The sequence below is a fragment of the Sphingobium phenoxybenzoativorans genome, from assembly GCF_001757355.1.
In the GTDB taxonomy this organism is placed as follows: Bacteria; Pseudomonadota; Alphaproteobacteria; order Sphingomonadales; family Sphingomonadaceae; genus Sphingobium; species Sphingobium phenoxybenzoativorans.
On sequence record NZ_MINO01000015.1, the window covers coordinates 1 to 85899 of the forward strand.

Annotated in this window: 75 protein-coding genes and 1 pseudogene; 35 read left to right on the forward strand and 41 right to left on the reverse strand. The window is 62.4% G+C overall.

Features of this window, described 5'->3' with window-relative positions; genetic code table 11:
- Both BHQ40_RS09950 and plsY read right to left on the reverse strand, forming a co-directional pair.
- Positions 1-251 (reverse strand): annotated as a pseudogene (locus BHQ40_RS09950) (DNA-processing protein DprA); the annotation flags it as partial.
- A gap of 2 nt (positions 252-253) precedes the next feature.
- On the reverse strand, positions 254-862 hold the full coding sequence (gene plsY, locus BHQ40_RS09955; RefSeq protein WP_070155431.1) for a glycerol-3-phosphate 1-O-acyltransferase PlsY: 609 nt from the start codon (positions 860-862) through the stop codon (positions 254-256).
- 272 nt (positions 863-1134) lie between these two features.
- Here plsY and murI point away from each other — a divergent pair, with 272 nt between their 5' ends.
- From murI to BHQ40_RS09990, 7 genes are all read left to right on the forward strand, one after another.
- On the forward strand, positions 1135-1938 hold the full coding sequence (murI, locus tag BHQ40_RS09960) for a glutamate racemase (RefSeq protein WP_070155433.1): 804 nt from the start codon (positions 1135-1137) through the stop codon (positions 1936-1938).
- Between the two features lie 167 nt (positions 1939-2105).
- Entirely contained in the window at positions 2106-3326 is a 1221-nt protein-coding gene (gene hemA, locus BHQ40_RS09965; protein WP_070155435.1) for a 5-aminolevulinate synthase, read from the forward strand.
- Between the two features lie 101 nt (positions 3327-3427).
- Positions 3428-3832: a hypothetical protein gene (locus tag BHQ40_RS09970; protein ID WP_070155437.1), complete on the forward strand. Its 405-nt coding sequence runs from the start codon at positions 3428-3430 to the stop codon at positions 3830-3832.
- A 304-nt stretch (positions 3833-4136) separates the two neighbouring features.
- A complete protein-coding gene (ybaL, locus tag BHQ40_RS09975; protein ID WP_070155439.1) occupies positions 4137-5783 on the forward strand; it encodes a YbaL family putative K(+) efflux transporter in 1647 nt (548 codons plus the stop codon).
- Between the two features lie 67 nt (positions 5784-5850).
- On the forward strand, positions 5851-6852 hold the full coding sequence (locus tag BHQ40_RS09980; RefSeq protein ID WP_070155441.1) for a ligase-associated DNA damage response exonuclease: 1002 nt from the start codon (positions 5851-5853) through the stop codon (positions 6850-6852).
- Positions 6853-6961: 109 nt separating this feature from the next.
- Complete coding sequence (locus tag BHQ40_RS09985) at positions 6962-8560, forward strand: cisplatin damage response ATP-dependent DNA ligase (protein WP_070155442.1); 1599 nt, start codon at positions 6962-6964, stop codon at positions 8558-8560.
- Positions 8561-8686: 126 nt separating this feature from the next.
- On the forward strand, positions 8687-9037 hold the full coding sequence (locus tag BHQ40_RS09990; RefSeq protein ID WP_070155443.1) for a GFA family protein: 351 nt from the start codon (positions 8687-8689) through the stop codon (positions 9035-9037).
- 95 nt (positions 9038-9132) lie between these two features.
- Here the strand turns inward: BHQ40_RS09990 and BHQ40_RS09995 are convergent, their stop codons facing one another.
- Positions 9133-10101, reverse strand: coding sequence for a threonine ammonia-lyase (locus BHQ40_RS09995; protein WP_070155444.1), 969 nt, complete (start codon positions 10099-10101; stop codon positions 9133-9135).
- 58 nt (positions 10102-10159) lie between these two features.
- Here BHQ40_RS09995 and BHQ40_RS10000 point away from each other — a divergent pair, with 58 nt between their 5' ends.
- The 3 genes from BHQ40_RS10000 (at position 10160) to BHQ40_RS10010 (ending at position 14005) form a co-directional block, all read left to right on the forward strand.
- Positions 10160-11365: a saccharopine dehydrogenase family protein gene (locus BHQ40_RS10000; RefSeq protein WP_070155446.1), complete on the forward strand. Its 1206-nt coding sequence runs from the start codon at positions 10160-10162 to the stop codon at positions 11363-11365.
- Between the two features lie 136 nt (positions 11366-11501).
- Positions 11502-12674 (forward strand): carboxynorspermidine decarboxylase, encoded by a 1173-nt coding sequence (locus BHQ40_RS10005; RefSeq protein ID WP_070155448.1) that lies wholly within the window; start codon positions 11502-11504, stop codon positions 12672-12674.
- A gap of 137 nt (positions 12675-12811) precedes the next feature.
- Positions 12812-14005 (forward strand): type III PLP-dependent enzyme, encoded by a 1194-nt coding sequence (locus BHQ40_RS10010; RefSeq protein WP_070155450.1) that lies wholly within the window; start codon positions 12812-12814, stop codon positions 14003-14005.
- A 120-nt stretch (positions 14006-14125) separates the two neighbouring features.
- Here the strand turns inward: BHQ40_RS10010 and BHQ40_RS10015 are convergent, their stop codons facing one another.
- The 8 genes from BHQ40_RS10015 to BHQ40_RS10050 form a co-directional block, all read right to left on the reverse strand.
- Positions 14126-15325 (reverse strand): class I SAM-dependent RNA methyltransferase, encoded by a 1200-nt coding sequence (locus BHQ40_RS10015; RefSeq protein WP_070155452.1) that lies wholly within the window; start codon positions 15323-15325, stop codon positions 14126-14128.
- Positions 15322-16713: an NAD(P)H-hydrate dehydratase gene (locus tag BHQ40_RS10020; RefSeq protein ID WP_253183314.1), complete on the reverse strand. Its 1392-nt coding sequence runs from the start codon at positions 16711-16713 to the stop codon at positions 15322-15324. The genes BHQ40_RS10015 and BHQ40_RS10020 overlap by 4 nt, the downstream gene beginning before the upstream one ends.
- Complete coding sequence (locus BHQ40_RS26690) at positions 16710-17063, reverse strand: hypothetical protein (RefSeq protein WP_070155454.1); 354 nt, start codon at positions 17061-17063, stop codon at positions 16710-16712. The genes BHQ40_RS10020 and BHQ40_RS26690 overlap by 4 nt, the downstream gene beginning before the upstream one ends.
- Positions 17044-18765, reverse strand: coding sequence for a dihydroxy-acid dehydratase (ilvD, locus tag BHQ40_RS10030; RefSeq protein ID WP_070155456.1), 1722 nt, complete (start codon positions 18763-18765; stop codon positions 17044-17046). Before ilvD ends, BHQ40_RS26690 begins: the two co-directional genes overlap by 20 nt.
- A gap of 42 nt (positions 18766-18807) precedes the next feature.
- Positions 18808-19524: an N-formylglutamate amidohydrolase gene (locus tag BHQ40_RS10035; protein ID WP_070155458.1), complete on the reverse strand. Its 717-nt coding sequence runs from the start codon at positions 19522-19524 to the stop codon at positions 18808-18810.
- Complete coding sequence (locus BHQ40_RS10040; RefSeq protein WP_253183315.1) at positions 19521-20369, reverse strand: 4-(cytidine 5'-diphospho)-2-C-methyl-D-erythritol kinase; 849 nt, start codon at positions 20367-20369, stop codon at positions 19521-19523. Before BHQ40_RS10040 ends, BHQ40_RS10035 begins: the two co-directional genes overlap by 4 nt.
- A 13-nt stretch (positions 20370-20382) precedes the next feature.
- On the reverse strand, positions 20383-21960 hold the full coding sequence (locus BHQ40_RS10045) for a tetratricopeptide repeat protein (protein ID WP_253183316.1): 1578 nt from the start codon (positions 21958-21960) through the stop codon (positions 20383-20385).
- Between the two features lie 70 nt (positions 21961-22030).
- On the reverse strand, positions 22031-23683 hold the full coding sequence (locus tag BHQ40_RS10050; protein WP_070155461.1) for an electron transfer flavoprotein-ubiquinone oxidoreductase: 1653 nt from the start codon (positions 23681-23683) through the stop codon (positions 22031-22033).
- Between the two features lie 149 nt (positions 23684-23832).
- On the opposite strand from BHQ40_RS10050, the gene BHQ40_RS10055 reads away from it, so the two are divergent.
- From BHQ40_RS10055 to BHQ40_RS10070, 4 genes are all read left to right on the forward strand, one after another.
- The gene (locus tag BHQ40_RS10055; RefSeq protein WP_253183317.1) at positions 23833-24564 is read left to right on the forward strand and encodes a uracil-DNA glycosylase family protein; all 732 of its coding nucleotides are present in this window, start codon (positions 23833-23835) and stop codon (positions 24562-24564) included.
- Positions 24565-24611: 47 nt separating this feature from the next.
- Positions 24612-26318: a lytic transglycosylase domain-containing protein gene (locus BHQ40_RS10060; protein WP_083276827.1), complete on the forward strand. Its 1707-nt coding sequence runs from the start codon at positions 24612-24614 to the stop codon at positions 26316-26318.
- Positions 26308-26835, forward strand: a complete 528-nt coding sequence (gene moaB / locus BHQ40_RS10065) for a molybdenum cofactor biosynthesis protein B (protein ID WP_070155554.1) — start codon at positions 26308-26310, stop codon at positions 26833-26835. Before BHQ40_RS10060 ends, moaB begins: the two co-directional genes overlap by 11 nt.
- 315 nt (positions 26836-27150) lie before the next feature.
- Positions 27151-28218: a PA0069 family radical SAM protein gene (locus tag BHQ40_RS10070; protein WP_070155467.1), complete on the forward strand. Its 1068-nt coding sequence runs from the start codon at positions 27151-27153 to the stop codon at positions 28216-28218.
- A gap of 3 nt (positions 28219-28221) precedes the next feature.
- On the opposite strand, the gene BHQ40_RS10075 is transcribed toward BHQ40_RS10070, so the two are convergent.
- Entirely contained in the window at positions 28222-29814 is a 1593-nt protein-coding gene (locus BHQ40_RS10075; RefSeq protein ID WP_070155469.1) for a long-chain fatty acid--CoA ligase, read from the reverse strand.
- A 77-nt stretch (positions 29815-29891) separates the two neighbouring features.
- Complete coding sequence (dnaE, locus tag BHQ40_RS10080; protein WP_070155471.1) at positions 29892-33452, reverse strand: DNA polymerase III subunit alpha; 3561 nt, start codon at positions 33450-33452, stop codon at positions 29892-29894.
- 148 nt (positions 33453-33600) lie between these two features.
- Here dnaE and BHQ40_RS10085 point away from each other — a divergent pair, with 148 nt between their 5' ends.
- On the forward strand, positions 33601-34791 hold the full coding sequence (locus BHQ40_RS10085; protein WP_070155473.1) for a Yip1 family protein: 1191 nt from the start codon (positions 33601-33603) through the stop codon (positions 34789-34791).
- Here the strand turns inward: BHQ40_RS10085 and BHQ40_RS10090 are convergent.
- Positions 34784-35263, reverse strand: a complete 480-nt coding sequence (locus BHQ40_RS10090; RefSeq protein WP_290438425.1) for a glutathione peroxidase — start codon at positions 35261-35263, stop codon at positions 34784-34786. The genes BHQ40_RS10085 and BHQ40_RS10090 overlap by 8 nt on opposite strands.
- Before the next feature lie 77 nt (positions 35264-35340).
- Here BHQ40_RS10090 and BHQ40_RS10095 point away from each other — a divergent pair, with 77 nt between their 5' ends.
- Positions 35341-37149: a sensor domain-containing diguanylate cyclase gene (locus BHQ40_RS10095; RefSeq protein WP_070155475.1), complete on the forward strand. Its 1809-nt coding sequence runs from the start codon at positions 35341-35343 to the stop codon at positions 37147-37149.
- Between the two features lie 11 nt (positions 37150-37160).
- Here the strand turns inward: BHQ40_RS10095 and BHQ40_RS10100 are convergent, their stop codons facing one another.
- Together BHQ40_RS10100 and BHQ40_RS10105 are read right to left on the reverse strand one after the other, a co-directional pair.
- The gene (locus BHQ40_RS10100; protein ID WP_070155476.1) at positions 37161-37835 is read right to left on the reverse strand and encodes an ABC transporter ATP-binding protein; all 675 of its coding nucleotides are present in this window, start codon (positions 37833-37835) and stop codon (positions 37161-37163) included.
- Positions 37828-39072 carry a lipoprotein-releasing ABC transporter permease subunit gene (locus tag BHQ40_RS10105; protein WP_070155478.1) on the reverse strand — a complete coding sequence of 415 codons (1245 nt, stop codon included), beginning with the start codon at positions 39070-39072 and terminating at the stop codon, positions 37828-37830. Before BHQ40_RS10105 ends, BHQ40_RS10100 begins: the two co-directional genes overlap by 8 nt.
- Before the next feature lie 483 nt (positions 39073-39555).
- Here BHQ40_RS10105 and BHQ40_RS10110 point away from each other — a divergent pair, with 483 nt between their 5' ends.
- Both BHQ40_RS10110 and BHQ40_RS10115 read left to right on the forward strand, forming a co-directional pair.
- Positions 39556-40017: an Hsp20 family protein gene (locus BHQ40_RS10110; protein ID WP_070155480.1), complete on the forward strand. Its 462-nt coding sequence runs from the start codon at positions 39556-39558 to the stop codon at positions 40015-40017.
- 367 nt (positions 40018-40384) lie between these two features.
- Positions 40385-41311 carry a DUF2279 domain-containing protein gene (locus BHQ40_RS10115; RefSeq protein ID WP_253183318.1) on the forward strand — a complete coding sequence of 309 codons (927 nt, stop codon included), beginning with the start codon at positions 40385-40387 and terminating at the stop codon, positions 41309-41311.
- A 3-nt stretch (positions 41312-41314) separates the two neighbouring features.
- On the opposite strand, the gene BHQ40_RS10120 is transcribed toward BHQ40_RS10115, so the two are convergent.
- A complete protein-coding gene (locus tag BHQ40_RS10120; RefSeq protein WP_070155482.1) occupies positions 41315-42970 on the reverse strand; it encodes a DUF8614 domain-containing protein in 1656 nt (551 codons plus the stop codon).
- Positions 42971-43128: 158 nt separating this feature from the next.
- Here BHQ40_RS10120 and BHQ40_RS10125 point away from each other — a divergent pair, with 158 nt between their 5' ends.
- A complete protein-coding gene (locus BHQ40_RS10125) occupies positions 43129-43434 on the forward strand; it encodes a glycine zipper 2TM domain-containing protein (RefSeq protein ID WP_070155484.1) in 306 nt (101 codons plus the stop codon).
- 141 nt (positions 43435-43575) lie between these two features.
- Here BHQ40_RS10125 and pyrG read toward each other — a convergent pair whose 3' ends face one another.
- Complete coding sequence (gene pyrG / locus BHQ40_RS10130) at positions 43576-45207, reverse strand: CTP synthase (protein WP_070155485.1); 1632 nt, start codon at positions 45205-45207, stop codon at positions 43576-43578.
- A gap of 93 nt (positions 45208-45300) precedes the next feature.
- Positions 45301-45693 (reverse strand): preprotein translocase subunit SecG, encoded by a 393-nt coding sequence (gene secG / locus BHQ40_RS10135; RefSeq protein ID WP_070155486.1) that lies wholly within the window; start codon positions 45691-45693, stop codon positions 45301-45303.
- 299 nt (positions 45694-45992) lie between these two features.
- Here secG and BHQ40_RS10140 point away from each other — a divergent pair, with 299 nt between their 5' ends.
- On the forward strand, positions 45993-46406 hold the full coding sequence (locus BHQ40_RS10140; RefSeq protein WP_070155488.1) for an EthD domain-containing protein: 414 nt from the start codon (positions 45993-45995) through the stop codon (positions 46404-46406).
- Between the two features lie 63 nt (positions 46407-46469).
- Here BHQ40_RS10140 and BHQ40_RS10145 read toward each other — a convergent pair whose 3' ends face one another.
- From BHQ40_RS10145 to tpiA, 4 genes are all read right to left on the reverse strand, one after another.
- Positions 46470-47108 carry a carboxymuconolactone decarboxylase family protein gene (locus tag BHQ40_RS10145; protein ID WP_070155490.1) on the reverse strand — a complete coding sequence of 213 codons (639 nt, stop codon included), beginning with the start codon at positions 47106-47108 and terminating at the stop codon, positions 46470-46472.
- A gap of 193 nt (positions 47109-47301) precedes the next feature.
- Positions 47302-49278 carry a TonB-dependent receptor plug domain-containing protein gene (locus BHQ40_RS10150; protein ID WP_070155492.1) on the reverse strand — a complete coding sequence of 659 codons (1977 nt, stop codon included), beginning with the start codon at positions 49276-49278 and terminating at the stop codon, positions 47302-47304.
- A gap of 105 nt (positions 49279-49383) precedes the next feature.
- The gene (locus tag BHQ40_RS10155) at positions 49384-49695 is read right to left on the reverse strand and encodes a hypothetical protein (RefSeq protein WP_070155494.1); all 312 of its coding nucleotides are present in this window, start codon (positions 49693-49695) and stop codon (positions 49384-49386) included.
- Positions 49696-49742: 47 nt separating this feature from the next.
- The gene (gene tpiA / locus BHQ40_RS10160; RefSeq protein WP_070155496.1) at positions 49743-50483 is read right to left on the reverse strand and encodes a triose-phosphate isomerase; all 741 of its coding nucleotides are present in this window, start codon (positions 50481-50483) and stop codon (positions 49743-49745) included.
- A 142-nt stretch (positions 50484-50625) separates the two neighbouring features.
- Here tpiA and BHQ40_RS10165 point away from each other — a divergent pair, with 142 nt between their 5' ends.
- Both BHQ40_RS10165 and trpE read left to right on the forward strand, forming a co-directional pair.
- Positions 50626-52593: a peptidylprolyl isomerase gene (locus BHQ40_RS10165; protein WP_070155498.1), complete on the forward strand. Its 1968-nt coding sequence runs from the start codon at positions 50626-50628 to the stop codon at positions 52591-52593.
- A gap of 14 nt (positions 52594-52607) precedes the next feature.
- On the forward strand, positions 52608-54137 hold the full coding sequence (gene trpE, locus BHQ40_RS10170; RefSeq protein WP_070155500.1) for an anthranilate synthase component I: 1530 nt from the start codon (positions 52608-52610) through the stop codon (positions 54135-54137).
- A 9-nt stretch (positions 54138-54146) separates the two neighbouring features.
- Here trpE and BHQ40_RS10175 read toward each other — a convergent pair whose 3' ends face one another.
- From BHQ40_RS10175 to BHQ40_RS10185, 3 genes are all read right to left on the reverse strand, one after another.
- On the reverse strand, positions 54147-54935 hold the full coding sequence (locus tag BHQ40_RS10175; RefSeq protein ID WP_070155502.1) for a sugar phosphate isomerase/epimerase family protein: 789 nt from the start codon (positions 54933-54935) through the stop codon (positions 54147-54149).
- 406 nt (positions 54936-55341) lie between these two features.
- Positions 55342-56049, reverse strand: a complete 708-nt coding sequence (ctrA, locus tag BHQ40_RS10180; RefSeq protein ID WP_070155504.1) for a response regulator transcription factor CtrA — start codon at positions 56047-56049, stop codon at positions 55342-55344.
- Between the two features lie 408 nt (positions 56050-56457).
- Positions 56458-57357: a LysR family transcriptional regulator gene (locus BHQ40_RS10185; protein ID WP_070155561.1), complete on the reverse strand. Its 900-nt coding sequence runs from the start codon at positions 57355-57357 to the stop codon at positions 56458-56460.
- A gap of 128 nt (positions 57358-57485) precedes the next feature.
- On the opposite strand from BHQ40_RS10185, the gene BHQ40_RS10190 reads away from it, so the two are divergent.
- Positions 57486-58184, forward strand: coding sequence for a pirin family protein (locus BHQ40_RS10190; protein ID WP_070155506.1), 699 nt, complete (start codon positions 57486-57488; stop codon positions 58182-58184).
- Positions 58185-58289: 105 nt separating this feature from the next.
- Positions 58290-58889 (forward strand): NAD(P)H:quinone oxidoreductase, encoded by a 600-nt coding sequence (gene wrbA / locus BHQ40_RS10195; RefSeq protein WP_070155508.1) that lies wholly within the window; start codon positions 58290-58292, stop codon positions 58887-58889.
- Between the two features lie 48 nt (positions 58890-58937).
- On the opposite strand, the gene BHQ40_RS10200 is transcribed toward wrbA, so the two are convergent.
- The gene (locus tag BHQ40_RS10200) at positions 58938-59894 is read right to left on the reverse strand and encodes an acyltransferase family protein (protein ID WP_070155511.1); all 957 of its coding nucleotides are present in this window, start codon (positions 59892-59894) and stop codon (positions 58938-58940) included.
- 90 nt (positions 59895-59984) lie between these two features.
- On the opposite strand from BHQ40_RS10200, the gene BHQ40_RS10205 reads away from it, so the two are divergent.
- From BHQ40_RS10205 to BHQ40_RS10225, 5 genes are all read left to right on the forward strand, one after another.
- Entirely contained in the window at positions 59985-60686 is a 702-nt protein-coding gene (locus BHQ40_RS10205; protein WP_070155513.1) for an RluA family pseudouridine synthase, read from the forward strand.
- Positions 60673-61077: an alternative ribosome rescue aminoacyl-tRNA hydrolase ArfB gene (gene arfB / locus BHQ40_RS10210; RefSeq protein WP_070155515.1), complete on the forward strand. Its 405-nt coding sequence runs from the start codon at positions 60673-60675 to the stop codon at positions 61075-61077. The genes BHQ40_RS10205 and arfB overlap by 14 nt, the downstream gene beginning before the upstream one ends.
- Before the next feature lie 96 nt (positions 61078-61173).
- Positions 61174-61740, forward strand: coding sequence for a hypothetical protein (locus BHQ40_RS10215; RefSeq protein ID WP_070155517.1), 567 nt, complete (start codon positions 61174-61176; stop codon positions 61738-61740).
- 43 nt (positions 61741-61783) lie between these two features.
- Positions 61784-62269, forward strand: coding sequence for a GAF domain-containing protein (locus BHQ40_RS10220; protein ID WP_070155563.1), 486 nt, complete (start codon positions 61784-61786; stop codon positions 62267-62269).
- Positions 62270-62426: 157 nt separating this feature from the next.
- Positions 62427-63287, forward strand: a complete 861-nt coding sequence (locus BHQ40_RS10225) for an RcnB family protein (RefSeq protein ID WP_070155519.1) — start codon at positions 62427-62429, stop codon at positions 63285-63287.
- Positions 63288-63361: 74 nt separating this feature from the next.
- Here the strand turns inward: BHQ40_RS10225 and BHQ40_RS10230 are convergent, their stop codons facing one another.
- Entirely contained in the window at positions 63362-64183 is an 822-nt protein-coding gene (locus BHQ40_RS10230; RefSeq protein WP_070155521.1) for an arginyltransferase, read from the reverse strand.
- A gap of 209 nt (positions 64184-64392) precedes the next feature.
- A complete protein-coding gene (locus BHQ40_RS10235; protein ID WP_070155523.1) occupies positions 64393-65391 on the reverse strand; it encodes an NAD-dependent epimerase/dehydratase family protein in 999 nt (332 codons plus the stop codon).
- 299 nt (positions 65392-65690) lie between these two features.
- Here BHQ40_RS10235 and BHQ40_RS10240 point away from each other — a divergent pair, with 299 nt between their 5' ends.
- The gene (locus tag BHQ40_RS10240) at positions 65691-67001 is read left to right on the forward strand and encodes an exopolysaccharide biosynthesis polyprenyl glycosylphosphotransferase (protein WP_171905818.1); all 1311 of its coding nucleotides are present in this window, start codon (positions 65691-65693) and stop codon (positions 66999-67001) included.
- A 56-nt stretch (positions 67002-67057) separates the two neighbouring features.
- Here the strand turns inward: BHQ40_RS10240 and BHQ40_RS10245 are convergent, their stop codons facing one another.
- Both BHQ40_RS10245 and BHQ40_RS10250 read right to left on the reverse strand, forming a co-directional pair.
- Entirely contained in the window at positions 67058-67435 is a 378-nt protein-coding gene (locus BHQ40_RS10245; protein WP_070155526.1) for a hypothetical protein, read from the reverse strand.
- A 166-nt stretch (positions 67436-67601) separates the two neighbouring features.
- The gene (locus BHQ40_RS10250; RefSeq protein ID WP_070155529.1) at positions 67602-68849 is read right to left on the reverse strand and encodes a threonine ammonia-lyase; all 1248 of its coding nucleotides are present in this window, start codon (positions 68847-68849) and stop codon (positions 67602-67604) included.
- 87 nt (positions 68850-68936) lie between these two features.
- Here BHQ40_RS10250 and BHQ40_RS10255 point away from each other — a divergent pair, with 87 nt between their 5' ends.
- From BHQ40_RS10255 to BHQ40_RS10270, 4 genes are read left to right on the forward strand one after another with little or no spacing between them, the layout of a single operon-like run.
- Positions 68937-69806: an NAD(P)-dependent oxidoreductase gene (locus BHQ40_RS10255; protein WP_070155531.1), complete on the forward strand. Its 870-nt coding sequence runs from the start codon at positions 68937-68939 to the stop codon at positions 69804-69806.
- Entirely contained in the window at positions 69803-71557 is a 1755-nt protein-coding gene (locus BHQ40_RS10260; RefSeq protein WP_171905819.1) for an amidohydrolase, read from the forward strand. Before BHQ40_RS10255 ends, BHQ40_RS10260 begins: the two co-directional genes overlap by 4 nt.
- Positions 71554-72360: a class I mannose-6-phosphate isomerase gene (locus tag BHQ40_RS10265; RefSeq protein ID WP_070155533.1), complete on the forward strand. Its 807-nt coding sequence runs from the start codon at positions 71554-71556 to the stop codon at positions 72358-72360. The genes BHQ40_RS10260 and BHQ40_RS10265 overlap by 4 nt, the downstream gene beginning before the upstream one ends.
- 19 nt (positions 72361-72379) lie before the next feature.
- A complete protein-coding gene (locus BHQ40_RS10270) occupies positions 72380-73225 on the forward strand; it encodes a metallophosphoesterase (RefSeq protein WP_070155535.1) in 846 nt (281 codons plus the stop codon).
- Positions 73226-73238: 13 nt separating this feature from the next.
- Here the strand turns inward: BHQ40_RS10270 and BHQ40_RS10275 are convergent, their stop codons facing one another.
- The 8 genes from BHQ40_RS10275 to BHQ40_RS10310 form a co-directional block, all read right to left on the reverse strand.
- Complete coding sequence (locus BHQ40_RS10275; protein WP_070155537.1) at positions 73239-74939, reverse strand: MFS transporter; 1701 nt, start codon at positions 74937-74939, stop codon at positions 73239-73241.
- Complete coding sequence (locus BHQ40_RS10280) at positions 74936-75691, reverse strand: FkbM family methyltransferase (protein WP_070155539.1); 756 nt, start codon at positions 75689-75691, stop codon at positions 74936-74938. Before BHQ40_RS10280 ends, BHQ40_RS10275 begins: the two co-directional genes overlap by 4 nt.
- Positions 75688-76863: a glycosyltransferase family 4 protein gene (locus BHQ40_RS10285; protein WP_070155541.1), complete on the reverse strand. Its 1176-nt coding sequence runs from the start codon at positions 76861-76863 to the stop codon at positions 75688-75690. Before BHQ40_RS10285 ends, BHQ40_RS10280 begins: the two co-directional genes overlap by 4 nt.
- On the reverse strand, positions 76860-78194 hold the full coding sequence (locus BHQ40_RS10290; RefSeq protein WP_171905821.1) for a hypothetical protein: 1335 nt from the start codon (positions 78192-78194) through the stop codon (positions 76860-76862). The genes BHQ40_RS10285 and BHQ40_RS10290 overlap by 4 nt, the downstream gene beginning before the upstream one ends.
- Complete coding sequence (locus BHQ40_RS10295; RefSeq protein WP_070155543.1) at positions 78194-78958, reverse strand: class I SAM-dependent methyltransferase; 765 nt, start codon at positions 78956-78958, stop codon at positions 78194-78196. The genes BHQ40_RS10290 and BHQ40_RS10295 overlap by 1 nt, the downstream gene beginning before the upstream one ends.
- A gap of 138 nt (positions 78959-79096) precedes the next feature.
- The gene (locus tag BHQ40_RS10300; protein WP_070155544.1) at positions 79097-80215 is read right to left on the reverse strand and encodes a glycosyltransferase; all 1119 of its coding nucleotides are present in this window, start codon (positions 80213-80215) and stop codon (positions 79097-79099) included.
- Positions 80216-80349: 134 nt separating this feature from the next.
- Positions 80350-82485 carry a GumC family protein gene (locus BHQ40_RS10305; RefSeq protein ID WP_070155546.1) on the reverse strand — a complete coding sequence of 712 codons (2136 nt, stop codon included), beginning with the start codon at positions 82483-82485 and terminating at the stop codon, positions 80350-80352.
- Position 82486: 1 nt separating this feature from the next.
- The gene (locus BHQ40_RS10310; protein ID WP_171905820.1) at positions 82487-83221 is read right to left on the reverse strand and encodes a polysaccharide biosynthesis/export family protein; all 735 of its coding nucleotides are present in this window, start codon (positions 83219-83221) and stop codon (positions 82487-82489) included.
- Positions 83222-83693: 472 nt separating this feature from the next.
- Between BHQ40_RS10310 and BHQ40_RS10315 the strand changes: the two genes are divergently transcribed.
- Complete coding sequence (locus tag BHQ40_RS10315; protein WP_070155550.1) at positions 83694-85046, forward strand: tyrosine-type recombinase/integrase; 1353 nt, start codon at positions 83694-83696, stop codon at positions 85044-85046.
- Here the strand turns inward: BHQ40_RS10315 and BHQ40_RS24995 are convergent.
- Together BHQ40_RS24995 and BHQ40_RS26500 are read right to left on the reverse strand one after the other, a co-directional pair.
- The gene (locus tag BHQ40_RS24995) at positions 85010-85264 is read right to left on the reverse strand and encodes a helix-turn-helix transcriptional regulator (RefSeq protein ID WP_435593909.1); all 255 of its coding nucleotides are present in this window, start codon (positions 85262-85264) and stop codon (positions 85010-85012) included. The genes BHQ40_RS10315 and BHQ40_RS24995 overlap by 37 nt on opposite strands.
- A gap of 363 nt (positions 85265-85627) precedes the next feature.
- Positions 85628-85899, reverse strand: a 272-nt coding sequence (locus BHQ40_RS26500; RefSeq protein WP_216094873.1) for a hypothetical protein, incomplete at its 5' end; no start/stop codon positions are given.

Genomic DNA, 85899 nt, shown 5'->3' on the forward strand with positions numbered 1-85899 from the left:
AAGGCGGGATAGCCGGGATCGCCAAGGAACAGGTAGCGCGCGCCCAGCCGCGCCGTCTCCGCCACTTCCCGTTCCACATCATCGATGGATGCGATGCGCGGCGCCTTGCCGCCGCCCCGCGCCGCCAGATCCGGCAAAGCCTGTAGCGCCGCGCCCGCCGTGCCGAACCGCGCCAGCAACTGCAGGAAGGTCACCGGGCCGATCTGCGCCGACCGGATCAGGCGCAGCCGGTCGAACTGGTCAGCCTCCACGCTCAGGCGGCCTCGTCCGTTTTCTTCCCGACCTTCGGCTCTGTGCCCGCCATCAACCGCGCGATGTTGGCCCTGTGCCGCCACAACACCAGCAGCGCCATCGCCAGGAATGGCGGCAGAAATTCCAGATGCCCGAAGGCGAAGGCGCCGACCGGCGCGCTCACTGCGGCGGACATGCCCCCGACCGAGGAATAGCGCAGCAGATATAATGCGCCCAGCCACACCCCCGCGAACACCAGTCCGCTCGGCCAGTATAGCGCCGCGACCACGCCCATCATCGTCGCCACGCCCTTGCCGCCCGCAAAGCGGAGCCAGACGGGATAGCAATGGCCGATAAAGGCCATCACGCCCGCCATCGCGCCGCCGCCGTCAACAATCTGCGCGCCGATCGCCACCGCCGCTGCGCCCTTGCCCAAGTCCAGAAGCAGGGTCAGGGCGGCAAGCCATTTCTTGCCGGTGCGCAACACGTTGGTCGCGCCGATATTCCCGGACCCGATCTTGCGCAAGTCGCCGCCGCCGGAAAGGCGCGTGAGCAGGAGGCCAAAGGGCACAGACCCCAACAAATAGCCGATCAGCAGCGCCAGCGCCGGAGCCTGCCAGAGCGATTGCATGAATGTCCCCCGGTTTCGATTGCGGGCGGATCATAGAGGCGAAGTCCGCCGGGGCAACGGGATTCGTGGCGCTATGCCGCCAAACCTTGCCGTCATCCCAACTCGGGCCTGTTACCTCGTCCGTCACCCCTGCGAAGGCAGGGGTCCCGCTGTTCCTTCGATGCCGTCGGAAAAAAGAAGCGGGATCCCGGCCTTCGCCGGGATGACGATGGCGATATTCTACAACCGGAGACTGTTGACTCCCATCCGGCATCACCCGACATCACCTCCCCATGTCAGTCCCCGAAAATGCCCCCCTGCTCTTTTTCGATTCCGGCGTCGGTGGTCTCTCCATCCTCGGCCCCGCCCGCGAAACCCTGCCCAATGCGCCTATCGTCTACGCCGCCGACCGCGCCGGTTTCCCCTATGGCACGAAGAGCGAGGCGGAAATCGCCGCCCGCGTTCCGGCGCTTCTGGGCCGCCTGGTCGAACGCTACCGCCCCCGCCTTGCCGTCATCGCCTGCAACACCGCCTCCACCATTGCCCTGGCGGCCGTGCGATCGGCGCTCGACATCCCGGTCGTCGGCACTGTCCCCGCCATCAAGCCCGCCGCCCTGCAATCGAAAAGCCGCGTCATAGGCGTGCTCGGCACGGACGCCACCGTGCGTCAGCCCTATGTCGACCGGCTCGCCGCCGAACATGGCGCGGATTGCGTCATTCTGCGTCATGGCTCCGCCGCACTGGTCGCGCTCGCCGAAGCGAAACTGCGCGGAGAGCCGCTCGATCCGGCCGTGGCGCGGGACGCGCTGGCAGGTCTGTTCGATCAGCCCGGCGGCGACCGGATGGACGTGGTGGTGCTTGCCTGCACCCATTTCCCGCTGGTTCAGCCGGAACTGGAGGCCGCCAGTCCCCGGCCGCTGATATTCACCCATGGCGGTCCCGGCATTGCACGGCGCATCGCCTATCTGACCCAGGGACAATCCTGGCCGGCGCGCCCCCAAGAAGGCATCGCCGTTTTCACCCGGCTCGACCCCGATGTGGAGGCGTTGCGCCCGGCGCTTATGGATTACGGCCTCACGCGCATTGAGGGATTATAGGGCGGATCGCCATTCGCCCCCCGGCAAGCCCCCTTTTGGTACATGGACCGAATGTCCGATTGCAGTGATCGGGAATAGCCATAAAGTTGCGAACCGTTATCGCTGGCAAATCCTTGGTTCAGCGTATAAATGCCCCGGATAAGGGGATGAGGAAGCGGGATTAAGGCGTGAATTACAAGCACATCTTCAGCCAGGCGATCGAGCGCCTTCATGGCGAGGGCCGTTACCGGGTCTTCATCGATATTCTGCGCAACAAGGGCGCTTACCCCAACGCACGCTGCTTCCACGGCCATAATGGGCCGAAGCCGATCACTGTATGGTGCTCCAACGATTATCTCGCCATGGGTCAGCATCCCAAGGTCATCGCCGCGATGGAAGAAGCGCTGCATGATGTCGGCGCTGGGTCCGGCGGCACGCGCAATATCGGCGGCAACACCCACTATCATGTTGATCTGGAAAGCGAACTTGCAGACCTGCATGGCAAGGAAGCGGCCCTTCTCTTCACCAGCGGCTATGTCTCGAATGAGGCGACCCTTTCCACGCTGGCGAAGCTGCTGCCGGGCTGCATCATCTTCTCGGACGAACTCAATCACGCCTCGATGATTGCGGGCATCCGCAATTCGGGCTGTGAGAAGCAGGTTTTCCGCCACAATGATGTCGAGCACCTGCGGGAACTTCTGGCCGCCGCCGATCCCGAAGCGCCGAAGCTGATCGCCTTCGAATCGGTCTATTCGATGGACGGCGACGTTGCCCCGATCTCGGCGCTGTGCGACCTTGCCGACGAATTCAACGCGCTGACCTATCTGGACGAGGTTCATGCCGTGGGCATGTACGGTCCACGCGGCGGCGGCATTTCCGACCGGGATGAGGTTGCCGGCCGCCTGACCATTATTGAGGGCACGCTGGGCAAGGCGTTCGGCGTGATGGGCGGCTACATCGCCGCCGACCAGATGATCGTCGATGTGATCCGCAGCTATGCGCCCGGCTTCATCTTCACCACCTCTCTGTCGCCGGTTCTGGTCGCGGGCGCGCTCGCCAGCGTGCGGCATCTCAAGGCGTCGAGCGAGGAGCGTCAGGGCCAGCAGGCCGCCGCCGCCCGGCTCAAGGCCATGATGGGTGAGGCTGGCCTGCCCGTCATGCCCTCCACCACCCATATCGTCCCCCTTATGGTCGGCGATCCGGTGAAGGCAAAGCGGATCAGCGACATCCTGCTCGCCGAATATGGCGTCTATGTGCAGCCCATCAATTATCCCACCGTCCCCCGCGGCACGGAGCGGCTTCGCTTCACCCCTGGTCCTGCGCATGACGAGAGCATGATGCGGGAACTGGTCAGCGCGCTGGTGGAAATCTGGGACCGCCTTGAACTGCGCGAGGCAAAGGCCGCCTGAAGCGCCGTCCCGGCCGGGTTTCTGGCCGGAAAAAGCGGCTGACGGCCTCTTTTCATCGTTACGTTAGTGCAACCCATCGCTCCTTGGGTCATTGATAGCATGTGAGCGAATCGAAACCTCGGCGCCTGACGGAAAAACTGCCGTTTCTCGGCGCGCTTTGGCTCGCCATCGCGACCGCCTTGCTATGCGCGATTGTGCCGTCCGGCCTGCCGGGCAGCGAATCCCGCGGGTCCGCTTTCAATCCGTCCAATTCGGTCGTTGCCCTGCGCGCAAAATCGACCAAGGCCGTGCCAGCGGTAGAAAAGATTGCGGACAAGGACAGCATCAAGCCCGCATCCCATGGTGGTTGGCGATCCTGGCATGATCTGGCCATCGCGTCGGCAAACGCTGTTCAGGCAATCGCCATCGCGACGCTATCGCCCGCATTCACGTCACAAAGCGACCAGATAGCGCCAACCGGCCTGTTCGCAGTCATCCTCCCTCGCGGCCCTCCCGCGGCCGGATGACAGCGGGCGGCCGTCACCGGCCGCCAATCCTTCATTGCCTGGCCGTCGCGAACGCTGGCGCCGATGGAACGCCATCCGCGCACGGCCGTAGAGCGAGGAATATCCATGATAAGAAAACGCAAGAAACCGCCCTGGTGGTTCATGCCGACCGTGCTGATGGGCATGGCCGGCGCCGCCGGCATCATGGCCGCGTTGGTCACTGTGTCGGCGGAATAGCAAATGCATAACGCCGCCGGGACGGCGCGGGCGTAAGCTGCGCGAAACCGTTCCGGCGGCCCATATTGGAATTCATCCGGGGAAGACCATGCCGCATTATTCGCCGCTGATCGCCACTATCGTCGCTGGTCTGGTGGTCGCGTTCCTGATGGGCGCGATCGCCCAAAGGCTGAAAATTTCGCCGATCGCGGGCTATTTGCTGGCCGGCATCCTCGTCGGCCCGTTCACGCCGGGTTTTGTCGCCGACACAAAGCTGGCGAACGAACTCGCCGAGATCGGCGTGATCCTGCTGATGTTCGGCGTGGGGCTGCATTTCTCCCTGCGCGACCTGCTGTCCGTCCGGAAGATCGCCATTCCGGGGGCGATTGCGCAGATCGCCGTGGCGACATTGCTCGGCATGGGCCTTGCCTGGCTCATGGGCTGGAACATGCTGTCCGGCTTCGTCTTCGGCCTGGCGATGTCCGTGGCAAGCACCGTTGTCCTGCTCCGCGCGCTTCAGGCGCGGGACCTGGTGGACACGGAACGGGGCCGCATCGCGGTCGGCTGGCTGATCGTTGAGGATCTCGTGATGGTTCTCGCCCTCGTTCTCCTGCCTGCGCTGGCCGAGATCAGGCATGGCTCCGAGGGCGCGGAGGCGGGCTTTTCCGCCATATTGAAACCTCTCGCAGTCACCATATTCAAAGTTACGGGCTTCCTCGCCCTGATGCTGGTGGTCGGACGGCGCGTCATTCCATCGGCCCTGCACTGGGTCGCACATACCGGATCGCGGGAGCTGTTCCGCCTCGCCGTGCTGGCGATCGCGCTTGGCGTCGCCTTTGGCGCAGCGATGATCTTCGACGTCTCCTTCGCGCTTGGCGCCTTCTTCGCGGGCATGATCCTGGGCGAGACGCCGCTCAGCCGCCGGGCGACGGAGGAAACGCTGCCCCTGCGCGACGCCTTCGCCGTGCTGTTCTTCGTGTCCGTCGGTATGCTGTTCAATCCCGCCATCCTGATGAAGCAGCCTGCGCCCTTGCTGGCCTCCGTCGCCATCATCATGATCGGCAAGTCCGTCGCGGCCTATTTCATCGTCCGCTTCTTCCGGCATTCCAGCCGGGTGGCCCTCACCATTGCCGCCAGCCTGGCCCAGATTGGCGAGTTCTCCTTCATTCTCGCCGCGCTGGGCACCGGTCTCAAGATATTGCCGCCCGACGCCCGTGACCTGATCCTGGCAAGCGCGCTGATATCCATCTTCCTCAATCCGTTCCTGTTCTCCTTCGTCACCTCCGCGAAGGAAGAAGATGAGGAACCGGATGAGACAGCCGCGGCGAAGCAACCCGCGCGCAACGACCATATGATCCTCGTCGGCTATGGCCGGGTCGGCAGCATCATCGCGGCGGAACTGCGCAACCGCAGTGGCCATCTGGTCATCATCGAAGACAAGAACGAGCAGGCCAAACGCGCCGTCGAGGATGGATATGAGGTGGTGAAGGGCAACGCCGTGGAAGGGCGCATCCTGGAGGCGGCCGGGATCGACAGGGCAGGAACGCTGCTTATCGCCATTCCCGAAGGCTATGAAGCAGGCGCGATCTTTCAGCGCGCGATGAAGCTGAACGCCGCCATCCGCGTGATCGCCCGCGCCCATTCCGATGGAGAGGTCGAACATCTCAGGCGGCTGGGCGTGCCCGACGTGGTCATGGGCGAGCGGGAGACCGCTTCGCGTATGCTCGGCATTTCGGCGACCGGCCGGATGGGGTGAGCTGCGGCGAGGCGCACCTTCTTCCCCCCTTGCGGAACATCCACCCACGGTCCCACATTAATGGGCTATGCCGCCCGCCACGCACTGGATCGAACCGCACCCCAGCGGCATTTATGTCCGCCCCGCCGACGCCTGGATCGACCCGTCATTGCCCCGCGAAAGGGCGCTGGTCACGCACGGCCATGCCGATCATGCGCGTGGCGGCCACGGCCATGTCTGGGCGACGCGCGAGACGCTGGGCATCATGGCGCTGCGCTACGGCACGGCGGAGGGCACGCCGATGGCCTATGGCGAAAGCATGCGCCTGGGCGGCGTGGACATCAGCTACATCCCCGCCGGCCACGTCCTCGGCTCCGCTCAGATCATGCTCGAACATGCGGGCGAGCGGGTTGTCGTCACCGGCGATTACAAGCGCCGTCCCGACCCGACCTGCAGACCCTTCGAAGTCACCCCGTGCGACATCTTCGTCACGGAGGCGACGTTCGGCCTGCCAGTGTTCCGCCACCCCGACACCGGGAGCGAGATCGACCGGCTGCTCGGCGCGCTCCACGCCAATCCGGATCGCTGCGTGCTGGTTGGCGCTTATGCCTTGGGCAAGGCGCAACGGATCATCTGCGAACTGCGCGACCGGGGCCATCATGACCCCGTCTATATCCACGGCGCGCTGGAACGCATGTGCGCGCTCTATACGGACTTCGGCGTCGAGATGGGCGAACTTCGCCCCGCAACGGGCATCGATGCGAAGGACATGCGCGGCGCCATCGTCATTTCCCCGCCTTCCGCCCTCAACGACCGCTGGAGCCGCCGCCTGCCCGACCCGATCACCGCCATGGCCTCTGGCTGGATGCGCGTGCGCCAGCGCGCGCGGCAGAAGAATGTCGAACTGCCCCTCATCATTTCCGACCATGCCGATTGGGACGAGCTGACCGACACCATAGCCGAGGTCGCCCCGTCCGAAACCTGGGTCACCCACGGCCGCGACGACGCGCTGGTCCACTGGTGCACCATGCGCCAGATGCGCGCCAAGGCGCTGGCGCTGGTGGGGCGTGAAGATGAGGATGAGGGATGAAAGTTGCCGTCTCTCTCAGTGCTCCTGCGAACGCAGGAGCCCAGGGTCTAATGCGCAGCGTCCAGAATACTGGGCTCCTGCGTTCGCAGGAGCACGGGAGGGAGGAACGATGAGGCAATTCTCCCAGCTCCTCGACGGCCTCGTCTACACCCGCTCCCGCAACGGGAAGCTGGACCTGATCGCCGACTATATGCGCACCGCGCTCGATCCGGACCGGGGCTGGACGCTCGCGGCGCTGACCGGCAATCTCGACCTGAAAGCCGTCAAGGCGTCCGCCATCGGCGACATGATCCGCGAGCGCGTCGATCCTGTCCTGTTCGAAATGAGCCGGGACTATGTCGGCGACCTGGCCGAAACGGTCGCCCTCCTCTGGCCCAAGCATGAAGACCAGCCCGCCGAGATCGACGACGGCTCCCTCACCGTCGGGGCAGTGGTTGAACGTCTGTCGTCAGTCAGCCGCGCCGGTGCCCCCGCCGCGCTTGCCGCCATGATGGACCATCTCGACGCCAGCGGCCGCTTCGCCCTGCTGAAGCTGGCCACGGGCGGACTCCGGGTAGGCATCTCCGCCCGACTCGCCAAGACCGGCCTCGCCCAAGCGTTCGGCCTCGATATAGACGAGGTTGAGGAGGTGTGGCACGCCCTCACCCCACCCTATGCGGCCCTGTTCGGCTGGGCGGAGGGACGCGGCGACCGCCCGGACCCTGCGGGCACGCCCTTCTTCCGCCCCTTCATGCTCGCCCATCCACTGGAGGACGGCACGGTCGACCTGGCCGACTATGCCGCCGAATGGAAATGGGACGGCATCCGCGTCCAGATCGTCGGCACGGGCCAGGAAACCCGCCTCTACAGCCGCGCCGGAGACGACATCACCGGCAGTTTTCCGGAAATTGCAGAGGCTTTCTCTGGCCATGCCGTGCTGGACGGCGAACTGCTGGTGAAGGGCGAGGTTCAGGGTGCGGAACAGCACGGCGGGTCCGCCGCCAGCTTCAACGCCCTGCAGCAACGCCTCGGCCGCAAGACCGTCTCGGCAAAGATGCTGGGCGACTATCCCGCCTTCGTCCGCCTCTACGACCTCTTGCTGGACGGCGAGGAGGATCTGCGCGCGCTGGGCTGGACCGAGCGCCGCGCCCGCCTGGAAGCCTTCATGACGTCACTCGATCCGGCCCGCTTCGATATCTCCGCCATCATCGACGCCCCGGATTTCGAGGCCCTGGGCGACATTCGCGCCGGCGCGCGCGAAGCCGCCATCGAGGGCGTGATGCTCAAGCGCCGGGACAGTCCCTATGTCGCGGGCCGTCGCACGGGCCTTTGGTACAAATGGAAGCGCGACCCGCTCACCGCCGACTGCGTGATGATGTACGCCCAGCGCGGTCATGGGAAACGCTCCTCCTTCTATTCCGACTATACCTTCGGTTGCTGGAATGCGGAGGGCGAACTGCTACCCGTCGGCAAGGCCTATTCGGGCTTCACAGACGAGGAGCTGAAGTGGCTGGACCGCTTCGTGCGGACCAACACAATCAAGACCTTTGGCCCGGTGCGCGAGGTAGAAAAGACGCTGGTGCTGGAAGTCGCTTTCGATTCCATCCACCAGAGCAAGCGCCACAAATCCGGCCTCGCCATGCGCTTCCCCCGCATCTCCCGCATCCGCCGCGACAAACCGGCGGCGGAGGCGGACGTGATCGAGACGCTGGAACGGATGATCAGCTAGGATATTGTCTCGGTATCGCCTCTCGCCTCCGTTCGTTTCGAGCGCAGTCGAGAAACAGGCGCGCGGTTTCTCGACTGCGCTCGAAACGAACGGCTATATTTGCCCAGCCATATGGGAGACAGAAACATGCCCTACGAAGGAAGCTGCCACTGCGGCAAGGTGACGTTCAGCGTGGACGCAGACCCGCCCTTGGAGGCCATGACCTGCAACTGCTCGCACTGTTCGCGCAAGGGCTTCGTCCTGACCTTCGTGCCCGCCGCTCAGTTCACGCTGAAAAGCGGCGCGGATGCGCTCGGCAGCTACGAGTTCTACAAACACAAGATCGATCATCAATTCTGCACCACCTGCGGCACCCAGGCTTTTGCAGCCAGCGCCATGCCGGATGGCACGGAGATGCGCGCGGTTAATCTGCGCTGCGTGCCGGAAGTCGATATCGACACGCTGAAAATCACAAAGGTCGACGGCGCAAGTTTTTGAGAGATTCCCATTTCGTGTTCCTGCGAAGGCAGGAACCCAGTTCCAGCGTTTGATCTGGGCTCCTGCCTTCGCAGGAGCACAAGAACTGGCTCAGACTAGGTCTCTGTCATCGCCCGGAACCGCCCCGGATCGACATTCCTCCCGGACAGCAGCACCGCCATCCCCTCGACCGGCGCGACCTTCCCCGCGACTACGGCCGCCAGCGCGACCGCCCCGCCTGGCTCCAGCACCAGCCCAAGCTGCGTCATCGCCAACCGCATCGCCGCGCCGATCTCCGCCTCGGTCACGCTGACGCCCACGGCGCCCCGGCCCTGCAATATCCCGAAGGTCAGCGGCGCAACCCGCACCGTCTGCAATGCATCGCAGCTTGTGAAAGGCGGATTTGGCCCGACCGGTACAATCTCTCCCGCACGGAGCGACTCGCCCATATCGGCCCAGCCCTCCGGCTCCACGGCCGTCACCTGCGCCTCCGGCAGTGCCAGCGCGCATCCGCTCGCCAGCCCGCCGCCGCCGCAGGGGATCACAAGGCGGCTTAGCGCCCCGCCCGGCATCTGCGCGCCAATCTCGATTCCCGCGCTCCCCTGCCCCTCGATCACCCAGGGATCGTCGAAGCTCGGCACCAGCACAGCGCCCTTTTCCGCCGCCAGCCGCCCCGCAATCTCCTCCCGGCTTTCGGTCATCCGGTCGTAGGTCACGACCATAGCCCCGAGCGCAATCGTCGAGGCCATTTTCGCGGCGGGCGCGTCTGCAGGCATCACAATCGTCGCCGGCACACCCAGCCGCCTCGCCGCCCAGGCAACGCCCTGCGCATGATTGCCGGAGGAGAAGGCAACGACGCCCGCCTGCCGCTCCTCATCACTCAGGTCAGACAGCCGGTGCCATGCGCCCCGTATCTTGAACGCGCCGATCGGTTGCAGGCATTCCGCCTTGCACCAGATCGTCACCCCGCCAATGTCCAGCGGCAGCAGAGGCGTCGGCGGCAGGATCGCAGCGATTTTTACCGCTGCGCGTTCCACCCCTTGCCTATCGGGGATACGCGCTACACTCTGACTTTGCGCTGTCATGTCACATCCCTATATGGGCGCTTTCGCGCGTCGCGCGGGTCAAGCATGGAGATTGGAATTGAGCAAGGTCCTTGTCATCGGTGCGGGCGGCGTCGGGTCGGTAGCGGTCCACAAGATGGCCATGAATCCTGACATTTTCAGCGACATCACCCTCGCCAGCCGTCGTGTCGCTAAGTGCGACGCCGTCGCCGAATCGGTGAAGGCGCGGACAGGAGTGGTGATCTCGACGGCGCAGGTTGACGCCGACAATGTCGAGGAAACCGCCGCTCTGATCGCGAAGGTGAAGCCGAAACTCGTCGTGAACCTCGCCCTTCCCTATCAGGACCTGTCCATCATGGACGCCTGCCTCAAGACCGGCGTGCACTATATGGACACCGCCAATTACGAGCCGCGCGACGAGGCGAAGTTCGAATATGGCTGGCAATGGGCCTATCAGGACCGTTTCAAGGAAGCAGGCCTGATGGCCCTGCTCGGCTCCGGCTTCGATCCCGGCGTCACCAGCGTTTTCGCCACCTATATCAAGAAGCATCTGCTCGACAGCATCGACACGCTCGATATTCTCGACTGCAATGGCGGCGACCATGGCCAGCATTTCGCCACCAACTTCAACCCGGAAATCAACATCCGCGAAGTCACCGCCCCCTCGCGCCACTGGGCGGACGGCGAATGGGTCGAGGGGCCTGCGCTCAGCCACAAGCAGCCCTTCCTGTTCGATCAGGTGGGTGAGAAGAACATGTACCTCATGTATCATGAGGAACTGGAGAGCCTCGCCAAATTCATGCCCGAAATCAAACGCATCCGTTTCTGGATGACCTTCGGCGACGCCTATCTCAAGCATCTGGAGGTGCTGCAGAATGTCGGCATGACCCGCATCGATCCGGTCATGTATGAAGGCCGGGAGATCATCCCGCTGCAGTTCCTGAAAGCCGTGCTGCCGGAGCCTGCGTCGCTTGGCGTCACGACGAAAGGCAAGACCAATATCGGCGACATCGCAACGGGCATGAAGGATGGCAAGCAGAAGACCGTCTATGTCTACAATGTCTGCGACCATGAGGATGCCTATGCCGAAACCGGCAACCAGGCGGTCAGCTACACCACCGGCGTCCCGGCGATGATCGGCGCTGCAATGGTGCTGACCGGCGCATGGTCGGGTGCGGGCGTGTTCAATATCGAGCAGTTCGATCCCGATCCCTTCATGGATATGCTGAACAAGCACGGCCTGCCCTGGCAGTTGAAGGAACTGGACGCGCCGCTGGATTTCTGACGGCCGCAAAAAAGCGGAACACCCAATAAGCCGTTCGCCCTGAGCGAAGTCGAAGGGTACGCCTGAGCAATAGCGAAGGCATCTCACTACGTTCGATGAAGGGCTTCGACTTCGCTCAGCCCGGACGGAGGCAATAATGGAAACCAGAGCTGGCGACCCCGGCGCATTCGCGCGCTTCGACCTGTACCGCGTCCCCTCACCCGCCTTCGTGGTCGATGAGGCGGCGATCCGCCGCAACCTCGCCGTGCTCAAAGACGTTCGCGACCGCTCCGGCGCGAAGGTGCTGGGCGCGCTCAAGGCCTTCTCCATGTGGTCGCTGGGCGGGGTAGTGGGCGAATATCTCGACGGCGTCTGCGCCTCCGGCCTCTATGAGGCGCGCCTCGCCGATGAGGAATATCGCGGCGAGATCGCCACCTATTGCGCCGGATACAAGGCGGAGGACCTGCCCGAAATCCTGCGCATTTCCGATCATGTCATCTTCAACAGCCCCGGCCAGATCGCCCGTTTCCGTCCGCAGATCGACGCCGCCCGCGCGGCGGGCCATGCGTTCGACATCGGCCTGCGCATCAACCCGCTGCATGCAGAGGGAGAGGTAGCGAAATATGACCCCTGCCAGCCGCACAGCCGCCTTGGCTTCCCGATCACGCAATTGAAGCCGGAGCATCTTGCGGGCGTATCCGGCCTGCACTTCCATTCGCTGTGCGAGCAGGACTTCGCGCCGCTCCAGCGCACCTGGGCCGCGATCGAATCGCTGATCGCCCCGCATTATGCTCAGCTCAAATGGCTGAACATGGGCGGCGGCCATCACATCACCCGCGCGGATTATCAGCGCGACGATCTTGTTGAATTTATCCGGCAAATCCGTCTCAAATCGGGACTGGAGCTTTATATCGAACCCGGCGAGGCGATGGCGCTCGACGGCGGCATCCTGGTCGGAGAGATTCTCGACGTCATCGACAACGGAATGCCCGTCGCCATCACCGACATCTCGGCCACCTGCCACATGCCGGACGTCATAGAGGCCCCTTACAGGCCCGCCATGCTGCATGAGCCTCTGGATGGCCCAGCGACCCGTCTTGGCGGCCCTTCCTGCCTCGCAGGCGATATTATCGGCGATTATCGCGTTCCCGGCACGGCCGAACCGGGCGCGCGGATCGCTTTCCTCGATCAGGCGCATTACTCGATGGTCAAGACGACCATGTTCAACGGCGTCCCCCTTCCCGGCATCTGGCTGTGGAACAGCGACACCGATGCGCTTCGGGAGGTTCGCCGCTTTGGCTATGAGGATTTCAAGCACCGCCTTTCATGACATTTTTATGACACACTATTTTTACGCAGCCGCTTTACAGGACCCCCCCTTACTCATATATCGCACGTCCGCTGCCCCATGGGACTTCCACCGCAAGGCAGCTTATTTCTGCTGAACGACACTGGAGGTCCCTTGAATTGTACGAGCATCCCAGCGCGCTGGGGGTAGCAATTGCCCTCAAACCGGCAGCACCGGTAACGCTTATTCGCCCGCAGGCAGCCGCCCGCGCCGCCCGATTCTTCGTTGAGAAGTTTCCGGGGCGCTCGCTCTATGCCGTGAAGGCCAACCCGTCGCCGGAGCTTCTCCGGACGCTCTGGGATAGCGGAATCACGCATTACGACGTCGCCTCGATCGCCGAGGTCCGACTCGTCGCCCGCACCCTGCCCGAAGCCAAGCTGTGCTTCATGCATCCGGTGAAGGCGGAAGAAGCGATCTTCGAGGCGTATCACACGCATGGCGTGCGCACCTTCTCGCTCGACACGATCGACGAGCTGGAAAAGATCATGCGCGCCACCGGCGACGCCACCGACCTGGAGTTGTGCGTCCGCATCCGCGTGTCGTCCGAATATTCGGAGCTGAGCCTCGCGTCGAAATTCGGCGCGGAGATCGGTGAGACCAAGGAATTGCTGATGGCGACCCGCCAGGCGGCCGATGCTCTGGGCATCTGCTTCCATGTCGGCAGCCAGGCGATGACGCCCCACGCCTATACCCAGGCGATCGAGCGCGTCCGCGCCGCGATTGTTGAGGCGGCGGTCACGGTCGACATCATCGATGTCGGCGGCGGCTTTCCGTCCATCTATCCGGGCATGGAGCCTCCGGCGCTGGAACTCTATTTCGACGCGATCCATCGCGGCTTCGAAAGCCTGCCGGTGTCCTATTCGTCGGAACTATGGTGCGAACCCGGCCGTGCGCTGTCGGCGGAATATTCCTCGCTGATCGTGCGTGTCGAGCGCCGCCGCGGCGACGAGCTCTACATCAATGACGGCGCTTATGGCGCGCTGTTCGACGCCGCGCACATCGGCTGGCGTTTCCCCGTTGCGCTCCTGCGCGAACAGGAGAGCGAAGCGGAGATGAAGGGCTTCAGCTTCTACGGCCCGACCTGCGACGATATGGATCATATGGTCGGCCCGTTCATGCTGCCGGACGACGTCCAAGCGGGCGATTATATCGAGATCGGCATGCTCGGCGCCTATGGCTGCGCGATGCGGACCGGCTTCAACGGCTTCTCGTCGGAAACGGTGGTCGAGCTTGACGACGAGCCGATGGCCAGCCTTTACCGCGAGGAGGTCGAAACCCCGCGCCGCGCCAATGTGGTGAAGCTGGGGCAGTAAGCGCCTTTATCCGTTCGCCCTGAGCGAAGTCGAAGGGTTCAGCCGAACGGAGTGAGGCACTTCGCTTCGCTCAGCGGAAGGCTTCGACAAGCTCAGCCCGAACGGACCAAGTGCGCCTTCTTACCGTCGGAATATCCCGGCCAGTTCCACATGGGTCGACCATCGGAACTGGCCGACCGGCTTTACGCTCTCCAGCCGGTATCCACCTTCAATCAGCGTGATAGCATCGCGCGCGAAACTTCCGGGATTACAGGAAATATAGCCGATGACCGGCACCTTGCTCCGCGCGAGCTGCGCCGCCTGCTCCCGCGCGCCCGCTCTTGGCGGGTCGAGAATGATCGCGCCGAAGCGGTTCAGCTCATCGGGAGACAAGGGCCGCCGGAACAGATCGCGATGATCCGCCGCCAGCTTCCGCCCGCTCCGCCCTGCTGAGGCCTTGAGCGCCAGCACCAGATCCCGCCCCGCTTCCGCCGCATAGACCGCCTTTCCCGCGCCCAGCGTCAGCGCAAAGGTGCCAAGCCCGCAGAACAGATCGGCAAAGGCGGCAACGCCCTCAACCGCGGGTCTTACGGCATCGGCCAGCACAGCCTCCCCATCCGCCGTCGCCTGCAGGAAGGCGTAGGGCGGAAAGGCCACAGCCACGCCGCCAAAGCTCACCGTCACTGGCTCCGGCTCCCAGCAGGCCTGCGGCCCATAATCGTCATCCAAAGTCAGCCGCGCCAGTCCATGCGCCCGCGCAAAATCCGTCAGCGCCTCCCGCGCCGCCAGCCCCTCCGCCGTCACCCCCTCCAGCAGCAGGTCAACGCCTTGATCGGTCAGGCTCATCCGCACATGCGCGGCGCTCCTCTCGGCTATCATCGACCCCAGCAACCCGCGCAGCGGCGACACCAGCGCGAACAGCCGGGGATGCAGGATGCAGCACATCTCCATGTCCACGATCCGATGGCTGCCTTCCTCGGCAAAGCCAAGCACCACACGTCTGCCCATCCGCATCGCCCGCAGCGACGCCCTGCGCCGCGTTTCGGGCGGCGAGACATGGGCGGGCAACACCGTCCCGGCGCTTACCCCCTGCCCCGCCAGCGCACCGGCAACCCGGTCGAACACATAGCGGGCATAGGCGTCATCCCGCACATGCTGGAGCTGACAACCGCCGCATTCGGGAAAATGGCGGCATGGCGGCTGCGCATGCTCCGGCCCGCGGATCAGCGCGCCATCCTCGCCTATCCGGTCGCCCGGCGCGCTCAGCGGCATATGCCGCCCATCGGCAGTCACGCCATCGCCCTTCGCGGCGATGCGCACGATCAATCCGGTATCGCTCATTGCGTTCGCGCAGCCACAGCCGCCGGAATATGCGCAATCAGATCGTCTGCGATGAAAGCCGCACCGGCACGCCGCGCCGCCTCGCCATGCAGCCAGACGGCTTCGCACGCCGCCAGAAATGGGTCGCCCGTCACAGCCAGCCGGGCCGCGCAGATCCCCGCCAGCACATCGCCGGTCCCTGCCGTCGACAACCAGGGCGAACCTCCGTGCCATACGGCGATGCGTCCATCGGCCGATGCTATCGCCGTATCCGGCCCCTTATAAACGACTACACCCCCCATGCGCCGCGCAGCCTCCCGCGCGCGATCGATCTTGTTCCCGGTAATCTCGCCGAACAAGCGGGAGAACTCCCCTTCATGCGGCGTGACGATCGTTCCGACAGGCAGCATGTCCGGGCCATCGAGCAGAGTGATCCCATCGGCATCCACCACCAACGGATGCCCCGCCGTCAATGCAGCGCTCAGCCGCTTCTTCGCCTCGTCCGATCTGCCAAGCCCCGGCCCAACAAGCACAGAGGCAATCCGCTCATCTTGCAGCGCCTTCGCCACCGCCCCTGCGTCGGGGGCAGTGACCATGATGACGGCGTTGGGCAGGCGGCTGGTCGGTTCCGGTGCCAGCTGCCGGACACAGCCGGCCCCGGCATGCGCCGCTGCGATGGCGGCGAGGATGCCCGCTCCCGCCATTGTCCCCGCCACAATATCCACCAGACCGCGCGTATATTTATGCGCATCAGGCGCAGGCTCGGCCAGATCGGGCGGCGTTAGCAGGAACGCCTTGGCGTCATTTGCCCCAATACCAATGCCGACACATATCAGCCGCGCGAAAGTCCCGGCCGCAGGCTGCAATACATGCGCCGGTTTCAACGCGCCCAGGGCAATGCAAAGATCAAAACGGGGCACAGGCGACAGCAGCGCGCCGCCATCCGCATCCACGCCGCTCGGCACATCAATGGCGTAGCTCCGCTCCGCCGCATTGACCAGGTCACCCAGTCGCTGCACGAATCCGCCGTCCAGTCCCCGCGCCAGGCCAATGCCGAACAGGGCGTCGACAATCTGCGTGGCGGGAGCGGCATCGGCGATATTCTCGACCGGCCCGGCCCACGCCTGCCGCGCTTTTTGCGAAGAGTCCGTCTTGCTCTCCCCCGTCGCCGCCACCCGGACCGGAACGCCCCGCGCCTTAAGCAGCCGCGCGATCACGAACCCGTCGCCGCCATTATTGCCCGGTCCGCACAGCACCAGCGTGTCGCGTACGCCTCCCGCGCGCCATATGACGTCCGCCGCCGCAGCGCCCGCCGTCTCCATCAGCGCATAGGGCGCAACGCCGTTAGCGAATATGGCCTGCTCGGCCGCGCGCATTTCCTCTGCCGTCAGGATCGCCGCGCCACTCAATGCGCTAGTTCCTTGGCAGCCTGCGGACCGGGCAGGAGATAGCGATCTCCTTCGACAGCAACCTCCATCTGCCCATTGCCGGCATCCGCGGTGACGGCGGCGAAGGCTCCGTCGGCGGCATCCCATACGCCCGCCACGCTGCGCAACCGCCTGAAACCGCCATCCGGTTGGCGAATGGTGAGCAATGGTCCCGCTTCGTCATGCCCGCGCTCTACGGCGCACACGGGAGCCATCTCGCTCCCCGCGCCGATGGCGCATGCGATGGCCTCACCCTCCGCCTTGCCACTCCCGTCAGCCTGACAGGCGGACAGCAACAGTAGGAGCAGGGTTTTAGATATCCGCGAATACATGGGTTTCGGCCTTGGCCCCAGGGTGCGTCACCGCCCCCTTATAGGCCGGACCGACATTCTGCGCATAGCGCCACAATGCGCCGGATTGATAGTCGTTCGTTCGGGGCGTCCATGCCTTGCGGCGCTCGGCCAGCACGGCCTCGTCCACCAGAAGGTCGATTGTGCCAGCCTCGGCGTCGATGGCGATCCGGTCGCCATTCTCGACCAGCGCGATCGGTCCGCCCTCGGCCGCTTCCGGCCCGACATGGCCGATGCAGAAGCCGCGCGTGCCGCCGGAAAAGCGCCCGTCCGTGATCAGCGCCACCTTCTCGCCCAGTCCCTGGCCGTAGAGCGCCGCCGTCGTCGCCAGCATTTCGCGCATGCCAGGTCCACCCTTGGGACCTTCATAGCGGATGACGACGACATCACCGTCGCCGATCTGCTGCGCTTCGACAGCCGCGAAGGCGTCCTCCTCGCGCTCGAAAACCTTGGCGGTGCCGGTGAATTGCAGCCTGTGCATGCCAGCAACCTTCACGATCGCGCCATTGGGCGCCAGCGATCCCTTCAGGCCCACGACACCGCCTGTAGGCGTGATCGGCGTCTTTACGTCGTAGATGACCTTCTGGTCCGGGTTCCAGGTGACCTCGTCGATATTCTCGGCCAGCGTCTTGCCGGTCACCGTCATGCAATCGCCATGCAGCATGCCATTTTGATGCATGGTTTTCATCAGCATGTAGATGCCGCCCGCCTCATACATGTCCTTGGCGACATATTGGCCGCCCGGCTTCAGGTCGGCGATATAGGGCGTGGTCTTGAATATCTCGGCAACATCGAACAGGTCGAAATCAATGCCGCATTCATGCGCCATCGCGGGCAGGTGGAGTGCGCCATTGGTCGATCCGCCGGTTGCCGCCACGATCCGCGCCGCATTCTCGAACGCTTCTCGCGTGCAGATATCGCGCGGGCGGATATTGCGGGCGATCAGTTCCATCACCTGCTTGCCGGCGGCAACCGCGATTTCTTCACGGCTCTTGTAAGGAGCTGGCGTCATATTGCTGTTTGGCAAGGACAATCCGATCGCTTCGGCGACACAGGCCATGGTGTTGGCGGTATATTGTCCACCGCATGCGCCATGACCGGGGCAGGCCGCCTTTTCGATCGCCGTGACTTCCGACAAGGGGCAGTTCCCCGCGGCGTAACGGCCCACAACTTCGAACACGTCGATGACGGTCAGGTCGCGCTCCTGATACCGCCCCGGCAGGATCGACCCACCATAGACAAAGATGGATGGCACGTTCAGACGCAGCATCGCCATCATCATGCCCGGCAGCGACTTGTCGCATCCGGCGAAGGTGACGAGCGCATCATAACAATGGCCACGCACGGAAAGCTCGACCGAGTCCGCGATGACTTCGCGGCTGACGAGCGAGCTTTTCATCCCTTGATGGCCCATGGCGATGCCGTCGGTCACGGTGATGGTGTTGAACCGGCGCGGCATGCCGCCCGCTGCATTCACGCCTTCGCGGCAGAAATCCGCCTGCATGTCCAGCGTCGTGTTGCAGGGCGCGCTGTCATTGCCCGCGGATGCGATGCCCACGAACGGCCGGGCGATTTCTTCCTCGGTCAGACCCATGGCATAATAATAGCTGCGCTGCGGCGCGCGCTCGGGCCCGACCGAAACATAACGGCTCGGCAACTTCGACTTGTCAAATCTCTGAGTCATCGGAATCCTTCTTTCGGGCGCGCTTTCCCAGAATTGCACCCGTTACGCAAGTATGTTGCGGCATTCGATCAAAATTAATTTTAATATTTCAGAGAAGCGTTGCTGACCACCTGCGTCAGACACCAGATCCTGCCGCATTTCGACGCCCAGATAAGGGATGCCATTCGCTTCCCCGTGCCGGTTCATCGTCGCATTCAAGGTCTTGCCGGAATAGGGCAATTGATCGCCGACCTTCAGCCCCGCCGCCTCCAGCATCGGGATGGCGATCCGCGCCGCCCGGTCGTCCTCATTATACAGGATGCCGATGTCCCAAGGCCGCTTCTCCTCCGGCTTGCTGGCCAGCCCCGGCGTGAAACTATGCAGGGACAGGATGAAGGGTGACGTCATGCCGCCAAGCAATCGCCCCACTTCATGATGATAGGGGTGGTGAAAACGGATCATCCGCTCGGCAAGGTCGGCGGTCCGGTTGCCTGGAATGGCATGCCCGTCGCTCATCACCGGCAACAGCCCCGGCGCGTCATCCTCGCGGTTGAGATCAATCACGAGGCGCGAGACGCCGCCCAATATCGCCGTGCAGCCAAGCCCGGCCACCAGCAGCGCGCCGACCTCCGCCACACCGATATCGATGGCGACATGCGCGTCGAGCAGAGCCGGATCGATCCCCAGGTCGATATCGCCGGGCACCTTGTTCGACGCATGGTCGCCGATGATCAAAATCTGCGTGTCGCCGCCCCGCAATATTGTGAAGGCCTCGCTCATTCGCCTCTTATCCTTGTCGCCATGATCCACCATCGGGGATGATCCGTCCCGATCCGCGCCGCCGCCTCGTCCCGCGCGGCGGCATCGGCGAACAATGCGAAGCAGGTCGCGCCGGACCCGGACATGCGCGCGAGGGAGAGACCGGCGCAGCCCTTCAGCGCGCCAATCACCTCCCCGATCTCCGGGACCAGGGCAATGGCGGGCGGCTGCAGGTCGTTGCGGCCTTCACCGGCAATCGCGTCCAGGCGTGAGGCGTCAAGCGCGCCTCTGTCTACACCGTCCCACCCCCGGAACACCGGCCCGGTGGACAGCGCGACCCCTGGGTTGACCAGCAACAGCGGCGCGCCAGCCAGCCCCGGCAAATCGCGCACATCCAGCGCCTCGCCCCTTCCCGTGCCGACCAAGGTCCGGCTGACAAGACAGGCGGGCACATCCGACCCAAGCGGATCGGCGATCGCCAGCAAGGCGTCCCGCCCCGAACCAAGGCCCCACAAACGATCCAGCAGCCGGAGCGCGGCCGCAGCGTCCGCCGACCCGCCGCCAATACCCGAAGCAATGGGCAGGTTCTTTGTCAGGCGGATATCCGCGCCATTACCCGTCCCGCTCGCCGACTTCAGCGCCAGCGCGGCCTGCACGACCAGATTGCCCGCCCCTGCCTCAAGCCCCTGCGCGAACGGCCCGTCGATGGAAAGATGGATCGCCCCGTCATCGCGCGCCGACGCCCGCAACAGGTCGCCATCCTCGGCAAAGGCGAACAGGCTTTCCAGCTCATGAAATCCATCCGGCCGCTTGTTGCGGACATGCAGCGCCAGGTTGATCTTGGCGTAGGCTTTTTCTTCAATCACGCCCGCAATCGCCTCAATAGGCCGCGTCGCGCGGATTGAGCCCCTCGCGCATCTTCTGCGCGATCCGCTCCGCATCCGGGGCATCGGCAAAGGTGCTCGCCGCGGACCAGGCATAGCGCGCCTCGAAACGCCGCCCGACCACCCAGAGCACATCGCCCAGATGCTCGTTGATGGTCACATCGTCCGGCGCGGCTTCCGCCGCTCTCTGCAATACCGGCACTGCGCCCTGCGGATCGCCCGCCTTGTACCGGCCCCAACCAAGGGAGTCCGTGATGGAGGGATCGTCCGGCTTCAACCGGCTGGCTTTTTCCAGCAGCGCCAGCGCCGCCTCGACATTCTGTCCCCGTTCGACCTGCGCATAGCCAAGATAGTTCAGCACCGCGGCTTCCTCCGGCGCAAGCGCCGCCGCCTTCTCTAGCGCCGCCTTGCCTTCCACCCACCGGCCGCCGCGCTCCAGTGCGCTGCCCTCCAGCAGATACAGGCTCCACGGCACGCCGCCCGCCGGATAGCGCGCCTTCGCCGCCCGGTAGGCGTCGACCGCGGCGTCATAATGCTTGCCGTCAGCCAGGATATTGGCGAGCCGTATCTGTTCCGCCGCCCCCGCATCGGGCCGGGCGGCGATCTGCCGGGCCAGCGCGACCGCTGTTTCCTGGTCGCCGCGCGCGACAAGGGCCGTCACCCGCACTTCCTGCGCCGCCAGATAGAAGGGGCTTTTCGCGGACACTTTTTCCGCTTCCATCAATGCGCTGTCGGGATGCCGCTGAATGACGAGCTGCCGGGCGACACCCGCGCGATATTCCGCATTCGCCGGGTCAGCGAAGCTCGCAAACCGCAGCAATACCAGTGAGATCGCGCGAGAATCCGTTGTCGAAAGATCTTCGCCCAGCCGCCCCAGCAACCGGCCAAACCCTTCCGCCGGCGTGATCGGCGGCACAGGGCGCCGCTTGCCCTGCCCTATTTCCTTCCGGACGCTTGCAACACCCGGCAATGTGGCGGGCAGCAGGGCCAGCGCCTCATTCTTCCGCCCCTGCGCCGCAAGCCGCGTCGCGAATGCCAATCGCATGCTCGCCGCAACCCCGCCGGACGTAACCAGCGCATGGCCGATAACCGGCATGGCCGCATCCGTCCGCCCTTGGGAAAGCAATTGAAGCGCCTTATGCTCATCGACATAGCGCTGGGTGAGTGCGCCCAGCCGTCCATCCGGCCCGGCCGCAGGGGCCGCATAAGGGCCGCTGGCGGTGGATATCCAGCTATCCAGGATCGGCGCGAGAAAGGCGAAATTATCCTCTTTGACCAGTCGCCGCGACAGCAGCCGCGCGGTCGCCCAATCCTTGCGGTCCAGCGCATCGACCGTCATCAGCAGCGTGCCGTCCTTCGGCAGCGCGTTGGCGCGGTCCAGAATATAGGCGGATGACAGCGCCAGCTTCTTGTCACCGCTCTCGATCGCCTGCCGGTAGGAGCGCAGCGCCACCACCTTGCTGGACGGATCATTGGCAAGCGCCTGCCGGTAGCTGCTGACGGCTAGGTCCAGCGCCCCCTCCCCATCGGCCAGCCGCGCCCGCGCATAGGCGTTCAGCGCCGGGGTATCCACGTTCGCGCCAGCCGCCACGGGGTGCAGGCTTGCAGCCAGCAGCGGCAGGACGATCGAACGTGGCGGGCGCTTACATATTGGGATAATTCGGTCCTCCGCCGCCCTCCGGCACCACCCAGTTGATGTTCTGCGTGGGGTCTTTGATGTCGCACGTCTTGCAGTGCACGCAATTCTGCGCGTTGATCTGGAATCGCGGTGCGCCTTCGTCAAGGCCCACGACCTCATAAACCCCCGCCGGGCAATAACGCTGCGCCGGTTCGTCGAATACCGGCAGGTTATAGTCGATGGGGATCGCCGGGTCCTTGAGCTGCAGGTGGACCGGCTGATCCTCCTCATGATTTGTGTTGCTCAGGAACACGGATGACAGGCGGTCGAAACTGATCTTACCGTCCGGCTTGGGATAGTCGATCTTGGCGCAATGCTCCTTGCGCCACAGCTTCTCATTGTCCGGCTTGTGCTTCAGCGTGAAGGGCAGGCCGATCTTCAGCGTGCGCATCCACATGTCGATGCCCGCGATCAGCGTGCCGATGGTGTTGCCGAACTTCGACAGCGCCGGCTCCGCATTACGAACCAGCTTCAGCTCTTCGGCGATCCAGCTCTCGCGCACCGCGCTGCCATAGGCGGTCAGCTCGTCACTCGTCCGGTCGGCCAATATGGCGGAAAAAGCCGCCTCGGCCGCCAGGATTCCCGACTTCATCGCCGTATGCGTGCCCTTGATGCGCGGCACATTGACGAAGCCCGCTGAGCAACCGATCAGCGCGCCGCCGGGGAATTCCAGCTTCGGTACGGATTGCCAGCCGCCTTCGTTGATCGCGCGCGCGCCATAGGATACGCGGCGGCCGCCCTCCAGATATTGCCGGATCGCCGGATGCTGCTTCCAGCGCTGAAATTCCTCGAACGGATAAAGGTGCGGGTTTCGGTACCCCAGCCCGACCACGAAGCCCAGAGCCACCTGCCCATTGGCCTGATGATAGAGAAAACCGCCGCCATATGCGTCCGTTAGCGGCCATCCTTGCGTATGGATGACAAGTCCGGGCTGATGCTTGTCCGGGTCGATATCCCACAATTCCTTCATGCCCAGGCCATAGACCTGCGGCTCGCAATCAGCGTCCAGCGCAAACTGGCGCTTCAATATCTTGGTCAGGTGCCCCCGCGCGCCTTCCGCGAAGAAGGTGTAGCGGGCGTGCAGCTCGAGCCCGGGCTGCCAGTCGCCCTTCTTCTCGCCATCGCGGGCAATACCCATATCGCCCGTTGCAACGCCCTTCACCGACCCGTCCTCATTATAGAGGATCTCTGCGGCGGCGAAGCCGGGGAATATCTCCACGCCCAGCCCCTCGGCCTGTTCGCCCAGCCAGCGGCACAGATTGCCCAGCGACCCGGTATAGGTGCCCTTATTGTGCATGAAGCCGGGCGTCATGATGTGCGGCATCGAAAACTGCTTGGTTTTCGTCAGAATCCAGTGCCGGTTGTCAGTCACCGGCACCTCCGCCAGCGGACAGCCCTGCTCACGCCAATCTGGGATCAGCTCGTCCAGCGCCTTGGGGTCGATCACCGCGCCCGAAAGGATATGGGCGCCGATTTCCGACCCCTTCTCCAGCACGCAGACGGACAATTCGCTGCCTGCCTCGTTCGCCAGTTGCTTCAACCGGATCGCTGCGGACAATCCGGCCGGTCCGCCGCCCACGATGACGATGTCATAGGGCATTGATTCCCGGTCGCTCATAATTCCTCCTCCTCACGACCGGCGGCATGCACGCCCCCCTGGTCAGCATGTCCGGTCATCGCACCCATCTAACGGTTTGACAGATTGGGCGATGACCATTCTTGACCCCCTCGTCAACCTCTGACCCTGTGCAGGTTATGCGGGGAATTGTGCAGAATGGACCGGCGGATGCCGCCGAGTCCCTCTTGTCGTGGTGGGCGCTCGCCGGGGTCGATCACGCCGTCAACGAACTGCCGGTCAATTGGCTCCGTCCCGCGGTTGCGCCCGCACGTGTCAGACCAGCGTCACCGGGCGGAGACGCACCTCGCGTTGATCGCCCGGACGCCCTGCCCAATGACCTGAACGCCTTCCACGCATGGCTGACCACCCACCCGTCTATCCATGAGGCTGGCTGGTCGAGCCAGCGCATCCTGCCGGCCGGCGCGCAAAACGCCGCGATCATGGTCATTTGCGATTTGCCCGATCCGGAGGATGCCGAGACGGGGACATTGCTCTCCGGCAATTGCGGCGCGCTGTTCGATGCCATGATGGCCGCAATCGGCCGGTCCCGGCAGGATATCTACCTTTCTTCCCTGTCCGTGACCCGCGCGCCCGGCGGCATTTTGCATGATCAGGACCTGGAAATGTTGGCGACCCGCATGCGCCATCACATCGCTTTGGCCGCTCCGCAGCGCCTGTTGCTGCTGGGAGAAAAGACGAACCGTGCACTATTGGCGGCGGACTCGCTCGAACGTCCGTCCGGTTTGCAGTCCGTTAACCATCCGGCGGGCACGGTGCCCGCAATAGCCAGCCGTCATCCCCGGTTTCTGCTGAAGCACCCGGAGGCAAAGGCGCAAAGCTGGCGCGCTCTGCAATATCTGATTGAGGACCTGCCTTCGTGATCCGTTCTGCTTTCGCCTGTTTGGTATCCCTGGCCGCTATATCGGTTATGCCGGTCGCTGCGGCGGCGGAAACCACCCCGGCCGGTCGCGAAAATGCCGTTCCGGCGCAGTTGAGCGAAACAGACGCCGTTCGCGCGCGGTCGATCTTCTCCGCGATTCGCGGCGGCCGCTGGACCGAGGCGAAGGCGCTGGTCGCCGCCATGGGAGAGAAAGACCCGCTCCGTCCGGTCGTCCTGTCTGAAATCTATCTCGGCAAGAATTCGCCCAGGGTGGAGCTGTTCGATCTCCTCGCCCTCCTGAACAATTCCAACTGGCTGCCGGAGGCCGACCAGCTCAGCAAGCTGGCGCAGAAGCGCGGCGCGCAGACCCTGCCGGAACTGCCGCAGGTGCAGAAGCTGCTGTGGATGGGCGCCGCCCCCCGCCGCGAATATGTCGCCTCGGTAAAGACCGATCTCGCCGCCCAGGCGCTCGGCACGCAGATCCTGCCGCTGATCAAGGCGGACAGCCCCGGCGCGGCGGAACCGCTGATCGACGCGGCCGCGCCCACGCTGACGGCCGAGGGATTGATGGAATGGCGCCAGCGGGTCGCCTGGTCCTATTATATCGGCAATGACGACACCAATGCCCGCCGTCTCGCCGCCAAGGCTTTGGAGGGCGGCGCTGGCGGCGACTGGCGCGTTCAGGCGCACTGGACCACGGGTCTCGCCGCCTGGCGTCAGAATGACTGCAAGGCGGCCGCCCCCGCCTTCGCCAATGTCGCCGCGCTTGCAGGCAATGCGGACATGCGTTCGGCCGGAGCCTATTGGGCCGCCCGCGCGTACATGACGTGCGGCGAACCGGCGAAGGTCGAAAATCTGCTGCGCACCGCCGCCCGCGCGGATGAGACATTCTACGGCCTGCTCGCCCGTGAAACACTGGGCATGCCGGTCGGCACGGCGGGCGCGGGCCGCTTCGGCGAGGCGGACTGGCGCATTCTGAAGGACAGTCCCGCCGTTCGCGCCGCCATCGCCCTGAACGAAATTGGCGAGAACGGCCTTGCCGATCAGGCGCTGCGGCGACAGGCGCAATTGGGCGGCACCACCCAATATACCGCTCTTCTCCGCCTCTCCAGCGCGCTCGACCTGCCGCAGACCCAGCTCTGGCTCGCCCATAACGGACCGGGCGGCAAGCAGGCAGCAAGCTTCGCCCGCTTCCCCGCCCCCCATTGGCGGCCGGATGGCGGCTGGCGCGTCGATCCTTCGCTGCTCTACGCCCATGCGCTGCAGGAATCCGGGTTTCGCGCCGATGCCGTCAGCCCGGCTGGCGCTGTCGGACTGATGCAGGTGCTGCCCGGCACTGCGGGCGATGTCGCCGGCGGAGCGGTGGGCGCGGCCCAGCTCTACAATCCGTCGACCAACATGGAATATGGCCAACGCTATCTGGAGCAGCTTCGCGATATGAGCGCGACCGGCGGGCTTCTGCCCAAGGTCATGGCCGCCTATAATGCCGGTCCGCTGCCGGTGTCGCGCTGGAACAGCCAGGTGAAGGATGGCGGCGACCCGCTGCTGTTCATTGAATCCCTGCCCTATTATGAAACCCGCGCCTATGTGAATATCGTGATGCGGAATTACTGGATGTATCAGATCCAGGCCAAGGGCTCCGCCGACTGCCTGACCGGCATGGCGCAGGGCATGTGGCCGAAATTCCCCGGCGCGAAGGGCACGAAACTTGTGCGCCTTGGCGCGCCAAGCGGGTTTTCCGCCGGTGCCGATTGACGAAAGCATAGCGTTTACGCCGGTACGGATCGCTGTCCTCACCGTATCGGACAGCCGGTCCCCCGCCGAGGATAAATCCGGCGACACGCTTGTCGCGCGGATAGAGGCGGCGGGCCATATCCTCGCCGCCCGCTATCTGGAGCGGGACGACAAGTCCGCCATCATCGCCCATCTGCACGCCTGGATCGACGATCCGCAGATCGACTGCATCATCACTACCGGCGGTACGGGCGTCACGGGCCGGGATGTAACGCCCGAAGCGCTCGCCGCCGTACAGGACAAGGAAATCCCCGGCTTCGGCGAACTGTTCCGCTGGCTCAGCTTTCAGAAGATCGGCACCTCCACCATCCAGTCCCGCGCCACCGCCTGTGTCGCGCGCGGCACTTATATTTTTGCCCTCCCCGGTTCGACCGGCGCAGTGAAGGACGGCTGGGACGACATATTGGTCACCCAGCTCGACAACCGCTTCCGTCCCTGCAATTTCGTCGAATTGATGCCGCGTCTGCGCGAGATATAGAGGGACAAGAACGGTTCCGGTCATTAGGCCAGCGGAGGCTGCATGAGGGCGCGTTCGCGGGACATTCCTGTCCTACATCCCCCGCTAATGCTATTTCTCCCGCTCCTTGAAACCGTAGGAAGCGCCTTCCCATGCCATTGAAAAATCGTGAATTTCCGCACGGCCAACGTGCGACTTCTGCTCTCAGCCGGCCATACAGCACCGCCTTTCCCGGCGAATTTGAAAGATACGATTGATACCCGCAACTTCCGCAACTTAGCGGGGTAGCCACCGCATTCGCCTTGCCTATTTGTTCACTTTATGTTCCAATACGGTATGGGAAGAAATGGCGGGCGCGGCGCCACGCGCAACGAAGCAAGCACGCGCTTTCAGCTTCCCATGCGGGAGGCTGACGGCGATTGGCTCGACGCGCTGGAAAGCATTGACGGCCAACCGCCCAAACTTCGCACGACGGTAACTGTCGAACATCCGCGCACCATCATCACCCGCAATGCTTCTCCCGATATCGCCTTCGATCAGTCGATCAATCCCTACAGGGGCTGCGAGCATGGCTGCATCTACTGCTTCGCTCGGCCCACGCACGCCTATCATGACCTGTCGCCAGGCATCGATTTCGAAACGAAGCTGTTTGCCAAGCCTGATGCGCCGATGCTGCTCCGCGCCGAGTTGATGAAGCCGGGGCACAGGGTCACGCCAATTGCGATGGGCACCAATACGGACCCCTATCAACCGATCGAGAAGGACTGGCGCATAGCCCGGCAGATCATTGAAATCCTGTCGGAAACCCGCCACCCGCTCTACATAACGACCAAGTCGGACCGGGTGCTGCGCGATATCGACCTGCTGGCCGACATGGCCAGGGACAATCTTGTTGGCGTCATGTTGTCCGTCACCAGCCTAGACCCCAGGGTCGCCCGCACGCTCGAACCCCGCGCTCCGCACCCGGAGCGCCGGATTGCCGCGATCGCCAGGCTTAACGAAGCTGGCATCCCCGTTTACGCCTCCATCTCTCCCGTGGTCCCCGCCATCACGGATCATGAAATGGAGGCGTTGATAGAGCGTGTGGCGCAGGCTGGCGCCAGGGACGCCTTCTTCATTCCCGTCCGGTTGCCGCATGAGGTCGCTCCCCTGTTCCGCGCATGGTTGGAGACCCATTATCCCGATCGCGCGGGCAAGGTGATGAGCATTATCAGGGATCTGCGCGGCGGACGGGATAACGACCCCAATTTCGGCAACCGGATGCGTGGCCAGGGCATATGGGCGAAATTGCTGCGCACCCGTTTCGACAAGGCCCGCCAGCGCTTCGGCCTGGGCGGTCCGCGCCTGGTCCTGCGCACCGACCTGTTCCGCCCGCCGGAGGGCGACCAGTTGCGGCTGTTCTAGACGCTACGAGGAAAGCTCCACATCCGCATATTGCGTGCGCAGGGCCGTCTTGAGCAGCTTGCCTGTCGCCGTATGTGGCAGGCTGTCGGCAAAGATCACCTTGTCCGGCAGCCACCATTTTGCAACACGGGTGGACAGATGGTCGCGCACCTGCGTCTCGCACAGTGCCGCGCCCGGCTTGGGCACGACGATCAGCAATGGCCGCTCATCCCATTTGGGATGCGGCAGGCCGATCGCCGCCGCCTCTGCCACGCCGGGGCAGCCCAGCGCCTCATTCTCCAATATGACCGAACTGATCCACTCGCCGCCGGACTTGATGACATCCTTGGCCCGGTCGGTGATCCGCATCATCCCGTCCGGCGTGATGGTGGCGACATCGCCCGTATCGAACCAGCCTTCCTCATCGACCGCCGGGCCGCTCTCATCCTGGAAATAGCGCTCGATGACCCAAGGACCCCGCACCTGCAGCCGGCCACTGCTGATCCCGTCGCGGGGCAATACATTCACGGCGTCATCAACGGTCCGCATCGACACGCCATAGGGCGCACCCCCCTGATATTCGAGCAGGTCGAGTTGCTCCTCGCGCGACAGAGCCTCGAAATTCGCGCCCTTCCGCGACACGGTGCCGATAGGCGACAGCTCAGTCATGCCCCACAAATGGCTGACGCCGATGCCCAGGTCCATCAAGCGCGACACCATGGCGCGCGGCGCCGCCGACCCGCCGATCACCACCCGCTGGAGGGGCGGCGGCGCGGTCCCGGTCGCGTCGGCATGGGCCAGCATGCCCATCCACACGGTCGGAACGGCCGCGCTGTGGGTCACCTGCTCGGCCTTCATCAGGTCGCACAGCGCTTCGGCCTCGTTCGTCGCGCTCAGCACCAATTTGCTGCCCGCCATCGCCGTGGCGAATGGTATGCCCCAGGCGCAGACATGGAACATCGGCACCACCGGCAACACCGCGCTCGCCGACCCAAGCCCCAGACAATCCGGCTGTATGCCGCCAAAGGCGTGCAACACCGCCGACCGGTGGGAAAAAAGCACGCCCTTCGGGTTTCCGGTCGTCCCACTGGTATAGCAGAGCATGCAGGGGTCGCGCTCATCCCCCTCCGCCCAGCGATAATCCCCATCTTCGGCCGCTGTCAGACGGACATATTCAAGCGGGGCTGGCCCATCGAAACAGATGAAATGCGCTATGGTCTGAAGCTGCGGCTTCAACCGGTCGACAAGCGGCGCAAGCGCTGCATCGTAGAACAGAACCCGGTCCTGCGCATGATTGGCGATATAGATGATCTGATCGTCGAACAGGCGCGGGTTGATCGTATGCAGCACCGCACCCATGCCGATCGCGCCGTACCAGGCCGCGACATGCCGGCCATGGTTCATGGCCAGCGTCGCCACCCTGTCTCCCGGCCTGATGCCAAGACGTTCCAGCGCCTGCGCCACGCGCCGCGCTTCATGTGCGACCTCCGCCCAGTTGCTCCGCTCGATCGAACCATCGGCATAGCGGCTGACCACCGGCCGCGCCCCATGTTCCTGCGCTGCATGATCGATCAGCGTCGATATGCGCAGCGCGAAGTCCTGCATCCCGCCTATCATCATCGCTCTCCTTATGGCGTGATGATGCGACTGAATGATCCGCGACTCAAGCGGCTGTTATTCGGGCTGCTGCGCGCTTATCCGGCTGCTCGCATCGGGCTGACCGACCGCATCTGGGACCGGCGGGAACGCACCCGGTATCCATCCTTGTTGACCGGCATGGTTTCGAACCGGTGGATAGCGACGCCGGGCACATTGCCTATCGCCTCCACCAGATCGGCATCGATGGTGAAGTCGTCGCCGATGAACAGGTGGGCCATGCCCCCTTCCGGCAGCGGCGCGCGCAGGAACGCCTCGCTCCTGCCGCCGCGGCTCCGCCCCATAATGGCGGCAAGCGCCTGGACAGCGCCGGCATCGTCGACATCGATCCACAACTCCATCCGGGCGGAATTGGCGATCTGGCCCAGCGCCTGCGCCAGCCGGATGGTGACGCGCGGCGTTTCCTCACCCGGCTGCCGGTCAAGCTCGACGGAAAAGAGCGCGCAATCGCCTTCTTTCCACAGCGCCTCGATCAGCTTGCAACTATCCTCATCGAAACAGCTTGCCTGGAACTGGCCGCTGGCGTCCGATAGCGTCGCCGCAACATAGCGGCCGCCGCGCCTCGTGTCGCGCCACCGCACTTCCTCGATAAGCGCCGCCATCGTCGCCATCGTCCGTCCACCGGCGTCGCTTGTCGGCTGGGCGCAGATCAGGCCATAGCTGCGCGCGCCCTTCGCCTCGGCAATGTGACGATAACGGTCCACAGGGTGCGCAGAGAAATAGAAGCCGAAAGCATCCTTCTCCTGCGCCATTTTGTCGGCGTTCGACCATGTTTGATGCGGCGGAATGCGCACATCGGCATGGGCGATCTCCTCGCCGCCGAACAAGCCGCCCTGCCCATTCTGCCGCGCCTCGGCGGCGCTCGCGGCCACCGACAGGATCGTCTCCGCCGCCGCATGGACGCCTGCGCGGTCGGCATGAATGCTCTCAAACGCGCCCGCGGCCGCCAGGCTTTCCAGTTGCCGGCGGTTCAACAGGCGCGGCTCCACCCGGTCTGCAAAATCGTCAAGACTGAGGAAGGGGCCATTGGCGTCGCGTTCGGCGACCAGCACCTCCATCGCCTTCTCGCCCACACCTTTCAGGCCGCCCAGCGCATAGCGGACAGCGAAACCCAGCCTGGGATCGCCATCCTCCGGCAGTTCCACCGCCTGAACGGAGAAATCCGCCTCGCTCACATTGATGTCGGGCGGCAGGCAGGTCAGCCCCATGCGCCGCATATCGTCGACGAACACCGTCAGCTTGTCGGTCAGATGGATGTCATACGCCATGGATGCGGCATAGAATTCCGCCGGGTAATGCGCCTTCAGCCACGCAGTATGATAAGCAAGCAAGGCGTAGGCGGCTGCGTGCGACTTGTTGAAGCCGTATCCGGCAAACTTGTCGATCAAATCGAACAGTTCGTTCGCCTTGGCCTTGGGAATCTCGCTCCGCTCGGCGCAACCCTTGACGAAGCGTTCGCGCTGCGCGTCCATTTCCGCCTTGATCTTCTTGCCCATCGCGCGGCGCAGAAGGTCTGCGTCGCCCAGCGAATATCCCGCCAGGATCTGCGCGGCCTGCATCACCTGCTCCTGATAGACGAAGATGCCGTAGGTTTCTTCCAGGATCGGCTTCAGCAGGATGTGCGGATATTCAATGCTCTCCTGCCCATTCTTGCGGCGGCCGAACATCGGGATATTGTCCATAGGACCAGGCCGGTAGAGCGACACGAGCGCGATGATGTCGCCGAAATTCGTCGGACGCACGGCGGCCAGCGTCTTGCGCATGCCCTCCGATTCCAACTGGAACACGCCGACCGTGTCGCCTCGCTGGAGAAGATCGTAAACCGCCCCATCGTCCCAGGCGAGCGTCTCCAGATCGACGGTAACGCCCCGCTTCTTGAGCAACTGAACGGCTTTCTGCAGCACCGACAGGGTTTTCAGGCCAAGGAAGTCGAATTTCACCAGCCCCGCGCCCTCGACATATTTCATGTCGAACTGGGTCACCGGCATGTCGGAGCGAGGATCGCGATACAGCGGCACCAGCTTGGACAACGGTCTGTCGCCGATCACCACGCCCGCCGCATGGGTGGAGCTGTGCCGGGGCAAACCTTCCAGCTTCATCGCATAATCGATCAGGCGGCGGACCTGCCCATCGCCCTTATATTCCTGCACGAACTCGGTCACGCCGTTCATCGTGCGCTCGAGCGTCCAGGGATCGGTCGGGTGGTTCGGCACCAGCTTGGCGAGGCGGTCGACCTGGCCATAGCTCATCTGGAGGACGCGCCCGGTATCCTTCAGCACCGCCCGCGCCTTCAGCTTACCGAATGTGATGATCTGCGCCACATGGTCGCTGCCATATTTGTTCTGGACGTAGCGGATCACCTCGCCACGCCGGGTTTCGCAGAAGTCGATGTCGAAGTCCGGCATCGACACGCGTTCCGGATTAAGGAAACGCTCGAACAGCAGGCCAAGCTGCAAGGGGTCGAGATCGGTGATCGTCAGCGCCCAGGCCACGACCGACCCCGCACCCGATCCACGCCCCGGTCCCACAGGAATATCGTTGTCTTTCGCCCATTTGATGAAGTCGGCAACGATCAGGAAGTATCCGGGGAAGCCCATCTGGATGATGATGTCGGTCTCGAACTTCAACCGGTCGAGATAGGGCTGCCGCGCTTCCTCGCCGGTAATACCCAGCTTCTCCAGCCGCGCTTCCAGCCCCGCCGCCGCATCCTCTCGAAGCTGCCGGGCCTCGCCCTCCAGATCGCCGGCAAGGCTGGGCAGGATCGGCTTGCGTTTGGGAGCCGCCACGGCGCAGCGCTGCGCGACGACCAGCGTATTGGCCAGCGCCTCCGGCAAATCCTCGAACAACCGCTTCATCTCAGCCGCCGGTTTCATCCAGGCGTCGGGAGAGCTTCTCCGGCGGTCGGCATTGTCGACATAGGCGCCGTCAGCAATGCAGAGCATCACGTCATGCGCCTCATGGAAATTCTGCTCGGCAAAGCAGGTGGGGTTCGTCGCCACCAAAGGCAGGTCGCGGGCATAGGCCATATCCAGAAGGTGCGGTTCCGCCCGCCCCTCCACCGGATCAAGCCTGCGGACAATCTCGATATAGAGGCGGCCTGGAAACAACGCCTCCAGATGGTCCGCCACGGCCTCTGCAGCGTCCGGCTGATCTTCGGCGAACAGCCGGGCCAGTGCGCCCTCGCCCCCGGCGGTCAGGGCGATCAGCCCCTCGGTCCGCCCCTCCAGATCATCCATTGAGACATGCGCCTGCTCCTCGATCGGCCGGTCGAGATGCGCCATCGACACCAGCTCGCACAGATTGTCGTATCCCCGGGCGTCCTGCGCGTAGAGCGCCAGCCAGTCGATGACGAGAGGCGCATTGGCCGGCCGCCCAGGCCGCGCGATGCCCAGCATCGCACCGACTACGGGCTGAACGCCCTCGCCCTTACACCCGTCGGAAAAGGCCATCGAGGCGTAGAGGCCGTTGCGGTCCGTAAGCGCAACCGCCGGGAAGCCCAAGGCCTTTGCCTGCTTGGCGATGGCTTTAGGCTCCATCGCGCCGTCGAGCATGGTGTAACAGGAAAATACGCGAAGCGGGACGAACGGCGCATGAGGCATGAGGCCAATCTAGCAACGCCGTCGAGTCGTGATAACCCCCCGCGCATTAACTATCCGGGGATAATCCTGCTTTTCCGACCCAAACAGGTCATTGCACTTCGCGCCTTCCCGTGGGATCAAAAGCACACAAATAGTGGGGAGAAGAAGAATGATCGAAGGCGATCCGATTTCGCGCCCGAAATCCATAATTGATCGTGCGAAAGCCATCATCCTCAAGCCAAAGGAGGAATGGCCCGTCATAGATGTCGAGTCTGCGACGATTTCCAGCCTGTTTAAGGATTATGCGCTCATTCTTGCCGCAGTCCCTGCGGTGGCCCTTCTTCTGGGCAGCCAGATCTTCGGCTTCAGCGCGCTCGGCTTCCATTATCGCCCGTCGCTGATGAGTTCGGTCAGCATGGCGGTGACGCAATATGTGTTCGCGCTGGCCGGTATTGCGTTGCTCGCGTTCATCATCGATTTCCTCGCGCCGAATTTTGGCGGGACCAGCAATCGCATTCAGGCGTTCAAGGTGGCCGTCTACTCCGCGACGGCAGGATGGCTTGCCGGGATATTCTCGCTTATTCCATCGCTTTCCCTGCTGGGCATTGTCGGCCTCTACAGCCTTTATCTGCTTTATACCGGCCTGCCCGTGCTGATGAAATCGCCGGCGGACAAGGCCCTGTCCTATACGGTCGTCACCGTCATCTGCGGCGCCGTGGTTGGCGTCGTGCTCTACACGCTGCTTGGTCTTATCATGGCGCCGTTCGCCATGATTGGCGGAGGCATCGCCGGACCGGTGGCGACACAGGAGTCGGGCACCGTAACCGTTCCTGGCATGGGCGAAATCGACCTCGACAAGATGAAGGCCGCCTCAGCGAAGATGGAGGAGGCCGCCAAGAAAATGGAGGTCGCCGCCAAGACCGGTCAGGGCGGTGCTGTCGATCCTTCGGCGCTGCAGGCGTTCCTGCCGGGCGCTATCGGCGGCTACAAGCGCACGGAAATATCCAGCGCGGGGCTTGGCGCGGGGGGGTCCCATGCGGAGGCGCGCTATGAGGCGGGCGACCGCAGCTTTCGGGTGGAAATCACTGACATGGCCGCAATGGGCGCGCTCGCGGGCATGGGCGCTGCAATGAACGTCAATTCCAGCCGTCAGACAGAGACCGGCTATGAAAGGACCCAGACCATCAACGGTCAGATCGTGACCGAAGAATGGGACAAGAGCAGCAATGACGGCAAGTTCGGCACGACGGTCGCCAATCGCTTCATGGTGGAGGCGAGTGGCACGGCCGCCAGCATCGACGAGCTGAAAGCTGCGGTTGCCGCCGTTGGCCCTGAAAAACTGGCGGCGCTGGCTAAATAATCGCCTGTATCGCGCGCTCGATCCCCTCTGGCTTAACAAGCGGGGCATAGCGATCCACCACCGCGCCGGTCCGGTCGATCAGGAATTTGGTGAAATTCCATTTGATCGCTTTTGTCCCCAGCAGGCCACGCTTCCGCTCTTTCAACCATGTAAAGAGCGGATCAGCGTTGCCGCCGTTGACATCGATTTTCGCAAACAGTGGAAAGGTGACGTCATAGGTCAGCGAGCAGAAGCTGGCGATTTCCGCCGCAGTCCCTGGCTCCTGTTCGCCAAACTGGTTGCACGGAAACCCAAGCACGGCAAAACCGCTATTCCGGTATTTCCTGTATAACGCCTCAAGGCCCGCATATTGCGGCGTAAAGCCGCACTGACTGGCGACATTGACGATAAGGAGCGCCTCACCACGAAAGTCGTTGAGGGATTGCTCCCGGCCATCAGCCGTGCGCACGGCGAAATCGTAAAGGGACATCATGCCCTTTCCTAACACTTATCTCCGCAATGATTATGGTTTTAACCATTGGACAGGGCTTGGTGTCTATAATCCTATCCATGCGGATCGCCACGATCACGAACTGGGCCTACGGAGCCACTGTTCTTCTCACCGTCATGTCCGGTGTGACGATGTTGCTGGCATCCGGCGCGGAGGACCGTGAGCGAGCCGCCGTTGAGCAACGGGCACGTTTTGACGAACTGACCTCCACCCTCCGCGACGACTCGCTGCGTATGACAGAACAGGCGCGCTCTTATGCGGTTGGCGGCAACCCCGCGCACTTGGCGGCATGGAACGGGGAAGCAGGCCGACTGAAAAATGTGGAGGAGCGCCTTTCTCACCTCAAGGATACTGGCGCGCTTCCATCCGAGCTGAGCGCCCTGCGCCTGGGGCTTCACTGGTCCGATGCATTATTGGATGAGCAGCAGGCGGCGATCAGCGCGATGGCCGCGGGCGAACCGGAAACCGCGCGTAAAATTTTGTTCAGCAATGAATATGAGCGGGAACTGGACCGCATCGATACCCAGATCAGCCGCTTCCAGTTTCTTATCGACCAGCGCACCGAAAGCGCTGTAGCCGAAGCCACCAAGGCGACGCGGATGCTGCGGTCCATGTCCGAAGTGATGGTCGGCATTACCGCTCTGCTCTTTCTTTGCGTCCTCTATTTCATCCTGAAGCAGCGTATCCTGCGCCCCGTGGTGCGGCTCAGCGATGTCGTATCCCGCCTGGCTGCTGAGGATTTCGAGGTGCCATTGCCTGAACTCGCCCAGGTGGATGAGATTGGCGATATGGCGCAGGCTATCGGCATCTTCCGCGAAAATGGCCTGGAACGGCAGAGGCTGGAGCGTGAGCGCGATACCGACCGGTCAATGCGCGACCTTCTGTCCCGCATGACCCAGCGGCTTCAGGGCTGTGGCAGCACCGAGGATCTGGTCGGTGTCGTCGCCCGTTTCGCGCCGGAAATCGCGCCGGTTTTCGCTGGCCGCCTTTATATTTTCGACGAGCGCCGGAACAGCATGACAGAGGCGTGCAACTGGCTTTCTCCACATGACTCCCGGGAAGAATTTCCTCCCAACGCCTGCTGGGCGCTTCGTCGCGGGCAAACGCACCGGCCGGAAGGCGAACTGATCGACATTCCCTGCGCCCATCTGGACGGACCGAAATATCATCGGCCGATCTGCGTGCCGCTGACGGCGCAGGGCGAGACGATGGGATTGCTCTATTTCGAGCTGCGTGACGGCGCGGACGAAGACAGCGCGAATCCGGCCGGGAAATATGTCGAGATGCTGGCGGAGAATATCAGTCTGGCCCTCGCCAATCTGCGGCTGCGCGACACTTTGCGCGATATGGCGATGGCCGATCCGCTTACTGGGCTTGGCAACCGGCGGCAGCTTGACGCCATGCTCAAGACCCAGACCATTGAGGCCGACCGTAACGGCCTTCCCCTCAGTTGCCTGATGATCGACGTGGATCATTTCAAGCGGTTCAATGACGAGCATGGACATGACGCAGGCGATGCAGTGTTGCGCGCCGTAGGCTCCGTACTCGCCAACGCGACGCGGGAAGAAGGCATGGCTTTCCGTTATGGCGGGGAAGAATTCGTGCTTCTCATGCCCGGATTTGACACCGAAACGGCCCGGAAGCGCGCGGAGAAGATCCGGCAGAAGATATTCGAACTGAAAATCGATCATCATCAGAAGTCGCTGCGGAGCGTGACAATTTCCATTGGCCTCGCCTCGACGCCGGACCATGGCCGCCCCGATGCCTTGCTCCGTACCGCCGACGCTGCCCTGCTGCGTGCCAAGGCGGAAGGACGCGACAGGGTTCTCGTCGCCAATATCCGCGACACGACGTCCGCAGCGGCCTGACGGCGAACCGTTCAGTTATCGAGCACGCCTTCGTGCAGGCGGACAATCCGGTCCATCTTCGCCGCCAGCCGCTCATTATGCGTAGCGACCAGCGCCGCTGATCCCTCGCCACGCACCAGCCGCAAAAACTCGGCCAGCACGACATCCGCTGTGCGCTCATCCAGATTGCCTGTCGGCTCGTCGGCCAGCACCAGCATGGGCTGGTTCGCCAACGCCCGCGCCACGGCGACACGTTGCTGCTCACCGCCCGATAGCTGGCTGGGCCGATGTTCCAGCCGGTGTCCCAGCCCGAGCGAAGTCAGCAGCGATTCCGCCCGCTCCCGCGCCTTCTCAGGCTCCGCATCACGGATCATCTGGGGCAGGATCACATTCTCCACCGCGTTGAAATCTGGCAGAAGGTGGTGGAACTGATAGACGAAGCCAAGCGCATCGCGCCGGACCCGCGTCCGCCCGTCATTGTCCAGCTTCGCCGCCTCCTCGCCGCCGATCAGGATCGATCCCTCAAACCCGCCTTCCAGCAAGCCCACGGCCTGCAGCAGGGTGGATTTGCCTGAGCCGGATGGGCCAAGCAGCGCCACAATCTCTCCCGGCCCGACCGACAGGTCGACGCCGCGCAGCACGTCAATGGTCACGCCGCCCTGCGTGAAACTGCGGGTCAGGCCCGTCACTTTCAGGACGTCACTCATAACGCAGCACCTGCACGGGATCGGTATTGGCGGCCTTGAACGCGGGATAGAGCGTCGCCAGGAAGCTGAAGATAAGCGCCATCAGGCAGATGATCGCTATCTCCACCGGATCGGGCTTGGACGGCAATTCGGTCAGGAACCGGACGGACGGGTCCCACAGATTCTGCCCTGTGATAAACTGGATCGCGTTCACCACCGCCTGGCGGAAGAACAGGAATATGAAACCCAGCACCATCCCGGCCACCATGCCCAGCGTGCCTATAGTGACGCCCACCGTCATGAATATCTTGATCAGGCCGCCCCGCGACGCGCCCATCGTCCGCAATATGGCGATATCCCGCGTCTTGGCGCGCACCAGCATAATGAGGGACGACAATATGTTGAACACCGCAACCAGCACGATGATGGAGAGCACGACAAACATCGCGACCCGCTCGACCGCCAGCGCCTCGAACAGCGAAGCATTCATCTGCCGCCAATCGTTTACGACGGCGCGCCCCGCGACCTTCTCGGCCAGCGGCGCCAATATCTCCTGCACCTTGTCCGGGTTGACCGTCTCGACTTCGATCATGGCCACAACATCGCCCATCAGCAGCAAGGTTTGCGCATCCTCCATCGGCATGACCACGAACGCCTTGTCATAGTCATAGACGCCGATCTCGAAGATCGCGGCGACCTCATAGCTGATCTCGCGCGGCACGGTGCCGAATGGCGTCGCCCGCCCCGCCGGATTGATGATGGTGATCCGGCTGCCCAGCGTAATGCCCAGATTCTCCGCCAGCCGGGAGCCGATGGCGACCTTGCCGCTATTGGGCGTCAGCGCGTCGAGCTTGCCGGCCAGCACCTTCATCGTGGTGTTGGAGCGGATGTCGTTGACGGTCATGCCGCGCACCAGCAACGCCTCGACCCGCCCCTGATAGGTGCCGAGCAATGGCTGCTCGATCAGGGGGGTGGCATTGGTGACGCCCGGCGTTGCCTTGGCCTCCTTCAGCACATTCCGCCAGTCGGGCAAGCGGCCATTATAGCCCTGCACCACGGCATGTCCGTTCAGGCCGACAATCTTGTCGAACAGTTCCGCACGGAACCCGTTCATGACGCTCATGACGATGATGAGCGCCGCGACGCCCAGCATCACGGCGACAAGGCTGATGCCCGCCACAAGGAAGATGAACCCTTCCCCCTTCCCTGGGAGCAGGTAGCGCTTGGCAATCATCCGTTCATAGCGCGAAAGAATCATGTCGGCGCGAGCAATCCTGTAATTTTCTACTGTCCCTCTAGGTCGGGGGGAACATGCAGGCAAGGCGATGCAGATTGTTGCGTAATAATCACAGCATGACTCCAAAATGAATCATCCCTCCACTTTGGAGATGACAGCGCCGCCGCTGCGCCATAGCACGGTTCCCGGAACACAGGCACAAACGGCCGTGGTTCAGGGAAATCGCAGTCCTGGTCCGGAGCTTGGGGGCTAATGGATCGGTTGACGCGGTACCAAGGGGGAGACGAGCAATCGTCCATTAGTGCCCGGATCGGCGACGGTCCGGGCACTTTTGCATCCAGGCGACATCTTCCTGAGCGCCGCATTCCCCAACCCTCTTGAACAGGAAAATAGCTCAACCATATCAGCATGGTCCGGTCGCCAGTTCGGGATCGGACGCATTATTGCCGGGCGCCTCATATTTTCGGGTCCGGCATCGTTCATTATGCTCATTGGAGATATGACATGCGTGGTTTTGATCTTACCCCCTACCGCCGCTCCACCGTCGGATTCGATCGTCTGTTCGACTTGATCGAAAACAGCCGCGCGGCGCAGGGCGACAATTATCCCCCTTTCAACATCGAGCGGATCAGCGAGGATCGCTATCGCGTGACTCTCGCCGTCGCGGGCTTCCGTGCCGAGGAGCTGGACATCACGGCCCAGCAGAATCTGCTGCAGGTGACCGGCCGCAAGGAGGAAAGCTCCAGCGCCGACCGCGCCAAGTTCCTGCATGTCGGCATCGCGAATCGCAGCTTTGAGCGTCGCTTCGAACTGGCCGACTTCGTTCGCGTCGACACGGCCGGTCTTTCGGATGGGCTGTTGACCATTGAACTGGTTCGTGAAGTGCCCGAGGCGATGAAGCCGAAGAAGATCGCCATCAACGGCGGTCAGGTCGTCGACATCGTGGCAAATCGCGACGCCGCCTGAATTATCTCACCGATACGCATGAAAGGGGCCGCGTCATCGCGGCCCCTTTTTCTGTGGCGGTGACGTCACGCCGCCGCGCAATGTCATCAAAGCGTCATCTTAGAGATTGACAGTCCCGATCACCCCGATGTTAACCATATTTGGAGATCGGGGACACATCTTGGCAGTTTTGAAATTTTCAGGCTCGGCCCAACCTTGGACGTCGGGGGCGGGAAAGCATTTCCGGCTGGTTTCGGGTGCCTTGGTCTGTGGATGGGCGTTCGCCAGACCCGCTTATGCGCACAGCGTTGTCGAGACTGTCATCAGCCCGTGCCGGTCCGCCTGGGAAGGGATTCCCTGCGGGATAGAACCTGGCCGGACGGGCTTTGTGCAAAATGCCGATCCAAGCCTGGTTGACCAGGGCGACAGCGATCTCACAACAGATCCGGGCAAGGCCGATCTTGACCGCAGCGACACCGCGGCGGCCCCTGCGGTTTATGGTCCGGGAGAGCCGCAGCCTCAAAAATATCCCGAAAACGCCGCGCGTTTTCGGTCCTTCGGTAGCCAGTTCCGCACGATCCGGTGGGAGGTCGCCGCCGCCGCAACCTACATGACGGTCCTCAATGTCGAGAAAATCGTCAAGGAAGGCGGCAAGAAGTTCCATTTCCAGAATGAAGGCTTTTTCGGAAAAAACACGATCAACCTCGGCCTGGACAAGTTGGCCCACGCCTATGACACCTATCTGTTCGCCGAAATTCTGCGCGCCCGCATCGACCGTAAGACGGCCGGCGAAGCGCGCGGCAGCGCAGTGACCGCAGCCCTGCTGGCTTCCGGCCTGATGCTCTATGGCGAAGTCTATGACGGGCTGAAAAAATCCAGCGGCTTTTCCTGGCAGGACGTCGTGATGAACACGAGCGGCGCAGCCTTCTCCATTATCCGCAACGAGGTTCCGGGGCTGAAGGAGAAGCTCGACTTCCGTGTGCTGGTGACGCCGAATTCGGACGTCTACACGTTCGACGGCACCCGCCATTTCCGGCAGCAGCGCTATCTTGCGGCCTTCAAACTTGCGGGCGTCGAGAAATTCAAAAAGACGCCGCTGCGCCTTGTCGAACTGCATATGGGCTATATGGCGAGCGGCTTCACCGCGCGGGAGCGGGAGCGCAGCGACCCGCTCAAGCACCGGATATTCTTCGGCATCGGCCTCAATGTCGGCGAACTGCTGTTCGGCTCGACCAGCACCCGCGCGGGCCGCGCCGCCCGCTCGGTGCTGAACTATGTGCAGGTCCCCTATACGGCCGTACATGTTCACGATTAGGGGTTAGATTTTCTCTGGATAGCTTGGCTGGATATCCACCGGGATGGATTGCATGGTCGCAACCACGGCCTGCGCTTCCGCATCCAGCTTCGCATAGCGCGTGTAGAAGGCTTTTACGCCCTCATAATCGCCATCGCCCTGCAGCTTTACGATCGCCGCGATAAGAGCGCCTAGCGCCGCCTCCATCTTGTCGTCATTGACCCGGAACCGCTTCGCGCCGCTGTCCCATGAGAAAGCGCCCTGCTCGCGCAGGAACGTATATTGCGCGGCCGCGCCCTGCCCATGCGCTTCCCCCAGGCCGAAGCGCATCGCCCGGAAAATGCCGGTGAAATAGGTCGCATAGAGTTGCGGGCGCTCCGCCGCCGGAATTTCGCCCTTCTTCATCATGAACAATATGTTCCAGGCGCCCATCACATCAGCCTTGCACTCCTCAAGGCTCGATGCCTGCTCCTTCAACTCCTGCGTGACGGTCGTCTTGCGGCCATCCTTGACGATGGTGCCCGGCCCCAGGCTGTGCGACAGCTCATGGAACAGCGTCTCATTCTCCATATAGTCCTTGGAAAGCAGGGCCGCCTGTTCGGGCACCAGCACCAGCGCGCCCATCGGCTTCAATATGCGCTCGAACTTCGCGCCCAGCACGTTGGAGAGGATGACTTTCTTCGCGCCCTTCGCCTCGCGCACCCGCTCATCATTGGGCAGGTTGAACGCGACCGTCTGTATGCCCGGAACATTCTCGCCACCGCCATGCACCTGGTCGACGACGGCGATTGGGGACTCAAAGCCGCGCTGGAAATTCTTGTAGGTCTCGGCAACCGGCAGGTTCGCCTCCATGTCGCGCAGATAATGCTTATATTTGTCGAGCGCCGCCGACGCCTTCGGGTTGCGCAGCGTCACATAAGCTTCAAACGCTGTCTTTTGCCCATAAAGCTCGTCGCGATAGCTTTCATAGGGGCCGATGGTGATTTCGATCGGCGTGTCCTTCACATCCATCCAAGCCAGTTCCGATTCGAAATAATCGTCGGTGCGGAACGCCGTGGCGCGCAGCGTCAGGAATTTCTTGAGGCTGGCGTTGGTGGTGATCGCCGCCGCCTGTTCCAACAGCTTCGCCGCAGGCTCCAGCCATTGCGCATACTGTTTCGAATAGGGGATAGCGACAAGCTTGCCGCCCTGCCGCTGCACGACCGTATAGGGGCTGAGCAGCGCGTCCTTCTCGGCCGGATGGGCAGCGATATACCCGTCCAGTTCCGTCTTGCTCAGGTCGACGGGGTAATAACCGCCCCCCGGAGGCTTGGGCTGCGTTCCCCAGAAAGGTGCGTCCTCGTTCAGCCGGTCCCATGGCCCCGCCATCAGATCGAACATGTCGAGCAGCAGCGGCTGGTCCGCTCGCCGGTTCCGCGCAATCGCGCTGCGCACCTGTGGATTGTCGGCATAATTCTGTCGGAGGTAGATATCCGACATCTTGTTCGCTGCCTGGATCAGCAGGTTCACGACCTGCCGCTCCTCGACGTTCAGATAGCTAGTGTCCGGCCGCATCTCTATGCGCGCCATTTTCGCGCGCGTGGCGCTGAGGTCATGGGCCGATTCGGTCGCGGCGACCGCCGGGGAGGCGAACGGAAGCGCGGTGGCGAGCATCAGGCTCGCTATCAGGGTAATACGCATGCGCCGATCCTATCGCCGCCATTCGGGCTGTCCAGCAAACACGATGCTGCGTCCGCAAATAGGCCGCTATCCCGGCAAACTGGACGAAAGATAAGCCGGCGCGGTGCGACCAATCCGGCCCGGCCGCGTTATGACGGCTATATTGAGAGGAGTCCGATATGAAACAAACGAAGCTCATGGCCGCCGCACTTGCCGTGGCGGTGGTGGCCCCCGGCCTCGCCCCGCAGGTCAGTTTTGCCCGCGACCGTGAATATCGCGGCGATGACCGCCGCTATGATTCCCGCTGTAAGCGGAGCAAGGGCACGACCGGACTGATCGTCGGCGGCGCGGGCGGCGCGGTGGCAGGCAGCGCGCTGGGCGGCGGGACGCTGGGCACGATTGCCGGTGGCGTGGGCGGCGCATTGCTCGGTAAGCATATCGACAAGAAGAATAACGAAAAGAACAACCGCCGGCGCAATTGCTGACGATCTGGGTAGAACATCCATTCATGCTTGGCTTGTCGAAGCCAGTCCTGAGCGCCTGCCGAAGGAACTGCCCTTACTCAAAGAGAAGGTCGGAGGTTCGGCAGGCTCAGCCCGAATGGACTTTCTAGGCCTCGTCCGTTTTCAGACGAGCCGACTATGCTTGACCGCCGCTTCGATAAAGCTGGCGAACAGCGGATGCGGATCGAATGGCTTGGACTTGAGTTCCGGGTGGAACTGCACGCCGACGAACCACGGATGATCGGGCCGTTCCACGATTTCGGGCAAGGTGCCGTCCGGCGACATGCCGGAAAACAGCAGGCCACCCTTTTCCAGAGCGTCGCGATAGCCGACATTTACCTCATACCGGTGCCGGTGCCGTTCGCTGATATCCTCGCCCTGGTAAATGCCGGCGACAACGCTGTTTCCCGCGAGCTTCGCCGGATAGGCGCCAAGCCGCATCGTACCGCCCAGATCGCCGCCGGCGGCGCGCTTCTGAAGGCCCTCAGTGCCCATCCATTCAGTGATCAGGCCGACGACCGGTTCCCTGGTGTCGCCGAACTCGGTGGTTGATGCATCCTTGATGCCCGCCGTGTTCCGCGCGCCCTCGATACAGGCCATCTGCATGCCCAGGCATATGCCGAAGAAAGGCACGTCCCGCTCCCGCGCGAAGCGGACGCTGGCGATCTTCCCCTCGCTGCCCCGCACGCCGAAGCCGCCCGGCACCAATATGCCGTGCATCGGCTCCAGGCTGGCGGCAATGTCCCCGCCCTTCTCGAACAGTTCAGCGTCGATCCATTTGATATTGACCTTCACCCGGTTGGCGAAGCCGCCATGGGTCAGCGCCTCGTGCAGCGACTTATAGGCGTCCGGCAGCCCGACATATTTGCCGACAACGCCGATCGTCACCTCCCCTTCCGGGTTGGCCTGACGGTCCATAATGTCCAGCCAACGATCCAGCACCGGCTCCGGCGACCCGTCTATGCCGAAGGCGCGCAGCACTTCTTCGTCCAGCCCTTCGGCATGATATTGGGTCGGCACTGAATAGATGCTGGGCGCGTCAAGCGCCGGGATCACCGCTTCCTTGCGGACGTTGCAGAACAGGGCGATCTTGGCCCGTTCGCTATCCGGCAAAGGCTGCTCGCACCGGCACAGCAGGATATTGGGCTGGATGCCGAGCGACGTCAGTTCGCGCACGCTATGCTGCGTCGGCTTGGTCTTCAGCTCACCGGCCGCCGCGATGTACGGCACCAGCGTCACATGGACGAAGATCGACTGCCCCCGGCCCAGATCGTTGTGGAGCTGGCGAATCGCCTCCATGAAGGGAAGGCTTTCGATGTCGCCGACTGTGCCGCCAATCTCGCACAGGACGAAATCCAGATTGTCGGTGTCCGCCATGGCGAAGGCCTTGATCTCGTCCGTGACGTGCGGGATCACCTGCACCGTCGCGCCAAGATAGTCGCCGCGGCGCTCCTTGGTGATGATCGTCTGATAGATGCGGCCCTGCGTCACATTGTCGGACTGATGCGAAGGGACGCCGGTAAACCGTTCATAATGGCCAAGGTCAAGGTCGGTTTCCGCCCCGTCATCGGTCACATAGACCTCGCCATGCTGATAGGGCGACATCGTGCCCGGATCGACATTGAGATAGGGATCGAACTTCCGGATACGCACGCGATATCCCCGCGCCTGCAGCAGAGCTGCAAGACTGGCGGCCATAAGGCCCTTGCCAAGCGAGGAGACCACGCCGCCGGTTATGAATATATACCGCGCCATGGGAATGAAGGCTTAGCCCCTAACAAAGCTGTTGGGCAAGCGCGCGAATCCGCCCGCCTGCAAAAATACTCGGAAATAGTTTTTTGATCTGGATCAGTTGGCCAGCGGAACGGTCTGATTGCCCGTCGCCGCAGGAGCCGCGCTGTTGCCGACAGACTGCGCCGCGCCTGCCAGCGGGTCCTGACCCGCCATCGGCGGAGCGCCGTTCGCCGCTGCAGGAGTCTGCGTCTTGGACAGCGAGGTGTCGATGGTGCTCGGCGCATGCTTGACCGAGGCGATGACCGCCATGACGATCGACAAGCCGACGAACAGCGTCGCCAGGATCGTCGTCGACCGGGTCAGGAAATCCGCCGCGCCGCGCGCCGACATGAAGCCGGACGGGCTGCCACCCATGCCCAGACCGCCGCCTTCCGACCGCTGCATCAGGATGACGGTGACCAGGATCGCGCCGATGATCGCCTGGACGACAAGGAGGAAGGTGAACATGCGGAAGTCAAAGCCCGGTTATGAAATGCGTTGGCGGGCACATAGCGATGATGTGGGCTGGGGGCAATGGCGGAGGGACGCGCTTATGGCTGGGGCATGTCCGCTATCGCCATTGTGGGAAGCTGCTTCGCGTCCGGCCCGGCTGGCGCTGCATCCACCGCCCAACTAATTTCCGCTCCGGCCTAATCGTTGCGGGCAATCAATGTCCGAACGGTTCGGTTGCGGCGTACGGCTTCGCTCACGGTCCATATACATAGGGATAGCGACGCCAGCGCCGGACAAAAAAGAAGGAGGAATGGATGCTGAAGATATTGACCTTTGCCCGCCGTCGCCCCGGAATGTCCCTGGAGGAGTTTGACGACTATTGGCGCAACCATCATGGTCCGCTGGTGTCGCAATATCTCGACCTGATCGGAGATGTTCGCTACGTCCAGACGCGGGTGGCTCACCCCAGGGTTTTCGACATGGTCAATGGCCCGCGAAACGCCAATCCGGGCGCCAGCCTTCCCTATGACGGCGTTGCCGAACATTGGTTTGAAAGCGAGGAAGCGCTGATTGCCGCATGGCAGTCACCCGCCGGAAAGGAAGCGCTGGCCGCGATCGCCGCCGATGAGCCGAATTTCATCGACCATAAGACCAGTTACAATTTCGTCGGCGAACAGCGGCTGGTCTATTCTTCGCCGGGCTACAGATCTCCGCTGGGCTTTGGCTGAGGGCGTCTTCGTCGCGGGCGCCCGGAAACGGCATGCCCGCGACGGAAATCCCCGGATGGAGTATCAGCCCTCCACCGGCGCGGCGTGGAGCGCCCTATAGTCCCGCTGCGCCTGCATGCCCGCATTTTCGGGCGCAGTCGTCCATGCCGGCGCGGCCGAGGGTATCGGGCAGGTGGCGTTGTCCAGTTCCAACACCGACAGGACGCGGCCGAACCCCAGATAGATGACGCTCACCATCACCAGCAGTTCGAGGATCTGGGCATTATCGAAATGCCTGCGCAGAACGGCGAAATCCGCGTCGGTGACGCTGAAATGATCGGTGGCCAGCTTGGCGGCGAACTGGACGGCCACGGCCTCTGCGGGGCTGAGTTTTTCCTGGGTTTCCGGGTCATCGATATATTCGGCGAGATCCTCGGAAATGGTGTCGGGCTGCTGGCGCGAGGCCTTGCACAACCTGCAGCCGGTGAAGGTCGCGATCCGCAGACGGACCAGCTCCTTCAACCGCGCCGGAAGGCGGGCAGGCACCCCTTCTCCATTGGCATGCCAGGGATAGTACCAGCCCATGAAGGATTGGATGAGTTCAGGCACGGGCGCGAAACCCTGCAACATGTTGACCATCATTGGGTCATGGCCATGCTCCTCGCTCATGCGCTGCAGGGAGGGCGGCAGATCTTGCGGTTCGCAGAGCGATATGCGGGCCATTCTTGTCTTCTCCTGAATTATCGAAACGCTTTAGTCGTCGTCGGAAAATTCAGGGAAAGATCCACCTTAGTCAACGCACCAATTGACAGTCATCTGCATGACTTTTCCACCAAGCGCGGAGGTTTCACGCCACTATGACCGCACAAACGGTCCCCCGGTCGGGCGGAGGCCCAGCCGGGGGACCGTGCCTCGCCTATCCGCCGAATTTGAAGCGAATCCCGCCGTTCAGCACGAACCCGTCCGTCGGCGACCACACATCCGTCGTCCAGCGGCCATCCACCGCGCGGCGCGGCAGGAGCAATGGATCATAGCGGGTCTGGCGGACGTTCAGGATATTCTCCGCGTTCAGGAACAGGCTGATCTTGCCCAGGATCAGCTCGCCCATCATCCCCATCTCGACATAGGGTTTGCTCGACTGGCGATAGGGATTGTTCTCCAGCGCCTGCCGCCCGGTATAATAGGTTTCCAGACCAATCCTGCCCTTGCCCGGCTTTTCCCATATGGCGACCAGTCCGCCGGTGTGGCGCGGCGTCAGCGGCGCGGGCTGACGCCCTGCCCCGGACAGCGCCGGTTCGGACGCATGAACATGCACATAGCTGCCGGTCAAGGTAATCTGCTGCCAGCGGTAACGGAGCAGAAGCTCCATGCCGCGCAGGCGCGTCTCTCCGGGCACATTGATCAGCCGCACGCGATCGGGCTGACCCGCCCCGGTCGAACTGAAAGGGATCAGCCGGGTGCTGTCCTGAATGTTGGAGCCGAACAGCGTCACATTCGCCTCGACTGGTCCCTTGGCATAGCCGAAGTCCACCGAAGCGCCCTTGGCGGTCTCCGCCCTCACCCCGGCAAGCGGGTCCAGCCGGGATAGCCCAGCCGCCTCTATCTCATCGACAAAGGGCGTGGGCGCATAGAAACCCCGCCCGGCCGAGGCGCGGATCTTCCAGGGTCCCGGCCGGTACAGGGCCGAGAATCGTGGACTGAACTGCGTGCCATATGCATTATGCGCATCCAGCCGCGCACTCCCGGCCAGGGTCAGATCGGGCGTCAAATCCTGCTCGACCTGACCGAATATGGCGGGGCTGGTGTAGCGGTAATCGAAGGCGGGAAAGGTCCTTGACCGGTAACGGTCGGCCTGCACGGCGACACCGCCGATCCAGCTTGTCCCCGCGCCTTTGCCCGAAAGCGACGCCTCGCCGAACAAGGTGCTGTGACGGTCATTCTCAATCACCGCGCCAGAGCCGTGCCGATGCTTCTGGGTCATCGCCGAGGCGCGGATATTCACCGTGCCCAGCCCCTCGACCGGCATCTCCGCCGTCAACCCGGCGTCATAGCGCCGCGTATCCTGGGTCTGGGGAAAGGGCATGCCGTCGGGAGTCGTGCGCCCCTTGAGGGTGCCGCCCCGCCTGCTTTCATCCATCGCGCCGAGCGTAAGAAACGCCTTTCCTCCTTCGGCCCCTTCCCAGAACAGACGCGGGCGGACGGTCCAGCGATCATAACCCGGCATGTCGATCCAGCCGTCACCGTCCAGGTCGCGGCGCGTTTGCCGGTGAACGCCGCCGGTGATCGATGCGCCCAGGCCCTCCGCGATCGGCCCGGCGACATAGGCGGTCGCATCCTGTCCGTCGCGGCTGGTGATGTTGAGCAGCGCCTCGCCCCCCAATGTGTCGGTGGGGCGGCGCGACACCAGATTGATGACACCGCCCAGCGCCGAGGGACCATAGAGCGCAGACGCCGCCCCCTTGATCACCTCCACCTGGGCAAGGTCTGTCGGCGGTATCTGCAGCAAGCCGAGCGAAGCCGCCTGCCCGTACAGCGGCAGCCCATCCGCCAGCAATTGCGTGAAGCGCCCATCCATCCCCTGAATGCGGACATTGGACGCGCCCAGCGCCGGCGAAGTCACCTGCACCCGGACGCCGCCGGTCTCGCTGAGGATCATCGCCACATTGCCGGGCTTCATCAGCATCTTCTCCTCGATCTCCTCGCGATCGAGCACGTCGACACGGATCGGCTCGTCGGCCAGCCGTCGCCCGGAACGGGTCGCCTGAACGACGATTTCGCCACTTTCTTCTTCCTCGGTGCTCTCCTCATTGGCCTGCGCCATCGCCACTTGCGGTGCGGCAAGAAACGCCAGCGCCAATGCTCCCGTAGCGGGAACAAATGATATATATTTCATATAGATATCCTGAACCGTCGCCCGTCTGGAGACAGATGCGGGCGATCGCGGGCGCCAGTGCGCCCTTCCATGCCGTCCACTGGGAACGGCGCTACCGGTTTCAGGTCAGGCGCGCGGCGGCGGCGTGCGGGGCGGCAGGGCCATGCCAGACAAAGGCGTGGCGCAATGCGCAGGCTCCACCGCAGCGATCTTCGCCCGGCTGGGCAACCGCGTTTCCGCCGTCGCCGTAAAGGCGAGGCTGGCGGAACAGCACATATGCGGCAGGGGTGCCTTGTGCGAACGGGATTCGGAATGGCAGGGCAGCGTGGCGTGCACGGCGTCCGACGACGGCGGCGTGCTCGACACCGCCGGTTCAAGCACGCTCATCTGCCCCAGCAACAGCAGCAGCGCCATCAGGATTTGGCCGATCCGGTTCACAGATGCGCCTTAGCCGCCAAATCAGCGCTGCTCAACGATTTGCTGCATCAGCCCGCAGCGGCGATCACCGGCGCGAATTTGCCTGCCGTCAGGCTCGCGCCGCCGACCAGGCCGCCGTCGACATCCGCAATGGCCATCAACTCCGCGGCATTCTCGCCGTTCATTGAGCCGCCATAGAGGATGCGCATGCCGTCCGCGTCTGCGCCGATCTTCGTTGCAAGGGCCGCGCGCAGGGCGACATGCATGGTCTCCACCGCCTCCATCGTCGGAATGCGGCCCGTGCCGATCGCCCAGATCGGCTCATAGGCGATGGCCAGCCACTCCGCCGCAGCCCCCTCCGGCAGCGAGGCCAGCAATTGCGCCGACACCACGCTCTCGGCACTGCCCGCATCGCGCACGTCCAGGCTCTCGCCCACGCACAATATGACCTTCAGCCCCTCCGCGTTGGCGGCCAGAGCCTTCGCGGCGATGTCTGCGTCAGTCTCGCCCTGGTCCATGCGCCGTTCGCTATGGCCGACAATGACCCAGCCCGCGCCCGCTTCCTTCAGCATCGCGGCGGAAACGCATCCCGTATGCGCGCCGCTCGCCTTCTGATGGCAATCCTGCCCACCGATGAAGGCGGCGCCCGACACGCCGCTTGCCGCTTCGATCAGGGTCGCGGGTACGCACAATCCTACCTCGACCGCCGGATGCTGGCCCGCCAGTTCCCCGATCGCCGCGATCTCAGGCAATTGGGCGCGCAGCCCGTTCATCTTCCAGTTGCCGACAACCAGCTTGCGCCTGCCCATGAGCCTTCTTCTCCTGCACGAGAGGGTGAATGATGGGAGCGGCGATAGCGTCTGATGCCCACATGTCCAGTAACCGCTTGATGCTTCTCCCCAAGCGGCCTAGTGGGTGACCCGTAACGATACAGCCATTTCCGGACCCCCGATGCTCAGTTTTTTCCGCCGTTTTCTTGGATCGAAGGTCGGCACATGGATCGCCCTCGGCTTCCTGGCCATCATCGGCATCGCCTTTGCGATGGGCGATATCACCGGCAACAGCCAGGGCGGCGGGATCACCAGCCTGTTCGGCGGCGCGGGAAGCAACGCCGCCAAGGTAAACGGATCGGCCCTCTCCTCCGCCGACCTGCAAAGCCGGTCGCAGCGCGTTTTCGAGCAGGAGCGCCGCAATAATCCGACATTGCAGATCGCATCCTTCCTCGCCCAGGGCGGCGTCGACCAGGTTTATGATCAGCTTGTTGCGGGCCTTTCCATCGCCGCCTTCGGCAAGAATGAGGGGATGAGCGTCAGCAAGCGGATGGTCGACGGGCAGATCGCCGCCATCCCGGCTTTCCAGGACGCATCGGGCAATTTCAGCGAAGACATCTTCCGCCGCGCTCTGGCCGGCCAGAATGTCAGCGAGAAGCTGCTGCGCGACGACATTACCCAGGAAATCATGGGCAAGCAGGTGGTGGGTCCGGCAACTCTGGGCGTCCGCCTGCCGGACAGCCTTGTCCTGCCCTATGCCTCGCTGCTGCTGGAGGCGCGCGCAGGACGCATCGCTGCGATTCCTTCCGAAGCCTTCGTACCGGCCACTGCACCCACCGATGCGCAGCTTGCCGCCTATTACAAGGCCAATGCCGGGCGCTATACGATCCCCGAACAGCGCCGCCTCCGCTATGCCGTGATCGACCTGTCGCGCTTCGCCGCCGCTGCACAGCCGAGCGACGCGGAAATCGGCAAATATTACAATGACAACAAGACCGCCTATGCCGCGACCGAGACGCGCAGCTTCGAGCAGTTGATCCTGCCGACCGAAGCCGCCGCCAAGACCGTCGCGGCGGACGTTGCGGGTGGCAAGACCCTCGCCGCGGCTGCGCAGTCGGCTGGCCTGTCCGTCTCGACCCTGACGGGCCAGACACAGGCGCAGCTTGCCGCCACCTCCTCCGCCGCCATCGCTGCCCAGGGTTTCACCGCTCCGCAGGGCGGCCTGGTCGGCCCCGTCCGCGCCCCGCTTGGCTGGAGCCTGCTGCGCGTCACCGCCATCGACCGCAAGCCTGCCCAGACGCTGGATCAGGTGCGCCCGCAAATCACCGAGACGCTGCGCGGCCAGAAAGAACAGGCTCTGCTCTCCGACTTTACCGGCAAGATCGAGGATCAGATCGGCAATGGCGCGACCTTCGACGAGGCGGTGAAGGATAATGGCCTGACTATTGAGACCACGCCGCTGCTCGTCTCCAACGGCCAGAATGTCGAGGATCAGGCATATAAGGCCAGCCCGGACGTGCTGCCGCTGTTGAAACCCGGTTTCGACATGGCCGCCGATGACGATGCGCAGATCGTGCCCATCGTTCAGGACAAGCGCTATGCCTTGCTCAAGGTGGGCGATATCGCCGCCGCCGCGCCGCCGCCGCTGGTCAAGGTTCGCGAACTGGTTGTCGCGCAATACAAACTCTCTCAGGGCGCGATCAAGGCGAAGGCGGTTGCCGAACAGATTCGCGCAAAGGTCGCCAAGGGCGCAAAGCTGGAGGAAGCGCTTGCCGCCGCCGGCGTGCCCCTGCCCCCGGTTCAGAAGGCCGCGGGCCGCCGCGCCGACCTGATGCGTGGCGACAAGGCGCCGCCTCCCCCGCTGGCGCTGATGTTCAACATGGCGAAGGGCACGATCAAGGCGCTGCCCATCGGCCAGGATCGCGGTTACTTCCTCGTCCAGCTTGACCAGGTTCAGCAGGAAGACGCCGCAGGGCAGCCGCAACTGGTGGAACAGGTGCGCGGTCAGCTCGGCAATGTCGTCGGCAATGAATATGCCCAGCAGTTCGAGAAGGCGATCGAGAAGGACCTGAAGGTCGCCCGCAACATGACCGTCGTCACCAGCGTAAAGCAGGAACTGCGCCGCGCCAATGGCGGCGGCGAGCAATAAGCCGGTCCGGGGGAATGCGCGACACCGACAGGCAGGCCATGGATCGCGCCCGCTCCGCTCTGGCGGCGGGCCGGTCCGCCTTCGTCTGGCGGCGGCAGATCGCGGACACCGACACGCCCATTTCCGCCGCGCTCAAGCTGATGGAGCAGGACCGGGGCGATTTCCTGCTGGAATCGGTGGAGGGCGGCGCAGTGCGTGGCCGCTACAGCCTGATCGGGCTTGCGCCTGACCTTGTTTTCCGCGCCGTCGGCGACAAGGCGGAGGTGAACCGCCACTGGGCCACCGATCGGGACGCTTTCGTCACCCAGCCTCAGGGCGCGCTTGCCGAACTGCGCGCGCTTGTCGCCGAATGCCGGGCGGAATTGGACCCGGACCTGCCGCCTGCCCTCTCCTGCCTTGTCGGCCATGCTGGCTATGAAACTGTCGGGCTGGTCGAGAAGCTGCCGCGCCCGGCGGAAAATCCCATCGGCGTGCCCGACATGCTGTTCGTGCGTCCAACCGTGATCCTGGTGTTCGACCGGTTGGCCGACATCCTGTTCCTGGTCGCGCCGGTCTGGGCCGATTCCACCCTTGATCCCCGGTCTGATCCCGACCGGGCGATTGCCGCCGCGCTTGACCGGATCGACGCCACCGCGGCGCGCCTGGCCGGTCCGGTGCCGGATACCGCCCCGGCCGCCGATCCCGCCGAGATCATCGTTACGCCAGTGCTGCCCGAAGGCCGCTATGGCGAGATGGTTGCGCGGGCGAAGGATTATATCGTCGCGGGCGACATATTTCAGGTCGTGCTGGCGCAGCGCTTCACCAGCCCCTTCACCCTGCCGCCGATCGCGCTCTACCGCGCGCTTCGCCGCATCAACCCCTCGCCCTTCCTCTATTATCTCGACATGCCGGGCTTCGCCCTGATCGGCTCCAGCCCGGAAATTCTGGTGCGGATGCGCGACGGAGAGGTCACGATTCGCCCGATTGCGGGCACCCGGCCGCGCGGCAAGACCGCGATCGAGGACGCCGCAAACCGGGAAAGCCTGCTCGCCGATCCCAAGGAACGCGCCGAGCATCTGATGCTGCTGGACCTGGGCCGGAATGATGTCGGCCGGGTCGCTGCCCCCGGCACGGTGAAGGTGACGGAAAGCTATACCGTCGAATTTTACAGCCACGTCATGCATATCGTCTCCAATGTGGTCGGCCGCCTCGCGCCGGGGAAGGATGCGCTGGACGCCCTGTTCGCGGGCTTCCCGGCAGGCACGGTCTCCGGCGCGCCCAAAGTCCGCGCCTGCGAGATTATCGCCGAGCTGGAGAGCGAAACGCGCGGCGCCTATGCGGGCGCGGTCGGTTATTTCGGACCAGACGGCAATATGGATAGCTGCATCGTCCTGCGCACCGCCGTATTGAAGGACGGCGTCATGCACGTCCAGGCAGGCGCCGGGATCGTCGCCGACAGCGACTCCGTCTACGAGCAGCGCGAATGTGAGGCGAAATCCGGCGCGCTCCTGGCCGCCGCCCGCGAAGCCGTCATCCTCGCACGGGAAGCGAAGTTCGGCCAATAATCCCTTGGCCTATTGCATATCGATGGATGCCAGCCAGCGGCGCATATTCGCCGCCAATATGCGCGCGCGCTCAAACGGGTCCGTGTATCGCCTTTCCCAGGTGATCGATCGCACCTCATTGCTCAGCGGAATGCCCGGCGGTAGCGCCCGATAGAAATCGCCGAGCGGCAATTGGCCCTCGCCAATGTCCAGCCGGTTATGCCGCGCCTCCTCAAGCAGCAGTTCCGGCGTGGGGTTGGCGGGGGGCGGCCCGGCGTCGCAAATCTGCGCGAAGGGCAGGATGGCGGCGGGGATACGCTTCAGATCGGCCGGCGCCCCCCCGCTCCGGGCGAGATGGATGGGATCGGGAAGGATATCGACGCCGCCCCCGGCGCGCGACACCGCGGCCAGGGCCGCATCCACATCCCGAACGGCGGTGAAAGCGCCAAATTCCAGACCCGGGCGAACCCCGGACGGCCGCGCCATTTGGGCCAGCTCCGCCAGCAGATCGGCGGCCCGGTCTCCGTCCCGTTCCATGCTGACGACGATCAGATAGGGCAGACCAATGTCGGACGCGATGTCGATCAGCCTCCGTTCACGATCGCCGACAGCCTCCCCCATTCGGATCACTTCCGCCTCCAGGGGCGCAACGCCGGTCTGGGCGAATGCGTTGCGGACCTCGCGCGTCATGGCCGGCGTCCAGCGGTCCAGATCGATATAGACGCCCGCCATATCGAACCCGGCCGCCCCGGCAGCACGCACCACATCGTCCGGCTCAAGCTCACGCACGACCTGCGCCTCAAGCCCGATCCTGTTCATGCCGTCCGCCCCTCCGATTCCTCGCCTGACATTGATCCTATGCGTGCTGTCGCGAATAAAATAAAGCAATTGCCTTATTATTTAGAAGGGCAGCGGAGCAACCATCGCTGTATCGGGCGCCGCTTGGGTTTACGCATTTACCGGCGTGCTAGCGGTGGGAAACCTACCGTCTGCCATTGGAGTTTGTAGAGATATATGCGTTGAACCCAGGGCGGCCTTGCGTTTCACAAGCCTGCGACCATAACGTCATCTATACCGGTTCAAGACCGGCATGGCGGCAATGGCTGGGCCGTCATAGCCCGTCCTTTGCCGCCCCCTCGCTTCAGCCACATTCCAAAAGAAAAACCGGCGACCCTTTCGGATCGCCGGTTCTCACCCCCGGAGTAACTGTTGCGCGTCAGCCGTTTCAGGCGACGCGCGATTCCAGTTCGATTTCCTCATCGGGATCGCGCAGCACATAGCCGCGGCCCCAGACGGTCTCGATATAATTGTCGCCGCCGCAGGCAAGAGCGAGCTTCTTGCGCAGCTTGCAGATAAACACGTCGATGATCTTGAGTTCAGGCTCATCCATACCGCCATACAGGTGGTTCAGGAACATTTCCTTGGTGAGCGTCGTGCCCTTGCGGAGCGAAAGCAGCTCCAGCATCGCATATTCTTTGCCGGTCAGGTGAACGCGGTTGGCATCGACCTCGACGGTCTTGGCGTCCAGATTGACCGCCAGCTTGCCGGTGCGGATGACCGACTGGGAATGTCCCTTGGAACGGCGCACAACGGCATGGATGCGGGCGACCAGTTCTTCGCGGTGGAAAGGCTTGGTGACATAATCGTCAGCGCCGAAGCCGAAGGAGCGGACCTTGCTGTCCATTTCGCTGACCCCCGACAGGATCAGGACCGGCGTCTGCACCTTGGAACTGCGCAGCTTCTTCAGCACGTCATAACCGTGCATGTCCGGCAGGTTCAGGTCCAGACAGATGATGTCGTAATCATACAACTTGCCCAGATCGAGGCCTTCCTCGCCAAGATCCGTGGTGTAGACGTTGAAGCCTTCCGTCGTGAGCATAAGCTCAATCGCCTTGGCAGTCGTCGGCTCGTCTTCGATCAGCAGCACGCGCATTATGCAGCCCCTTGCTTAAGAGTGCGTTGACCCAACAACGCCCCAATACCCCCATTGCGTTCCCTGCCGGGAAACCGCAGCGGCCCTATTCATTAACCAAACCATCTATGAACGCAAAAGGTTAATTTTTGCCTAAACGGCCTGAATCCACGAGTCGCGCTTTACCGAATCGCTTTTCCGGCTCTTAACCCCTGTCGAAGATTCTTTTTATTACGGCCAAAATGGGCGCAAAACCGCCATGTTTCGGAACTGCCAAAGCCATGCTGGCGGAAAGATTAACGGCGGGCGCGGCCGATCCTTAATCCTGCCCTGCAGGAAAAAAATCCCATACAGGCCATATATTTACCAATGGCAGGGACTGATTATCCGCTCCGGCGCCACGTCTCCGGATGCCTCCCCGCCTTGCGATCAACAGTCGGCGGCAATCCGCGCCGCCAGGAAATCCAGCAGTGCTTCCACGCGCGCGGGCCGCAGGCGGGACGGCGGCGTCACCAGGTGAAGGCCGATCGGAGGCGGAGTCCATTCCTGCAATATCGCCTCCAGCCTGCCGCTCGCCACGTCCTCGCCGATGATGAAGTCGGGAAGCATCGCAACGCCAAGACCGGCATGCAGCGCTGACTGCATCGCCTCGCCGCTGTTGGCCATGAAGCGGGATCGAAGCTGCACCGATACCGATTGCCCGCCCGGCCCGCTGAACCGCCATACCTCAGGCGTCTTGGCATTGGAGTAGAGCAGCCCGTCATGATGGCCGAGGTCAGAGGGGTGGGCCGGCCGGCCGCGCGCATCCAGATAAGCGGGCGACGCGACGATGAACATATGGACATCACCCAGCCGCCGGGCGCGCAATGAACTGTCCGGCATGGCGGCGACGCGCAGGGTGGCGTCCAGCCCCATCTCCACAATATCGATATGGGAATCCGACAAATGTAGGTCGACGGTGACATGGGGATGCTGCGCCATGAACTCCGCCACGATCGGCGCGACCCTCTTAAGGCCGAACGTCATCGGCGCGGCCAGCCTGACCAGCCCGGCCAGCTCCGTAATCTCCTCGCGCGCGGCCTCCTCCGCCGCCAGGCCCTCCCCGACTATCCGGGCGGCATGGTCGGCCAGGCGGCGGCCGCTCTCGGTCAGGGCCAGGCGGCGGCTGGTGCGGCTGAACAGGCTGGTGTCCAGATGCTGCTCCAGCCGGCCGACCGCCTTGGATATGGTCGCCTTGGAGACGGACAGCGCCTTGGCCGCATCGGTGAAGGACCGATGCTCGACCACGGCGGCGAACATCGCCCAGGCCTCGAAATCTGGTAAGCGCATAGGGAAACAATCCGTTTCGACATTGCCTGTTTCGGAAACGATCCTGACGCCTATCTTGTAGGAAATCAAGCGGGACAAAAGGCGTGACACCCTCGCTTTCCCCGTCGACTTAACAAGGATTTTGGCACATGATCGAGAAACGCGCTTTCGCTACGCTCGGCCACGCCGACCACGGCTGGCTCAACGCACGGCATCATTTTTCCTTTGCAAATTATCATGATCCCGCCCGCATGGGCTGGGGCGCGATCCGGGTGTGGAATGACGATGAGATCGCCGCCCGCAACGGCTTCCCGCCCCATCCGCACAGCGACATGGAGATCATCACCTATGTCCGCACCGGCGCGATCACGCATCAGGACAGCATGGGCAACAAGGGCCGCACTGCGGCCGGCGATGTCCAGGTGATGAGCGCCGGCACAGGCGTCCGTCATGCCGAATATAATCTGGAGGACGAAACGACGACGCTGTTCCAGATCTGGGTCATCCCCCGCGAACGGGGCGGTGCGCCAAGCTGGGGGGCGAAGCCTTTCCCCAAGGAGGACCGGTCCGGCAAGCTTGTCGTTCTGGCCAGCGGCTATGACAATGACAATGAGGCGCTGCGCATCCGCGCCGACGCCCGGCTGCTCGGCGGTACGCTGAAGGCCGGGGAAAGCGTCACGCATGACAGCGCCGACGGCCGTCACCTCTATCTCGTCCCCGCCACGGGGAAGGTGGAAATCGATGGCGAGGTGTTCAACGCCCGTGATGGGGCGGCGATCACTGGCGGCAAGCCGATCACCATCACCGCCATCGAGGACAGCGAAATCGTCCTCGTAGACAGCGAATAGGCCCCGACAGGCCTGGCCGCCCGCGTCGAAGCGAGTCACTTGCCTCGCTTCGCCCCCTCCCCCGCGCGGGCGGCCCCCTTTTCATCAAGCAGCAGGAGACATCTCATGGCGAAGGTTCTGGTTCTCTATTATTCCGCTTACGGCCACATCGAAACGATGGCGAACGCCGTCGCGGAAGGCGCCCGGTTGGCTGGCGCCACCGTGGATGTGAAGCGCGTGCCGGAAACCGTCCCGGAGGAAATCGCCAAGGGCGCGCATTTCAAGCTGGACCAGTCCGCCCCGGTCGCGACCGTGGCCGAACTGGCGGACTATGACGCCATCATCGTCGGCACCGGCACCCGGTTCGGCCGCATCTCCAGCCAGATGGCGGCCTTCCTCGACCAGGCGGGCGGGCTGTGGGCCAAGGGCGCGCTGAACGGCAAGATCGGCGGCGCATTCACCTCAACGGCGACCCAGCACGGCGGACAGGAAACCACTCTGTTCTCCATCATCACCAACCTGCTGCACTTTGGCATGGTGATCGTCGGGCTGGACTATGGCCATGCCGGGCAGATGGGCCATGAGGATGTGGTCGGCGGCGCGCCTTACGGCGCCACCACCATCGCCGGTGGCGACGGCAGCCGCCAGCCGAGCGAGGTCGATCTGGAGGGCGCCCGCTATCAGGGCCGCCGCGTCGCCGAGGTCGCGAACAAGGTGCACGGCTGAACCGGGACGAAACAGAATATGGGGAGGGGCCGGTTCGCCGGCCCCTTTCTATTTGGGCTGACCCAGAAAGACGGCGCGTGTCGGCCGGGTCAGGTTCAGAAGATAATAGACCAGCAGCGGAATGACCGTGGCCAGCGCCAGAATCCATGGCCGCGGCAGGTAGGACAGATAATGGATCACCGGCACATGGAGATACATAATCACCAGCGAAGCCCGGCCAAGCGCTGAAAAAGGCTTGAGCACGCCGCCACCCCAATGACTGGCGCGAAAAATAAGCAGCGAGGTGGCAATTGCGCCCGCCATAGACAGAAGCGGCCAGCCATAATCCCCCCCCTTCATATTGAGCGCAGGCAGGAAGAACAGACCCGCAATCGACAAAGGCGGCAGCAGCCACAGCATCCATCCCCGCCATCCGATGACATTGAGCGCGGCGCCGGCCCACAGCAGGAACAGCGCCATGGGCACCGTCAGTAGGCCGAGCGGCGAGACATCCGTCACCCAACCCAGCAGATAGGCGACCGCCAGCACCATGGGCGCTATGAACCACCATGCCTTGCCCAACGGATCGGGAAAGCGCGCCGCCAGCGCATTGAACAGGATACGCGCGAAGATCAGGCACGGCACGAACCAGAATACCGTGAACGGCCCCCGCAGCTTCGACCCGCCGAAGGCCAGACGTCCAAGGTCCTGTGGCCAGGTGTGGAATATGCCGCGCCCGCCCCGGCTGCCCTCTATCAGCGTGTCAACGGCGACCAGCAGCGCCAGGAAAGCGCAATAGGACAGGCCCTGCCAGACGATCTGGCTGCGGGCGAATGCCACGACCGGCTTGGGCCGGAACAAATAGCCGGACAAAAGGAAAAACAGGGGCATATGAAAGCTGTAGGTCAGCGTATGCGGCAGCCCGCGGCTCCACACATGACCGATGACGACCGCGACAATGCCTATGCCGCGGGCAACATCGACCCATTCATATCTTTGTGCGGCCGCGGCCCTTTCCCCACCCATGCCAAATGCCTATAGCAACCGCGACCCGCGTCAATTGTCCTGATGGCCGGCTTATAACCGCCGGGACCATCCCATTCATCGGAACCGCCCTTGACCCTGCTTACTGACCGCGTGCTGTTCATTGATGGGGAGGCCATCATCATCGACAAGCCTGCGGGCCTGCCGGTCGATCCGCCGCGCGATGGGGCGATGAGCCTGGAAAACCATCTGGCCTCGCTCACCTTCGGATTTCAGCGCTGGCCGCTGGCCGTCCACCGGCTTGACCGGGACACCAGCGGATGCCTGCTCCTCGCCCGCAATCCCAAGGCGCATAAGCGTTTTACTGCCGCATTCGAGGCGGGGACCGTGGAAAAGCGCTATATCGCCGTCGTCGATGGCGTGCCTGAAGGCGATGAAGGCACGATCGACCTGCCGCTGAAGAAGATCAGCAGCGCGCAGGATGGCTGGCGCATGGTGCCCGATCAGAAGGGCAAATCGGCAAAAACGCATTGGACATTGATCGCCACGCATGAGGGCCGGTCGCTCATCGCCTTCCGCCCGGAAACCGGCCGCACCCACCAGATCAGGGTCCACGCCCTGCACGGTCTGGGCGCGGGCATTATCGGCGATCCGGTCTATGGCAAGGCCGGAGCGTCTGCTTCGACGAACCCGGCACGAGGCATGCTTCTGCACAGCCGCTTCCTGTCCATTCCGCGCGGGACCAAGGCCGCTGCGGAAGCGACGGCGCCCCTCCCCGCCACCTTCGCGCAGGCCGGATTCCCCACGAAACTGATCGACGATGCCGGTCTTTGACGTCCCGGAGGATGCGCTGGAGGAGCGGTTCATTACCGCTGGCGGACCCGGCGGCCAGAATGTCAACAAGGTCGCAACGGCCGTTCAGCTACGGATCGATGTCTATCGCCTAGGCCTGCCGCCCTATGCCTTCCGCAAACTCAGGGAACTGGCCGGCTCCCGCATGACGTCCGCCGGAACATTGGTCATTCAGGCCCAGCAATTCCGCACGCAGGAAGCCAATCGCAAGGATGCGCGGGAGCGGCTGGACGCCCTTCTGGTCAGGGCGCACGAACGCGACGCGCGCCGTATCGCGACCAAGCCCGGAAAAGCGGCCAAGGCGCGGCGGGTGGACGAAAAGAAGGCGCGCAGCGGGATCAAACAAGGCCGCGGCAAGGTGCGGATGGACTGACGCACCGTCGATCCCTGCCTCACGCGGGCCCGCCCTCGTGAACGCCGAGACGCGATATGTCTTGATCCTGCATCGGCACCTGTGCAGTTGGTGGACATGGCTCGCGGCGACTTCCGTACCGATCCCCTGATCCTGCATCTGGATGACCGTTACGGTGAACCTGCTCGTCCGGCATGGACGCCGCTTTTCTATGCCCTGTTCGCCAGCGCAGTGGTCATGCTGCTCCTGGGCCTCGCGGAATGGGCGAGAATCCCCGAAGGGGCAAAGCGGGATATGGGAGCGGTCAAGGCATGCCAGCAGCATCTGCGCTATAAATTGCCGCCGGAACCAGGGCTGGAAATCGTGAGCTTTGCTGTCCAGCCTGCGAAAGACATGCTCGAACCCAGATCCGTGCTTCTCGCCTATCGCGCCCTGAATGTGAAGGGACCCGATGGACGGCCCCGCCAGGGCATGCAGCAATGTGCTTTCGCGACGGAAGCCGACGGCAATTTCCCACCCTTCAAGGAGCTTTCGCGGGCCGTATTCCGTTCCGAAGGCGAGATGCAGGCCTGGAAAGAGCAGTTTTTGCGCGGCGAAACGGTGGAGGAGCTGGAGGCCGGTCGTCCCGAATGCTGCCTGCCCCTGCGCAAGGGCAGTGGGGGCAACATCGTGACCATAGGCTGAAACCGGGGGTGACGGAGACCCATCGGCTGCTTACATAACGATGATGTTCGCTTTCGATCCAGACCGTGCCGCGCCCAAGGCCGTCTTGTATGACGATCTGTCGTCGGCAGCTTTCGCGGTTACGGAGGGGGAACGCGACGCCATCGCGAATATGGCCAACCTGTCCGCGTTGATCTGGCAATATCTGCCCGGCCTTAACTGGGCCGGCTTCTATCGCCTGATCGGGGACGAACTGGTCCTCGGGCCGTTTCAGGGAAAGTCGGCCTGTATACGGATCGCCATGGGCAAGGGCGTTTGTGGAACGGCGGCGGCGACCCGAAAGACGCAATGCGTCGCCGATGTTCACGCCTTCCCCGGCCACATCGCTTGCGATGCTGATTCCCGTTCGGAAATCGTGGTCCCGATAGTCCATGAAGGCCGGTTGATCGGCGTGCTCGATCTAGATAGCCCGGAACCCGCGCGGTTCGACGGCGAAGATGCCGCTGCTCTGGAGGCGATTGTAGAGAGAATAGCGCCACGCCTCCTCTGAATATCGCTGATCCTCGGCTCTCACATCGCCACAATCGCCGATCTTTTCTGACCTGTTTTGGGACAATATATCCGCGAAGCCGTTGGAAATGCAGGAAACCCAATGCTAAACCTTGGGTTAACCTGCTGGGCTTGCCCAGATGTCGTAGAACCGGGAGATGATGATGCGCGGCCTTCTGATTGCAGCGACAGGCGCCGGTATGCTCACCCTCGCCATGCCTGTGATGGCGGCGGGGGAGCAGCGCCCTAGACCCGCAGCCCAGAATATGGCTCCGGTTGCGCCGCACGCCACACATCGCTGGGGGCAGCGGGTGGATGGCCGCTGGCGCGGAGGACATGACGCACCCGGAGGCTGGGCGGCTTACCGCCGTCCGGCTTATGGCTTCGCACTTCCCCGCTATTGGATTCAGCCGGCCTATTATATCGCCGATTACCGCGTTTACGGCCTTCCCGTTCCCAATTATGGTTATGGCTGGTCGCGCTATTATGACGATGCGGTGCTGACCGACCAATATGGCCGGGTGTATGACAGCCGGAGCGGCATCGACTGGGACCGGTATGAAGGCGGCTATGACCCAGATACGCGGCCCGTCCACGTTGAAACGCCCGCCGCGCATCACCCCCCTCCGCCGGAAGGCCCACCACCGCCCGGCCGCGCGCCCTATGACGAGAACAGCATAGCATCCAACGAATATCCGGGGCCTGCCGAATATCGCGGACAATGGCGCGGGACCTGGCGCGGTGACGACGGCCGCGTCTACAGCGGAACCTATGAGGGCACCTATAACGGCACTGCGGATGCCGGCCCGCCGCCTTATGTCGCACCGCCCTATGCGGGTTCGCATTGGATGAACGGCGACGCATATGGTCCCAATACCCAGGTCTATTATGCCGCGCCGGGTACGACAATTGTGATCCAGCCGGGAACCACGACCACCACAACCACTACCGAGGAGGAGGTCGTTCCCCCGCGCAGGACGTGGAAGCGCTCCGGCAAAATCATTCGCTGCAACTGTTAGGAACAGGCGGCAGGATTCTGGAATTTCCCGATCTTATCGAGAATGGAGGGTTGGCCGCTCATGGGCCACCCGCCCTATTTGCGGAATATTCCGCTGGCCTCAACCGAAGGCAGGGGTGAAGGAGAGCCAGCCGCCACATCACGGATCGCGTCAGCCTGCTCATCCGGATCGAACCGGGTCCAGCCGCCACGCCCCAACCGTTCGAGCGGCCGGTAACGAATCTTATATTGCATCCGCTTCGACCCCTCGACCCAGTAGCCCAGATAGACATAGGCAAGACCGGCGTCGCGGGCGCGCAGGATATGATCCATGATGATGAAATTGCCCATGCCCGGACGGCTGGCAAGTTCCGGATCGAAGAAGCTGTAGATCATCGACAGACCGTCAGCCTGACGATCCGTCAGACAGGCGCCCACCAGACGGCCGGGCCGCCCCCCTGCCCCCGGCTCACGATATTCGATGACATGGCTATCGACGGGGGTCTGCTCGACCATGTCGGCATAGTCCATCTCATCCATCTCGGTCATGCCGCCGCCCGGATGTCGCGCGCGGAGGTAACGCTGGAGCAGCGCATATTGCTCCTCGGTCGACCATGGCTTGCAGGCGGTGACCACCAGATCGCTGTTGCGCCTTATCAGCTTGCGCTGGGTGGCGTTGGCGCGAAATTCATTGGCGACGACCCGCACGGAAACGCAGGCGGAGCAGTCGGCGCAACTCGGTCGATAGGCGACATTCTGGCTGCGGCGGAAACCGATGCGGCCCAGCGCGTCATTAAGCTCCCCGGCATGCTCGCCCGAAAGCTCGGTAAAGACCTTCCGCTCACTCCGGCCCGGCAGATAGGGGCAGGGACTGGGATTGGTTACGAAAAATCGCGGGAAACGGAATGGGGCGCTCACTGGCCTTCCCCTCCCGAACTGGCTCGAACATCTGTCACTTCCCGACTATGCCCCCCGCCCCCTGTGATGAAAAGCCCATTTACTAATAAAGCCCGATTGGATGCCCGTATCAGCCCATAGAGCGCATCCCTTAACATCATCTCATCGGCCCGCCCGTCAACGGCGCGACTCCGTCCACCCGCCAAAAAAACTCCCTCCGGCCGCCTCAATCAGCGATCTGTATAGCCTCTGTACCAGGAAACGAATTTTGGCACGCCTGCCTCTATGGGCGTGGTTGGCTGGAAGCCCAGGTCAGCGGAAATCGCACTAATGTCTGCATAGGTGGCGTGCACATCCCCCGGCTGCATGGGGAGCAGATCAACGATCGCCTCCTTGCCGCAAGCCTCCTCCAGAAGCGCGATCAGGCGCATCAGCTCCTCCGGCTTGTGATTACCGATATTATAGACGCGATGGGGGGAGCGGCTGCCTCCCGCCTTCCCCGCTCCGTCGTCCGGGGGCGGATTGTCATGAGCCGCGATAACCCCCGCGACGATATCATCGATATAGGTGAAGTCGCGCTGCATCTTGCCATGGTTGAACACGGGAATCGGGTCACCTGCGAGTATCTTCTTCGTAAAGATCCACATCGCCATGTCGGGCCGGCCCCATGGCCCATAAACTGTGAAGAAGCGCAGGCCCGTCTGCGGCGTGCGGTAGAGATGCGCATAGGTCTCGCTCATCAACTCATCCGCTTTCTTGGTCGCCGCATAGAGGGAGACGGGATGATCGGCGCGATCCTCCACCCGGAACGGCAGACTGTCATTGCCGCCATAGACCGAAGATGACGAAGCATAGACCATGTGCCGCACCTGCCGGTGGCGGGCGAGTTCAAGCATGTTGACGTGCCCGACCAGATTCGATTGCACATAGGCATGGGGATTTTCCAGCGAATAGCGCACGCCGGCCTGGGCGCCCAGATGAATGATGCTCTCGATCGCATGCCCCTCAACAGCAGCCAGCAACGCCGCATTGTCGGCAAAGTCACATGCGGTGAACGAGAACAGCCCGCCGTGAATCGCCTGCAACTGAGCGATACGATCCTGTTTCAGCCGGACCGTATAATAATCGTTCATATTGTCGAGACCAATGACGGCGCGGCCGGCCGCCATCAGGACATCCGCCACATGCATGCCGATGAAACCGGCGATACCCGTAACCAGGACCGTCATTATCGCTCCAAATCCATTAACCTTATTGCCGTAAACTGTACCAAATCCGTCCAACGGCCCTCGAGGTCACTCATAAAGTCTTTAAAAATATTGCATAAGCGAAGAAGCCTAGGCATGGTAGCGCAAATGGGGTCGCTTCCTGCAAGGCAGCGAGGATTTATATGCTATTAAGCGCCCGGAACCAGAATGCTATGGTTGATGCCGGGACACTATCTACCGGCGTCGGCAATGACGTTTTAGGTGACCATAGTGTTCAAGCCAGCGACCGTGGTCGGAGCGGGAACAAGTTTCAGACGCGGTTGGCGCTGCGGTTTGCGCTTCTGGCGAGCGAGATTGCCGCGATCATCCTGACATTCTGGGTCGCAGCCTTCATGCGTCATGGCCTCGCTGGGCTGGACCAGTGGCTGACCGTCATGAGCGTGACCCTCCCTGTCTATCTGGGCACGGCGCTCAACAGCAAGGCGTATGATCTGGAGTCGATTCGCGATTTCCGCACGAGTGCGAAACGCGCAATCATGGCATTCCTGTTTACGATTGGCACGGTGACGCTGATGGTCTTCTTCCTGAAGGTCAGCTCCGATTTCTCGCGCCTGGTCTTTGGCATGGGCACAGTGATGTGCGTGCCAATCCTGTTGGGCCTGCGCCTGTTCTACATCCGGCTGACGCGGCGTGTTATGGGAACCAACCCCTTTTCCGAATTGATTATTCGAGATGGCGTGGCGCTGCCCGAACATTATGACGCGATGGTTATCGACGCGGCCGCCCATAATCTGCAGCCGTCCACTCGCGATCCTGTGAACATCCAGCGGCTGGGCAATTTCGTTCATAATATCGACCGTGTTGTGGTCGCCTGCCCGCCGGAGCGGCGCGTGCAGTGGGCTTTTGTGCTGAAGGCGCTGGATATCGATGCAGAGCTTTGCGTGCCGGAGCTTGATGAACTTGGCGCGGTTTCCATGTGCCAATTGGGCAACAGCTCTACGATGGTTGTCTCTGCCGGGCCGATGGGCCTGCGTAGCCGACTGATGAAGCGCGGATTCGATGTTGCGCTGGTTCTTACCGTGCTGCCTTTCCTGGCAATCCCGATGGCGCTGGTGGCGCTGGCCATCAAACTCGAATCGCCCGGACCGGTCCTGTTTCGTCAGGTACGCATCGGACGCGGCAACCGCCCCTTCCACATCCTCAAATTCCGTTCGATGCGGGTCGATCTGTGCGATGCCCAAGGCAATCGCTCGGCTGGACGCGACGACGACCGGATCACGCGGGTCGGCAACTTCATCCGCAAGACCAGCATCGACGAACTGCCTCAGATTCTCAACGTCCTGATCGGCAATATGAGCATCGTTGGTCCTCGCCCGCATGCTGTAGGATCGCGGGCAGAAAACCTGCTGTTCTGGGACATCGACGACCGCTACTTCCACCGCCACGCCGTCAAGCCCGGCCTCACAGGCCTTGCACAGATCCGCGGTTTCCGGGGCGCCACCGAAGTACGCGAGGACTTGTCCAACCGGCTTCAGGCCGATCTGGAATATCGCGCGAACTGGTCGCTGCTCAATGACATCATGATCATTCTGGCGACGTTCAGAGTGCTGGTGCACCGCAACGCTTTTTAAAAAGGCATTGCGGCACCGGAATTGAGCAGCCCTGCGCCTTGCTCCTAATCTGGGTGTTAGGCGCTGATTTTATAATCGTGAGCAAGCAGCCAAGTTTGCGCAGCGGAGTAGGAACAGAATAGCGCAGCCTGCGGCGAGACAGCCGCATCACGCGCATGCGCCTTATGGAGGATGTTCTTCACGACAACTGCCGACCGGTCGCCGGGTTGATGAAGTCGCAAGGAATGCGCATTGATCCGCGCTTCGACCTCCGGTGACTGTATATCCGCACCAGTAACATCTGATAGAAAACGGATCGGACGTCCCGACGCGCGGAAGTTGGCGACTATGGGTTCGAGTTTGTCAAAAAAAGCATCAACATCGGCGATGCTCCACCGCCCCGTACCCACGGCCTTTATAATCCCAGTAGGCTCGTCAATCTTCAATTCGATCATAGCGCTTCGCTTTCGAGAGAAGATAAGCGCTAGAGCAGATATGTCAGCCGAATATTAATGGGCAGATATAACTCGGCCCTTTGCTACGAAAGTCTTAGGCAAACCATTCTTCAAGCGCGGCCGACGAAGATCAGCATTTCTCCCATCGAAACGGGAGCGTGTCTCATTACGCCACCTCAATCGGCGAGACATCATAGGAAGCTTCGCGCAGCGCTACGATCAACCGGTCAAGATGTTCACCGTCGCGCGTCTCGCATTCGACGTCGAGGCTCAAGCCTTTAACCGGCAAATTGGTGAAAATGCGCTGGTGCGCGAGTTCAAGGATATTCACCTGCTGCTCGTCGAAGATGCGCGCCACATGATAAAGCGCGCCCGGTCGATCCTGTAGCCGAATGCGCAGGCGCGCGAGGCGGCCGGATCGCGCAAGGTCGCGCAACAACACATTCGCCAATAGCCGCGTATCGATATTGCCGCCACACAGCACCAAACCGACCGTACGCCCGGCAAACATCTCACGGTGGCTGAGCATGGCGGCGAGGCCGGCCGCGCCGGCGCCCTCCACTACCGTCTTTTCTATCTGCAGGAGCAGGCTGACAGCTTGCTCCAGACTACGTTCGCTCACCAGCACAACATCATTGGCCAGCCGCTCGACAAACCTGCGAGTCAATTGACCTGGTTCCTTGACCGCGATGCCCTCGGCCAGAGTATCGCCGCTACAGGGGAGGTCAGCATCCTTGATATAGTCATACATCGACGGATAAAGTTCAGCCTGGATGCCGATCAGCCGCATGTCCGGTTTCATTGCCCGCGCGGCCGTTCCCATGCCGGAAAACAGCCCGCCGCCGCCGATCGGAATCGCCAGCGTATCGATGTCCGGCGCATCCTCCAGCATCTCCAGCGCAACCGTACCCTGCCCGGCTATGATATCCGGCTCATCAAAGGGGTGAACAAAGGTCAGGCCACGCTCAACCTCCAAGGTGCGAGCATGCGCATATGCATCATCAAAGGTTTCGCCATGCAGGACAACGGTCGCACCATGGCCTTCCGTTTGCATCACCTTCACGGTCGGCGTGGTGCGCGGCATGACGATAGTGACGGGCAGGCCAAGACGAGCGCCATGATAGGCCAGTCCCTGCGCATGATTACCCGCCGATGCTGCAATCACACCCTTGTCGCGCGCAGCATCGTCCAGAAGGAGCAGGCGATTGAGTGCGCCGCGTTCCTTGTAAGCGGCAGTGAACTGAAGATTTTCGAACTTCAGATAGACCTTTGCGCCCAGCATGTGCGACAGCGTCTTGCTCGTCAGCGTGGGCGTCCGCACGATCGCGCCGGAAATCCGGGCTCGCGCCGCCAATATGTCATCGACGGTGACGGGGAGCGGCAATGCGCTTTCGATCTTGCTGAGCGTGTTCATGGGAGTTGCCCCTAACCGATATTGCAGTGAGAGGAAACTGGCCAAGAAGGGCTGGCTCTCACGCAAAACTGGCCCTATGCGAGGGACATGGCAAAGATCGCGTTTATCGGCCTTGGCGTCATGGGGGGACCCGTCGCCGGGCATCTGGCCAAGGCCGGGCATGAGCTAAGTGTCTACAACCGTTCCATTGCCAAGGCGAAGGCATGGAATGAAGCGCATGGCGGCACCGTAGCGATTAGTCCCGCCCACGCAGCGCAGGGGGCGGATATCGTCATCAGTTGCGTGGGCAATGACGATGACCTGTCAGCAGTGACGATGGGGAAAGATGGCGCCTTCCGCAGCATGGCGTCGGGTTCCCTGTTCATTGATCACACAACTGTTTCAGCGCGCATAGCCCGGCAGTTGTTTGTCGAGGGAGAAAGCCGGGGCATTCATTGCGTCGATGCACCCGTTTCCGGTGGGCAGGCCGGTGCGGAAAATGGCCGCCTGTCCATCATGTGCGGCGGAACGGAACCGGCAGTGAACGCCGCCAGGATCGTCATGGGCTGCTACGCTGCTCGCATCGTCCATGTTGGTGCCGCAGGCGCTGGGCAGACGACCAAGATGGTCAACCAGATCTGCATTGCGGGTGTATTGCAAGGATTATCCGAAGGCTTACGGTTTGCACAGGCTGCCGAGCTGGACATGGACAAAGTGTTCGAGGCAATTTCCGGCGGTGCAGCGCAAAGCTGGCAGATGGAAAATCGCTGGAAGACGATGGCGCAGGACAGTTTCGATTTCGGCTTCGCGGTCGACTGGATGCGCAAGGACCTGGGCCTGGCGCTGGAAGAAGCGCGAACAAGCGGGGCGACGCTGCCGGTGACAGCGATGGTCGATCAATTCTACGCGGATGTTCAGGCGCTGGGCGGCGGGCGGCAGGATACCAGTTCGCTGGTGAGACGGGTTACCCGCGCATGAGGGCGGCCGGGATCATCCTGGCGGTTGCTACCCTCGCCCTTGCCATCCCGCTGCACGCCGCAGGGGTTGTGGATAATGTCAACGGCATCGCCCTCGACCGCGACGGCAAGCTGATCCACTTCGATGCCTTGATCATCGACGATCAGGGCAAGATCACCAAGCTCGTGCAAGGCAAGGTTGAGGAGCCGCGCTCGCGTGAAAAGAAGCGACGGAAGAAGGGCGACGACACGCCCCCTGCCCCCTCCTACAGCTTCCGGCTCGATGGGCAGGGCCGCACGCTGATCCCCGGGATGATCGACGCGCACGGGCATGTAATGGGGCTGGGCCTTTCGCTGCTGACGCTGGACTTGACCGATACCAAGTCGCTGGCCGAGGCGCAGGCGAAGATCGCCGCCTATGTGAAGGATAATCCGGGCCGCAAGTGGATATTGGGCGGCGGCTGGAACCAGGAGAGTTGGGGTCTGGGCCGCTTCCCCACGGCAGCGGAACTGGACGCTGTCACCGGCGATGTCCCGACATGGCTGGAACGGGTGGACGGACATGCCGGTTGGGCCAACAGCGCGGCGATGCGGGCGGCGGGCATCACCCCTGCGACCAAGGCCCCCGCCGGCGGTCGGATCGAGACGGCGGCGGGCAAACCGGCAGGCGTGTTCGTGGATGCCGCCCGCGGTCTGATCGACCGCGTGGTTCCTCCCCCCGCACCCAAGGATCGCGACCTGGCGTTTGCGAAAGCCCAATATCTGCTGCTTTCTCAAGGTATTACCGGCATTGCCGATATGGGCGCGGACCTGAACGACTGGCAGACCTATCGCCGCGCGGGCGACAGGGACAGGTTGCGCGTCCGCATCATGGTCTATGCCAAGGGCATAGAGAATATGGTTGCGATTGCCGGGGCGGAACCGACGCCTTGGCTATATGGCGACCGGCTGCGCATGGGTGGCGTCAAGCTGTTGATGGATGGCGCTCTGGGATCGCGCGGCGCATGGCTGAAAGCGGATTACAGTGATGCGCCCGGCCAGCGCGGTCTGCCGCTGATGACCGGGGCACAGCTTCGCAACAATATGAGCCGGGCGGCCATGGATGGGTTTCAGGTGGCGGTCCACGCGATTGGCGACCAGGCCAATGCCGAGGTGGTGGACGCCATCGCCGAACTGTCCGAAACCTACAGGGGCGACAGGCGCTGGCGCGTGGAACATGCCCAGATCATCGATCCGACAGACCTGCCCCGCTTTGCACAGAATGGCACTATCGCCTCCATGCAGCCCGTGCATGAAGCGTCCGACTGGCGCATGGCGATGGCGCGGATGGGCGAGGCCCGGCTGAAGGGGGCCTATGCATGGCGCACAATGCTGAACGCGCATGTCCCGCTGGCCTTCGGATCCGACGTGCCAGTCGAATCGTCCAACCCCTTCCCCGGCATATCCGTGGCGATGACGCGCGAGGACGCAAAGGGTGAACCCGCCGGCGGCTGGATGCCAGAGCAGCGGCTAACGCTCGAGGAAGCTATGGTCGCCTTTACACGCGGCGGAGCCTATGCCGGGTTTGCCGAGGACCGTTTCGGCACGCTGGCGCCAGGGGAACAAGCCGATTTCCTGATCATCGACCGGGATATCAGCACGACGCGGCCTGCAGAGATACGGAATATTCAGGTTATTGAGACATGGATCGGCGGGAAACGGGTCTATGTGAAGGGCGAGACTGCGCCTGTAGAAACACAGCCCAACGAAATAACGGGAATATCATCGCCGTGAGCGCTGTGAAGCTGCATACCAAATCAGTGGAAAAGCCATGGGGCCGGACCGATCTTCCGTCGATCTTTCCAAATCCTGAAAAGAAACAGATTGGCGAGATCTGGTTTGACGGACCGGAGGGCAGACACCCGCCCCTGTTGATCAAATATATCTTCACCAGCGAAAAACTGTCCATCCAGGTCCATCCCAATGATGCCGAAGCGAAGAAACGCGGCCTGCCGGGCGGCAAGTCCGAATGCTGGTATATATTGGATGCGGAGCCGGGTGCTGTGCTCGGCATCGGCCTGAAACGGTCCTTGAGCGCCGAGGAACTGCGCGCCGCTGCGATCGATGGGTCGATCGAAGGATTGATCGACTGGAAGACAGTCAGCAAGGGTAGCTTCTATTATATTCCGGCCGGGACGGTACATGCCATTGGCGGCGGGCTGACGCTGGTTGAGGCGCAGATCAACAATGACGTGACCTACCGCCTTTATGACTATGGGCGGCCACGCGAACTGCATCTGGACGATGGCGTGGCGGTGTCAAAGGCCGTCCCCTATCCCATGCAGGAGCAGGTGATCCCACTCGGCAGCGCCACGAGGATGCTGGAGGGGACCGACAAACCCTTTGCGCTCGACATGGCGTCATGGCCCGCAAAGGAGACCATCACCTTGGGCAATGGGCAGAGCTGGTTCATCCCCCTGACCGGCGCTGGAACGATCGAAGGCGAGCTGTGGCGGGAAGGCGAATGCTGGCTGGTCGATGGCGGTGCGCAGATCAGCGCAACATCCGACACGCAGGCGCTGGTCGCCACACTCTGACAGAATCGCCTTCTTTCTCATGAGATTGCCCCGCTGGCTGATCGTGTGCGCGCTGATAGCCTCCGGACTTGCCGGCCTAGTCGGCTACATGTTCTGGCTCGCGCAATCGATGCCGGTTGTCCGTACCGCCGATGTGATCTTGCCCTTCCCTCCGGGCACCCCTCCAACGCCGCTGCGTGTAGCCCTGATCACGGATACGCATCTGTCTGGGCCAGACAATTCCCCTGAGAGGCTGGCGCGAATCTTCGACCGGGTGAATGCGATGCGGCCGGACCTGATCCTGCTGGGCGGGGATTATGTCAGCCGCAACAAGCCCTTTTCCAAGATATACAGCAACAGCGAGATGATCGCGCCGCTTGCGCGGCTGAAAGCGCCGCTGGGCGTCGTAGCTGTGCTCGGCAATCATGAAATATCCCATTTCGATGGCAGTTCAGCGCCCAAGATCCTGACAAGCTTTCAGGAAGCCGGCATCCGCCTGCTTATGAACGAAGCAGTGCGCCGTGGGCCGCTGGTCATCGGCGGTATCCCGGACTTCTATAAGAACGGCGCGGATGTCCCGGCGACCATCGCAGCGATGCGGCGTCTGGGCGGCGCGCCGATCTTTCTATCGCATAATGTTGATGCGGTGAGGCAGCTTGGGGGATGGCGCGGACTTGTGGTAGCGGGTCATAGCCATTGCGGGCAGATTGCCCTTCCCTTCTACGGCCCCCTATTCGTGCCGCAGAAGCTGCCCTTCACTTGCGGCCGATACGACATCGATGGAAAGACGATCATCGTGTCGGGCGGCGTCGGAACCAGCAGCCTCCCACTGCGGCTTGCTGCGCCACCGGACATCTGGATAATCACTATCCGCCCTGCGAATTGATTGGCCTGCCTCGTCAGCGGGGAAGGCGTTCCGCGCAACCTATGGCGTCCAGATGCGCCCGAAGCCTGTCGAGATAGCCGGGCTGCAAGCGCGATGCACGTAGGCCGAGCGGGCGAAAAGCGCTGCGGTCGAACAGGCGAACGCTGTAGTTGGCGCAGAGACGATCCAGCGTAGAAGGCGTTAGCATCGCCAGATTCATGACCATCGGCCGTTTCATGTCGCCATGCTCCGATCGGACGAGATCGGTGGCGAACAGCCCTCCACGCGGATCGACTAGCACGACATCGGCATTGGCGGCGTGGATCATCCTGTGGCTGGCCGCGTAGGGCGCGACATAATCATGGGCGCGGTCTGTCAGAAAGGCTCCTGTCACCAGCGCCAGGACGGAAGCGAACAGAACCGGCCAGAGCGAATGTGCGCCCAGCCTGACCCAGCCATAGGCTGCCAGCAGGCAGAATGGCCCAATAAAACCGTGGGCATAGCGGAACCCCCAGCCATAACCCTGCCACAGCGCGAAGACACAGGCGGCAATGCAGCCAATGGCGAGCGGCAGCACCACGGTTTCGCCACGGACTGCCCCGCGCCACTTCATCGCCGCGACGCCAAGCACCGCCAGCGGAACCATCAGAATATTGTTCCAGGCCATGAACCGGCTGAGGTTGAAAAGCGGTTGCCATTTGTTCCCCAGGCGGCGCAACAGGCTAGCGGCCTTGTCCCCGACCCCGGCGGAAGCGCGCACATCGGCGGGCGGCCCCAGTTCATGCAATAGAAATCCCGGCCAAAGCTTTGCCCAGAGGATGACCAGCACGACAAGCGCCGCGAAATGCACCAAAAATGCCGCCCATCGCCGCCCAAGCACCATCCACAGCAGGAAAGGCGCAAGGAAGATGGGCGGGAAATGATATTGATGCAGCCCTCCCGCGACGATCGCGACGACGACTGCACAGCCATGTCCCAACCAGCCGCCGCGCAAGACCAGCGCCAGCCAGACCATGTTCAGCGCGAAATGGCCCGTCATGGCGTAGGGTGTCATCGCCGTGACCGAAAGCTGGGCGGAAGTGAATGCCAGCAGCATCGCCACCCACACTGCGTCTGGCCGGTTCGGGAACAAACGCAGGGCCACTCGCCATAGCGCGATCAGGCCGATAGCGAGCAATATCGGGCCAGCCAGATTGGGATCGCCCAGATGCCAGAACAGCGCGCGAATGGCGCTGTTCACCGGAAGATAGGCAGCAGTCCAATGGTTCTCAGCGCCGAATGGTGAAAAGAATTCAGGCATGATCGCGCGGCGATACTCCAGCCATTCGGGCGGTATCGGGCGGGAAAGCAGTCCGTCACGAAGATAGGCGGCGCCAAACTCCGCAACCTCCTCGTCGCGAGACAGCGCATAGTCCTGGAAAACCAGATAATGGCCTGCCCAGCTCCAGAGCGCGCAGATCAGGATCAATGGCAGAACAAGGCGTGCTGTAGGCAGCGGCAGCGAAACATCGGTCGATCGCGCCAAAGGAGAAAATAGCACAAGACCGGTCAGCGCCAGCAGCAGGGCCGGAAAATCCTGATCAAGGAACAGGATATGCGTGATCTGCCGCCCGTGACCGAAGGTGAAATGCAACAGGAACAGGCCGACCAGCCACAGGGTTATAGCCCCCGCCGCCATGATCAGAAAGCGGCCAGGGTCAATCGGGCGAACGGAATCAGCCGAACGGAACGTCATGCTTGCGCGTCGGCCTGCGACCGGCTGATGAAAATGCCATCCATTTCAACCAGTAGCGGGAAATGCCCCTTATTATTGGCGAAGAAGGCAGAAGGGACGAAACCACGCTGCTCCAGCCATTCGATCATATCACGGTAACCGGTTGCGCCCTGATAGAGCGAACGGACGGCAAGTTCCGTCTGAAGGCCGAACATGCGGGAAAGCGTCTCCCCCGCCCCCGCGCATACAGCGCGGTCATGGCCCTGCGTATCCATCTTCAGAAAGGGGCGGGAAAAACCGTGCGCGGACATTAGTTCGGGCAATAGTCTTTCCAACCGGCGGCATTCCATCTTCACCGTACGGGTGACCTTGTTGCGGTCCACAAAAATCTCATCCAGGCCCTCTGCAGGGCGTTCCAGGGAACTGAACTGGTCGGCGGCCATGATGTTGAAATCGGCTGTCCCGTCAAAATCCGATAGGGCCATGTTGAAGACATGCCATTTCGCATCGGATGCAGCCGCCTTGGCAAGTGCCGCGAATACCTCCGGATTGGGTTCGAAAGAGAGAATGAGGCCGGCGAAGCCCGCCTCTCGCCGCAACATCTTCGCATATTGGCCAGCATTGGCGCCGACATCCAATACACAATCTATCGCGAAGGCTGACAGGAACCGGCGCAGCGCAAGGATTTCGGGATATTGATGCACCCGGCCGGACGCAGCGAGGCGCACAGCCAGCCAGCGGCGCGAAAGCTCCGCCATGACTCTATTACTCATCGTCCCGACTTCCGCCTGATCGCCGCTTCATAAACCTTTGCCGTCCGCACTGCCACATCCTCCCAGTCGCCCAGCCGGCTGGCCAGCCCCTTCGCCCTCATACCCGCCTGCTGCCGGACTGCGCCGCTCGTGATGAGCGGTAGGAGCGCATCGGCAAGGGCGTGCGCGTTGCTCGCCTCTACCAGTGACACCGCTGGTTCGCCATCGGCGTCGGCGGGCAGGCCGCGGAACATGCCGGCATTCGATGCTACCATCGCCTTCCCATAATGCAGCGCCGAGAGAAACGCGCCGCTTGAGTCGATATTGCGATAGGGGAAGGCGATGATGTCCGCCTTGCGCAGATGGGCGTCGAGCCTCTGTTCCTTCAGAAACCCAAGGTCAAGAACGAGATCATCCTTGTGTCCGGCCTGTTCGACCGCATCCAGCAGCGGGGCGATATCCATGAAAGGTTTCCCCGCGACGGCCAGTTCGAAGCGGTGACCGGCGTTCCAGAGAGCGATGCAGGCGTCGATCAGCAGGTCAAACCCCTTGTAGGGGCGGATTGTGCCGAAAAAGAGGATCCGTGGAAGCACTGGATCGGGCACAGTGCCCAGCATCGTTACATCGGCCTGTGCAAGCCGCATTGGCGGGTGCGGCACCACATGGATGAGCGCCGGGTCGATTGACTGGCGGATCAGCGCATCTCGCGTCGGTTCGCCATGCGCAATAAGGGCGTCGAACTGATCCAGCAGAGCGCGATAGCCCCTGCCCTGCATCGCCGCCATCTTCCCGTCCCCATGATAAGGCGTGGCGTTGTGGACGGTGTGAATGAGCGCCGCCCTCCCCTGCAGGCGGCGAAGCATATGCCGGTCGGCGGCGGCGAAGGGTAGCCACTGGACATGAACGGCATCAACACTGGCCATGCGGCCGAGCGGCCCCATCATGCAGTCGAGGCTATACTCCGCCGCCTTGACAGCGCGAAATGCCCGCCCCTCCCCGGTGAAGGCGCGTAACCGCTCGCTAAGTCCGAAGAAACGGGCCCAATAGGCATAGCTCTGAGGCTTTACCGCATCGGTGGCGCGCATCCTGCGGCCAAATAATATGACGTCATGTCCTTCCCCCGCCAGCGCCGCGCAGAGGCTGTCATCATAGCGGCCCGTGAACAGCGACGGATCAACCATCGCAACTCTCATGATGCGGCTTTCATCCCATGCAACAGCCGCGCCAGCGAGATACCATGCAAGGCCGCAGTCCCCACAAAAACCAGCGTGTATATGGCCAGGAACGCGAATGAGAAGGACAAGCCGACAAGCGGCGCAACAACCACCGCCACCGGCACGCTGAGCAAAGACCCAATCAGGAACGGTATGGACTGCCGCAGAACCACCGAAAAACGGCCGAGAGATCCCTGCAGAAACACTGACACACAGATGGTGGACAAAGTGAGCATGAGCAGGATGATGAGCCCAATCTCTGTATAGGCGATCTCGATCTCTCCATTAAAGAGATGCGTGACGATGAACTGCCCCAGAATCGCAAGGGCCACGCCCGCGCCCATTGCGGCCACGGCGGCGACGCCCAGCGCCCGGAATAGCAGCTTGGCGAACTTGTCCCGCGCCTTGGCATAATAGGTGGCGGTAAGGCCGGGCATCGCAGCCTCCGTCAACGCGCGCACTACCATCGTCAAAGCTCGCGACATCTTAAAGGTGAAGTCGAACAACAGCATCGGCCTGGCGTCATGCGTCGCCATCGCGATCGTGAAATAGGGCGCATTATAGGCCATCATCTCTGAGATCGTCAGGGACATGGTGGAACCGATATCGCGCAGATAGCGCGCCTTCACATGGCGTCCACCCCGGCGGATTGCTACCCAGTGCCGCTTCTTCATACCCACGCGACGATGCAGGCGAACGCCAGCGATGCCTATCCCCAGAACTGCAAGAACGAACTGCAATGTGACGGAAAGGGTCAGATTAAAACCGACGAGCACAGCCAGCAACAATATTAGCGTCACCCCACGGCGCACCAGATCAAGCAGTTCCCAGAACAGATTATGATCGGTCGCCATCAGGCCGCGCTTAACCAGCAACAGCGGCAGGTTGATACAGGCGGACAGGAAATAGATAAAAAACAATAGCGGTAATCCGGTGGCGACCCACCCCGCCAACATCGCTCCGCCAAGCAGGAAACCCGCAACCACGACCATTGCGACCAGAAGGAAGAAAAGAAAACCGATCTCCTCCATCCGGAAATCATCGTCATCGGGATCCCCGGCCGAACGCAGCCAGTAACGGCGCAACCGCGAATAAATGATGCTGGTCAGCCCGAATTCCGCCGACACCGTGAAGTTACCGAACGCGACAAGCAACAGAAATGCCTGAAATTCCGACAGCGGCAGCGCGCGCACGAAAACATAGGTGACCGCGAATCCCCAAATCATCGTGATGCCGACATTGGCAAGCTTCGCGATCGCCAGGATGCGCGGGGATCGCTCCAGCCGGGATAGCAGACCGCTGGCAACCATCACTGCGCAATGCCTTCTGCCAACGGGGCCCCAGGCTTGCGCGCGCGAAACAGGATATCGCCAAGAGCATGGCGCGCGCGGTTGGCAGGGTCGAGATCCGCAGCGGCGATGGTTTCAACGATAAAGCCGGCGGCTGCAATCCGGTCAGCGAAATCCATTCCATATTGCCGGACATGATCCCATTGCCCGAAGCGCCGTTCCCGCTCGCGCGGAGGCATGGCATAGCTGCCATCCTCCGTCGCTTTCTCCCATAGCGGCACAATCAGCCAGGCTTCTCCGCCGGGTTTGAGTGCACGGAAGATATTGGAGAGGACCGCCGCATCATCGGGCACATGCTCCATGACGTGGCTCGCATAAAAAATATCGAACCTGTCGATGTCGGCCAACTCCATCAGGTCAACGCGGGTCGCTCCAGCAACAGTATAGCGCGATGGATCGAGGTCAGCCGGTACATATTCCGAAGCGGATTCACGAAAACGCCGGACAAGCGTGCCCTCATTGGGAGCCATGTGGAGGATCACGCCGCCATTTAACGGCAACCGGCCCGAATCGATCAGATAATTCATCAGCCGCTCGCGCGGCGACGCTCCACAACGCGGGCACCCCCAATCGGCGCAATCACCATAGCGGAAAAAGCCCACCACCGGCGCACCGCACGCCGGGCAGTCGAAGGCAGGCGCAGCGCCAAGCGCCGCGCGCAGGGCCAGCAAAGCCCTCGACACATGCTTGCCGGCCGCTTTCGCCACCCGCTTCGTCGTGATCACTTCTATCTCCGGCTGTCCCGTGCGATCGCGCTATACAATAGTCCCGGCGCTTTGCGAGGGGGATGACGCAATCACGCAACAATTGCTTCAGAAGGGCACAACCCTATCATCTGGCACCTCGTGGAAATACCACCAGAGCTATCGCGACTTGGCGGGATTCCACACGGCAAACGTGTCGCCGCGCATGGCCCGGAACACGCCCTGAAGCGTTGCCATATAGGCAATCCATATGTCTGCGATTTTGGCAAGCGGCCCCCTGCGGCTCACTAATCCCAGCAATAGCAGCAGTATGCCGATGCCAAGCGCCGCGAGGAACAGCCGGACGTCTATTCGCCAGGCGAGAGCCAAGGCGGCAGCGGTCCCGGAAAGGAGAAACACCCCGCCAAACCAGCGGACCACCTTACGAGAGGCGTATTTGAAGCGATCGATCGGTGACATCCGGCGCAGTTGGGGACGCAAATAGCTGTGCGTGTGCCATGCGCGGGCGGCGATGCGAACCTTCCTGCGGTATTCGTCGCCACGGGCCGACACTAGCCGTTCGAAGGCGATCACATCCCTTACCTTGATGAGGCGCCTGCCCGCGAACACCACGGACATGGACACGGTGAGATCATCGAGCACCGTATCGGGGAAATCCGGATATAGCGCCCGGCGAATGGAAAAAATCGAACCGTCAGCCCCCATGACATTGCCGCTGCGCGATTCGAGGTCCTTCAACCTCTCCTCCATCTTCCAGTAGGACTGGCCGACAGATGCGGTAGCGCTGTTTTTCTCCTGCAGATAGTGCAGCGAACCCAGCACCCCACCAACCTGCGCATCACCATAATAAGCGCTCAGATTGGCGATGGCTTCGGGCGCAAGCATCACATTGGCGTCAGTGAAAATGAGGATATCACCGGTCGCCAAAGCAGCAAGGCGCTTCATCCCATGCGCCTTGCCTGAACGATTGCCCCGCACGAGCGTCAACAAATCCGGCCGCGCGGCGAGTTGCCGGGCGGTGTCATCCGAAGACCCGTCATCGAAAGCAAGAATCTGAAGGTTCGGGTGAAGCGTCTTAAGCGCTTCCAGATTGGCGATCTTCTCCGGGATGACCGCCGCTTCATTATAAGCGCAAAACAGCAGTGAGGCGGAATGCCCGCTGGATGCGCCATCCACGGGACGAACCGGCAAAAGCCGAAGAATGACCGGATATATTAGAAACGGATACAGGACAGCCGCAATGCTCAGCAGCAGCACGGAGAGGAGAAATACATCCATGACCCGTGTTCACGCCCTTTGCGCGGCGCCCCTGCCGCCGGTCGTCCCATTAGTGCGATGCGCCGCAAAAGCAAGAAGCTGCCCTGTTAACATAAGCGCCTCACCTAAGGATATGTCATCCAATCCCAGGCCGCTCAGAGCTTGTCGTAATGATAATGCGCGTTGCGCTCGCCAAGCTTTGTCATGATCGCGCCTGATATGGGCGCATCGATGCCATCGAGACGATCCAGCGCGGAGCGGACAGCGCGAACGCCTGCCCCGCCAGCCTCCACGACAAACACCACCGCCTGAACCGAACGCGCAACCAGCGGAGCATCCTGCATGTCCAGCAATGGCGGGGCATCGACGACGACATGATCATATGCTTGAATAAGTTGTCCGATCAGGATCGTCATCCGGTCGCCGTTCAAAAGCTCCGCTACGCCAGGCGGTACGGGACCTGCAGGCAAAAGTGTAATGCCGCCCGACGTCGTGCGCCGCACCATCCCCTTCCAGTTATCATCGCCCGAAAGGAGATTGCTGAGGCCCCTGTCATTTTCCAGATTCATATAATTGTGCAGCACGGGGCGATGCATGTCCGCATCCACCAAAATCACTTTCTTCCCGGACCGTGACGCAGCAAGCGCCAGCCCCCACGCGCTGGTACTCTTGCCTTCATGTTCACGCGTGCTGGTGACCATGATTGCGCCGGGGGCGTCCTGTGTGCCAGCCGGGCTGAGACGGGACCATATGCGGGCATATGCTTCCGACAGGGCGGATTTGGGTTCGGCCAGAAGTTCCGCGACATCTTCGGCTTCCAATTCCCGTGTCGTGCCGAGGAGCGGGATACCCAATATCTCCTGGATATCGGAATTTTCCTCGACGCCATTGTCCGCCCGCGCCAGCATCACTGTCACTATCCCGGCCAACAGGCCACCGGACAGCAATGCAAGCAGCAGGTTGTTCAGCAGTTTGGGAGAGGAAGGCTTTTCGGGAACCTGGGCCAGATCGACGACAGACACATCATTGGCCCCGACATCAGAAACGCTAAGCTGTTTGTAGCGCTCAAGGAACCCGTCATAGAGCGCGCGATTGGTATCCGCATCGCGGCGATAGGTATCATATTGCACGGTATCGCGATTCTGCTTGTCCAGCCGCGCCTTTGACTGGCTCACTTCGCTGCGCAGGCGGTTTTCAAGCTGCGCTGCATTCCGCGCTTGGGAAGCAAAGGATGCGCTGATGCGCCTTTCTTCCCCGGCGATGCTCTCATCCAGCGCCTTGAGCTGGCGCGCCACTGCTGCAACAGCGGGGTAAGCCGGCTTGAACTTGGCGGAAAGCCGCGCATACTCAGCCGCAGCCTCCCCGCGCCTGGCGCGCAGCAGGGCCAGCGTCCGCCCACTGCTTTCGGCAGCCAGCGCGCCGCTACCGTCGCCGCTGGCCTGGCTCCCCGCGACGGCTCGCTCGACCATCGTCTTGTGCAGGGCATCGTTGAGTGCAGCGAAATCGGTCGACGCGAGTGTCTGTTCCTGTCGGGCACCATTGCGGCCATCGCTCCCCGGCGACAGCGGAATGATGCCGGACATGGATGCGTAGAGCGTGGCGTTTCGCTCGGAAAGCTCGATGCGCGTTCTTACTTCGGCCAGACGACGCTGGAGAAATTTGCGCGCGCCCGCCGTGGAGGCCATGCGCCTCTCGACGCCGGAGCTGACAAATTCCCCGATCCAGGCATTGACCACCCTGGCCGACCAGACAGGTGACCGGCTGGTGTAACTAACATCGATCAGGGACGATCCCCTGATCGGCTTCACCTCTATATTATCTTCCAGCAACTGGACCGCCAGACGCTCCCGCTCCCCCAAATTCTGTGGCGTGAAGCGAGGCTTGCCAAGCGTGGAGACCTCCGTCTTTCCGGGAGCCGACAAACCATGGGCGGCGAAGAAGTCGTCATTCTCCGCCAGTTTCATCACGCGCACGACCCGGATCGCCAAAGACTGAGCCTGAAGCAGATAATATTGGGTATTGTAGAAGTCCGTATCCTGATTCGCGTCCACCCCGCTACCCTGCGGAGGCGCGATCTTCTTCTGGTCCCGGCTTACCTCGATGCGGGAAGTCGCCGTGAACCGCGAACTCATCATCAGCGTCACCAGGGCCCCAATGACCAGTGATGTGGCGATAATGCTGAAAATAATCGCTTTTCCGCGCCATGCGGCACGGCCCAGGCGACGAAAACGCTGCATCATCACATGGCCGAAAGATATGTGCCCAGCCTCGGCGCGCGTACGGGAAGCCATCCTAGTCTCCCGCCCGGATCGCTACGACGAGCGGAGCGTCCATCAAGGACGCGGGAGCCTTTATGCCCTTGAATATCCTGCCGGTCTGGGAACTACCCACCACCACCATATCGCCGGCGAATATCTCCGGGTCAGCATAGGCGCCCCGATAAATGGCGGTCAGATTGTAAACCGCGGCCATGTCCTGATCGTTCACCTTGCGGTAGATGGCCACCCGGCCGAGGCGCGCGGCCGCCTTTGCTCCCTTCGCGGAGGCAATAGCCTTTCGCAAAGTCATCTGGCCGATCACGGGATAAAGGCCCGGTTCGTTAACCTCGCCATCGACGGCGACGACCTGACTGACCGTTTTTTGCAGGGAGACGGTAACCTGCGGATTTTTGACGAAATTCTCACGCAGCCGAGCCGCGACGATTGCGGCAAGCTGGTCCGTTGTCATGCCAGCAGCCTCTATGCTGCCGATCAACGGAAAGGCGATTGAGCCATCCGACGCCGCCTGAATTTCCTTGCCGCTCAGTTCGGGCACTTCAAAAACATCGACCAACAGCTGATCAAAGGGCCCAATCCGGTACCCCCGATCCGGCATCGAAACATCAATGCCGGGAGGAGGAGGCAGCTCGGTAAGATCCGTCAACTGCATCCGGCTATTGTGCGCCGTAAGCGAAAAGTCACTTAGAGAAGCGCAAGCACACAGCAGAACGATGCAAGGGAGGCTGATGAACTTGAGGAGCAACATCATCACCATCGTTAGGCGGTTCAGGCAAATGTTCAACCTTCAAACCTGCTCCAATGAACTTTTGTGGCAAGGACAAGGGTGACAAGGTCGGGTTTCGCGTTGAGTGATGACATGGCCAAGCATCCCGGACCTGCCAAATTCTGCTGCGGACGTAGCGTTGCTTAACCGTGTCCGACCGCAGCGGCAATGTCCTACAGGACAGGAGTTAAAACATCGAGCGTTAAGCGATTCGGCCCCGCCATAGATATTCCCAAGGCTATCAAGGATCTCATGCAGAATTCACAATATCATTCGACCAAATATCATTAAGTTTCATATCATATCAAAATTGAAAATTTTAAATCCATTTTGAATTATTACCCTTCTATCATAATTGATCACCAATTGTCATCAATTGCCTATTTGCTTCATCGAGTAACCTTGCCCTTAAACGCCAAATCAGGCCTTCTCCTGTCTCTTATGAGGAGAATTTACTATGCGTTTGACGGAGCAAAATGTGATCGAGGCCAAGGCCGGCGATTGCGCCCTTAAACTATGGGATGACGACGGACTGTACCTCCTAGTTCAGCCTAACGGCTCAAAAATTTGGCGCCTGAAATGCCATAGAGCTGGATTAAACCGCGTTCTACAGTTCGGTCGATATCCGCAGATTTCGCTTGAGGAGGCAAGGATCAGACGCGACGACGCCCTCCGAGCGATGGCGGCGGGGAGAGATATATGGCGTGAAATAAAGGAGAGCCCAGTCCAAACTTTGAAATTTGAGGCTATTGCGCGAACTTGGCATCGCGACCGGGAGCATGTTCTCAACCCCTTTTACGCGTCTCGGTTGATGCAGAGGCTCGAACTCGACATATTCCCCATGCTGGGGGGAGAAATCATCACTCGCATCACGCCCTTTCAGGTCTTGGCGACTCTTCGCAAAATTGAAGAGCGCGGCGCCCTGACGATGGCCCTGCAGCTTAAACGAACAGTGGGAAAGATTTTCCGCTACGCCATGGCCAATGGTTGGGCCGAACGCGATCCGACCGCAGGGTTTAGCGATGCATTGAAGCCGCGCCTTCGGACGCAGCATTGCCGTCATGTGAGCTTTGCTGAGTTTCCTGGCTTTTTGCGCAAGGTGGCTGCGTACGAGGATCTAGGCCGGCTCTACAAGCCTCACATCGTACGGGAAGCGCTTATACTCACAATCCTCACCTGGGCCAGAACTGCGGAAATTCGTTTTGCAACATGGGATGAGTTTGAAGATATTGACGGCCCTACGCCACTCTGGCGGCTGCCGACGGAGCGCATGAAAATGCGACAGGAACATTTAGTTCCGCTGTCACGACAGGCTGCGAATTTAGTACGGAACTTGCGACAAGAAAGCAGAAGCAAATTTCTGTTTGCTGGCCGCAGCGGTGACAGGCCAATCTCGCAAAACACCATGATCAGCGCCTGTTATCGCATGGGCTATCGCCGCGCACAAACCATACATGGTCTTCGGGGGCTTGCTTCAACATGGGCTAATGAACAGCAGCGATATAACGCAGATTGCATCGAAATGGCGCTTTCGCATCATGTAGCGGACGTGCGTGGAGCCTATAACAGTGCATTGTATCTAGAACCGCGGAGGCGCTTGTTACAGGATTGGGCGGATACGGTCGCGAGGATGGGACTGTTTCCTGCAGATGCAATGGATCCCGCCAATCTATTTCAAACCCACATTGCGACGCCTGTACGAAAAACATTGTCCTTCACCACGTCGTTCAAAGGGCAATTTTTCTGTCGCGGACATGCAGATGATGAAAGCGCTCAGCGATTGCCAAGATTGCCTGAGGCGGGAAGTTGATCATCCGCTCGATAAAGATTGGGATTGCGTTGCCATGCCGTAACGGCAGATTCTCGCCATCCTACACAGCGCACAGCAATGCGGATCTGCCGCGGGAAGGTTCCTTGCCTGACCTTTCGATACAAGGTTGCTCGACTCAAGCCCGTGCGATCCAGCACGGCCTCAACACGCAAAAAACGATCGGCTGGCATGTCGTTCATGAAGTTTACCTTGTTCATCTTGTCGATCCCGATTTCTCACGCAGGCTAGCCCTCCGACTCAGCCAGACTTGATTATGTTATGGGGAGATTTGCCCAAATCAACGGGACCGGAGGCGTGATCTGGGCACTGCGGACCTGTTATCTTTACAAAGGGTCCGGAAAGGGTCGGAAGGGTCTTCAACGGCCCGCAAAGGTCCACAACTGCCCACCATAATGGGTGCAATTTTTCTGCGCTCAGCCATGAAATCTGGAACTTCCCAGCCAACGCGAGACGTCCTGAACCATGGCCACGCCGTCCCGTCCCCTGCGGGGCCGGCCGCGCTCTACCTCCCTTTGGTCGGCCGAGCCCCGCCTGGCGGGTCTCGTCGGTGCCCGTGACGATCACTGACGGTGGCGCAGGCCTGACGGCCTGGCGCTGGCGGTCGCGCTTTGCGCGGCGTTTGGGGATCGCGGCCACCTGAGGGCCGGGAGGTGGGCGTCGCTCGCCTCTGGACCCATCACGGCGGGGCGCAACCCCTCGCTGCGCTCAGGGTCCTCCACATGCGTTCCGGCCACAGGTGCCCCCCGCCTCATGCGCTGTGTCCGCTCATCGCTCTCCTTGCCGCCCACCCCCGCCCCTCCGGCGGGCCGGTGCTGTGAAAGGCAGGAAGGTA

Excerpts from the sequence above, each read along its gene's own strand:
- BHQ40_RS10185 (WP_070155561.1), bottom strand. The coding sequence starts at position 57,357 with ATGCGCTTACCAGATTTCGAGGCCTGGGCGATGTTCGCCGCCGTGGTC.
- ybaL (WP_070155439.1), top strand. The coding sequence starts at position 4,137 with ATGCCGCATTATTCGCCGCTGATCGCCACTATCGTCGCTGGTCTGGTG.
- trpE (WP_070155500.1), top strand. The coding sequence starts at position 52,608 with ATGCGCGACACCGACAGGCAGGCCATGGATCGCGCCCGCTCCGCTCTG.
- murI (WP_070155433.1), top strand. The coding sequence starts at position 1,135 with ATGTCAGTCCCCGAAAATGCCCCCCTGCTCTTTTTCGATTCCGGCGTC.
- BHQ40_RS09995 (WP_070155444.1), bottom strand. The coding sequence starts at position 10,101 with ATGACAGCGCAAAGTCAGAGTGTAGCGCGTATCCCCGATAGGCAAGGG.
- BHQ40_RS10290 (WP_171905821.1), bottom strand. The coding sequence starts at position 78,194 with ATGGTTGCCAGCGGTCTGCTATCCCGGCTGGAGCGATCCCCGCGCATC.
- BHQ40_RS10085 (WP_070155473.1), top strand. The coding sequence starts at position 33,601 with ATGATCGAAGGCGATCCGATTTCGCGCCCGAAATCCATAATTGATCGT.
- BHQ40_RS10190 (WP_070155506.1), top strand. The coding sequence starts at position 57,486 with ATGATCGAGAAACGCGCTTTCGCTACGCTCGGCCACGCCGACCACGGC.
- BHQ40_RS10005 (WP_070155448.1), top strand. The coding sequence starts at position 11,502 with ATGGAAACCAGAGCTGGCGACCCCGGCGCATTCGCGCGCTTCGACCTG.
- tpiA (WP_070155496.1), bottom strand. The coding sequence starts at position 50,483 with ATGGGCAGGCGCAAGCTGGTTGTCGGCAACTGGAAGATGAACGGGCTG.
- BHQ40_RS10015 (WP_070155452.1), bottom strand. The coding sequence starts at position 15,325 with ATGAGCGATACCGGATTGATCGTGCGCATCGCCGCGAAGGGCGATGGC.
- secG (WP_070155486.1), bottom strand. The coding sequence starts at position 45,693 with ATGTTCACCTTCCTCCTTGTCGTCCAGGCGATCATCGGCGCGATCCTG.
- wrbA (WP_070155508.1), top strand. The coding sequence starts at position 58,290 with ATGGCGAAGGTTCTGGTTCTCTATTATTCCGCTTACGGCCACATCGAA.
- BHQ40_RS24995 (WP_435593909.1), bottom strand. The coding sequence starts at position 85,264 with ATGAACAAGGTAAACTTCATGAACGACATGCCAGCCGATCGTTTTTTG.
- BHQ40_RS26690 (WP_070155454.1), bottom strand. The coding sequence starts at position 17,063 with ATGTATTCGCGGATATCTAAAACCCTGCTCCTACTGTTGCTGTCCGCC.
- dnaE (WP_070155471.1), bottom strand. The coding sequence starts at position 33,452 with ATGCCTCATGCGCCGTTCGTCCCGCTTCGCGTATTTTCCTGTTACACC.
- BHQ40_RS10255 (WP_070155531.1), top strand. The coding sequence starts at position 68,937 with ATGGCAAAGATCGCGTTTATCGGCCTTGGCGTCATGGGGGGACCCGTC.
- BHQ40_RS10165 (WP_070155498.1), top strand. The coding sequence starts at position 50,626 with ATGCTCAGTTTTTTCCGCCGTTTTCTTGGATCGAAGGTCGGCACATGG.
- BHQ40_RS10225 (WP_070155519.1), top strand. The coding sequence starts at position 62,427 with ATGATGATGCGCGGCCTTCTGATTGCAGCGACAGGCGCCGGTATGCTC.
- BHQ40_RS10110 (WP_070155480.1), top strand. The coding sequence starts at position 39,556 with ATGCGTGGTTTTGATCTTACCCCCTACCGCCGCTCCACCGTCGGATTC.
- BHQ40_RS10200 (WP_070155511.1), bottom strand. The coding sequence starts at position 59,894 with ATGGGTGGGGAAAGGGCCGCGGCCGCACAAAGATATGAATGGGTCGAT.
- BHQ40_RS10095 (WP_070155475.1), top strand. The coding sequence starts at position 35,341 with ATGCGGATCGCCACGATCACGAACTGGGCCTACGGAGCCACTGTTCTT.
- BHQ40_RS10060 (WP_083276827.1), top strand. The coding sequence starts at position 24,612 with ATGCCGGTCGCTGCGGCGGCGGAAACCACCCCGGCCGGTCGCGAAAAT.
- BHQ40_RS09990 (WP_070155443.1), top strand. The coding sequence starts at position 8,687 with ATGCCCTACGAAGGAAGCTGCCACTGCGGCAAGGTGACGTTCAGCGTG.
- BHQ40_RS09985 (WP_070155442.1), top strand. The coding sequence starts at position 6,962 with ATGAGGCAATTCTCCCAGCTCCTCGACGGCCTCGTCTACACCCGCTCC.
- BHQ40_RS10220 (WP_070155563.1), top strand. The coding sequence starts at position 61,784 with ATGTTCGCTTTCGATCCAGACCGTGCCGCGCCCAAGGCCGTCTTGTAT.
- BHQ40_RS10175 (WP_070155502.1), bottom strand. The coding sequence starts at position 54,935 with ATGAACAGGATCGGGCTTGAGGCGCAGGTCGTGCGTGAGCTTGAGCCG.
- BHQ40_RS10280 (WP_070155539.1), bottom strand. The coding sequence starts at position 75,691 with ATGAGTAATAGAGTCATGGCGGAGCTTTCGCGCCGCTGGCTGGCTGTG.
- BHQ40_RS10245 (WP_070155526.1), bottom strand. The coding sequence starts at position 67,435 with ATGATCGAATTGAAGATTGACGAGCCTACTGGGATTATAAAGGCCGTG.
- BHQ40_RS10120 (WP_070155482.1), bottom strand. The coding sequence starts at position 42,970 with ATGCGTATTACCCTGATAGCGAGCCTGATGCTCGCCACCGCGCTTCCG.
- BHQ40_RS10300 (WP_070155544.1), bottom strand. The coding sequence starts at position 80,215 with ATGGATGTATTTCTCCTCTCCGTGCTGCTGCTGAGCATTGCGGCTGTC.
- plsY (WP_070155431.1), bottom strand. The coding sequence starts at position 862 with ATGCAATCGCTCTGGCAGGCTCCGGCGCTGGCGCTGCTGATCGGCTAT.
- BHQ40_RS10035 (WP_070155458.1), bottom strand. The coding sequence starts at position 19,524 with ATGAGCGAGGCCTTCACAATATTGCGGGGCGGCGACACGCAGATTTTG.
- BHQ40_RS10305 (WP_070155546.1), bottom strand. The coding sequence starts at position 82,485 with ATGGCTTCCCGTACGCGCGCCGAGGCTGGGCACATATCTTTCGGCCAT.
- ctrA (WP_070155504.1), bottom strand. The coding sequence starts at position 56,049 with ATGCGCGTGCTGCTGATCGAAGACGAGCCGACGACTGCCAAGGCGATT.
- BHQ40_RS10125 (WP_070155484.1), top strand. The coding sequence starts at position 43,129 with ATGAAACAAACGAAGCTCATGGCCGCCGCACTTGCCGTGGCGGTGGTG.
- BHQ40_RS10235 (WP_070155523.1), bottom strand. The coding sequence starts at position 65,391 with ATGACGGTCCTGGTTACGGGTATCGCCGGTTTCATCGGCATGCATGTG.
- BHQ40_RS10090 (WP_290438425.1), bottom strand. The coding sequence starts at position 35,263 with ATGATGTCCCTTTACGATTTCGCCGTGCGCACGGCTGATGGCCGGGAG.
- BHQ40_RS10275 (WP_070155537.1), bottom strand. The coding sequence starts at position 74,939 with ATGACGTTCCGTTCGGCTGATTCCGTTCGCCCGATTGACCCTGGCCGC.
- pyrG (WP_070155485.1), bottom strand. The coding sequence starts at position 45,207 with ATGGCGCGGTATATATTCATAACCGGCGGCGTGGTCTCCTCGCTTGGC.
- BHQ40_RS10070 (WP_070155467.1), top strand. The coding sequence starts at position 27,151 with ATGGGAAGAAATGGCGGGCGCGGCGCCACGCGCAACGAAGCAAGCACG.
- BHQ40_RS10145 (WP_070155490.1), bottom strand. The coding sequence starts at position 47,108 with ATGGCCCGCATATCGCTCTGCGAACCGCAAGATCTGCCGCCCTCCCTG.
- BHQ40_RS10150 (WP_070155492.1), bottom strand. The coding sequence starts at position 49,278 with ATGAAATATATATCATTTGTTCCCGCTACGGGAGCATTGGCGCTGGCG.
- BHQ40_RS10250 (WP_070155529.1), bottom strand. The coding sequence starts at position 68,849 with ATGAACACGCTCAGCAAGATCGAAAGCGCATTGCCGCTCCCCGTCACC.
- BHQ40_RS10075 (WP_070155469.1), bottom strand. The coding sequence starts at position 29,814 with ATGATAGGCGGGATGCAGGACTTCGCGCTGCGCATATCGACGCTGATC.
- BHQ40_RS10105 (WP_070155478.1), bottom strand. The coding sequence starts at position 39,072 with ATGATTCTTTCGCGCTATGAACGGATGATTGCCAAGCGCTACCTGCTC.
- BHQ40_RS10050 (WP_070155461.1), bottom strand. The coding sequence starts at position 23,683 with ATGAGCGACCGGGAATCAATGCCCTATGACATCGTCATCGTGGGCGGC.
- BHQ40_RS09980 (WP_070155441.1), top strand. The coding sequence starts at position 5,851 with ATGCCGCCCGCCACGCACTGGATCGAACCGCACCCCAGCGGCATTTAT.
- ilvD (WP_070155456.1), bottom strand. The coding sequence starts at position 18,765 with ATGACTCAGAGATTTGACAAGTCGAAGTTGCCGAGCCGTTATGTTTCG.
- BHQ40_RS10260 (WP_171905819.1), top strand. The coding sequence starts at position 69,803 with ATGAGGGCGGCCGGGATCATCCTGGCGGTTGCTACCCTCGCCCTTGCC.
- arfB (WP_070155515.1), top strand. The coding sequence starts at position 60,673 with ATGCCGGTCTTTGACGTCCCGGAGGATGCGCTGGAGGAGCGGTTCATT.
- BHQ40_RS10270 (WP_070155535.1), top strand. The coding sequence starts at position 72,380 with ATGAGATTGCCCCGCTGGCTGATCGTGTGCGCGCTGATAGCCTCCGGA.
- BHQ40_RS10215 (WP_070155517.1), top strand. The coding sequence starts at position 61,174 with ATGGCTCGCGGCGACTTCCGTACCGATCCCCTGATCCTGCATCTGGAT.
- BHQ40_RS10140 (WP_070155488.1), top strand. The coding sequence starts at position 45,993 with ATGCTGAAGATATTGACCTTTGCCCGCCGTCGCCCCGGAATGTCCCTG.
- BHQ40_RS10315 (WP_070155550.1), top strand. The coding sequence starts at position 83,694 with ATGCGTTTGACGGAGCAAAATGTGATCGAGGCCAAGGCCGGCGATTGC.
- BHQ40_RS10310 (WP_171905820.1), bottom strand. The coding sequence starts at position 83,221 with ATGATGTTGCTCCTCAAGTTCATCAGCCTCCCTTGCATCGTTCTGCTG.
- BHQ40_RS10285 (WP_070155541.1), bottom strand. The coding sequence starts at position 76,863 with ATGAGAGTTGCGATGGTTGATCCGTCGCTGTTCACGGGCCGCTATGAT.
- BHQ40_RS10100 (WP_070155476.1), bottom strand. The coding sequence starts at position 37,835 with ATGAGTGACGTCCTGAAAGTGACGGGCCTGACCCGCAGTTTCACGCAG.